This window comes from Streptomyces griseobrunneus (assembly GCF_046713465.1).
Taxonomy (GTDB): domain Bacteria; phylum Actinomycetota; class Actinomycetes; order Streptomycetales; family Streptomycetaceae; genus Streptomyces; species Streptomyces microflavus.
The window spans coordinates 1,185,014-1,300,356 of the sequence record NZ_CP177080.1; the positions used below are offsets into that span (position 1 = coordinate 1,185,014).

The 115,343-nt window shown below is 70.1% G+C and carries 66 protein-coding genes and 3 pseudogenes (2 of these 69 running past the window's edge); 29 read left to right on the plus strand and 40 right to left on the minus strand.

Features of this window, described 5'->3' with window-relative positions; genetic code table 11:
• From ACK8N7_RS05480 to ACK8N7_RS05500, 5 genes are all read left to right on the plus strand, one after another.
• Positions 1–706, plus strand: partial view of a hypothetical protein gene (locus ACK8N7_RS05480; protein WP_500441208.1) — the 3' portion only. 146 nt of this gene lie to the left of the window's left edge; 706 of the gene's 852 nt are visible here — the last part of the coding sequence; its start codon lies beyond the left edge, outside the window; its stop codon occupies positions 704–706.
• 1,221 nt (positions 707–1,927) lie between these two features.
• A complete protein-coding gene (locus tag ACK8N7_RS05485; RefSeq protein ID WP_500441210.1) occupies positions 1,928–2,092 on the plus strand; it encodes a hypothetical protein in 165 nt (54 codons plus the stop codon).
• A gap of 1,486 nt (positions 2,093–3,578) precedes the next feature.
• Complete coding sequence (locus ACK8N7_RS05490) at positions 3,579–4,274, plus strand: YczE/YyaS/YitT family protein (RefSeq protein ID WP_500441212.1); 696 nt, start codon at positions 3,579–3,581, stop codon at positions 4,272–4,274.
• Positions 4,275–4,290: 16 nt separating this feature from the next.
• Positions 4,291–5,349: a ketoacyl-ACP synthase III family protein gene (locus tag ACK8N7_RS05495; RefSeq protein WP_500441214.1), complete on the plus strand. Its 1,059-nt coding sequence runs from the start codon at positions 4,291–4,293 to the stop codon at positions 5,347–5,349.
• On the plus strand, positions 5,346–6,152 hold the full coding sequence (locus tag ACK8N7_RS05500) for a thioesterase II family protein (RefSeq protein WP_500441216.1): 807 nt from the start codon (positions 5,346–5,348) through the stop codon (positions 6,150–6,152). The genes ACK8N7_RS05495 and ACK8N7_RS05500 overlap by 4 nt, the downstream gene beginning before the upstream one ends.
• 46 nt (positions 6,153–6,198) lie before the next feature.
• On the opposite strand, the gene ACK8N7_RS05505 is transcribed toward ACK8N7_RS05500, so the two are convergent.
• The 13 genes from ACK8N7_RS05505 to ACK8N7_RS05565 form a co-directional block, all read right to left on the minus strand.
• On the minus strand, positions 6,199–7,011 hold the full coding sequence (locus ACK8N7_RS05505; protein WP_356211119.1) for an SAM-dependent methyltransferase: 813 nt from the start codon (positions 7,009–7,011) through the stop codon (positions 6,199–6,201).
• Between the two features lie 55 nt (positions 7,012–7,066).
• Positions 7,067–8,182, minus strand: a complete 1,116-nt coding sequence (locus ACK8N7_RS05510) for a MupA/Atu3671 family FMN-dependent luciferase-like monooxygenase (protein WP_500441218.1) — start codon at positions 8,180–8,182, stop codon at positions 7,067–7,069.
• A gap of 8 nt (positions 8,183–8,190) precedes the next feature.
• Positions 8,191–22,149 carry an SDR family NAD(P)-dependent oxidoreductase gene (locus tag ACK8N7_RS05515; RefSeq protein WP_500441220.1) on the minus strand — a complete coding sequence of 4,653 codons (13,959 nt, stop codon included), beginning with the start codon at positions 22,147–22,149 and terminating at the stop codon, positions 8,191–8,193.
• Positions 22,146–32,426, minus strand: a complete 10,281-nt coding sequence (locus ACK8N7_RS05520) for an SDR family NAD(P)-dependent oxidoreductase (protein WP_500441222.1) — start codon at positions 32,424–32,426, stop codon at positions 22,146–22,148. Before ACK8N7_RS05520 ends, ACK8N7_RS05515 begins: the two co-directional genes overlap by 4 nt.
• 2 nt (positions 32,427–32,428) lie before the next feature.
• Positions 32,429–44,800 (minus strand): SDR family NAD(P)-dependent oxidoreductase, encoded by a 12,372-nt coding sequence (locus tag ACK8N7_RS05525; RefSeq protein WP_500441224.1) that lies wholly within the window; start codon positions 44,798–44,800, stop codon positions 32,429–32,431.
• Positions 44,801–44,952: 152 nt separating this feature from the next.
• A complete protein-coding gene (fabD, locus tag ACK8N7_RS05530) occupies positions 44,953–45,816 on the minus strand; it encodes an ACP S-malonyltransferase (RefSeq protein ID WP_500441226.1) in 864 nt (287 codons plus the stop codon).
• Complete coding sequence (locus ACK8N7_RS05535) at positions 45,813–47,240, minus strand: PfaD family polyunsaturated fatty acid/polyketide biosynthesis protein (RefSeq protein WP_500441228.1); 1,428 nt, start codon at positions 47,238–47,240, stop codon at positions 45,813–45,815. The genes fabD and ACK8N7_RS05535 overlap by 4 nt, the downstream gene beginning before the upstream one ends.
• A gap of 39 nt (positions 47,241–47,279) precedes the next feature.
• On the minus strand, positions 47,280–47,792 hold the full coding sequence (locus ACK8N7_RS05540; RefSeq protein WP_500441230.1) for a hypothetical protein: 513 nt from the start codon (positions 47,790–47,792) through the stop codon (positions 47,280–47,282).
• 40 nt (positions 47,793–47,832) lie between these two features.
• Positions 47,833–48,333, minus strand: coding sequence for a hypothetical protein (locus ACK8N7_RS05545; RefSeq protein ID WP_500441231.1), 501 nt, complete (start codon positions 48,331–48,333; stop codon positions 47,833–47,835).
• A gap of 152 nt (positions 48,334–48,485) precedes the next feature.
• Positions 48,486–51,302, minus strand: a complete 2,817-nt coding sequence (locus ACK8N7_RS05550; RefSeq protein WP_500441232.1) for an ATP-binding protein — start codon at positions 51,300–51,302, stop codon at positions 48,486–48,488.
• Positions 51,303–51,550: 248 nt separating this feature from the next.
• Positions 51,551–52,741 (minus strand): cytochrome P450, encoded by a 1,191-nt coding sequence (locus tag ACK8N7_RS05555; RefSeq protein WP_500441233.1) that lies wholly within the window; start codon positions 52,739–52,741, stop codon positions 51,551–51,553.
• 131 nt (positions 52,742–52,872) lie between these two features.
• Positions 52,873–53,643: an efflux permease Rv1217c-related protein gene (locus tag ACK8N7_RS05560; protein WP_500441235.1), complete on the minus strand. Its 771-nt coding sequence runs from the start codon at positions 53,641–53,643 to the stop codon at positions 52,873–52,875.
• Positions 53,644–53,690: 47 nt separating this feature from the next.
• Complete coding sequence (locus ACK8N7_RS05565; RefSeq protein WP_500441237.1) at positions 53,691–54,620, minus strand: ABC transporter ATP-binding protein; 930 nt, start codon at positions 54,618–54,620, stop codon at positions 53,691–53,693.
• 95 nt (positions 54,621–54,715) lie between these two features.
• On the opposite strand from ACK8N7_RS05565, the gene ACK8N7_RS05570 reads away from it, so the two are divergent.
• Entirely contained in the window at positions 54,716–55,198 is a 483-nt protein-coding gene (locus ACK8N7_RS05570) for a GbsR/MarR family transcriptional regulator (protein WP_403217749.1), read from the plus strand.
• A 94-nt stretch (positions 55,199–55,292) separates the two neighbouring features.
• Here the strand turns inward: ACK8N7_RS05570 and ACK8N7_RS05575 are convergent, their stop codons facing one another.
• Both ACK8N7_RS05575 and ACK8N7_RS05580 read right to left on the minus strand, forming a co-directional pair.
• Positions 55,293–56,903, minus strand: coding sequence for an IS4 family transposase (locus tag ACK8N7_RS05575; protein WP_500441239.1), 1,611 nt, complete (start codon positions 56,901–56,903; stop codon positions 55,293–55,295).
• A gap of 222 nt (positions 56,904–57,125) precedes the next feature.
• Positions 57,126–57,836, minus strand: a complete 711-nt coding sequence (locus ACK8N7_RS05580; RefSeq protein WP_403211035.1) for a TetR/AcrR family transcriptional regulator — start codon at positions 57,834–57,836, stop codon at positions 57,126–57,128.
• 398 nt (positions 57,837–58,234) lie between these two features.
• On the opposite strand from ACK8N7_RS05580, the gene ACK8N7_RS05585 reads away from it, so the two are divergent.
• The 5 genes from ACK8N7_RS05585 (at position 58,235) to ACK8N7_RS05605 (ending at position 66,180) form a co-directional block, all read left to right on the plus strand.
• Positions 58,235–61,567 (plus strand): ALF repeat-containing protein, encoded by a 3,333-nt coding sequence (locus ACK8N7_RS05585; RefSeq protein WP_403211037.1) that lies wholly within the window; start codon positions 58,235–58,237, stop codon positions 61,565–61,567.
• Between the two features lie 94 nt (positions 61,568–61,661).
• Positions 61,662–62,039 carry a hypothetical protein gene (locus tag ACK8N7_RS05590; protein WP_500441242.1) on the plus strand — a complete coding sequence of 126 codons (378 nt, stop codon included), beginning with the start codon at positions 61,662–61,664 and terminating at the stop codon, positions 62,037–62,039.
• A gap of 174 nt (positions 62,040–62,213) precedes the next feature.
• Positions 62,214–62,711, plus strand: a complete 498-nt coding sequence (locus ACK8N7_RS05595) for a hypothetical protein (protein ID WP_500441244.1) — start codon at positions 62,214–62,216, stop codon at positions 62,709–62,711.
• Between the two features lie 146 nt (positions 62,712–62,857).
• On the plus strand, positions 62,858–64,651 hold the full coding sequence (locus ACK8N7_RS05600; RefSeq protein ID WP_403211043.1) for a trypsin-like serine protease: 1,794 nt from the start codon (positions 62,858–62,860) through the stop codon (positions 64,649–64,651).
• A 155-nt stretch (positions 64,652–64,806) separates the two neighbouring features.
• Entirely contained in the window at positions 64,807–66,180 is a 1,374-nt protein-coding gene (locus ACK8N7_RS05605) for a phospholipase D-like domain-containing protein (protein WP_500441245.1), read from the plus strand.
• Positions 66,181–66,468: 288 nt separating this feature from the next.
• Here ACK8N7_RS05605 and ACK8N7_RS05610 read toward each other — a convergent pair whose 3' ends face one another.
• From ACK8N7_RS05610 to ACK8N7_RS05625, 4 genes are all read right to left on the minus strand, one after another.
• A complete protein-coding gene (locus ACK8N7_RS05610; RefSeq protein ID WP_403211047.1) occupies positions 66,469–66,690 on the minus strand; it encodes a LexA family protein in 222 nt (73 codons plus the stop codon).
• Complete coding sequence (locus tag ACK8N7_RS05615) at positions 66,687–66,824, minus strand: DUF8825 domain-containing protein (RefSeq protein WP_500441247.1); 138 nt, start codon at positions 66,822–66,824, stop codon at positions 66,687–66,689. Before ACK8N7_RS05615 ends, ACK8N7_RS05610 begins: the two co-directional genes overlap by 4 nt.
• 938 nt (positions 66,825–67,762) lie before the next feature.
• Positions 67,763–70,030: an alpha-xylosidase gene (gene yicI, locus ACK8N7_RS05620; RefSeq protein ID WP_500441249.1), complete on the minus strand. Its 2,268-nt coding sequence runs from the start codon at positions 70,028–70,030 to the stop codon at positions 67,763–67,765.
• A complete protein-coding gene (locus ACK8N7_RS05625; protein ID WP_500441251.1) occupies positions 70,027–72,969 on the minus strand; it encodes a beta-glucosidase family protein in 2,943 nt (980 codons plus the stop codon). The genes yicI and ACK8N7_RS05625 overlap by 4 nt, the downstream gene beginning before the upstream one ends.
• A gap of 412 nt (positions 72,970–73,381) precedes the next feature.
• On the opposite strand from ACK8N7_RS05625, the gene ACK8N7_RS05630 reads away from it, so the two are divergent.
• From ACK8N7_RS05630 to ACK8N7_RS05660, 7 genes are read left to right on the plus strand one after another with little or no spacing between them, the layout of a single operon-like run.
• On the plus strand, positions 73,382–75,055 hold the full coding sequence (locus ACK8N7_RS05630; RefSeq protein ID WP_403211053.1) for an extracellular solute-binding protein: 1,674 nt from the start codon (positions 73,382–73,384) through the stop codon (positions 75,053–75,055).
• A 1-nt stretch (position 75,056) separates the two neighbouring features.
• Entirely contained in the window at positions 75,057–76,082 is a 1,026-nt protein-coding gene (locus tag ACK8N7_RS05635) for an ABC transporter permease (protein WP_403211055.1), read from the plus strand.
• A gap of 17 nt (positions 76,083–76,099) precedes the next feature.
• The gene (locus ACK8N7_RS05640; protein WP_403211611.1) at positions 76,100–77,023 is read left to right on the plus strand and encodes a carbohydrate ABC transporter permease; all 924 of its coding nucleotides are present in this window, start codon (positions 76,100–76,102) and stop codon (positions 77,021–77,023) included.
• Positions 77,024–77,077: 54 nt separating this feature from the next.
• Positions 77,078–79,315, plus strand: coding sequence for a 1,4-beta-glucanase (locus ACK8N7_RS05645; RefSeq protein WP_500441254.1), 2,238 nt, complete (start codon positions 77,078–77,080; stop codon positions 79,313–79,315).
• A 28-nt stretch (positions 79,316–79,343) separates the two neighbouring features.
• On the plus strand, positions 79,344–81,320 hold the full coding sequence (locus tag ACK8N7_RS05650; protein WP_500441256.1) for a beta-galactosidase: 1,977 nt from the start codon (positions 79,344–79,346) through the stop codon (positions 81,318–81,320).
• The gene (locus ACK8N7_RS05655) at positions 81,317–83,536 is read left to right on the plus strand and encodes a glycosyl hydrolase family 95 catalytic domain-containing protein (RefSeq protein WP_500441258.1); all 2,220 of its coding nucleotides are present in this window, start codon (positions 81,317–81,319) and stop codon (positions 83,534–83,536) included. The genes ACK8N7_RS05650 and ACK8N7_RS05655 overlap by 4 nt, the downstream gene beginning before the upstream one ends.
• A gap of 33 nt (positions 83,537–83,569) precedes the next feature.
• A complete protein-coding gene (locus ACK8N7_RS05660) occupies positions 83,570–84,277 on the plus strand; it encodes a GH12 family glycosyl hydrolase domain-containing protein (RefSeq protein ID WP_398813345.1) in 708 nt (235 codons plus the stop codon).
• A gap of 95 nt (positions 84,278–84,372) precedes the next feature.
• Here ACK8N7_RS05660 and ACK8N7_RS05665 read toward each other — a convergent pair whose 3' ends face one another.
• Both ACK8N7_RS05665 and ACK8N7_RS05670 read right to left on the minus strand, forming a co-directional pair.
• A complete protein-coding gene (locus ACK8N7_RS05665) occupies positions 84,373–85,380 on the minus strand; it encodes a LacI family DNA-binding transcriptional regulator (protein WP_398813343.1) in 1,008 nt (335 codons plus the stop codon).
• Positions 85,381–85,577: 197 nt separating this feature from the next.
• The gene (locus ACK8N7_RS05670) at positions 85,578–85,799 is read right to left on the minus strand and encodes a pectinesterase (RefSeq protein ID WP_403211064.1); all 222 of its coding nucleotides are present in this window, start codon (positions 85,797–85,799) and stop codon (positions 85,578–85,580) included.
• A 68-nt stretch (positions 85,800–85,867) separates the two neighbouring features.
• On the opposite strand from ACK8N7_RS05670, the pseudogene ACK8N7_RS05675 reads away from it, so the two are divergent.
• Positions 85,868–86,153, plus strand: a pseudogene (locus ACK8N7_RS05675) (VOC family protein); the annotation flags it as partial.
• A 537-nt stretch (positions 86,154–86,690) separates the two neighbouring features.
• Here ACK8N7_RS05675 and ACK8N7_RS05680 read toward each other — a convergent pair.
• Positions 86,691–88,376 (minus strand): cellulase family glycosylhydrolase, encoded by a 1,686-nt coding sequence (locus ACK8N7_RS05680; protein WP_403211066.1) that lies wholly within the window; start codon positions 88,374–88,376, stop codon positions 86,691–86,693.
• 245 nt (positions 88,377–88,621) lie between these two features.
• Between ACK8N7_RS05680 and ACK8N7_RS05685 the strand changes: the two are divergent.
• Both ACK8N7_RS05685 and ACK8N7_RS05690 read left to right on the plus strand, forming a co-directional pair.
• Positions 88,622–89,006, plus strand: a pseudogene (locus ACK8N7_RS05685) (hypothetical protein); the annotation flags it as partial.
• 347 nt (positions 89,007–89,353) lie between these two features.
• Complete coding sequence (locus ACK8N7_RS05690; RefSeq protein ID WP_403211068.1) at positions 89,354–89,920, plus strand: hypothetical protein; 567 nt, start codon at positions 89,354–89,356, stop codon at positions 89,918–89,920.
• 404 nt (positions 89,921–90,324) lie between these two features.
• Here ACK8N7_RS05690 and ACK8N7_RS05695 read toward each other — a convergent pair whose 3' ends face one another.
• Positions 90,325–90,534: a hypothetical protein gene (locus ACK8N7_RS05695; protein WP_500441262.1), complete on the minus strand. Its 210-nt coding sequence runs from the start codon at positions 90,532–90,534 to the stop codon at positions 90,325–90,327.
• 418 nt (positions 90,535–90,952) lie between these two features.
• Here ACK8N7_RS05695 and ACK8N7_RS05700 point away from each other — a divergent pair, with 418 nt between their 5' ends.
• The gene (locus tag ACK8N7_RS05700) at positions 90,953–91,294 is read left to right on the plus strand and encodes a sortase domain-containing protein (protein ID WP_500441264.1); all 342 of its coding nucleotides are present in this window, start codon (positions 90,953–90,955) and stop codon (positions 91,292–91,294) included.
• A 131-nt stretch (positions 91,295–91,425) separates the two neighbouring features.
• Here ACK8N7_RS05700 and ACK8N7_RS05705 read toward each other — a convergent pair whose 3' ends face one another.
• The 7 genes from ACK8N7_RS05705 to ACK8N7_RS05735 form a co-directional block, all read right to left on the minus strand.
• Positions 91,426–91,842: a VOC family protein gene (locus ACK8N7_RS05705; RefSeq protein WP_403211074.1), complete on the minus strand. Its 417-nt coding sequence runs from the start codon at positions 91,840–91,842 to the stop codon at positions 91,426–91,428.
• 287 nt (positions 91,843–92,129) lie between these two features.
• Positions 92,130–92,726 (minus strand): hypothetical protein, encoded by a 597-nt coding sequence (locus tag ACK8N7_RS05710; RefSeq protein ID WP_403211076.1) that lies wholly within the window; start codon positions 92,724–92,726, stop codon positions 92,130–92,132.
• Positions 92,727–92,900: 174 nt separating this feature from the next.
• A complete protein-coding gene (locus ACK8N7_RS05715) occupies positions 92,901–94,067 on the minus strand; it encodes an ROK family glucokinase (RefSeq protein ID WP_015612388.1) in 1,167 nt (388 codons plus the stop codon).
• A gap of 133 nt (positions 94,068–94,200) precedes the next feature.
• Positions 94,201–95,067 (minus strand): ATP-binding cassette domain-containing protein, encoded by an 867-nt coding sequence (locus ACK8N7_RS05720; RefSeq protein WP_403211078.1) that lies wholly within the window; start codon positions 95,065–95,067, stop codon positions 94,201–94,203.
• On the minus strand, positions 95,064–96,110 hold the full coding sequence (locus ACK8N7_RS05725; RefSeq protein WP_403211080.1) for an ABC transporter permease: 1,047 nt from the start codon (positions 96,108–96,110) through the stop codon (positions 95,064–95,066). Before ACK8N7_RS05725 ends, ACK8N7_RS05720 begins: the two co-directional genes overlap by 4 nt.
• Positions 96,107–97,111, minus strand: coding sequence for a sugar ABC transporter substrate-binding protein (locus tag ACK8N7_RS05730; RefSeq protein WP_457810826.1), 1,005 nt, complete (start codon positions 97,109–97,111; stop codon positions 96,107–96,109). Before ACK8N7_RS05730 ends, ACK8N7_RS05725 begins: the two co-directional genes overlap by 4 nt.
• Before the next feature lie 327 nt (positions 97,112–97,438).
• A complete protein-coding gene (locus ACK8N7_RS05735) occupies positions 97,439–98,194 on the minus strand; it encodes a GntR family transcriptional regulator (RefSeq protein WP_403211082.1) in 756 nt (251 codons plus the stop codon).
• Between the two features lie 98 nt (positions 98,195–98,292).
• Between ACK8N7_RS05735 and ACK8N7_RS05740 the strand changes: the two genes are divergently transcribed.
• Positions 98,293–99,306, plus strand: a complete 1,014-nt coding sequence (locus ACK8N7_RS05740) for a Gfo/Idh/MocA family protein (protein WP_500441268.1) — start codon at positions 98,293–98,295, stop codon at positions 99,304–99,306.
• Between the two features lie 27 nt (positions 99,307–99,333).
• Here ACK8N7_RS05740 and ACK8N7_RS05745 read toward each other — a convergent pair whose 3' ends face one another.
• The 4 genes from ACK8N7_RS05745 to ACK8N7_RS05760 form a co-directional block, all read right to left on the minus strand.
• Entirely contained in the window at positions 99,334–100,548 is a 1,215-nt protein-coding gene (locus ACK8N7_RS05745) for a cytochrome P450 family protein (RefSeq protein ID WP_500441270.1), read from the minus strand.
• Between the two features lie 40 nt (positions 100,549–100,588).
• Entirely contained in the window at positions 100,589–101,761 is a 1,173-nt protein-coding gene (locus ACK8N7_RS05750; protein WP_500441272.1) for a cytochrome P450 family protein, read from the minus strand.
• Between the two features lie 128 nt (positions 101,762–101,889).
• The gene (locus tag ACK8N7_RS05755) at positions 101,890–102,621 is read right to left on the minus strand and encodes a response regulator (RefSeq protein ID WP_500441274.1); all 732 of its coding nucleotides are present in this window, start codon (positions 102,619–102,621) and stop codon (positions 101,890–101,892) included.
• Between the two features lie 46 nt (positions 102,622–102,667).
• On the minus strand, positions 102,668–103,888 hold the full coding sequence (locus ACK8N7_RS05760; protein WP_500441276.1) for a sensor histidine kinase: 1,221 nt from the start codon (positions 103,886–103,888) through the stop codon (positions 102,668–102,670).
• 145 nt (positions 103,889–104,033) lie between these two features.
• Here ACK8N7_RS05760 and ACK8N7_RS05765 point away from each other — a divergent pair, with 145 nt between their 5' ends.
• The gene (locus ACK8N7_RS05765) at positions 104,034–104,237 is read left to right on the plus strand and encodes a hypothetical protein (protein WP_398813288.1); all 204 of its coding nucleotides are present in this window, start codon (positions 104,034–104,036) and stop codon (positions 104,235–104,237) included.
• 12 nt (positions 104,238–104,249) lie between these two features.
• Here the strand turns inward: ACK8N7_RS05765 and ACK8N7_RS05770 are convergent, their stop codons facing one another.
• A complete protein-coding gene (locus ACK8N7_RS05770; protein WP_403211094.1) occupies positions 104,250–105,197 on the minus strand; it encodes a DMT family transporter in 948 nt (315 codons plus the stop codon).
• Positions 105,198–105,464: 267 nt separating this feature from the next.
• Between ACK8N7_RS05770 and ACK8N7_RS05775 the strand changes: the two genes are divergently transcribed.
• Positions 105,465–106,106 (plus strand): TetR/AcrR family transcriptional regulator, encoded by a 642-nt coding sequence (locus ACK8N7_RS05775; protein ID WP_398813283.1) that lies wholly within the window; start codon positions 105,465–105,467, stop codon positions 106,104–106,106.
• Between the two features lie 143 nt (positions 106,107–106,249).
• Here ACK8N7_RS05775 and ACK8N7_RS05780 read toward each other — a convergent pair whose 3' ends face one another.
• Both ACK8N7_RS05780 and ACK8N7_RS05785 read right to left on the minus strand, forming a co-directional pair.
• Complete coding sequence (locus ACK8N7_RS05780) at positions 106,250–106,807, minus strand: flavoprotein (RefSeq protein WP_403211096.1); 558 nt, start codon at positions 106,805–106,807, stop codon at positions 106,250–106,252.
• Positions 106,804–107,154: pseudogene (locus ACK8N7_RS05785) on the minus strand (hypothetical protein); the annotation flags it as partial. The pseudogene ACK8N7_RS05785 and the gene ACK8N7_RS05780, both read right to left, overlap by 4 nt.
• 205 nt (positions 107,155–107,359) lie before the next feature.
• Here ACK8N7_RS05785 and ACK8N7_RS05790 point away from each other — a divergent pair.
• From ACK8N7_RS05790 to ACK8N7_RS05800, 3 genes are all read left to right on the plus strand, one after another.
• Positions 107,360–108,739: an FAD-binding oxidoreductase gene (locus ACK8N7_RS05790; protein ID WP_403211098.1), complete on the plus strand. Its 1,380-nt coding sequence runs from the start codon at positions 107,360–107,362 to the stop codon at positions 108,737–108,739.
• Between the two features lie 547 nt (positions 108,740–109,286).
• The gene (locus ACK8N7_RS05795; protein ID WP_500441279.1) at positions 109,287–110,045 is read left to right on the plus strand and encodes an SDR family NAD(P)-dependent oxidoreductase; all 759 of its coding nucleotides are present in this window, start codon (positions 109,287–109,289) and stop codon (positions 110,043–110,045) included.
• Between the two features lie 119 nt (positions 110,046–110,164).
• Complete coding sequence (locus ACK8N7_RS05800; protein WP_500441281.1) at positions 110,165–110,995, plus strand: aldo/keto reductase; 831 nt, start codon at positions 110,165–110,167, stop codon at positions 110,993–110,995.
• 67 nt (positions 110,996–111,062) lie between these two features.
• Here ACK8N7_RS05800 and alc read toward each other — a convergent pair whose 3' ends face one another.
• Positions 111,063–112,184, minus strand: a complete 1,122-nt coding sequence (gene alc, locus ACK8N7_RS05805; RefSeq protein WP_500441283.1) for an allantoicase — start codon at positions 112,182–112,184, stop codon at positions 111,063–111,065.
• Positions 112,185–112,210: 26 nt separating this feature from the next.
• Entirely contained in the window at positions 112,211–113,554 is a 1,344-nt protein-coding gene (allB, locus tag ACK8N7_RS05810; RefSeq protein ID WP_500441285.1) for an allantoinase AllB, read from the minus strand.
• Positions 113,555–113,918: 364 nt separating this feature from the next.
• Between allB and ACK8N7_RS05815 the strand changes: the two genes are divergently transcribed.
• Positions 113,919–114,719, plus strand: coding sequence for an IclR family transcriptional regulator (locus ACK8N7_RS05815; protein WP_500441287.1), 801 nt, complete (start codon positions 113,919–113,921; stop codon positions 114,717–114,719).
• Between the two features lie 31 nt (positions 114,720–114,750).
• On the opposite strand, the gene ACK8N7_RS05820 is transcribed toward ACK8N7_RS05815, so the two are convergent.
• On the minus strand, positions 114,751–115,343 hold the 3' portion of the coding sequence (locus ACK8N7_RS05820; RefSeq protein ID WP_319347915.1) for an ABC transporter ATP-binding protein. Its footprint extends 88 nt past the window's final position; only the last 593 of its 681 coding nucleotides appear in the window; its start codon lies off the right edge, out of view — the gene reads right to left on this strand; the stop codon is at positions 114,751–114,753.

Consider the following 115,343-nt stretch of genomic DNA (forward strand, 5'->3'; position numbering starts at 1 on the left):
AGCGGTGCAGACCCAGAGCTTCCTCGACCGGGATCAGCAACGGCACATTGCGCTCGGCAGCGCGTGCCTGGAGTTCCTGAGTGTCTCCGACGCCCTGGTGGGTGTCGTGAAGCGACTCCCCAGTCTCGATAGCAATGAACGCCAAGCACTCGTGGCCAAGTACGCCGTCCCGGTAGAAACGTGCTACGCCTCACTGGAGCTACTTGCACCTCCTGCTCTCCTTGCAGCGGCAGAATGCCTTCTCTCGCAATGCCGCCTCTTGGAACGCTGCGCTCTCGATCGCGCGGTATTGCGCGCGACGGTCAGCGCGCTGGAGGCAGGTTGGTGCCCCGGCGACCCGGAAGACTGCACCAACGAACGTCATGGCGCGGCGTACGTAGCCTGGGAATTCATCGTCGATTGGGCACGCAAGGGCGAGGAGGAACGAAGGAACGATCGGGGTCTTCTGGACTACTGCCTCCGCAACAGCGCCACCCTCACCGAAATGCAGGTAACTCAGACTCTCCGTCTAGTCGACCGATGCCCAGCCATGTGGGACCAACTGATCGGTGGATGGGTTCGGGACCCTCTCATCGAGTGGATCGAATCCCACCGGAAGGACTTCGTCGCTGCGGCCCGCGCAGCCAGCCCCACAGTATCGCCGGGCACTCAGCCCAGGGACCTTGAACGATCGAGTTCTCCGCCTCGCCGCAACTGCGCAGCGTGATGGCATGGGGCAGCTATTCAGCGCGCGCCCCCGCTCGCGGGAACCCCCGCCGACACCAGCCGGCAAGGGTGTTTCTCTCACACGCGTCTCACCAACTGCATAGACGCGCCTGGGCCACAGCGAGCTGACCTGGCCCTATACGCCTCGCCTGGACGCCCCTGGACCCCGTAAGACGCGATCTACCACCTGAAACTGGTAGTACCGAGACTAGGGCCGAGTACCAGACAGGGGGCGCCTTCAGGGCCATCTACCCGGTAATTCATCGTCTGCGTCTCTGTGTCACTCACGCGCCTCACACTCCCACAGCTCACAAAATCTCACGCGCCCCACCCTCCGCCACGACCAGGCCACTCCAGGTCTGAGTGGCTCGCGCAGGTCTTCGACGTTCGGCTTGACGTACCACTTCTTGTGCGCGGACCCGGCACGCCCCTGACTGTCACCGGCGCCGCTCGGCCCCTCCTCTGGGGGGCAACGATCACGTAGCGCACATTGCGCATCCGCTCTACAGAGCGATCATCTGCTGCGGGAACTCTGTACGAGCTGGTGATCTGGTGCGGTGAATCCAATGACGGACCGCCTGCTCCGTTCCGATGCACGTGACCTGGCCTGCATCGTCACCCGATCCCAGGCCAGCAGGCACTGCGCGGTCCTCGCGCTGCGATCGACTCATTCGCGACCTCTTCAACAGCGTCGCTCTGCGTGGCGGCGAAGTCCGCCCGTTAGGGGCAGGGCAAGTTCGCGGTAGAGCTGCGTCGGCTGTCGAGGCCGCCCAACAGAGGCAGGGGATGCCGGACACAGTGTCCCGTTCGCTCGCTTCTCGTCCCGGGACGAGGGTGTCCCGGCAGGTCAGAGGGCTGCTTGTCCCGACCTTGCTGAAGCAGCCGGGACCACGTTGCAAGGAGGGGGCAATCTGCACAAACTCGGCCTACCGGCAGCGCGGATCCTCCTGAGGTGAACGCGCCGGTGTTCCCGGCCACGGCGGCGCGCAGCCAGTCAGGCCGATCCGTTCCCTTTCTCGCGGGGCAGGCGTCCCGCCGATCAGCAAGGAGAAGTTCGTGTCGTTTCGTAAGCTTCTGACCGGAGGGCTGCTGGCCTCGGCCACTTTGGCAGCTACCGTGTTCACCCTGGCGGTCCCCTGCGCAGGCGCAGGGGCCGGATCAGTCATCCCGGTCCGTAGCGATCAGCGCGGTCGAGGCCGCCCAGGTCTGCGGCCTGCGGAAGGTGGGCGAGCGCGGGGTCTACCACAACTGCCTCGGCGAGAAGCGCCGGATCCTGGTAACGAAGATCTTCACCGCCAACGAGACATTCTGCGTGCTGCCGCACTCGGACTGGGACGTCGGCTCATGGAAGAACATCTACGCCGCCTACGACGAAGCCCCCTGCTGACCGGGGGACCTCCGAACACGGACCACCGGTGAACAACGTGTCGGCCGGGGCGGGAGCATGACGGTGCGGAGGGTCGGAACCGGGCCCTCCGCCCACCCCACACGCGCACGACACGCACGCTTTGGATGGGATGTGGCCACCACCACCCTGTCGGGCCGGCGCCAGCTTGACCGGCGCCGTTCCACCCCGCCCGACTGACAGCAGTGAGCGTGCGGAACACCGGTTGACGGTGCCTGAACGTATCGGACAACGGTCCTGAGCCGAAGAACACCCGTAGCCCGGATGGACGGGAAAACGGGTCCCCACGCCCGGGTCCGGGTAGAACCGGAGACGGAGCCCGGGGCGGCCTCAGGCGAAGTCCTGCCGGGCCACCCCCCGGCGGGAAGCCGCCTCGGGACCAACCAGTCGCAAGCGCCCGCACACGGTGACAAAACGGTCCGGGCCTCGGTTCGGGTGACGTGTTGCCGGGGCAAGGAAGCCCGGCGGTCGCGGAGCTGCTGGAAGCCCACCGGGCCTGTGCAGCAGTGCGGCCTCGACGTCAGCTGGGCGGCATGCCCGCCGGGAGCAGCGGGTCAGAGTTATCAGTGCTGGGCTGGTCGACCACCGCGTGGCTGGCCAACGCCTGCTGCAGCTGTCGGACGCGCTCATGCAGTTCGCCTTCGCCTCCGGGTGAAGGCCTCTCTCCGTCGACAGCGGGCGTCTACTTCCTCGCGACGCCGGGCCTGATGCCCTGCAGTCGGTCGCTTCATTGGGCCGGGAAGCGGCACCCGGGACATGCAGGTCGCCGTTTGTCGGCGTCACAGCCCCCGGTCGGCTCAGCCAGTGAGCGATACGGGCTCTCCCTCCCACATCGGCGGGCTTACGGTGCGCAGCGGGCAGCCCTACCGGTCCGCTTCGACAGCCGGATCGCGCCGGCCCGCATCGGCACGCGTAGCTGTGACGGCGGCTGCGCCCAAGTTGCGCGTTAAGGCGGAGGCACCGTGAGCCGATATCCGACATATGTCGCACGTATGGATACGCAGTACCGTTCTCACGACCGGGGCCGTGCTGGGCGCCGGAGCTCTCCTCGGCGCTGCCGCCCCGACGGAGGCTGCCAGCAGAGTCCTGACCGAACAGCGTCTCAGCGACCGTCTGGTCGAGCTGACCATGGACTCCCCCGCTCTGAGCGGCCGTAGCACGGTGGCCCTGCTGACACCCACTTATCTCCGTACTCGGTAGAGCACTCCCCAGGTGTGCACACAGAGAACGAGATTTTCTGGTTGCTCTGTCACACATGCACCGGACACATCCCCTGGCGGGACGGGCCGCCACGGTGCGCTCCTCGCGCACCGTGGCGCTCGCAGTATCGATCTCCGGCCGAAGACTGGGGTGTGTGCTGGTGGTCCTACCAGGGCGGACCGGCGGGGAACCGACAAGGCTCGATCTCCGGCACGCCTCGTTCCTCGACTGCCTCGCAGATCATCCGCATCCACCTCGGGAGACAAGCATGAGTGATGCGCCGCGCGCTCGTGGCGGTACTGGTTCGCGCCTGTCCAGCAAACTCAAGAAGCACCGCTCCCAACACCTTGTCTATCTGACCGGTTGCTCGCTCTTCTCCTTGGGCGCAACTTTCTTCATACAGTCAGATTTAGGTGCGGACCCGTTGGACGTATTCGCTCTGGGCCTGCTGGAGCACGTCCCACTGTCCATCGGCATAGCCCAGGCACTTGTCGCGCTGGCCTGTCTCTTCGTGTGGGCCGTCTGGAACCGCAGGCGGCCGCCGCTGTCGCCCGTCTTCACGTTCTTTCTCTGCGGCAGCATGATCGACGTACTGCGGGCCAGCGGAACGGCTGGCCACGTGCCCGTATCCGAGTTCGCGCTCATGATGTTGGGCGTTCTGCTCTGTACCTATGGTTCAGCACTGATCATCATGAGCGGCGTCGGCATACGCGCCATGGATCTCCTCGCCATCAGCATGTACCACAGGTGGCGTTGGCCCTTCTGGGCCGCCAAGGGGAGCCTGGAGATTCTTCTGCTCGGCTCCGGCTATCTCATGGGCGGCCCGACCGGGATCGGCACTGTGTGTTTCCTGATTTTCGTCGACGCGCTCATCCAGCCCTGTATGCGGCTCAATGCCCGCTTGTTCTCCCTTCAGAACCACGGTCTCGCCCAGCCGGGCGTGGTTCCCTCTGCCTCTGCCTAAGGGAAAGGACTCTCCCGTGCTCTTCAGAGATCTCCACATCGCCGGTATGGGTGCCTACCTGCCGGAGCGGGTCACCACCGAGCAGGCCGTCGCTGAAGGCCGCTACGACGCTGATGAAGCGGCCCGTCTGGGCTGGGTGTCGGTGGCCGTCGCGGGCGACATGCCGGCCCCGGACATGGCGGTCCAAGCCGCACAGGACGCCCTGTCCGTATCCGGGCACACGGCTGAGGACATCGCCGTCCTGATACACGCCTCGTGCAACCACCAGGGGCCTGACATGTGGTCTCCTCAGCACTACATCCTCCGCCACACCGTCGGAGGCACTGTTCCCGCACTCGAGATCCGTCAGGGCTGCAACGGATTTCTGGCAGCCATGGAGCTCGCGGGGTACTACATCGGTGCTTCCGGTGACCGTCCCGCGGCTCTGATCACCTCTGCCGACAACTGGGGCGATCCGCTGGTGGATCGATGGCGCGCCACGCCGGGCGGCCTCTTCGGAGACGCCGCCACCGCTGTCGTCCTGTCCCGGCACCACGGCTTCGCCCGTCTGGTCAACGTGCGGGCGACCTCGCTTCCGGAGCTGGAGGAGCTGAACCGAGGCGGTGAGCCTCTCTTCCCGCCGGGCTGTACCACCGGTCTGCGGGTGGACCTGCGCGAGCGTGCGGCCACGTACAAGGGTGGCCAGGACATGCTGAGCGCCGGCAGGCTCATGGGCGAGACACAACGGGCTCTCATTCTGGCGACGTTGGAGGAGGCGGGGCTACGGCCGGACGACATCACCCGCGTCGCCCACCAGTTCGTCGGCGACCGCGGCGTACTCCAACGGCTCCTGGAACCGTTCGGGGAGCACGCCGCAGACCGCGGGGTGTGGGACTTCGGCCGCTCGATGGGGCACACCGGCGCCAACGACCAGACGAGCGGGCTATTCCATCTCCTCGCCACCGGCCAGCTCCGAGCCGGCGACCATGTGATGCTGCTCGGTGCCGGCGCGGGCATAGCCTTCTCCTGCGCGATCGTCGAGATCGTCGCCCCTCCGGCCTGGGCGCGCGGGCTCTCTCCACACCCGGTTCCGTGAAGAGGGAGCCGAAGCCGGGGGCAGCGGCGCCCGAACGCTGGGTACTGCGACCCCTGGGACCCGCACCCGGCATACACGGGGACCGGCGCGAGCCGCTGGTGCGTCTCGTCTGCGTCCCGTACGCGGGGGGCAGCGCGGCGGTCTACCACCAGTGGGCCCACTCCTTGCCGTCCGCGATCGAGCCGTGGGCATTGCGCCTGCCCGGACACGACTCGCGTATGGACGAACCTCTCTGCACAGATCTGATATCCGTCGCCCGTGAGGCCGCTGCCGCGCTCGCTGGGCTGCTACCGGGGCCGTACGCGCTCTTCGGGCACAGTCTCGGCGCCTTGCTGGCGTTCGAGATCGCGCACTCACTGCGCGACGTGTGGGGGATCGACCCCGTTCTGCTCGCCGTATCGGCGCGGGACGCGCCTCAGCTTTCCCGCCAGGGCGGGACGATGCACCGGCTGCCCGATGAGGAGTACCTGGAAACACTGGACCGGCGGTTCGGAGCGATCCCGCCGGTGATCCGGGAGGACCCGCAGATGCGAGCCTTGTATCTGCCCATTCTCCGAGCTGATACCACCATGCTGGAGACCTACCGGCACCAGGAGGGACGCCTCCTGGACTGTCCGATCCTCGCCTTCGGCGGGGCGGACGATCCTGAGACGTCCGCCGACGCCCTGTCAGCCTGGAGCAAGCAGACCACGGGAGGGTGTTCGACGACGCTGTTCCCTGGCGGCCACTTCTTCCTCCAGCCCGAGCGCGACCGGCTCCTGCGCCTACTTTCAGACGAGTTGCTCGTCTCGCTCGTCCCCTGAGCAGGGGGGGGCGGCCATCGTGGCAGCGTGCCGCCCCCACCGCGCTTCAGCGGCGCTCGGCCGTGATCAGGACATACCCGAGACCCGGGGTATAGAACGTGTTCACCTCCGGGTCGAGCATCGCCTCGACCACGGCCTCGCCCGCGATCCGCACCCACTCCTCACGGTGCTCCAACATTTTGGCCCGCAGCGCGACACGGACGCTGTCGGGCACGAGAATGTGGGGGGTCACGTCTTCGATCTCCACCACCCTGAAGCCCTCCCCCTCCAGCATCGGCGCGTAGGCGGCGAGTTCGACGGCGGTGACCAGCGGATGGATGGTGGACCAGTCCTTGCCCGGCTCGTGGAACATGTCCGCCACAGCCAGCCGTGCCCCGGGGCGCAGCACCCGCGCCGCTTCCCGTAGCGCACGCGGCTTGTCAGGCATGTGGATCAGCGACTCGAAGAGCCAAGCCCCATCGAACGAGCAGTCTTCGTACGGAAGGTGCTGCGCGTCGGCGCGCTCGAACCGCACACGGTGACCGACGTCGAGTTCGCGTGCCCTCGCAGTGGCGTGCTCGACCTGGCGCGGGCTGACAGTGATACCGACGATGTCCACCTCGCACGCGTCAGCCAGCGTGAACGCGGGCTGGCCGATGCCGCAGCCGATGTCCAGTACGCGCTGACCGCTTTCCGGCGCGAGGCGGTTGATCATGAGACCGGTGAGGCGTGCGGTGGCCTCCTGGAACGATGAGGTGTCGCGCTCGTCCTCCCAGTAACCGAGGTGCAGGTTGCTGTCGTTGACGCGGGCGTGGAACTCGCTGAACTCGTCGTAGAGTTCCGCGACGCCGTCGTTGTTGGATTCAGGGGTCGTTGACATGAGCTCTCCAGTCTTAGGGGGCACGGCGGCCGTGCCCGGACTCGGACTATCGCTTTCAGTCGCGGTCGTAGTACCAACTCATGTCGGTGCCACCGGCGGAGGCCAGGCGTGAGACTGCGGCCGGCCGCTCGGAGGTCACCTCCGGCGAGCAGCGGCGGCGCAGGTCGTCGAGGGCCGGCAGCGCCGCGAGAACCGTCGGGAAGGGCAAGCCGAAGTCCACGAGACAGGCGACCTCGTCGACTCCCGCGGCACGGAGCCGGTCGATGGTGGCGGCGCACTTGTCCGGTGCGCCGAGCAGCGACCGCCGTCGGTAGTAGTCCTCGGCCATCAGCTCGGCCAGCTTGTCCTGCTCCGCGGCGTCGGTGCCCCGTGATGTCCCGCCGGCCTTTTCGTCGTTGCGCTGCTGACTCATGAAGGACGCGAGGTATTGCTTCACGGGCTCTCGCACGAGTTCCCACACCTGGTCCTCGTCGTCGCCGACATAGGTGTGCATGCCGATGGTGACGACTCCCGCGAGCGGATCGTGGCCCGCTTCCTCGCGAGCAACGCGGTAGGCGGCGATGTTCTCCTCAAGCTTCTCCCAACTGGTCAGCAGAGACAGGACGTTCAGGCCCCGGGTGCCGGCTTCGAGCCATGTCCGGGGATTCGAGGTGTGGACGAGCCAGAGCGGCAGTTCCGGCTGACGGGGACGAGGGAACGTACGCACCTCCAGTTCGCGCCCCTCAGGCCCCGGGAAGCGAGCCGACTCCCCCCTCCAGAGCCTTCTGAGGGTTTCGATCTGGCCGAGGGTGTCCTCCCGGCGGCTCTCGTACCGTTCGGGGTAGAAGACGAAATCACCCTGATGCCAACCGGTCGCCACGCACACACCGGCCCGCCCGCCGGACAGTTGATCGACCAGTGACCACTCCTCCACCACCCGTACAGGGTGGTGGTGCGGCAGCACCACGCTCCCCGCCCTGATGCCGATGTGCTCCGTCGCCACCGCGAGCGCGGCGGACAGTACCGCCGGGTTGGGGAAGCTGCCTCCGAATTCCTGGAAGTGCCGCTCAGGGGTCCAGATCGCTGTGAAGCCTCTCTGGTCGATGAAGCGGGCGACGTCGAGGATGAAGCGGTAGCGCTCGCCGAAGTCGTAGCGGTCGTTCGCCGAGAAGAAGTAGACGCTCAGGTCCATGGGTGTCCTCACTTGGTGCCGCGCCGGTGCGCGGGGTAGAGCGAGGCCGGGAACATACCCACCGGGAGTCCCCGCGCTTCCAGCAGCGGGGAGACCGTGCGCGCGATCCGGGCCAGGTTGGCGTTGTGGGCGATGGTGTGGTGGTCGGCCCTCATCTCATGAACGGTGATCCTGTCGCCGACGAATGCGGCGAACCCGTTGGAGGTGTCGCCGCTCGTCCGTGGCACGGCGGGCAGCCCGTTGTCGTTTCCGGGAGCCAGAAAGCCCTGAGTGGCGTGGAAGAGGGTCGTCGCCACCGGTGTGATCAAAGGCTCGGGCCGGTAGTCCTGGAGAAGATCTCCGTTGCGGAGCATCACCTCGTGCCGCACCAGGATCTGCTTTTTGATCACTTCCTGGTCGGGGCGCGCGGAGGAGTGCCGGTGGATGTGGCGGGCCACCCGTCCGAGCTGTTCGTCCAGGTCGAGGCCGCCGAGGTCGGACAGACCGATCTGCTCGGACACTCCCCATCGCTGGCACATGGCGTTCCCGAGCATGACCAGGGAGAAGGCTTCCGCCTCCACGGCGGTGACCGTTCCCCAGTCCACGCTGTCCCATGCCTCGGTGCCCGGCATGATCGGGTCGATGGCGATCAGGTGCGACACCTCTTCCCCGGCGCTCAGCAACTGGTGAGCCATCTCGTAGGCGAGAACTCCGCCGAAGGAGCAGCCGCCCAGAAGGTAGGGCTCGCCCGGGAACTGCTCCCGCAGCTCGGACACGTAGTGGGCCGCCATGTCCTTGACCGACGCGTACGCACGAGGCCCGGTGTCGAGAGAGCCGACACCAAGCTGCTCCAGACCGATGACGGGTTTGTGAGCGCCGAGGTGACGGGAGAGGTAGATCGCGTAGCTCACCTCGCCGTACAGGTTGTGCGCCCAGATGGAGCGAACCCCATTGCCATAGCGGTTGATGGGCACGATCGGCGACGGCTGACCCGACACCACCGGGGCCGGGCCGCCCGCGCGGGCCCGGGCGATCTCGCGAGCCGCCGCCGCGCCCGCGAGGCTCCATGGCTCACGGTCAAGCTCGTGGACGACGGGAGGCGGGGCGATCCACCGGTCGAAGTCACCGAGCCTGCCGTCGACGCCCCGCACGGCACGGACCACGCAGGCCGTTCCGACTCCGGTCACCGGCCGCGCCCGGTACGTCGCGGCGGCGGCGACCAACGCCCTGCGCCAGCGAGTGGCGTTCAGCAACCAGCGGCGCAGTTTGGGTGCGGGCATGGGTGCGCTCGGTTCCAGCAGCCGCACGGCGGCGTCGACCTGTGCCTCCGCGTCCTCCGGCAGTGGTGAGACGACCGTGGTGGGCCGGCTATCCATCCCCCAGGTCGCCGCGAGCGTTCCGGTGACCTCGGCGACCGAGGCCGCCGACGTCTCCGTCCCGGGCGCGAGCCCGGGTTCCGGCGTCCCGAGAAGCAGCAGCTCGGTGACTTCGACGCCGCCGTCCAGCAGCAGTCTGGCCGTCTCGGCGGCGATCAGCCCGGCGATTCCCTGGCCGACGAGGCGACAGGGGCCCTCGCCATGGCGGGCCAGCACGGCGTCGGCGCACACACGGGCCAGCTCCTCGATCCCTCCCGACGGCTCGGCGTCCCGGCCGAAGCCGGGCGCCTCCAGGCCGAACACGGGGCCTTCTCCCGCGAGGTCGCCGGACAGGTGCAGCAGCCAGCTCAGCTCGCCGGTGTCGCCGAACAGGCAGTAGGCCGGGACGCCCGTTTCCGCTTCGGCGAAGGAGACCCAGTTGGCCGGTTCCGCACTCGGCGCCCCGGGAGCTTCCGCCGCCAGAGGGGTGTCCGTCACCGGCACCTCGTCGGGCAGGACGTAGCTCTTGCCCAGGTGGCTCACCAGCCGGTCGACGCTGGGATGCTCCAGAATCGCCGCCATGGGGATGTGATCGCCGTAGCGCGTCTGAATGCTCTGCATGATGCGCATGGCCCCGATCGAGTCGACGCCGTAGGAACTGAACTCGCGTTCCGGGTCGACCTCGGAGGCAGGGATGCCTATGCCGTCGGCGACCGCCTCACGGACGTGCAGCCGCAGGCGCGCTGACCGGTCCGGTTCCGCCTTCGTCTGTTGAGGGGCGGGTGCGCCGACTCGGGCCGGCGGGGGTGCGCTGGGGCGTGTTCCGGTCGCCCCGTTCCGGGAGGCGATATCCGTGGCAACCGCCGGCGCGGAGGTCTCCGGAGTGGGCGGTGCGACGGGGAGTGCCGGCCGTACGGGGGCAGCCTCGGGCAGCCAGTGGCTCGTGGGCGCGAAGGGGTAGGACGGCAGGGTCACCCGCTTGCGGGCACCGGCGGGGTGGAGGTCACTGAAGTCGATCCCGGTGCCGTTCACCCACAACACCGCGAGCCGCCGTGGATCGCCACCGTGGGCGCGGGACCATGCCGCCTCGACGTCCTGCGCGTCCCACTCGGCGGGCGCCGCCCCTCCGGCTCGGCCTCCGGTGAACAGCCGCTCGTCCGCGCCTCCGTCGAGATGGCACCGCAGGACTTCTTTCAGCTCGTCCAGGGTTCGGGCCACGACGGCGAGTCGGGCCGCATGCGGCCGCCGACCCACTTGCAGCGTGTACGCGATGTCCGCGGCGGACTCACGGGCCGGTCCGCTCATGTGGAGGCGGTCGAGATGGTCGAAGAGGCGCTGGGCACTGACGTCGAGCCGCTCCTGGTCGCGCGCGCTCAGGACGAACAGGTGTCGGCGGGCCTGGTCCTCGGTCGCCGCCGGCAGCGACGAGGGGGGCTCCTCGACCACGAGGTGGGCGTTCATTCCGCCGAAGCCGAAGGAACTGACGCCGGCCCGGCGGGGCAGCGGCTGCCCGGTGGCCGGATCGAGTGGCTGATGCCAGGGCCGGACGGAGGTCACGAGGTGGAACGGTGAGCCGGTCAGTTCTATACGGGGGTTGAGCCGCTCCACGTGGAGGGTGGGCGGAAGCATTCCGTGCCGGAAGGAGAGCAGGACTTTGATCAGCCCCGCGATGCCCGCCGCTGTCTCCAGGTGCCCCACGTTGGTCTTCACCGTGCCCAGACCGCAGTACTGTCCGGCTGCCGCGCCGCCCGTCCCCGGCCGCTCGAACGCCGTTCGCAGCCCGGCCACTTCGATCGGATCGCCCAAGGACGTCCCGGTGCCGTGCGCCTCCACGTAGCTGATCTGCTCCGGTGAGATTCCGGCCCTCTCCTGTGCCCGGGTGATCACCTCGGCCTGCGCGGCCGGGTTCGGTGCGGTCAGGGACGCGGCACGACCGCCGTGGTTGGTGGCACTTCCGGTGATCAGCCCGTGGATGTGGTCACCGTCGGCCCGGGCGCGGTCCAGCGGCTTGAGCAGGAGGGCCCCCACCCCCTCCCCTCGTGCGTAGCCGTCCGCCCGGTGGTCGAACGTCTTGCAGCGGCCGTCGGCCGCCAGCATCCCCGAACTGGTGAAGGCGTCGAAGCCTGTGGGTGACAGGATGACGTTGACGCCGCCGGCTATGGCCAGGTCGCACTCGCCCGACTGGATGGCGCGGACCGCGCGGTGCACGGCCACGAGCGAGCTGGAGCAGGCAGTATCGACCGGCTCGCTGGGGCCGCGCAGGTCCAGCAGGAACGAGACGCGGTTGGCCAGCACGCTGTGGTCGTTCCCGGTGATGAGCTGACCGTCGATGTCGACGCCACGCTCACGTGCCAGTTCACCGTACTCGGAGGAGGCCACTCCGACGTAAAGCCCGCACGCGGTGCCTGCGAGGTCCGCCGGATCGTATCCGGCCTCCTCGATCGCGGCCCACACCGTCTGCAGGAACAGGCGGTGCTGTGGATCCATGACGCGAGCTTCGCGTGGTGTGATCTGGAAGAACTCCGCGTCGAAGCGGTCGACGCCGTCCAGGAAACCGCCCATTCGGTCGGGCCCTCCCCGCTCCGTCCCGAAGCGGTCGGACGGCGCCTTCCGGATGAGGTCGTGACCGGCGGCGAGATGGTTCCAGAACTCTTCCAGGTCCGGTGAGCCGGGGAAGGCTCCCGCCATCCCGACGACGGCTACCGGCTCGGCCCCGGAAGGGGCAGTGGGCATACGGACAGGCCGGAGCGGTTCCTGCGGCTCGGACGCGGCCCGCACCGAGGGTGACGGCGTGGAGCCGCGCCCCGGGGGGATGGCCGGGGACGCGGTGTCGACCGCCGCGCCCCGGACGGGCAGCTCCGTGCGCGCGGCGGCCAGGTGAGCGACCACGGCGGAGACGTCACGGCAGCCGTAGAGGACGGCGGGGCTGAGGTCGAGGGCGAACTCCGTGCCCAGGCGGTCGGCGAGCTGCACCATGGTGACCGAGTCGAAGCCGAAATCGCTGAGATGGTCCTCCAGGTCGATATCGGCACGCGATACCCCCAACAACGCGCAGATCGACGCGATCACGCTCTCCTGGACTTCCATGGTCTCGGTGGACCGCCGATCGTTCTCGATCGGGGCGGGATCCGCCGCCGTGGTCGGGTTCTGCTCGGTCACGTGAGGCTCCTCGTGGTGGCTCGGCGGCCCGTCAGCGGTGGGGGTCTGCGCGGGCAGGTCCAGCCAGTACCGGTTCTCCGCGAAGGGATAGGAAGGAAGCGAGACGACACGGCCCCGGCCGGTCGTCGGTGAACTCCAGTCGACCGGCCGGCCCTCGATCCAGGCGCGGGCCGCCTCGGTGGGCTCGGTGGGCGGCGCGTCCGCCGGCGAGCCGGGCATGCGCGTGTCGTCATGGATCGCAGTGCGCGGGCTCGTCAGCAGGCGGCCGTCCGGGCGCTTCCCGACGTAGGCGTCGAGTACATCGATGACGTCGGCGAGCGTGCGCACCGGAGCGGCGAGCCGCGCGGGAAGTGGTTCGCGGCCCACTCGCAGGGTGTGGGCGACGTCCGTGACGGACAGGTGGGCTCCCGGCCCCGCCAGGTAGTCGCGCAGGCGGCGCGCGTGTTCCGCGAGCTGATCCGTGCGCCGGGCCGAGAGAAGCAGAACCGTGGGCTCCCGCTCGTCGGACCGTACTCCCGGGTGCGGGGCGGCGGGGGCCTCCTCCAGGATGACGTGCGCGTTCGCGCCGCCGGCTCCGAAGGAACTGACGGCCGCCCGCCGCAGCGCCCCGCTGGGTGGGCTCGGCCACGGCGTCGGCGCCCGGGGAACGTGGAATCCGTCGGCGGTGAGGGGGCCGTCGGCGCCGAGCGTGGGCACCAGGACCTCGTGGCGCAGTTGCAACAGGACCTTGGTCAGCTGGGCCATTCCGGACGCCGCTTCGAGGTGTCCGATGTTGGGCTTGACGGAGCCGATCATCAGCGGTGTTCCGGTGCTGCCCGCCCGGTAGGCGCGGCGTAGTGCGGCCAGTTCCACCGGGTCGCCCGCCGGCGAGCCGGTGGCCTGCGCTTCGACGTACTGCACGGAACCGGGTTCGGCGTCCGCCGCCCGCAGGGCATCCTCGATCAGCTCGACCTGCGCTTCGGCGCTGGGGACTGCGTAACCGGCTGTGGTTCCGTCGGAGTTGACGGATGACCCGAGGACGCACGCGTAGATCCTGTCTCCGTCCCTTAGCGCGTCGGTCAGGCGCTTGAGGACCACCGCCCCGACCCCCTCACCGGTCACCATGCCGTCGGCCTCGGTGTCGAAGGCTCGGCTGCGGCCCTCGCGGGACAGCATCTTGGCCGTCGAGAGGTGCAGGTGATGACTCGGATGCAGGATGAGGTTGACCCCGCCGACCAGAGCGGCGCTGCACTCGCCCCGGCGTACGCTCCCGGCCGCCAGGTGCAGCGCGGTCAGTGAGGAGGAGCACGCGGTGTCCACGGCCATGCTGGGTCCGGCGAACCCGAAGGTGTGCGAGACCCTGTTGGCGATGGACCAGGTGGAGGAGGCGGCCTGGACGCGGTGGCCGCGCCCCCACTGCTCGGTCGCCAGCAGCTGGTACTGGCCGTGGTGCATCATCCCGACGAACACGCCGACCCGGGGGCGGCCGGCGGGGTCGGCCGCCCGTAGACGCGACGGTGGCCACGCCGCGTCCTCCATGGCCTCCCAGGCGGTCTCCAGGAACAGCCGCTCCGCCGGATCCATGCGTTCGGCTTCTCTGGGCGAGATCCGGAACAGCAGGGAATCGAAGCGGTCGATGTCGTCGAGGAACGCTCCCCAGCGGTGGTAGCTGCGCCCCGGGACGGTGCCGGTCGGGTCGTCGTGGTCGGCCAGTCGCCACCGTGCCGGAGGGACTTCTTCGATGGCACTGCGTGCGGCGAGCAACTCCTCCCAGAGGCCGTCGGGAGTCGTTGCGCCGGGATAGCGTCCGGCCAGACCGACGATGGCGACGGGCTCGGCCCGGCCGTGATCCGGCTCGACGACGACGCGGGAGGCACGGGGTGAGGGGTCGTCCCTGTCGCTGCCGGTCTCCACGGCCTCCGAGAAGGCCGGGGAGGCCGCGACCGACGTTACTGCCGACGGGACCTCTTCGGCAGCATCGGCGGGGAGGAGGACTGCGGCCAGCTGTGGCCCGCAGCGGTCGACCAGCCCGTGTGCGATGGCCTCCACGGATTCGCCGGCCGTCAGGATCTCCTGTGGCACTGAGCCGATGCGCCGCTCGAGGAGCTCCACGGCCTCCATCGTCGTGAGGGAATCCGTTCCGTAGGCCACGAGCGGGGTCCTCGGGTCCAGTTCGTGAGTTCCGAGTTTCAGCAGTCCCACATACAGGTCCAGGAGATACGCGACGGTGCGGTCGAACAGCGCTCCGCCCCGACTTGCTTGTCGCGGTGCGCTCTCCACGGCCTCCGGTGCCTGGGGGTCTTGCGCTGTCAGGTTCCGGTGGTCCGGGGCCGACGGGGGCCGGGACACCGCTCTCCAGTCCCCTCGCTCGGCGATGATCAACTGCTGGCCGGCCTGATCCGCCGTCCATCCCTCGATGCCGAAGCGCCGCACACCTCTCATGCCCGCGTCGATCAGCAGGGCCGACCAGGTTCCCGGAGAGAGCAGCGGGGAGTGGGGCAGTCTCAGCGCCTCGTCCTGGGAGAGCCACCAGCCGTCGGTGAGGCCGAACACCGGGGTGATGCTGTCGAGGACCCGTGTCGCCTCGTTGACGACGAGCAGCGCACCCGGCTTCATCAGGGCGCTCACATGGCGCAGGGTGGCACGGACGTCGGCCGTCGCGTGCAGGACGTTGGTGGCGAGCACGAGATCGTAGCGGTCCGCGCCGAATTCCTGGCGGGCCGGGTCCACGGAGATGTCGAGGGTCCGGAACGCGGTATAGGTACGGCCTCCGCCGAACCGCTCTTTCGCCGCACCGACCAGCGACGGCGAGATGTCGGTGATGTCGTACTGGATGCTGTCCGCGACCCGGTCCAGCATCTCAAGCAGGGGACGGGTCGTGCCGCCCGTGCCCGCGCCGATCTCCAGCACGCGCAAGCGGTCCGGGGCCCGCGCCGGCGAGAGGCCGCTCGTCGGCCGGGAGGCCGCTTCCGCCAGGCGCGCGCGGACGGCTTCGTCGATCGCCACCGTGCACAGGTCGTTGAAGTGCCGCGTGCGTGGATCATCGTGGTAAAGAGCCGCGAGACGTCGGTCGGAACCACCGGGGAAGAGGACCTCCAGCCCGCGGCGGGCGCCGGTGAGCACCTGCGGCAGGGCCGCCGCGCATTCCTCCATGAGGTCCAGGGTCGGTCCGAGATGCGCGAAGCGCGCCAGCAGGACGGTCCGCTGGTCGGTGATGGCGAGCTCCCCCGCCGGTCGGCCGAGGTCCTCGACGCGTGGGGCACCGCCCTGGAGGAGGCCTCCGTCGATGAGGCCCGCGAGCAGCGCGCCGAAGAGCCGGGACTGCCCCGGTACGACACCGAGCCGGGACCTCAGCGCTGCCTCGGAGTCGGCCGCGGCCGGTCGCCCGGGAAGGCCCATGGCTGTCAGGGCTTTCAGCACCAGCCGCCGGCCGTAGTCGTCCACGGCGTCGAGATAGTCCGCGGCAAACGGCTCTCCACGGTCGCGGACGGCTGAGCGGACCGCCTTCGCGACTCCGTCGAGCAGGGAGGGGCGGGTCGGCGGTTCAGCTGTGTGGGAGCGGTCCCGGGTCATCGGGGTGACGTCGGCCAGCGCCCCCGACACCTTCAGCGGAGCCACCTGTGGAACGCGAGCGGCCAGCGCCTGCCGGAATACGCGTACGCCCTCGTCGTCCGAGAGCGGCTGGACGCCCCAGTCGGCGAGTCTCCTGCGGTGCTCATCGGTCGCGACGGCCCCGTGGTCGCCCCAGAACCCCCAGTCGAAGACGGTGACCGGCCAGTGCAGGCCGGTGGCCAGGTACAGCCCGTAGGCGTCCTGGAAGGTGGACCCGGCGGCATAGTTGGACTGTCCCGGGTTACCGGTGTACGCGATGGCGGAGGAGAAGAGGGCGAGGAAGTCGAGCGGCTCGGCTCCCAGGGCGTCGCAGAGGGCCACGGTCCCCTTCGTCTTGGGGTCCAGCGCGGCTCTGAAGGACGTGTCGTCGGCGCGAGCGATGGTGCGGTCCGCCAGGACGAAGGCGGTGTGGATCACGCCGTCGACTCCGCCGAACCGCTCCCGCATGCGGGCTACGGCGGCGCGCATCGCCACGGGGTCCGTCACGTCCGCGGTCATGTAGTCGACCTCTGCCCCCGCTCGGCGCAGGTCCTCCAGCAGACCGGTGGGCAGCTCCGCTTCGGGGCGCCTGCCCACGACGAGGAGCCGGGCGTCGTGGTTCTGCGCCAGATAGGTGCCGACGGCATTCCCCAGGCCGCCCGTTCCGCCCACGATCAGGTAGCGACCGCCTGTCCGCAGCGGCAGGCCGGCCGGGTCAGGTTCGGGGAGTGTGGCGGGTTCCAGCCGCTTGACCATGCGGGCACCTTCGCGCAGAGCCACTTCCCTGTGCGGCGTACCGGGGGGCTCAGCGGCGACCCGTGCCAGCAGGGTGTCCCATGCACCCGAGGCGGCGCATCGGGCCAGTTCCGTCCCCGAGAGGTCAACGCAGACCACCCGGAGAAACGACAGCTCCCGGGAGAGCGTCCGGGTCATGCCGTGCAGCGACGCCGCGAACGGGTGGGCGGCCGGTACCCGCTCGTCCACCTGCTGGGTGTCGTTGGTGAGAACGGTCAGCCGCATGGTGGGAGGACGGAGCCCGGCAAGCGCCTGCGCCAGATGGAACAGCGCCAGGCAGCCTCGTCGCTGGGAGAGTTCGAGGTGGTCGAGGTCGGTGGGCGAGTAGCGTCGCTCCTCCACGCCTCCCAGGAAGTAGATCTCGCCGGCCTCCGGCCGCCCGCGGAGCACCTGCGCGAACGCTTCGGCGGTATCTAGTCCGTCGATGTCAACCAGGCGGGAGCCGGCGCCCGTCCGGTGGACGATGGCCTCGCCGAGACCGTGGTCCCGGCTCGTCGAGAACACGAGGGCGGGTCCGGACGGACGCTCCTCGTGCGGCTCCTGTGTTTCCAGCCGCCACACGGGGCGGAAAGCCGGAACGGGGGCCGGTCGTTGGGGGCGTACGGCGGTGAGACCGGCGAACCTCACGAGCGGGCGGCAGCTCTCGTCGTACAGGACGACGTCGCAACGGACCGTCCCGCTGTCCGGGTCGGCGGACGTCAGTCGCGCGTGGGCGAATCGTGCCCGGCCTGAGGGGGACAGCAGTTCCACCCGCTCGGCGGATACCGGCAGTGTCGCGGGTTCGTCCCCCGTCGGCACGGCACCGTGCAGCGTGTGCAGGGCCGCGTCGGTCGCTCCCGGTTCGAGCCACCATCCGGTCCCACCGCCGGGGGGTTCGGCCAGTTCGGACAGCGCTTCACCTTCGCCGCACCACATATGGCGCACGAGCCGGTAGGACGGGCCGAAGGACAGGCCATGAGCCTTCGCCCGGTCGTAGAAGGAAGCGCCGCTCTCCGAACGCGCACACCGCGCGCGGAGTGCGCCGAGGTCGAGGCGCTCGGTGGAAGTGCCTTCCGCCAGTACTGCGGTGAACGTCGAGTGCACCACCTCTCCGTCCGGTCCGTCCATGACGATCCGGGCGGCGATGTCGTCCCCCTCCTCGCGGAGCCGGACGACGGGAGCACCGAGACCGAGATCCAGGGGAACGCGCCAGCGCACGTCGGTGAGAGCGCCGACGCGGCGTCCGGTCAGCCTGTTCGCCGCTGCCCGCACCAGTTCGAGGTGGACGACTCCGGCGAGGATCGGCCGTCCGTCGATGACGTGGTCGGCGACGACGGGGTCGGAGGTCTGCAGGCCCACCTGGAATCCGGTTGCCTGCTCGGTCTCCCCGACCGGTGTGAGCGGCGGATCCTCGTGCTGCCCCGCACGGTCCGCCCGAACGGCGTCGGGCGGGAGGACGTCCGGCCAGTGGGCGGGGCCGGCGAAGGGATAGGCGGGGAGCGGCACGATGCGCGGCTCGGGGGAGGTGTCTGCGTCCGGCGCCGTCTCGAACTCGCCTCCCCGCACCCAGAGCTCCGCGAGCTCCCGCTGCCCGCTCGCGGTGGGCAGCTCTACGGTCCCCTCGGCCGGTGTGCCGACGCGGGCTTCGCCCACGTGTCCGGTCAGCTCGCCTGTCCGCTCGCGGGCGTAACTGCCCAGGCGCCGGGAGAGTTCGCCCACCGAGCCGACCACGAGGGCCATGCGGTGTTCGAGGTGCTCACGTCCCACACGCAGGGTGTGGGCTATGTCCCGGAGGGATCCAGGACGCCCGGGAAGCGACAGCGCTTTCGCGAGACGTTCCGCCACTGCCACCAGGCGGTCGGGCGTACGGGCGGAGAGCAGGACCAGCTCCTCGCCGTCAGGGCTGTGACCCTCGTCGGACCGGTGTGCCGGCTCGTACTCCTCGATGATCGCGTGCGCGTTGGCTCCGCCGGCCCCGAAGGAGCTGAGTGCGGCTCGGCGGGGCGAACCTCCGGGCCCGGGCTGCCACGGTTCCAGGGAGCGCTGGAGCCGGAACGGAGTCACCTCGAAATCGATCTTCGCGTTGGGCGGATCGCTGTGCAGGGTGGGTACCAGGGTCCGGTGTCGCATCTGCAGCAGCACCTTGGTGAGCCCCGCGATTCCCGCGGCCGCCTCCGCGTGGCCGATGTTGCTCTTCACCGAGCCGATGGAGCAGAAGCGCCGGTCCTGCGTGTGCTCCGCGAACGCACGGGACAGACCCTCGATCTCAATGGGGTCCCCGAGTTCGGTCCCCGTGCCGTGCGCTTCGACGTAGCCGATCGTACGCGGGTCGATACCGGCCCGGCGGAGCGCCGACCGCACGACCGCCGCGTGCGCCTTCGGGGAGGGCACGGTGTAGCCGTTGGTCTTTCCGCCGTGGCCGATGGACGTGGCACGGATGACGGCGTGCACGTGGTCGCCGTCGGCGAGCGCGGCTCTCAGCGGTTTGAGCACAACGGCCCCGACGCCCTCTCCTGGAACGAATCCGTTGCCGCCTTCGCCGAACGGCCTGCAGACACCGTCCGGCGACATCATCCGCTGCTCGGAGAGCATGGCGAACTTCGTGGGGTGCAGATTCAGGTACGCGCCGCCGGCGATGGCCATCCGGGACTCGCCGTGGCGCAGGCTCTCGCAGGCGAGGTGGAGAGCCGTCAAGGACCCCGAGCACGCCGTGTCGACGGACATGCTGGGACCGTGGGTGTCCAGGAAGTAGGAGAGCCGATTGGCGAGCGAGAACTCCATGGAGTACGCGGAGACGGGGTTGCCCCTCCCCCACTGCTCCGCGCCCACCAGGCCGTAGGCCATTCCCGTGGTGCCGACGAAGACGCCGACAGCATGCCCTTCCTCGGTGCGGGTGTGGCGGTGCAGCCGAGCGCGCGAATAGCCGGCATCCTCCAGGGCGGACCAGGCGACCTCCAGGAACAGGCGTTCAGCCGGGTCCATCCGCTCGGCCTCGCGGGGCGCGATGGAGAAAAAGAGCGAATCGAACCGTGTGACGTCGGAGAGGAAGCCTCCCCAGCGGCCGTAGCTGGAGCCGGGCCGCCGGTCGCCCTCGTCGAACCAACGCTCCTTGTCCCAGCGGTCCGCCGGGATCTCGCCCGTGCAGTCCCGGCCGGTGCTCAGTGCGTCCCACAACTCCTCGAGGTCGGCCGCCCCGGGGTACCGGCCCGCGATGCCCACAACCGCGACGGCGTCGTCGAGGTCCGTGTGGGTCTCCGCTTCGACGGCCGGCACCGAGGTGGTGTCCGGGACCCGCACCGTGCTCGTCGGCTCCGAGGTCCTCCCCAACGCGGCCCGCAGGGGCTCTTCGAAGGACGTCGCGAGCTGTCGGGCCAGCTCCTCCACGGTGCGGTGCTCGAACAACAGCGTCACCGGCATGGGGCGACCCAGGAAGTCCTCCAGCGCCACGGAAAGACGTTTGACCATCACCGAGTCGATGCCGAGCGCGGAGAACTCCTGATCTGGCCGGAGCTGTCCCGGACGCATACGCGTCATCCCGGTTATCAGCTCCAGCAGGTACGTCTGAGCTGCCGGGACCAGACCACGATCCTCGACAGCCGGTGCCGGTTCGGGTGCGGCCTCCGCCTCCCGGGTGCCGGTGTCGAGACGACTCGCGACGAACCGGTCGATGCGGGCGGTGTCTCCGTACAGCACGACCGACTCCGGCGCCCCGGCCTCCAGTGCCGCCGCCATCGCGGCGAGCCCGATGTGCGGCGGCATGGCCGTCATACCCTGCAGGAGCCCTACCGCACGCTCGTCGTTCTCGCTCAGGCGCATTCCGCCACCGCTCCACAGCGGCCAGCCGATGGAGACCGTGGTGCCCGTCCGCCGCCCGGCGGAGACCTGCGCCCCACGACGCGTGGCGAACGCGCCGAGCGCCCGCCCCGCCGCGGCGTAGTCTCCCTGGCCCGGGTGACCGACGTAGGCGGCCATTGAGGAGAAGACCACGAAGAGCCGCAGGGACTCGTCGCGGGTGGCCTCGTCCAGGTTCCTGGCCCCGAGGATCTTCGGAGCCAGGACGCGCTGATGGGCCCCCGGGGGCTTGTTGGCGATGAAGGCGTCCTCGTTGACGCCGGCCAGGTGCAGGACTCCGGTGAGCGGTCCGAACTCGGAGCGGGCCACCGCCACGGCGCCCCGGACGTCCTCCAGCTTTGTGACGTCACCGCGGACGTACCTGACCCTGCCGCCGGCCCGCTCGATCCGGGTGAACGCGTCGCGTGCGAGAGTATCGGGCTCCGAGCGGCCCAGGAGGACGAATCGGGCGCGAGACCGCTCCGCGAGCAGTCCGGCGAGGGCCAGCCCGATACCGCCCGCGCCACCGGACACCAGGTAGACGCCCTGATCAGGGAATTCGGGCTCCTTGCGCCACGGCAGTTCGACGGGCGGCATGACACGCACCCAGCGCCCGTCGGAATCGTGGCGCACCTGCGCCAAGGGCTGGTCGGAGCGCTCCAGTTCCGACAGCGCGAGGAGTACGGCATCGGCCGACGGGACCGCCGCGAGCGAGACCATGTGCAACCGCCGGTCCTCCAGGGCCGCGATGCCGCACAGGCCGCCGAGCGCGTCGGCGGACAGGTCACGGTCCCGACCAACAGCGACGCACGCCACCGCGAGCTGTTTGCCCACCCGTTCCCGGATGAGGGTCCGCAGTACCGGATACACGACGTCCAGGCAGCGGTCGGGCCCAGCGCCCGTGACGATCACGACGCGCTCGGGAGTGGTTCCCCGCGCGGCCGACTCGCGCCAGAGGCGGTTCCAGCCCGCGTCGTCGAGCACGCCCACGCGGTAGAGGGACCCGCTCTCGCGGTGAAAGCCTTCCTCCCTCGTCGCGTGGACCATGACCGCTCCGGGCGGCGGGGACACCGCCGGAGGCTCGCCATCGGTGTGGTCGACGACCACCACCGTGGAGCCCCCCGGGAGCGAGCGGAGCGGCGCGAGCGGCTCTCCCAGCTCCCATCCCGGGCTGAAGCACCTGAGGTCGCCGCGCTCACGATCGGCTCCGGGGCCGATGAGGGCCGTGGCCTCAGCCACGGACAGTTCGCCGCTCCGGACCTGTTCGAGGATGCGCCGCCTGGACTCCCGCTGCTTCACAACACACCTTCCATGGACTGTTCGGCCTGCTCGACGGAGATGCGGCCCTCGCTGAGCGCCCGGAGTACCTCGGGCAGGGGCACCTCGTCCGCCTCCGGCGCGATGTCGGTGCGCGGCTCGGCGACCACCCGCGGATTCGGCGCGTCCACCCAGTGCCGCTGCGCCGCGAACGGATACGTCGGAAGCGGAACGCGGCGACCCGGCAGCGGCCGCAACGGCGTTCCGTCGGCCACCCACCGTCGCGCGTCCGCGTGCGGTCCGGATTCCGCAGCCGCCCTCTCGACGTGCCCGGAATCCTCGGGTGGGCCGGTGATGATGCCCGCGTCGGCCACGCCGCCGAGGTGTGCCCGCAGCAGAGCAAGGAGTTCCTCCGTGGTGGAGGCGACGAGAGCCAGACGCCGGCCCATGGAGTCCCGCCCCACGGTCAGCGTGTAGGCGATGTCCTCCAGCGGGAGCGGAGCCGGCTCGTCCGCCTGCCGGTCCCGCAGGAAGTCGTGCAGGTTCCGCACATACGCCGAGAGGCGCTCACCGGTGCGCGCCGACAGAGGAACGACGTGCTGCCGCCCGGTTTCCGCGACGGTGGGCCGGCTCTGCTGCGGATGATCCTCCAGGAGCACGTGGGCGTTGGTCCCGCCCAGTCCGAAGGCGCTCACGCCGGCGCGGCGCGGTGCGTCCGATGCCTCCCACGGCGTCAGCCGGTCCACGACGCTGAAGGGGCTCCCCTCCAGGTCGAGCAGGGGATTGGCCTCGGTGAAGTGGAGCGTCGGCGGCAACATTCCGTTCCGCATCGCGAGGACAGTCTTGACCACTCCGGTGAGACCGGCTGCGGCCTCGGTGTGCCCCACGTTCGACTTGACCGTACCCAGCGCGCACCACGGGCGCACCACGCCGGTCTCCGCGGCACCGGTCACCTCGGCGAACGCCTTGCGCAGGCCGCGTACTTCGATCGGATCGCCGACCTCGGTGCCGGTGCCATGAGCCTCGATGTAGCTGATCGAGCGCGGGTCGACCCCCGCCCCTCGGTAGACGGATGCGATCAGGTCGGCCTGTGCCGTGGGGCTGGGCATCATCAAGGAGTCCTTACGGTCTCCGCCTCCGTGGGAGACACCGCTACCCCGCACCAGCGCGTGGACCGTGTCACCGTCCGCGAGTGCCTTGGACAGGGGTTTGATCACGACCGCGACGGCTCCCTCACCCCGGACCATGCCGTTGGCCCGGCGGTCGAAGGCCGCGCACCGGCCGTCCGGCGAGAGGATCCCCAGCTGGCCGAGCGCGACGAACAGGTCCGGGGTGAGGAAGAGGTGCACGCCTCCGACGATCGCCGCGTCGCACTCTCCGGTCTGTACGGCGCGCACTCCGCGGTGCAGCGCGGTCAGGGAACTGGAGCAGGCAGTGTCCACGGCCTCGCTCGGTCCGCGGAGGTCGAGCTGATACGACACACGGTTGGCTATGAGGCAGTGGCCGCCGCCGCTCACGACGTGGCCCTCGCGGTGCCTGCCGGCGCGCTGCAACTGCCAGTCGTAGTCGCGCGAAGTGGCCCCCACGAAGACCCCTGTGCGGCTCCCGCGGACCTCCGACGGTCGGTGGCCGGAGTCCTCCACGGCCTTCCAAGCCGTCTCCAGCATGATCCGCTGCTGCGGGTCCATCAGCTCGGCCTCCAGCGGCGTCATGCCGAAGAACTCCGCGTCGAACCGGTCGACGCCGTCGATGAAGGAGCCCCAGCGGCTGTTCACCTTGCCCTCCTCGCGGTGCGGGTCGCCGAAGAACTCCCGCCAGTCGAAGCGCTCCGCCGGAATCTCCGACACGAGATGGACCCCGTCCCGGAGGTTCCGCCACCAGGTCGTCAGATCAGGCGACTTGGCGAAGCGTCCCGCCATTCCCACGATGGCGATCGGATCGGTCGACGGGGAAGGCGGCGAGGTGGCCGCGGTCGGTACCGGCCGTTCCGACTGTGCGGTCTGCCGGACCGACGAGTCGGCGCCGGCCGGGCGGGCGTTCTCCTCGGGCTCGGCCCGCGGGTTCGGGCCGGGAGCGTGAAGGGACAGGTACTCCGCGAGGGAGTCGATCGACGTGTGCTCGTACAGCAGGACCTTGGGAAGCTTGCCGAACTCGGGTTCCAGCATGCGCACCAGTTGGATGGCGCTGAGGGAGTCCATGCCGTAGTCGTCGAAGGGTGCGGCGGAATCGACGTCCTCCTCGGCCCTGCCGAAGAAGCGGGCGAAGATCCCCCGCAGCCGAACGCGGACCGCGGTGGCGTCGGTTGTGGCCGAGGAGTCCTCGGTGACCGGCGGGGCATCGGCCGAAGGCATCGTCTTCGGTGTGCCGACCGGCCGGACGACACCGGAGGACCGCTTCCCGACAGCGTGCGCCGATGCCGCGGCCGGAGTCGTGGCGAGATCTCCGTGCGGAAGGTCCGTTCGGACCTCGCCGATCAGGACGGCGTTGTCGAACGCTGACTCGTCGAGGTCGGGCGAGCCCAGAGCCCAGGTGCGTCCGAAGCCCTGTTCCGCCATGGCCCGGCGCCAACCGGCGACGTCCAGGAACGGGGAGTGCGGAAGCCTGACCTCCGGATCGACGCTGGACCAGTAGCCGGGCAAGGCTCCGATCATCGCCGTCATGCAGTCCCGGTTGCGGACCAGTTCCTCCAGCACGACGATCCCGCCCGGGGCGAGCAGACGCCGGATACGGGCCAGGCTCCCGGCCATGTCTCTGGTCGCGTGCACCGAGTTGGCCGCGATCACGATGTCCATGCTTCCCGGCTCGAATCCCTGTGCTTCGGGGTCGCTGTCCAGATCGAGTACACGGCACTCGAAGGTGACCGGCGTACCGGCGAACCGACCGCGGGCCGCGGGCAGAAACCCCGGAGAGACGTCGGTGAAGGTGTAGCGCACTGCGGCTTCCATGTCGCCCAGCTCGTCGAGGAGGCGCCGTGTGGTGCCACCGGTGCCGCCACCGATCTCCAGCAGCCGGACCGGCTGCCCGGCCCGGCGCTCGCGCAGCGCGCGTGCCTGACCTGACACGATCCGGGCGACGATCTCGTTGTGGTGGTCGGCGACCGCGTTGCCGTCGTAGATCCTCAGCAGCAGATCCGGGTTGTCCTCCGCGAAGAAGACGTCCAGCGGGTCCGTCTCGCCGGTGAGCATCTCGGGGAGTCGGGGGACACAGACGGTCACCAGGTCGACCCAGGGCTTCAGTTCGGGATGGTCGACCGCGAGGGAGACGGCCTCGGCGTGCAGCCTTTCCGTCTCCTCAGGTGTCCCGTACCGGTGTCCCGGGCGGGACGGAGCTCGACCGATCATGGCCGCCAGAGCGTCGGCCAGCCTTCCGTACCGCTCTTCGTCAGCGAGCCGTTCCCGCAGGCGTGCCGCCGTGGGCGCACTGCCCTGAGGGCCCTCACTCAGGAGATGACGGCTCCACGACCGCAGGAGATCATCGAGACGGTCCATGCCCCGGGACGCACGGTCTCCGGAGAAACCGCTGCGGAGGACGAAGTCCCGGGCCGCGCTCACCACGGGGGCGGCGCCGTCGTCTCCGGACAGCCCGGGCTCATCGGCGTCGGCGCGCGAGCTCGGGGCTGGATCCTCTTCGAACCAGTACCGCTCACCCGTGAAGGGATAAGTGGGCAGGGAGAGACGAGGCAGGTCGTCCGCACCCGGCATCGGAGGCAGTGCCGACAGCCCGTCCGTCCACTGTCGCGCCGCCTCCGCCAACTCGGGGTCACGAGAGCGCACGAGGTCGTCGCCGTAGAGACGCCGCGTCGGGGTATCCGTACCGAGATACGTGTCCAGTCGGTGCAGCAGGTCCGGCAGCGAGTCCGCGAGCACCGCGATGCGGCATTCCATCTCCTCGCGTCCGCGGCGCAGGGTGACGGCGACCCGGTCCGCCCGTATGCCGGAGTGATCAGCGAGGAAGTCCCGGTGCCTGCGGACGAGTTCGCGCAGAGCCCGCTCGTCCCGTGCCGAGAACGGAAACAGCAGGGGCCCGCGGCTCGGGCCGGGCACGCTGCGGGCGGGCGGCTCCTCGATCACCGCGTGTGCGTAGGCGCCGCCGAAGCCGAAGGAACTCACCCCCGCCCTGCGCGGCGCACCAGCTGCCGGTTCCCACGGCATGGCTTCGGTGTTGATGAACAGCGGACTGTCGTCGAGGTCGCAGTACGGGTTGGGGGTCTCGAAGGACGGCATGGCGGGGATGACGCCGTGCCGCATGGACAGCACGGTCTTCACCACCCCGACGAGACCGGCGGCTCCTTCTGTATGGCCCAGATGCGCCTTGGCCGATCCGAGCGCGCAGAAACCCTTCCTGCCGGTGTGCCGGCGCAGGGCCGCTGCGGCGGCCTCGACCTCCACGGGGTCTCCGAGACTGGTTCCGGTGCCGTGGGCCTCCAAGTAGGTGAGGGTCTCCGGGTCGATTCCCGCCTCCTTCCAGGCGCTGAGAAGCAGAGCCGCCTGCCGGGCGGGGTGAGGAGCGGTAACGGAGGCGGCGCTGCCGCCGTGGTTGACGGCTACGGCCCTGATCACCGCGTGCACGGGGTCGCCGTCCGCAATCGCCCGGTCGAGCGGTTTGAGTATCACCGCGGTCACCGCCTCCCCCGGCACGTATCCGTCGGCGCGCGCGTCGAACGTGTGGCAGCGTCCCGAGGGGGACAGCGCTCCCAGTGCCGAACTACGGAGGTAGTGCTGCGGGCTGAGAATCAGATTGGTGCCGGCGGCGTAGGCCATCTCGCACTCACCACGACGCAACGCGTTCACCGCGAGGTGCAACGCGTACAGGGAGGAGGAGCAGGCGGTGTCGACGACCATGCTGGGGCCGGTGAGATCAAAGGTGTACGAGGCGCGGTTGGCGGCCATGGACACCGAGGTCCCGGTGACGTCATGGGCCCCTGGCAACCGGTCGCGGGCGGCCATCTCCTGGTCGTAGTCACTGAAGCACCGGCCGACGAACATGCCGGTGGCGGACCCCCTCAGTACACCCGCGACCCCCGCGTCCTCCGCCGCCTCGTACAAGACCTCCAGCAGAAGACGGGACTGCGGGTCCATGCCTTCGGCCTCGGCACGTGGCACGCCGAAGAAATGGGCGTCGAAGCGCGCGACGTCGTCGAGGAAGGCTCCGTGGCCGCAGTCAGTGCCGGAGGGACGGGTGCCCGTCGGGTCGTGGTAGAGCCGGTGGTCCCAGCGGTCGGCGGGGACCTCGGTCACCAGGTCGTGTCCCCGCACGAGATGCGTCCAGAGCTCCGACGTGCCGACGGAGCCGGGAAAACGTCCGGCCATCCCGATGATCGCTATCGGCTGATCGCCCGGCCCCGGGATGGGACGTGTGACCGAAGGAGAGAGGGCATCGGCCTGACGCTCCGTCGACTCCTGCGCACCAGTCCCTGCGGCGAGGAGATCCGCCACGGCTCCGGAGTGCTCGTCGACCAAATACCGGGCGAGACTGCGGACGTCCGTGTGCCGGAACAGCACGGTCGGCTGGATGTCGGCGGAGAGCTGATCGGAGAGCCGCTGCACCAGATCGACGATCTGAACGGACGACAAGCCGAGTTCCATGAACCCGGTGTCGGCGAGATGGCCACCGGCAGGCGCAGCGCCGGCCTCCCGGAGCAGCTCCGCCACCAGATCGCCGACGTACGACATCGCCGCCGCGGCCGGTTCCTCGCCCTGGGCTGTTCCGGTGGGCTCCGGCGGGCCCTCGGACGGTGTGATGACGCCCAGGTGCCTCTCCAGCCGGTTCCGCTCGCCGCAGAGTACGACGACCTGGGTCTCCTCGGACGCGAGGGCGCTTTTCAGGGCTGCTAGCCCTTCCTCCGTCTCCAGAGGGCGTGAGCCGGTGCGGGCCAGTACGCGGTCCCGAACTGCGGGGTCGATGTGCATCCCGCCATCGCGCCACAGCGGCCAGTTGACGGCGAGGGTGCGCCCCGAGCGGCTGCCCGTGTGCCGGAGCCGGTCACGCCATGTCGCGAAGGAGTCCAGATACCGGTTGGCCGCGGCGTAGTCCGTGGCGCCGGCGTTGCCGAGGACCGCGGCGACGGAGGAGTAGAGAAGGAAGTAGTCGAGCCGCTGATCGCTGGTCGCGGCGTCCAGATGGACCGTGCCCCGTACCTTGGGGTCGAGCACCTTCGCGAAGGAAGTGGTCGCCTTGTTGACGAGCAGGGCGTCGTCCACGACCCCCGCCGCGTGGATGACGCCGGTCAGTGCGCCGAGGCGTTCGGTGACCGTGCGGACGGCCTCGCCGGTGGCGTCCCGGTCGGTGAGGTCGGCGCTCACGTAGAGCGCGCGGGCTCCGAGCGCCTTCAGCTCCGCCACCGCGGCGTCGGTGTCCGCTCCGGCGGCCGACCGACCGATCAGGGCGATGGACACCTCCGCCGTCCGTGCCAGAAGCCGTGCGGTGTGCAGGCCGAGAGCCCCCGCGCCCCCGCTGATCAGATAGGTGCCACCGGGCCTGGCGAGGGGCGGGTGTCCCGTATCCCGGTCATCCGGGAGGGCTGAGGACATCGGGATGAAGCCGAGGACCCTACGGCCCTCTGTGGTGTGGCGCGATTCGCCGCCGGTCCAAGCCGGGCCGGCGGCGCTGCCGGTGCTCTTGGCAAGCGCGTCGGCTGCTTCCGCGAGCACGGTGGCGGCGCTCGCCCGGCCGGTGTCGAAGCCCACCGTCTTCAGCGCGAGCTTGGGCTGCTCCAGGCGGACGCTGCGGGCGAACCCGCCGACCGCCGCGTTCGCGGGGCTCTCCCCCTCGTAGCCGTAGACCATGGCCAGCGGGCCTGTGCGGCCGAGTGCCCAGGCGCGGCAGAGACGTAGTACGGACAGGAGTCCGCCGACATCCTCCGTCCGGGAAGCCGCCGGTGCTCCCAATGCCCATAGGTGCAGGGCCGCCGCGGGTTCGGTGCCCTCCGCACGCAGTTCGGATGCGAGGGCTCGATAGTGCTCCTCGTCGCCCGGCTGGATCTCGTAGGTGTCCCGAGCGACGCGCGCGTAGGCCATGCCGGGCCGTACCTGCACCACCCGGCCGCACAGCGACCGCAGTCCGGCGACGCGTGTGTCGTCCGTGTCGAAGGCCAGGACCACGGCGTCGGCGAAGGGGCCGGGGGTGTCGATGGGAAGCGCGGCGGGCAGCCACCGGGGGGCGTAGAGCATCGCGTCGGACGGAAGTGCCGAGGGCGTGGCGGGGAGGGCGGGGGCCTGGGGAACCTGCGGGGCCACGCTTCCGATCCAGTACCTTCTGCGAGCGAACGGGTAGGTGGGCAGCGGGACTCGAACGGCTCCGTCGATGACCGGCCAGCCCGTCGTGGCGCCGGAGGTCCATCGCTCCGCCAGTGTGGCTTCGTCCAGTGCGCCGGAAGGGACGGGAGGGGTGCTCCCCCCGGGCCGCACACGACCGGTGCGGGCCGCCGCCCGAAGGCGGCGGCCCTGAGCGAAGTCCTCCAGTGCCTCGGCCAGTTCGGCGCGGTCCGACACGACGACGGCGAACCGGTGTTCCATCGGCCTACGGCCAATCCGCAGGGTGTGGGCCACCTCGTCCAGCCCGAGGTCGGGTCGCGAGCGCAGGTGCATCGCGAGCCTCCCCGCCTGCTGCCGGACCTGTTCTTCGGTCTGCGCCGACAGGGGCACGGCGCGCGGCAACCGAATGCTCGGTGCACCGGCCGCAGGTGACTGCTCAAATTCTTCGATGACGACGTGAACGTTGGCTCCACCCGCGCCGAAGGCGCTCAGCGCGGCGCGCCGCGGCACAGTGGCGCCGGTCGCGGGATCGACGGGGGCAGACCAGGGCTCGTGTCGCTCCGGAAGGTAGAACGGGGTCTTCTCGAACTGGATGTCCGGATTCGGCTCACCGATGTCGGGGCTCGCGAGGAGCATCCGGTGCCTCAGGGCCAGCAGGAGCTTGGTCAATCCGGCCATTCCCGCGGCGGCCTCAAGGTGGCCGATGCCGCCCTTCACCGAACCGATGGCACACGAGCCGGGTTCGACGCCGTGCTGCTGCCCGTAGACGGAGGTGAGTGCTTCGACCTCGATCCGGTCGCCCAGCGTGGTGCTGCTGGCGTGTGCCTCCACATAGCCGATGGTGCCGGCCGGTACGCCGGCATCGGCCAGTGCCGCCGAGACGACCCGGGCCTGGGCATCGGGGCTGGGCACCGCGTATCCCCCGGTACGGCCGCTGTGCCTGAGGGCGGAGCCGCGGATCAGACCGTGGATGTGGTCTCCGGAGGCGAGCGCGTCGGCGAGCGGGCGGATGACGACGGCTCCCACGCCCTCCCCGGGCACGTAACCGTCGGCACCCTTGCCGAACGGCCTGCACCGGCCGGTGGGGGAAAGCAGTCCGAGGTCGCCGAGGCGGAGGTACTTGTACGGATGGAGGGAGAGGTTGACCCCTCCCACGACGGCCGCCCGGCATTCGCCCCGCCGGATGCTGGCGACCGCGAGGTGCAGCGCCGTGAGCGCGGCCGAGCAGGCGGTGTCCACGGTCAGGCTGGGGCCCTTGAAGTCGAAGGTGTAGGAGACCCGGTTGGTGAGCGCGGACGACCAGGAGCCGACGACCTCGGAGCCACCCTGCCGCAGCCGGTCGAGTCCGTTCAGCTGGTAGTCGTTCCACATAGCGCCGGCGAACACCCCGACCGCGGAGTCGGTCTGCGCCCCCAGACTCTCCGGAGTGTGCCCGGCGTCCTCCAGCGCCTCCCAGGCCGTCTGGAGGAACAGACGTTCGTGCGGGTCCATCGCCGCGGCCGCTGTGTCGGCGAGGTGGAAGAACGGGGCGTCGAAGTCGGCTGCGCCGTCGCAGAAGGCGCCCCACTTGCCGTAGCCGCGCCCCGGGGTCTTCCCCTGCTCGTCGAAGTAGGGGGTGTGGTCCCAGCGGTCGGCCGGAATCCCGGTGACGTGATCGGCGCCCTCACGCAGTACGCCCCACAGGGCCTCGGCGGTTGCGGCGCCCGGGTACCGGCCCGCCAGGCCCACAATGGCGAGTGGCCCGCCGTCCGGGTGCGCCGACACGTCAGCCGCCCACGGGACGGACGGGGCGGGCGTCGCCCGGTCCGGGACCGCGCTGGTGGCCGGCGCGGATGCCCGCACCTTGCCCACGACCGTTTCGTGCCCGCTCCCCCGCAGGTGGTCCACGAGCGCGCTGACGGTCGGGTACTCGAACAGCAGGGTCGGGTAGAGCTGCGTGCCCAGGCCGTCCTCCAGGGAGCCGGCGATGTCCAGCAGGTCCAGCGAGGTCAGGCCGAGGTCGTAGAAGCCCCGTTCGGGGTCGACGTCGTCGGCGTCACGACCGAGCTTCGCCGCCACGAGCGTGGCAATGGTCTCCCGCAGGCCCGTCGCGCGGCTCTCGGGGGACGAGTGACCGGTGGATTCCGGGGCCCGCGCCGGCTCGGCGCCGGGGCGACTCCCCACGACCGGTCCGCGCCGGCCGGTGATCAGGTCTGCGGAACGGACGCGCTTGGCTCGGAAGCCACCCAGCCGTGCGACGATCCGGCCGTCGGGCGAGCAGATCTCCAGGTCGGCCTCGAACAGGTCCGCGTCGAGCCGTCCGCCGACCGGGCCGGGAACGTGGACGAGGTTCTCGGGGCCGATTCCGCCCGTGGCGTGGAAGGAGTCCACGTACAGAGGGATGAAGGCGTGGTCGGCGGCTGAGCGCTGAGTCTCCTGGAAGAGCAGCAGGGGAACCAGGGTGGCGAAGTCGAGCACGGCCGGGTGGGCGTGGAACTGGCTCAGGTAGGGACCCGCCTCGGCGGCGAGCCGCATCTCCGCCAGCGCGTGGTCCCTGCCCACGTGCACGAGACCGGATGCCTTCATGAAGCCCCGGTGCACGATGTCGAGTTGGCGTGCGAAGCCGTAGAGCTCGTCGACTCCGACCACGCGGGTGGCCCGGGACGTGAGACGTCCGGGGTCGATGCTCCGTTCCAGCAGGTCCGAGTCGGCCGGATGGAGCTCCGCACGGCAGTTGGTTTCCCATTCCTCACCCGGGCCAAGGGGACGGCTTCGGACGGTGACGGGCAGGGCCGCGCCGTCGTCGGTCCGACCGATCCGTACCTCGATCCGGCGTCCGGCCTCGGTTCCGAGGACCGGGGCGAGGAAGGTGATCCGCCGCAGCTCCACACGGGCCGGATCCACACCCGACTGACGCACCACGCGCAGCACCAGGTCGAGGAGGAACACGCCGGGCAGCACGGGCACGTCGTGCACGAGGTGATCGCGTACCGCGTCGTCCGCGGCGGTGACGGTCGTGGCCGCCCGACGGTCGGCGAGGGAGCGCAGGATGTCCTCGGAACGGTCCGAGCTTCGTTTGTCCGCCATGGCTAGATCAGTTCCTCCAGCTGAAGCAAAGGACGGGGTCGGTGTGCGGGCTGGGGGCTGGTGCCCATAGGCCGTTCGACCCAATGGCGCCTCCGGTGGAACACCGGGGCGGGCAGGGGCGCACGCGTCACCGTGTGAGCGCTGCTTTCGCCCTGTGTCAGTTCACGCACCACGGCGTGGCAGTTGGTGCCGCCGAAGCCGAAGGCGCTGATGCCTGCGCGCCTGATCCCGTGACGGGGGTGCCACTCCCCCAGTTCCGTCTGCAGACGGAAGGGGGACGCATCGAAGGCGAACCGGGGGTTCGGCCGTTCGCAGTGCAGGGTGGGTGGCAGGGTCCGGTTCACGAGGGAGAGCACGACCTTGTGCAGACTCGCCATTCCGGCGGCCATCAGCAGATGGCCCACGTTCGACTTCACACTGCCGACGCCGCAGAACCCCCGCTCCGTCGTGAACTCGCCGAATACGCCGGTGAGCGCTTTCAGCTCGATCGGGTCACCGATCATGGTGCCGGTGCCGTGTGCCTCCACGTACGACACACTCGCGGCGTCCGCCCCCGCCTTGGCGAGCGCGTCACGGACCACTGCCTGCTGCGCCTCGGGGTTCGGCGTCGTCAGTCCCATGGTGCGGCCGTCGTTGTTCATGGCCGTGGCTTCGATGACAGCCAGAATCCGGTCACCGTCCGAGAGCGCCCGGTCCAGGGGCTTGACCAGCACGGCCCCCGCTCCCTCCCCCGGCACGAAGCCGTTGGCCCCGGCATCGAAGACCCGGCAGGCGCCGTCCGGGGACAGTGCGCGTGACGCGCTGAGCGACAGGTAGGCGGTCTCGTCGAGGATCAGGTCGGCACCGCCCACGAGAGCCATCTCGCACTCGCCCAGTTGCAGTGCCTGCCGGGCCAGATGAAGGCTGGTGAGTGAGGAGGAGCAAGCGGTGTCGACGACCATGTTGGGGCCCCGCAGGTCTCGGAAGTGGGCGAGGTGGGCGCCGATGAAGTTCTGGTTGAGTCCGGTGGCCGTGGCTCTGTGCGGCACCGTGATCCGTGAGCCATAAGAACTCGTGCCCGACCCGACGAACACTCCGACGCGCCTGCCGGCCAGTTCGTCGCTCCGGTAGCCCGCGTCCGCGAACGTCTCCTCGGCCACCTCCAGGAACAGTCGCGTCAACGGATCGACATGGGCCGCGTCCTTCTCCGGTATCCCGAAGTAGCCGGCGTCGAAGTCCTCGATACCGTCCAGGAAACCGCCCCACTTGCTGACGCTTCGGCCGTCGCGATGCTCCGGTGAGTACAGCGTGGCGACGTCCCAGCGCGAACGGGGAACCTCGCGTACACCGGAGCGACCCTGGCGCAACAGGTCCCAGAAGTCCGCCGTCGTGGCAGCGCCCGGGAAGCGGCCGGCCATGCCGACGACCGCGAGCGGCATGGCCGTCGGCGCGGTGCCCGCCGGGGCACCGACCGGCAGTACGGCCGGGAATGCGGCCGGGGGTACGGCCGACGCGGAGGCGGGCGTGTCCGACGTGGTGCGGGCCCAGCGGGCGATGCCTTCGGAGTACCGCTCGCACAGGTGGTCGGCCAGCCGCGACACGCTGGGGTGTTCAAGGACGACCGAGGGCTCCAACGGCGCTCCGGCCAGTGGCTCCAGAGCACTGACGATGCCGGCGATCAGGATGGAGTCGACGCCGAGATCCGCGAACGCGGCGTCCGGCCGGATCCTGCCGCGGTCGAGCAGCAGCGTTTCCGCGAGCACGTCGGTGATGTGACTCGCACAGCTGCTCCTCAGCTCTCCGGGATGCGCCGAGACGTCGTCGGAGGCCCGCAGGCCCTCCCCCGTGAGGGTGGCGGACGGAGCGGGTCGCCCGCCGTCGGTAGCTGACAGCAAATCAGTCGCCCCCGCTCGGGCCGCTACGGCGACGAGGCTGGTGTGTCCGGTCGTGGAGAGCGCCGAGTCGAGCAGGGCGAGGCCCTGGTCCCGGGTCAGCGCGGAGAGTCCGAGTTCCCGGTAGCGGGGGCTGGTGACCTCGCCCATTCCTGCTCCCGCCCAGCTGCCCCAGTCGATGGCGAGCCAGCGGGTACGCGTCCCCCGCGCGATTTCACGGCGCGCCGCGTAGGCCGCGTAGGCGTCGAGTGCGGCATTGGCGCTGGCGTAGTCGCTCAGGCCGACGGCCAAGGAGGGGATGACGGCGGAGAGCGACGAATACAGCACGACGAAGTCCGGTTCGTCCTCGGCCAGCGCACGGTCGATCTCTACCAGAGCGGCCCCCTTCGGTTCCCAGCACGCCAGGATCTCGTGCAGCGGCTTCCGCAAGAAGGCGGGTGTGGGCGCCACCGAGCCGGCGCAGTGGAGCACGCCTGCCGGCCGGCCGAACCGACCGCGTACGTCTGCCAGGAAGCTGTCCACCGCTGCGGGGTCGGTGAGCGGGCCACTGTGGAGCAGGACCTCGGCGCCCGCGCTCTCCAGGCGCTGGATCGCCGCGACCCGGTCCGCCCACCAGGCGTCCGGTGGAGCACCGGTCCAGCGGTGCCGGGGAGGCAGTTCCCTGCGTCCGGCGAGGACCAGCCTGCGCGCACCGCGTTCAACGAGGAGCTCGGCCACGGCCAGACCGAGGCCCCCGGTGCCTCCCGTAATGACGTAGGGCCTCTGGGCGGTGATGACGAACGTGCCCAGCCTGTCGGTCCCGCCGGACGGGGGAACCTCGATCGGCGTGAGCCGAGGCACCTCGCGAACACCGTTGTGGAAGCGGATCTCAGGTTCCTCACCGGCGGTCACGACCTCGCGGAGCGCCAGGCCGAGGAGGCTATCCAGGCCGTCGACGCTGTCGTCGGCTTCGACCGTGACCGTGCGGACGGCACCGTACTCGGCTCCGATCGCCCTGGCCAGAGCGGCGAACCTGGCTCCTCCCACCCCTGCGTCCGGGAGCTGGTGGCGCGTCTCTGCCCCGACCGGCCGCCGCACATGAACCAGGCGCGGTTCACCGACGCGATCGTCCGCCAGGAGTCTCTGTAGCAGCCCGACGCGGCCGTTCTCACAGTTCGGCAGAGCCGCACCTGACACGTCGGCCAGGTCGATCACGCTGTGCAGTGGACCGTGGCACGACAGGATGTCGTCCGCGATCCGAAGACCCGCCTCGTACTCCCCGAACTCCATCTCGTACTGGTGAGGTACCAGGGGCGGTAGCGCGGAAGGTTCGCGGACGACCACCCATCGCACATGATCGAAGCCGGCGAGGTCCTCGGTGAAGGAGACTCCAGCCTCATGGCCGACCAGAAGCAGACAGAGAGGGCGCCCGTCGAGCGGCGCAGTGGTGGCGGGTGCCGGCATCCACTGCCGGGCCATCAGGCGGGGCAGGTACGCCGCCCGGTCTGCTGACGAAGCCGTCGCGGGCGTCATGTCGTCCTCCCCGTCCAGCGGCGGTCCGTACGTGGTCGAGTGGTCGAAGGGGTAGACCGGGAAGGCGACCCGGCGCCGGGCCGGACCGGCCGCGGCACCGACGGGCTCGCCGGCCACCCAGGCCAGCGCGTCCCGATGCACCGCGCCGGTTCCCGGAGCACTCCGCTTCCCGTCACCACCGGTGTACAGGCCGTGCGCCGTGTCCCCCGAGAGATAGGCGTCCAGTTGTCCCACCAGCTGATGCCGGTCGGAAGCCACGGCGGCGAGTCGGACCGGCAACGCGCCGCGGGCCGTCCGGGAGGTGTGGGCGAGATCGGCCAGGGAGTGACCGGTACGTGCGACGGAGGACCGCAGTCGTCGCACGTACTCACCGAGACGGTCGGTATCGGTAGCGGAGAGCACGATCAGGTGCTCGCCACCGTCCTGGTCGTGGGGGCCGGCGTCGTCCTCGGGGTGCGGGCGCGAAGGCGGCTCCTCGACGACCACGTGCGCGTTGGCCCCACCGAACCCGAAGGCGCTCACTCCGGCCCGGAGCGGCAGCTGGGCCCCTGTGTCGTCCACCGGACGCCATGCGTGGGCTTCCGTGAGCACCCGGAACGGTCCGCCCGCGAGATCCAGATGGTGGTTGGGCCGCTCCCCCACCGCGTTCGGAGGGAGAGTGCGGTGGCGCAATGCCAGGAGAACCTTGAGAAGGCCTGCCATGCCGGCGGCGGACTCCAGGTGGCCCACGTTCCCCTTCACCGCTCCCAGGTGGCACCAGGGAGCGTCGGGGACACCGTCGGGCCCGGCAAACACCTTGGTCAGCCCGGCGACCTCGATCGGGTCGCCGAGCTTCGTGCCTGTGCCGTGGGTCTCGATATAGGACACGGATCGGGGGGTGACGCCCGACCGGTTCAGGGCCGTGGCGATCACGTCGGCCTGGGCCTCCGGATTGGGGGCGGTCAGCGAATGCGCCCTGCCACCGTGGTTGACGGCACTGCCTCTGATAACCGCGCGGATGTCGTCCCCGTCCCGGAGAGCGGTGTCCAGCGGTTTGAGGACCACGACGCCCACACCCTCGCCGCGGACGAACCCGTCGGCCCTTTCGTCGAAGGTCCAGCAGCGGCCGCTGGCCGAGAGCATGCCCGCCGCTTCGAGCGACGCGAACCACTGAGGGGAGAACAGCACGTTGACTCCGCCGGCCACCGCGAGGTCGCACTCCCCGGCTCGGAGCGCGCTCAGCGCCCGGTGAAGCGCGGTCAGCGAGCTGGAGCACGCCGTGTCAAGCACCTCACTGGGGCCATGGAGGTCCAGCACATGGGAGAGGCGGTTGGCGATGATGCTCTGGACGTGCCCGGTGACGCTGTGGGCCGCCACGGGCTCGGCGTGCCGGGACAGCAGCTCCGTGTAATCCGAGAGGGTCGCTCCCACGAACACACCGGTTCTGCTGCCCGCCAGGGCGCGAGGGGCGTAGCCCGCGTCCTCCAGGGCATGCCACGCCTCCTCCAGGAACAAGCGCTGCTGGGGGTCCATCAACCGCGCTTCGCGTGGGGAGATGCCGAAGAACCGTGCGTCGAAGGCCAGGACATCGTCAAGAAACCCGCCCATGGGACGCAGGTCGCCGAACCGCCCCGGAGAGGCCTTGGAGACCAAGTCACGACCGGCCATGAGCTGGGCCCAGTAGCTGTCGAGGTCCGCGGCGCCCGGGAACCGGCCGGACATCCCGATCACCGCGACTGCCGAGGACCGCGCCCCGTCGGCTTCCGACCTGCCGTGCCGGAGCAGGGACCGTGTGCTGCCGTTGGTCGCGCGGCTTCCTGCGGGAGCTCCGCTCAGGGGCACGGACTCCGCCACCCGGTCCCGGTGACGGCTGAGCAGTTCCGTCACCAGAGCGTCGATCGTGGGCGCCTGATAGAAGACCACGGGCGTGAGAGTCAGCTGGAACTGCTCGTTGAGCCGGTTCGCGAAGTCGGTGAACAGCATGGAGTTGAAGCCGTAGTCACCGAACTCGGATGCCGTGTCCACCTGCGCGTACGGGATCCCCGCCAGGTCGGCCGCTTCGTGGCGGAGCCGGTCGCACAGCCGGGCGCGCACGTCCGCGCCGGGGTCCGTCGCTTCCAGGACGGGGCCGGTGCTCCGGCCGACGGCGGCAGCGGTCGGCTCCAGGGCCTTGAGCGCGGAACCGATGCGCTGTTGGTCGCCCCAGCCGATCAGCACCGTGGGGCGGCCCAAGCGTAGGACGTCCTCGAGGGCTCGCAGGGCCGCCGGTGTGGCGATCGCGGTCAGACCGACCGTCGTGGCGGTCAGCCGACGGACTGCGGGCGGCATCTCCATGCCGCCCTCCTCCCACAGTGGCCACGCGGCCGAGATCGAACGGCCGTGCCGTTCTCCTCTTTCCACACGCTCCGCGCGGTGTTCGGCGAACGCGTCGAGGAACCGGTTGCCCGCGCAGTAGGCGGCCTGCCCCGCGTTGCCGAAGGTGCCGACGAACGAGGACATGGCCAGGAAGAAGTCCAGCTCGTCGTCAGCGGTCGCCGCGTCGAGCACGGTCGTGCCCGTGACCTTGGGAGCGAGTACGGCCGCTGTCTCCGCGTCCGTCCTACCGCGCGCGGGCCCGTCGAGCAGGACGCCCGCCGCATGGATCACCCCGCGGAGGGGCCCGTGGTGCTCACGGGCGGAGTCGAGCGCCTTCACCAGCGCGGAAGCGTCGGTGACGTCGGCTCGCAGGTACAGGAGGTCTCCGCCGCATGCACGTACCCGCTCACGCAGCCGCTCCGTGCCGGTCGTCGGAGCCGAGCGCCCCACCAGGGTCACCGATGCTCCATGCCGTTCGGCGAGATGGGCGGTCAGCAGGGCGGCGATGCCGCCGCTCCCTCCGGTGATGAGGTAGTGGCCGCCCCGCACGAAGACGGAGCGGCCCCCGAGCTGATCGGGCACCGGCTCCCACCGCCGCACCTGCCGGTGCGCACCGTGGAAACGCACCTCGGTCGATCCGTGCGCGACCTCGGCGAGCACACGGGCCGGCTCCGGCTCCTCCGTACCTTCGACGATCTCGACCCGCACCGCTCTGAAGCCCGGTACCTCCTGGGCCAGTGCCCTTCCGAAGCCGGGGACGACAGCGCCGAGCGGGTCCTGCTCACTGGCACGGGACACCTGGACGCAGGTCACCCGGCGTCCGTCGTCGGCCAGCCGGCCCAAGGTGCGCAGAGCCTCGGTCTCGCGTGCCGCTCCTCGTTCGTTCGAAGGACCTGGTACGTCGACACCCCGCCGGTCCACGACGACCAGGTGCCGGCCGTCGTCCTGGATCGCGGGGACATCCGCAACATCGGCCACCATCCGGTCGGCCGCCTCGCTCCACGCCGGGTCGCCGCCGATGACCACCACCGCGAACCCCTCCGGGGTGGAGGGCGGGACAGCGGGTTCCGTTACCCACTCCGGGACGTAGTACATCGCTGCCCCGTTGATACCCGGAGAGGCCGGGTCCGAGCTCGCCGCCGTCGGCGGCGTTCGCAACCAGTGGCGTGTTCGCCGGAACGGGTAACCGGGCAGCGGGACCCGACGCCGCCCGCTTTCGGGCAGGGCGTCCTTCCAGTCGACGGCTGCCCCCTCGCACCACAGCCGGCCGAGCCGGGCGAGGTCACCGCGTCCTCCCATGGTCCGCAGCACCTCCGCCATGCTGCTGGTGCCGTCGAAGACGTCCGCGAGGCCCCCGTCCCCGCCGACGCGGCCATGGCTCACGCCGACGTCCCGCGCGGCATCGGCGAGCGGGCGGCCCGGCTCCGCGAGACGGTCGAGAGTGGTCAGCAGCGTCTGCCGGTCGCCGGTCGTCATCGCGAGGCGCATGCTCAACTCCGCACGGCCCAGACGCAGGGTGTGGGCGACATCCGCGAGCGGCACGTGCTCGCCGGGGCCTCGTAGCCAGGAGGCCAGGCGACCGGTCATCAGGCGAAGCTGCTCGTCGTCGTGTGCGGAAAGCACCACGAGGTGGTTGTCGGCCTCGGGCGCGACGCCGGTACGGTCGGGTGACGGCGCCTCCTCCACGACCATGTGGACGTTCACTCCGCCGGCGCCGAAGGAGCTGATCGCCGCGCGGCGCGGTCCGGCGTGCGGTCCGGCCTTCCACTCGGCCGCGGCCTGCTGCACCAGGAACGGCGTGTCGGCGAAGTCGATGTCGGGATTGAGCTCGGCAGCGTGGAGGGACGGCACGAGTGTGCGGTGCTTCAGTTGCAGCATCACCTTGGTGAGTCCGGCTACGGCTGCCGTGGCCTCCGTGTGGCCGATGTTTCCCTTGATGCTTCCGATCGGAATGGCCATGCTCGGCAGGCTCGCCCCGAACGCCTTGGTGAGACCGCGGATCTCGATGGGGTCGCCGAGCGGCGTGCCCGTTCCGTGCGCCTCGACATATCCGACGGTCGCGGGATCGATGTCCGCCCGCCGGAGGGTGTCGCCGATGAGAGACGCCTGGGCTTCCGGGCTGGGAACGGTGAACCCGTTCGTCCGGCCGCCGCTGTTGGTTCCCACCGACCTGATGACGCCGTAGATGTGATCGCCGTCGGCCAGCGCCGCTCGCAGTGGGCGCAGGACCACCGCGCCGATGCCCTCGCTGGTGACCATACCGTCGGCGCCCGCTCCGAAGGGCCGGCAACGGCCGGAGCGGGAGACCATGCCCAGCTGCGCGTACTGGATGCGGCGTGCCGGGTGCAGGATCAGGTTGACCCCACCAGCGATCGCGGCGGTCGCACTGCCGGAGCGCAGCGCGTCGCAGGCGAGCGTCAGCGCGACGCCGGAGCCGGAACAAGCCGTGTCGACCGCGATGCTCGGTCCCGTGAGATCGAGGAAGTAGGACACCCGGTTGGCGATCTGGTACAGATCGGTGTTCGGGTACCGGCTGAGACCGGCGAGCGCTGCGTTGGCGCTGAGCACGGCGTAGTCGGGCCCCATGGAGGCTACGTAGACCCCGACGTCAGGGCCGAGGCTCGCCGCGGTATGCCCGGCGTCCTCGAGGGCGTGGTAGGCGACTTGGAGGAAGATCCGCTGCTGCGGGTCCATCGTCTCCGCCTCGCTGGGCGCGATGTTGAAGAACAGGGAGTCGAACTCGTCGACACCGTCGATGAGCCCGCCCGCGGATGAGTAGGTCCTGTCGGGCCCGCCGTTCGGGTCGGTCACGTCAGTCCGGTCCCAGCGCTCGGACACGTCTCCCACCGAGTCGGCGCCCTCCACGAGGTTGCGCCAGAGCTGAGTGATGTCCTCCGCGCCGGGGTAGCGTCCCGCGATCCCGACCACGGCGACGCTGTCGTCATCAGGACGAGTCTCCGCCGGCCTTTGCGGTGTGGGCCTGTCGAGGGGTATGTCGGCCCGCACGGATGACAGGGCGGGGACAGTGTCGGAGGGTGCGGGCTTGACGGCGGCGGCGAGGGAACCCAGGGTCCGGTGCTCGAAGAAGAGGGTCCTCGGCAGTCGGCCGTACCTCTCCTCCAGAGCCACGGTGGCGTCGACGATCTGCAACGACTCCAGCCGCAGTGAGTCGAGGGTGGTGTCATGGCGCAGTTCGGAGCTCGGCACCGCAAGCAGTCCGGCGAGCACGTCGCGTACGGCGTCGAGCGCCGTGCGGCCGTCACCCGCCCTCGTCTGCCCAGCGGAAACGGAGACTTTGTTGACAGCTCGGTGCAGTTCCTGGACGTCCGTGAGGTCGGTGGCGAGCGCAGTCAGGGCCGCGACGCGCTCCGGAGCGCCGAGCTGCAGTGGGGACTCCGCCCGCATCGGATCCGCCGAACCGGGGGCGGTGGCGTCGTGGGCGTCGCCGCTTTCCACACCACCGTCGGGGCGGAAGACCAGCCGCGCGAGCTCTTCCAGGGGCGTCCGGTGGATGACCGCTCCGTCTCCGGACTCCGGGTGGCGTGTGCCCGGTCCCATCGCGCTGTCGAAGAAAAGACGGGCGGGACGGTTCCTGGCTGTCGGCCGCTGCACGGCCTCCATCGTCACGGGAGCGCCTTCACCGGATTCCGCGGTCGCGACGGCGGCGAGGAAGGCGTGCTCGACACCTCGCCCGAGTACGCGGCAGCTCATCAGGAAGGAGTCGAGGACCACGGCCTCCGTGTCCACTCGGGTGACAGCCGCGCCGACGAGCCCGTAGTCCCCGAACCGGTCGCTGACCTCGGCCACCCAGCAGCGGGCCCCCTCTTTCAGCAGCGCCCGCAGTTCGGGTTCGGACCGGCGGACTGTGCTGAGGTTGAACTGGTTCGTGCGCTGGGTGAGCTGAGCGACCCGCGCGAGTTCGTCCTCACGTACCTCGTGCGTGTCGATCCGCAGATCCAGCCCGGCGACGAACTCCGCCAGTGTCCCCGACGAGTGGCGCAGCGCCTCACGTCTGCGTCCCAGCCGGTACATGGCAGTGCGCTGCCGGTCCTCGGCGGTGACGTCGTCGCGGTCGAAGGCCCAGACCCGGTCCAGGAAGTTCGGGAGGTCCGCCTCGTTCTGCGGCAGTGTCAGGGCGAGCACCTCCGGATGCGCGGCCCGGACTGCGGCTGTCTCCACCGGATTGTCGTCGAGGAAGACCATACTGCCGAGGCCCAGCCCGAGTTCCTGGGCGAGGGCCACGAGATTCTTGGGCTTGGGATCCCAGTTCACCCGACGTGCAGCGACATGCTCCGGTTTCAGCGGCATATCGGCCCGCTGCCGGAACACCGCGTCGACATCCTCCTCCTCGTTCTTGCTCGCCAGGCAGAGCAGCACGCCCCGGTCATGCAGCTCCACCGCCCACTCCTGGAGCCGTCGGCGCCCCGGGCCCATACCGACGCCCAGGGGGCCGTCCTCACCGCACACTCCGCTCCAGAGCGTGCTGTCGCAGTCCAGTACCAGCACCTTGAAGGGGGGAGCGAGCAGGGAGTGGATCTTGCGCATCACGGCCGTGCCCAACGCCGCACAGGCAGTCGGCGTGTAGGGGATGTGCGCATGCTCCTCACGTGCGGCGTCATGGTGCTCCGCGACGGGGTACACGCCGCTCCAGTCCGCACTCCCCAGGACGTGGAGCCCTGCCGTCCCTTCGAGGGCAGCACGCAAGTGGCTTTCGGCCGCCTCGAGTTCCGGACCGCTTCGCGCCTGGGCGGCGGGAGAGGCCGGGCACAGCGCGACCACTAACGGCGCCGAACCCCGCCCGGCCGCCTCGACGGCGGCCGTCACGAACTCGTCCAGGGTGCGGCGCCTGTCCGGGCCGGACGGCCAGTCCTCCAGACGCACCAGGGCGAGGTTGCAGCCGCGCCGGTTGGAGGCGAAGGTACTCGTCGGGTCGAGGAGCTCCTGGAATACCTGGTTGTAGGGAGTGAGACGAACATCGAGGTCCAGCCCCAACCGGTCGCTCCAGTGAGCAAGTACCGGACGCAGTGGATCGGTGGTGAAAGTTCCGGCCACTGCCAGCACACCTGACGGCGTCATCGCACCGTTTGCCCCGGCGGGACCCTCCGTCGGCCGGCGACCCGTTGCGGCGAAGTCCTCCACTACCTCCACGGAACCCGGTTCACTCTGCGCGGCATGGCGCACGATCGCCGCCGCCACCGGCTCGACGGGCAGGGCATCGTGCGCGCTGGCGACGCTGTCCGCAAAAGTGGTGGCCAGCCGGGGTGGTCTGACGATGGACACACCCGTGCCCGGGTACTCCGCCGCGCTCGCCCGCACCAGGCCCTCCACCGCGTGCTTCGCGGCGATGTAGTGCGACAGGCCACGGTGCGGCACCGTAACGTAGGCGGAGGAGATGGCCACCACCCGTCCGCCGCGGGCCGCGAGGCCGTCGGCGAAAGCAGCGAGCGGAGCCTGGGCCAGTTGCACCCCACGGCGAACATGGTCGACAGCCCTGGGCACAGCGGCCGTGTGGAGGTCCCATGCCTGCGCCGCGGGCCCCGCGTTCAGAAAGAGCAGGTCCACCGGGCCGTACTCGGCCTCGATGGTCTTCCGTGTCTCGGCACACCAACGCTCATCGGCCACATCGCCCCGATGAAGGCGGACCCTGCTGCCGTCCCGCCCCAGGGCTGTGACCAGAGCCTCGGCCTCGGCCCTGCTGCGGTGGAAGGCCGCGTGCACCGTGCAGCCGGCGATAGCCAGCGCCTGGACCAGGGCGGCCCCGAGACCGCGGCTACCGCCGGTGACGAAGGCCGAACGTCCCGAGAGCTGACGGCCGGTCACCACGTCCGCCAGCAGCGACCTCAGTTCGTCGGCGGACGGGGGGACAGCCTCACGGCGCGCGACGGTTCGTAGCCTCACGTGCGCCTCGAGCCTGCCGACGAGGACTTCTCCCGCCAGCCGGACCGTACGGAAGCGTTCGTCGATGTCCGTGATCTCCGCCCGGCCCGTGAAGCCCTTGCGACCGGCGGCGTCGCCGCAGGTCATCTCGTAGCCGCTGATCATCGCGGCGCGTCCGGGCGCCTCCATCCCGGCGAGATGACTGGACCAGCCCAGTACGGCAAGGTGCTCCACTCCGACACCGTGATCCGGGAGGCGCAGCTCCGCCCCCAACGAGCGGAGTGCCTGCCAGTCGGGCCGGTAGGCGCCGCCGTGGACCGCGCCCACCGCGAGCTCTTCGAACGGAGTCACCGCGGACTCGGTCGCTGCCTTGGGGCGTGCGGCTTTCGAGGGGGCGGCCCGAAGCTCTCCACGGACGAAGTCGGCCTCGCCCTCGATGAGGGTCCTGCGTCCGTCGACCACCCGGATGCTCAGGCTGACAGCACCGTCCTCGCCCTCCGGGGCCGCCGTCTCGACCTCCCAGACGTAGCTCTGCCCCGGAAGCACCGGTCCCACGAAACGGGCTTGCAGGGCGGCCAGCGTTCTCCCGGTCAACGGCGGGGCCTCCGCGAGCACCTTCAGCAGGCAGAGCAGTCCGTGTGCAACGGGTTCACCGAAAGGAGTGCACCGCGCGTACGACGCGTCCACGTGCAGCGGGCTGGCGTCCCCAGTGGCCTTGGCGAAGGTGAGAACCTCGTCGTGGGTGACATGCAGACTGCCAGTGGCGGACTTGGGGTCCATTTTCGCCGTTGTTCCTCTCCGCAGTGCCGCGAGGTGGGGTGCCCGGCCCGGCGGGCCCGGCTTGATCGGTGGGACACCCAGGGCCTTTCGTCAGGACCTTGCGGGGGTCGCGAGGTCCGGCACCCTGAGCCGGCCCGATCCGAACGAGGGCCCTACGCCCCGACCGCCGCTTTGCGCAGGGACGCCTGGATGCGCTTGGTCAGGCCGGTCAGCGTGCTTCCGGGGCCGATCTCCCGGAGATCCGGTTCGGGCAGAGCCAGCAGATGAACGACCGTCTCGGTCCAGCGGACGGACGAGGTCAGCTGCCGACACAGGGTGCCGGCGATGTCCTCGCCATAGGCGCGGCCCGTGGTGTTCGCGATGACAGGAATCTTCGGCCGGGCCAGCACATAGCCGCTGAGGAACCGCTCGAACTCCCGGGCGGCGGGCTCCATGCAGCGGGAGTGGAACGCACCGCTCACCTTGAGTGGCACCACGGCCTGGGCGTGTTCGCGCATGGGAGTCGACACCGCCTCGACCGCTGCTACCGGGCCGGAGATGACGATCTGGTCCGGTGCGTTGAGGTTGGCTACGTCGACCGGAAGCCCGGAAGTGTCGAGCAGGGAGCGGACCCTTTCCTCGTCGAGTCCGATCACAGCGGACATCGCACCGGGCTCCGTATCGGCCATCAGCGCCGCGCGCTTGGCGACGATCTCCAGCCCGGTCCGAAAATCGAAGACTCCCGCCGCGAAGAGCGCGGCGTACTCGCCGAGGCTGTGGCCGGCCATGACCTCGGGTATCCGCCCACTGGTCCGCACGGAATCGACGTAGGCGAGGGCGTCCACCACATAGACGGCACACTGGGTGTAGCGGGTGTCGGCAAGGCGGTCCGCCGGGCCGTCGAGGCAGAGTTCGGCCACCGAGTAGCCGAGCAGGGAGTCCGCCTGACGAACCAGGTTGGGATAGGTCCGGAGCAGTTCCCGGCCCATCCCCACGCGCTGGGAGCCTTGGCCGGCGAAGAGGTGGACGAGCGTCACGGCCGCGCCTCCCTGCTCCGGCGCGATGACGCCGCCATGGCACCGAACCGGTCGGTCAGGATGTCGGCGGCTCCCCGCATGATCATCTCTCCTATGTCGTCGACGTGGCGGTTGCGCCAGCTCTCGCGTTCCGTTCCCCGCACGAACGAGTTGAAGGCACCGAGAGCCGGTCCGCAGTTGATCTGGTAGTCGACCTGGTGTTCCTCCGAACCACTCATGGCGAGGCGGATGGACTGCACGAAGTAGGCTTTGAACACCAGCAGCATCTTGTGTTTGGGATCGCTCTCGGCCAGTGCGAGGGCTTGCGGGTTCGCTCGCCGGTAGTAGGCCCGCGTCTCCTCCCAGACGTCCTCGAAGCTCCGCCTGAAGTAGCGTCGCTGCAGCTGGTCCGCAGTGCGCCGGTCCAGTTCCTCCAGTGAGTCGTGGCGGCGGTAGAGCTCGTACAGCTTGTTCGCGCGGGCCGGGTAGAACAGGCCGCGCCGCAGGACCTGGGCGCGCGCCCCGGTCTCCAGCATGTCGCCGGCGGGCACGATCGCCATGTCGTGTGCCTCTGCCTCCTGCAACATGTCCTTGACGCGCTCGCTGGTGCCGCATTCCACAGTGCACTGGTTGATGCTTCCGGTCAGGACGAAGTCCGCGCCCAGCACGAACGCGGCAGCGGCCGCCTCCGGAACACCGATGCCCCCTGCCGCTCCCACCCGGATCCTGGCGGCGGCGGGAATGTCGCGGGCGACCCGGTCCCTCTGGCGGATGATCTCCGGGAGAAGGATCACGAGCTGCCGCTGGTCGGTGTGACCGCCCGAGTCCGCCTCCGCCACAAGATCGTCCGCCAACGGCACACGGTCGGCGAGAGCGGCTTCCTCCGGCGTGATCCGTCCTGCGTCCACCAGGGCGTCCACGTGGACGCGCGGCGCGGGCCGAAGGAAGCACTCCGCGACTTCGGGTCGGGACACCTTGGCCATGACCCGGTTGGGAATGACCACGGCGCCGTCGCGGCCCGCACGGAGACCGCTCAGCCGGTAGCGCACCAGGCTCGGTGTCGGGCGGATAAAGGACGCCGCCTCCACCCGGCGTACTCGATGGTGGAGAAGCAGGTCGACCTGTTCCTCCTCCTTCGCCGGATTCTCCAGGCTCGCGAGGAGATTGAGCCCGTATGGACCGTCCCCGAGCTCTCGACGGAAGCGGTCGATCGCCGCGACGATCCGGTCGGGGCTCAGCCCTCCTGCGCCGAAGTACGACAGAAGCCCCGCCCGGCCCATCCGGACGACCATGTCCTCCGATGCGACGGCCTTGTACATGGAGCCGGCCACATAGGCGTAACGCACGTTGTGGTCGGCGGTGAAGTCCGCGCTGCCCAGCGCCTCCGGAGCGATGCACGGCAGCCCGGCAATGCGCTCATCGACATGTCCGACCGCCACGGTCACCCTTGTCTCCTCGCCTTCGACGGACGGATGTGGGGCAGGTCAACCGGCTGTTGCGCCCGTGCGCTTCTCGTAGCGCTCCAGGATGGCGGGCATCTCGGCGCTGACGAAGCCGAGGAAACGCTCCATGTTCGCGAGGCGGCGCAGCCGCTCTTCGGAGGCGCCGTCGGCTTGGAGCGCCGCCAGTCCGGCCGCAGCGATGCGGTGGAAGTCGGGGAACTCGGAGAAGATGCCGCGCACCTTCGGTGCCCAGCTGTTCTCCCGCAGCTGCAGTGTGTAGTTCTCGCTGAGGGCGCCACTGCGCTCGAAGACACTCACGGGGTCGTTCTCAGGCGTGAGCTGGTCCACGATGCGGTCGATCGCCGCACGGGGCACGCCGAGGTCCTTCGCGATGTCGTCGGCGGCCTGGGCGGCCGGCTCACAGATCATCATGTAGCCGACGACGCGACCCCGTTCATGAGGCATGCCGTCGTTCTCGAAGTAGTACTGAGCGACCTTCTCCACGAAGGTTCGCTCCCCCTCCGTCAGAGTGATGGGGAAGATCTCGGTGGCCATGGCTTCTTCTCCTCAGTGCGCGGATCGACGGAAAGGGGGATCAAGCGGAAACGTTCTGGCTGTACTCGTCCCAGCGCTTCGACATGTCGGCGAGATCGCCGACGATGTACCCGAAGAGCTCCTCGATCTCGGCGATACGCCGCCGACGCTCGTCGCTCGCGTCCGCCAACGCTTCCAGTCCGTACTGAAAGATGCGGCGGTACTCCGGCCAGCTCGCGAACGTGTCGGACACGGCTTTCGGGTACCCGTCATCGACAAGCCGGTAGCGGGTCTCCATACCCGGCGTTTCGATTCGCTGGTACAGGCCGGCCAGCACGAGCTGTTCGATCAGCTGCTCGATCTGGTCGACGGTCGCGTCGACCGCTGCGGAGATCTGGGGCAGCGTCTGCTCGATGGGGTCGCTGATGATCATCCAAGCCATCACGCGCCCCTTCTCCCACGTCACGCCATGTGCTTCGTGGTAGTGCCGCGCCACCCCGTCCACAAATGACCGCTCAGCCTCGGTCAGGGTGTCGTACCGCTTATCGGCGGAGATGCTCACTGATCCCACCTTTCCGTTGAGGGAAGAGGTATCCGGAGTGATCCGACGAGCGGCCACCCCGGTGAACTGGCAGCAAGCTTGGCCGAGAAGGGTGGGGGTCCGCCCCAGGAGAACCCCCAGCAGGAACCCCAGTCCCCTCGCGGGGGAGGCGCTCAGGCCCTCCGCGGGGAATCCTCGATGCAGGTAGCGCCGCTCAGTGCGTCAGACAACTCGGAGCGTTTGGCGATGCCGAGCTTGGCGTAGGTCTGGCTCAGGTGCCATTCGACGGTCTTCACGGTGACGAACAGCGCCTGCGCGATCTCCCGGTTGCTGAGACCGGTCGCCGCCTTCTGCGCCACACGCTCCTCGGCCGGGGTCAGCGGCATCGAAGCAGAGCTCCCCGATCGTGTCGGACGCGCCCCGGCGAGGCGGAGCTCCGAACGGGCCTCCGCCTCCAGCTCGGCCGCTCCGATCTTCTGGGCCAACTCCCGGCCGGCGTCGAGCCTCCGGCGTGCTGCGCTCCGTTGTCCCGCTCGCCGCAGCACCGATCCCAGCGCCACCAGAGTGCGGGCCCGCTCCACCGCGTCCGGCAGCCCGTCGAGCAGCCGGTGCGCTTCTTCCACCAGAACGAGCCCTTCGGCGCCGCCCTTGAGTTCCCCGTAGGTGCGCAGAGCCACGGCCAGTGGACGTGCCGCGCCGAAGGCACGAGCCCGCTCCAGTTCACCGAGGGCGAGTTCGGCTGCTGCGGCAGGCTCGCCGGACCGGATCAACGCACGGACGGAGTCCGAGAGATATTCACAGATCGCGGACGGATACCACCACCCCTGCCGGGCTGCGAGCTCCCGGCAGTCGACGATCTCCGCCAATCCTGCGCCGAAGCGGGCAAGCCGGATCGACAGCCGCCCCCGGGCCACGCTGAGTGGCACAAACATGGCGGCCTCGGGCAGTTGTCCCGTCAGTCCGGTTCGGTCCAGGAAGGCCGCCGCCTCCTCCGGCCGCCCCGTATCGATGAGGCAGTGAACGAGCACGGCCGCCGCCAACGGCACGCACGCGGGGCGCAGCGACGTCGCGCTCTGGTGCCTGAGTACGACGCGCGCCGTCTGTTCCGCTTCTTCGAGTCGACCGGTGTCGTACAGAACACGCGCCTGCAGGCTCTGGGCGGTGTCTACGGTCAGCAGCTGGCCGCATGCGGCGGCTCGGCGCATGTGCTCGTCTAGAGCCCGCTCCGCAGCACTCAGGTCGTCACACTGCGCCAGAGTCCAGGCTGCGATGGAGGCCGAAGTCAGCTCGGTGTCGTGATCCGTTGCAAGGTCGCCGTCCGCCAATGCCGCAGCGGCCAGCCGACGGACACGCCGTACGTGCAACCCTCGGGACAGGGCCTCGGCAGCGGCGTGCGCGCGCAGGGCTCTGGTGCCCGGCACAACCGCAGGCGTGACCCGCCGCCGCAACTCCCCCGGTATCAGCCTGGAAAGCACCGAGGCGAGAGCTCGCACCTGCCCAGAAGCACTGTTTTGGTCCTGGGAAAGGACGGCCAGTGCCTCCTCGTAGCGGGCGGAGGCGGCCAGCGCCACCCCCAGGTCGGCCCGGACCGCACTCCCGGACTCCAACTCCTCGACCTTGCACTGAGCTTCCACCAATCGGTCCACCGCCGACGGCCTGTGCGCTCGCAACTCGGCGGAGCCGAGTTGCGCCAGAATCGCCGGCTGCGGCTGCTCGGACAGCGGTTCGGCAAGAGCGTGCCGGAGATAACGGATCGCCGCACGCGGATCACCTCCGAGCATCGCACCGCGGGAGGCCGAACGCAGCACGGTCACGGCCCAGGGATCGCCCGCGGGGTCGGTGCGAACCAGGTGTTCGGCCACCTCGCTCACCTGTGCTCCCGCGGTCTGGAGCGACCGTGCGGACCTCCGATGGGCGCTGCCGCGGTCCCGTGGCGACATGTGGCTGTACACCACCTGTCTCATCGCTGCGCGCCGAAACCGGTACGGCATTCCGGGCCGGAGCACGTCCGCCTCCCGGAGACATCCCGCCGCGTCGAACATCTCGGCCTCGTCGAGACCTGAGACCTGGGCGCAGTGCTGGGGCTCCGCGTGACCGTTCAGCACCGCTATGGCACTGGCCAGCACCTCCGCTGTGGGTGGCAGCTCCCTGAGGCGGCTGCGCATGTGCCAAGAAATGCGCGCGGGTGTGAGAAGGAGAATTTCTGGTATCGAAGACTCGTCGGGTGTCAGCCCTAGGCCGATCATTTGGTCCAGCAACTCGGCCAGATGGAGTGGGTTGCCTTCTGTGAGGTCGAAACAGGCGTGCAGCACACCGTCGTGAACGTCGCTGCCGAGACGCTCGGTGATTCTACGCCGTACTGCCTCCTTGCTCAGCGGTGCTAGGCGGGTGAGGACGGCAACAGGAGAGCCGCAGACCGCCATGAGCAGATCCTGCACGGGTTCGTGCGCCCCGCGGGTTACGGCAAGCACGACGAGGATTTTGTGATTCTCCAGGCGATTCACCAGATAGTTGATGAATCTTGCCGACTCCGTGTCAATCCATTGAGCGTCGTCGACAAGTAAGAGCAGTGGACTCGTCAGAGACGCGTCTCTACATATCCCGTACATGCCCTGCAGGAGCGAGTACAGGGCATCTCCGCCTTCTTCGCGCTCTCCTTGCGTCGTCGCACTGTCCGAGTTGACCTGCGACGGGAGGGACAGGGGTGGAGTTTCCGCGTCCACCTCTTCGAGCGCCTCTCCTGCACGGTCGACGCGCTGATGCTCGAAGAGCTGACGCACCACAGCCCAGGAAAACCCCTGCTCAAGCACGCTACCCCGGGCGTTCAGCACCCGAAAGGCCTGCCCATCTGCCTCGGCACGCGCATGCTGCAACAGGCTGGACTTTCCGGTGCCTTGCTCTCCCTCGACCATGACCAGGCCGCCGACGCCACGTCTCGCCCGCTCCAGAGATTGCCGCAGCAGCTCGATCTCACGGTCTCGCTCCAGCAACTTACATTCCTGCCACATTCGCCGTACCCCCTGAATGGAGACCAATTTCGGCCTCATCGCCTGCAGACGAACGAACAGGAGGAAACATAGGGGCAGGAGGCATCGGCCGGGTAGGCCCCTCCGCAGAAATTAACGCAGGCTTGTCGTCACGCAAGCGAATCGCGACGAATCCTCCACCTCGATTCTCGGACCCGGGACAGACTCCGTCGATAGGTATTCAGTCACGGGGGGCATTTCTTGAGTGGGTGTCAGACACGACTCAGGGCAACCGGAAGCTTGTCGAAGCCGACCATCTGGGGAGGGATGGCCCAAGCGAGATCACCGTCGCGATCCACGCCGATGTCCTTGAAGCGGTCGAAAAGCACTCCTAGGACGAGACGTGTCTCCAGGCGCCCCAAGGCGTTTCCGATGCAGTGGTGGGTGCCGAATCCGAAGCCGAAGTGGCGCCCTTCGCTGTTGCGGTGGATGTCGAACGCCTCCGGGTCGGGGAACTGCCGCTCGTCCCGGTTGGCCGAACAGAAGCTGGCGGCGACGTGCTGGTTGGCGGGAATGGTCACTCCTGCCACCTCCACCTCGCGGGTCGACGCCCTGAGCCCGGTCGTGATCGGTGGCCGGTGGCGAAGCACCTCTTCGACGGCCGGTCCGATCAGGCTGCGGTCGGCCCGTACCTCGGCCTGTGCCTTCGGGTTCAGGTCCAGCAGGTCCACTGCATTGGCGACGGTCATCGTCGTGCTGATATGCCCGCCGGCAAACATCACGTTGGCGAAGTTCACCGTCTCGTCCTCGGTGAGCCGATCGCCGTCGAGCTCTGCGTTGGCGAGCCGCGTCAGCATGTCGTCGCCTGGCTTGTTCTTGCGCTCGCGCACCTTCTCACGGAGGTAACCGATGGCTTCCTGCTGGAGTTCACCCAGAGCTTCCAGATACCCCTCCTGCGCCATCTCCTCCGGCGTGACGCTCATGACCTTCCGGGCCCAGTCGTAGAACCGGTGGCGGTCCTCGGCAGGCAGCCCGAGGATCTCCAGGATGACGGCGATAGGGACCGTGTACGCGAGGTCCGCCACGAGGTCGATCCGGTCCCGGTCGCCGAAGCCGTCCAGGATCTCGTTGGTGATCCGTACGATCTGCGGCTCATAGGCAGCGATGGAACCCGGCGTGAAGGTGGTGCCCAGGATCCTCCGGACTCGGGTGTGACGGGGCGGGTCCATCTGCGGAAGGCTCTCCAGGCCCGATTCGGGGAACCCCATCCGGTGCATTTCCGAGGAGAAGGTTCCCGGATTCGTCAGGACATTTCGCGCGTCCGAGTAGCGGTACACCACCCACCAGCCCGTGGCCGGGTCCTGATGTACCGGGTGGTCGTCCCGCATGGTGCGGTACCAGTCGTAGATCGCCGGGTCGTTCACGTTGGGCTGCGGAGCTATCTCGCTGTCGATGGCCGACACACCATCACCTTTCTCGCCTGAGGAGTCGGGCACGTCATGGGCAGCTTGACTGCTGCCTGTCCGGAGACACACCCGGGTCCGCCCCAGACTCGACCCCAGCAACATGTCCGGACGGCCTGTGTCTCGATGGGTCAGCTGTTCACGTCGCGGTTGTTGAAGCGGAGGAGTCCGGCTCCGACGAAGACGAGCGAGGCAACGGCCATAACTGCCGCGTCGCCCCACTGGAAGCCGTTCCTCAGCGGTTCGCCGCCGATGTAGTAGTGGAACGGGGAGAGGTGGACGAGCCAGTCGGCACCGAGCTGGACGGCGAAGGTGTTGGCCGTGTAGGCAAGGACCCCCACGACAGCGGCGACCACGAGAACGACTGCGCGCCGGCCCACAGCCGCGCCGATACCGAGGGCCAACGCCCCGAAGGTGATCGCGAGGAGTGCCAGGTTCAGACACTGGGCCAGGAAGTCGACCGGTGTGACACTGGTCAGTTCGGCACTGTCGCGGACAGCGAGGACAGCGAGCCAGACCAGGGCCGAAATGCCGAAGGCGCCTGCCACGAGTGCACCGAAGCGCTGGAGGGCGAGCTGGGTCCGGGTGATCGGATGGGCGAGCAGCAGGTCGAGCTGTCCGGACTCCTCATCGCCGGCCACGGCTCGGGCTCCCATCGTGATGCCGTAGATCATCGCAAGCAGGGGGACGATGATCCCGAACACCGTCGCCTGCAGATAGCCGGCCGCAGTCCCGTCGACGTTGAGGCTCTGGCGGAGAGCCTCGGGAATGGTCTCGGTGTTCTCGCGCTGAGTCGGGTAGGTGCTGGCGTACACCATGCCGACCAGGGCCGTGCCGACAGCCCAGCCGATCAGCGCCCGGCGGCTGTCCGACAGTGTTTTGGTGAGGATCGCGGTGCTCATGGGGTGGTTCCTTCCATACCGAAGTGCAACGTCGTTCTGGTGCCTGGTCAGGCGATGGGCGCAGACTCGGTACGCGGTGCCGCTTCGGCACCCTCGTAGTACGAGTGGAAGAGCTCGTCGAGAGCGGGCTCCGACGCGCGCAGACTGGTGACCGTGTAGCGGGCGAGGGCCTTGACGAGGGCATCGGGGCTGCCCGAAACCTGGCCCGTGACCTTCGTGCCCGACTCGTCCAGCCGCAGGCGTTCGCCGCCCGGCAGGCCGTCGAACGCGTTCGCCGGCACGCTCGCCCCGAAGGTCACCTGAATGTCACAGACGACGCCGGTACGGAGGTTCGCCACGGCGTCGAGGGCCACGAGGTGCCCGTCACGAATGATGCCGACCCGGTCCGCGACGGCCTCCACTTCGCTCATGATGTGGCTCGACATGAAAACCGTCTGGCCACCCGCGGCCGCCTCCCCGACCATGTCGAGGAAGGTCTGCTGAACCAGGGGGTCGAGACCGGAACTGGGCTCGTCGAGGACGAGGAGTTCCGGCGTGTGCATGAACGCCTGCACGAGGCCGACCTTCTGCCTGTTCCCCTTCGAAAGCTTCTTGATCTTCGCGCTCTGATCCAGACCGAGCCGGTCGGCCAGGTCATCGATCCGCGCCTGGGGAACTCCGCCGCGCAGCTGCGCCAGGAAGCGGAGGTAACTACGAACGTTCTGGCGACCGTCGCAGACGAAGTCGCCCGCCAGGTATCCGACGCGCCGCCTCAGCTCGACCCCCTCGCTCCTCGGGTCAAGCCCCAGAACGGAGGCGCTGCCCCCGGTAGGGCGGATGAGATCGAGGAGCAAGCGGATCGTGGTGGACTTGCCCGCCCCGTTGGGACCGAGGAAGCCGAACACCTCACCCTGAACCACATCGAGGCTGAGGCCCGTCAGGCCGCGGCGGCTGCCGTACGTCTTGGTGAGCTCCCGGAGCTCGATCACATTCTCCATGCTCAGAACATAGCCTAGTTTCAGAGATCTATAAACACTCTGAGTGTTAAGGTTTATATGTATGATGGAGATCTGCCGCATCGAGGAGGCCGGACGTGGGCGACACGGGGGACACTGACGCACAGCTGCGCGAGCAAGCGGAGAGACTGGCCCTGACCCTGTCCCAGGCCGGCATGCAGAAGACCACGGCCCGGGTGATGACGGCCCTGCTCTTCAGCCGGCTGGAAACCATGACCGCGGGCGATCTGTGCGACGCCCTGCAGATCAGCTCCGGTGCAGTGTCGGGCGCCGTCAACCAGCTCATCCCTACCGGCATGATCGAACGTGCACCGGCTCCCGGCAGCCGCCGTGACCACTACCGCTTTCGCGAACACGCCTGGGCCACCCTTATGGGAAACCAGAACACGCTTCTCGCCAGCATGTGGGACGCCGCCGCCGGGGGCATCAAGATCGCGGGCAAGGAGACGGTTGTCGGCCGCCGCCTCGACGAGATGCAGGACTTCTACGGCTTCATGCAGCGCGAGATGGCCGCGCTGATCGACAGATGGCGGGACCAGTACGACTCACAGCGGGAGTGACGGTCCGACGCTTGCCTCGAGGCTCTGGCGCAGTGTTCCGTGACAGGAGAAGGCGGAGCAACCCACTGATGGGCCTTGACCCACTGCCGGGTAGTTAAGGTATTTCCGCTGGTGGTGAGGGTGTTGGTGACCACTGCGTGGCGGTGTAGAGGCCGGGGCCAAGCTTGTGGATGAGGCCGTTCGCGGCCCAGCGGTTGAGTTGTCTGTACATGGTCTCGAGGGTGACGTCGCCGAAGCGGGCCGCGATGTCGCGGGGCCGCCATGAACGGCCGGGCTCTTCGTGGAGCAGGCCGAGGATGCGGTGTCTGCGTCGCTGGGAGTGGGTGGCGAGCCGGTCGTCGCGGGAGGCGGCGGGCAGCGCGGGCTGTTCATTCGCGGGCTCGAGGATGGTGACGTCGAGGCGGGTGACGGTGCGGCTGCGGTCGGGACGGCCGTCGTCTTGGCGTTCGGCGTACCGGGAGACCGGCGAGCGGGCTTTGCGCGTGCTGACGCGAGGCCGGCGGGGTGGGAGGAGGCCGGCCAGGACGCGCTGGCCGATGACGCCGATGGTGCTGGCGTCCGGGGCCGTGGTGATGCCGGCGGCCTGGACGACGGGGTCGCGGGCGGCCTGCAGGGCGATGGTGAAGCCGCAGCGGTCCGGGTCGGTGCCCGGCCGGGATTCGGCGGCCTCCGGCATCACCGTGCGAAGCGCCTGGTAGAGGGTGAGCTGGGCCCACGTCTCCTGCTCGACGCCGACCGGATCGCCCGACCGCAGCGGGCGGCCCTGTCCCAGGGTGTGCCGCAGCGCGTAGTAGGCGGACTCGTGCTCCCACCGCTCGTGGCAGAGCGCGGCCAGCACGGTGGCGGGGTATCGGCTCGCGCAGGTCAGCGTGGTGGCAAGTCCGTGGACCCCGGCGAAGGAAGTGCCGTCGTCCAAGGTCACGGTGACCTGTGCCTCCATGATGCGGACCGGGACGGAACCGATGACGGACAGGTAGGAGCCGTCGCCGAGACGGGCCAGGACCGGGGTGCGGCGGTTGGCGCGGATCCGCCCGGGGAACTGAGCGCCGGTGCCGGTCAGAGAAGCGAGGAAGGCGTTGGCGTCGAAGCCCTTGTCCCATAACAGCAGCATGTCGGGGCGGAGATGGTGCAGCAGCCGGCAGGCGTAGGCAGTCTCACCGGTGTCGGTGGGACCGAACACCGCGCCGGTCAGGGCGCGGGTGCCAGTCTCCACCAACGTCATCAGCTCCAGCATCGGGCAGCCGCCCCGGCCGCCCGGCCCGAACCACTCCACGTCGCGCTCGGTATCGGCCAGCCTGATCGAGCTGCAGCCGTCGAACGAGACCGTTCGGAAGCGTCCGAACCGCACCCCGGTCGTGGCCGGTTGCGCAAGAGGCCCGGTCAGGACCTCGAACAGGCGGCGGACTGGCGCCGGGCCGACCCGGCGCCGCAGGTCACGCAGGGCCTTCGCGGTCGGCCCGGCGACTTCCAGACCGACACCCGCCAGCGCCGCGGTGAGCTTGTTCCAGACCAGCCGGTAGCCAACCTCCGGGAACAGGCACATCGCCAGCAGAACGTAGACCCCGACCCGCGAGGGCAGGTCACGCAGCCGGCGCTGCACACAGCCGGTCTCCTCCAGGACCGCGTCGACGAGCTCGAACGCCACGACCTTCGTCAGCTCGCCCAGATGGCCGGGCGCGAAGGGGCCCGCGGCGACAGCGAACACGCGGGAGAGCGTCGTCAGACCGGGCGGCGCGACACAATGACGTACGGCCAACGGGGCACCTCGGCGATCAGCAGTCTTGGCGGACCATCTGATCAACGCGACCCCGTTGCCCGCGTCACGACCCGGCGCCGAAACCCCTTGCCACCAGCGGAAATACCTAACTACCCGGCCTTGGGTCAAGGCCCTACCCTTCGTCTTCCCGCCCGCCCGGTCCGGAGCGGTTCAGTTGGGCAGTCGGGTGGCCAAGCCGTCAAGGACCATGGCGAGGCCGTCGCCGAACTTGGCGTCACGGATCGCGATGTGACCCAGGGCGCCCGTCTCCGTACGGTCGTCTGGGTGCTGTCCGGTCTCGTCATCGGTGGCGGGTACGAGTCGGGCGAGAAACCGGGCTTCGGACTGTCCGGAGCGGGCGACGGTAATCAGCCAGGCGCACTCGGTGGTGCTCATGCCAATGGTGTAGGAGACCACGACGTCGACCGCGGTGTGCGGTTCGGCGAAGCCTGCGTTGGCCAGCGTGGTGATCAGGCGTTCGGACAGGGCCGTCAGGTTGGGTCCCAGGTAGGCCAGGCCAGCTTGGCCTAGTTCAGCGCACAGCCAAGGGTGGCGCAGGGCCGTGGCCCGGAACGAGTTCGCGCACCCGGCCACCGCCTTGCGCCAGTCTTCCTCATCGGCCTGCGGGACGGTGACTTCCCCGAGGACATCGTCCACCGCCAGTTCCATCAGCTCGTCTTTGGTGGCGACGTGCCGGTACATGGAGGTGGCGCCGGCGTTCAGCCGGGCGCCGAGCTTGCGCATGCTCAGTGCCTCGATGCCGTCTTCATCGAGCATCACGATCGCCTCGCGGACGATCGCGGCCCGGCTGAGCGCGGGTGGGCGGAGCACTTTGGGGGGGCGTGCCCACACGGACGGGATGGGGTCTTCCTTCGATGCCACGATGTGGCTCCTCCTGCGTGTACACGATGTTCGCGTGAAGGGTACAGGGCGGCGTCGACCCCTCCCGCATGGCGTCCGTGCCGTGTGGGCAGAAGCGCGGCACCTCGATGCGCAGCCCCCCGACTGGCTTGATCCGATATTGCGCACACCGTTTACACCTGAGTACAGTGTGTGCACCTCGTGAGTGGCCGGACCGGGCCAAAAGGGTGGGGGAGCCATCCCGACCGGCCGGCTCGCCGCGTCGTGTTCGAAGTCCACGTGCAGGTCAACGGTTTAGCATCCCAACTGCCAATGCCCACAGGCATGGTGGTGTGCTGCGCTGCTGTGAGGTCTGCGTTGCTGCCTATAGCGGGGGATACATGCTCGAGTTGCAACCGGCGTTCTGGAGTAGACGCCGCATGCTTACCGTCGTGGCCGGAGTCGCGGCCATACCGGCGCTGCCTTCCGCCCTCACCCTGGCCGCCACACCTGCCCGGGCCGACGAGGGCACGGACGCCGGGAGTACCGGTCTGCCCGCCACCGACCGCGGGAAGGCGGTGTGGGCGTACAAGACCGGCGGCCGCTCCGTCCGGGAGAGTGCGGCCGGGGTACTCGCCGGTTCCCCGGCGGTCATCACCGCGTTCCTCACCACACAGCTGCCCGCGGCCAAGGCCGACGACAACCGCTTCGCGGTCCTCTCCGGCCTCTCCTATGCGGGCAAGTCGGTCCAGCAGGCAGCCGGCGCGGCGCTGTCGGCCGGAGACAGCGCCGTCGCCTCGTTCCTGGCGGGAGGGTACTCGCAGGCGCTGGAAACGGACCTTCGGGCCGCCGTGCTGACCGTCATGAACAACAGCGGTCGCGGCGTCAAGCGCGAGGCGACCAAGGCACTGAACCTCGGCACGGCGAAGGCCTTCAACACCTTCCTGGCGACGACGCAGTACACGGCGCAGCAGGAGGACGACCGGTTCGACGTCTTCGCCATCCTCTCCACCGCCTCCCCGGAGGTGAAGAAGTACGCGGAAAGGGCACTGGAGGACGGGACGCCCGAGGCGATCGGCCGGTTCCTCAACTCGGGCCAGCACATCGCGCGGGCTCGTGACGAGGAGACGGCGACCATCGACCAGTTGGTCGCCATCGTCGAGAGGGAGGGCCGGCAGGCGCAACTGCAGACGGAGCAGGCTGTCGCCGCCTCCGACAGTGCGAAGAAGGCGGCTGCGGAGGCCAGGGCCGCGGCGCTGAAGGCCGCGGACGAAGCACGAGCCGCCCAGCAGGACGTTCACAAGGCCGCCGCGGCCGCGAACAACGCCGCCAACGCCGCCCGCGGCGCAGCCAATGCCGCGTATACCGCGATCGGCGCCGCCCGCATGGCGCAGGCCGCCTCCGGCCGGGCGGCATCGGCGGCGCAGGGGGCCGCGGCGGCGGCGGCCGCAGCCGGAAACGCGGCCTCGCGCGCTTACAACGCCGCGATCGCCGCTTCGAAGGACGCGAGCAAGGCGGGCGCCGCGCGCCAGGCCGCGCAGGGAGCGCGTGCGGCCGCCGAGCGCGCGAACACCGCGGCTGCCGCCGCGGAGCAGGCAGTCACCGCCTCGCAGCAGGCATCCGCGGCCGGTTCGGCTGCCGCGGGCGCTGCTCAGAACGCCGCTCGGGCCGCCAACGCCGCCGCTGACGCCGCCGGCTCCGCGGGCGTCGCCCAGTCCCAGGCGGCCAAGGCGCGACAGGCTGCCGCCGAGGCCGATGCCGCCGCCGCGAGGGCCACCAGGGCCGCGAGCACCGCCCAGTCCCTCGCCAACCGCGCGGCGACGGCCGCACGCATCGCCCGCGACGCCGCTCGTAGCGCCGCCGCGCACGCGATCAAGGCCGCGGAAGCGGCCGAGGAAGCGGCGGACAACGCGGGCATGGCGATCGAATACGCCAAGCGCTCCACGGCCTACGCGGAAGCCGCGATCCAGGCGGCGACCACCGCTGCCGACGCGATCAAGGAAGCCCAGGCGGTCGAGGAGGCGGCGCGCGCCGCGGAGAGCGCCCGCATCGACGAGGACACCGAACTCGGCATCCAGGAAGCCCGGTTGCGGGCTCAGGCAGAGACCCAGGACGCCGTCCGAGCCGACCGGGAACGCACGCAGGCGGACCAGACGGCGGCGGAGACCAAGGACCTGATCGCCGCCGCCGAGGCGGCGTTGAAGGCCGGCGCCCCCGGGGCGGCCGAGGCCGGCCGCAAGGCCGCCGTCAGGCTGCTGGACTCGGGCGGTACGTGGACGCGGGAAGCCGCGGAGTTCGCTCTCGCGGGCACCGACGCCGACGTGGCCAACTGGATCGACACCGACCGTCCGCTCGCCCAGCGACTGGACGACCGCGAAAACGTCGTCTCCGTCGCCCGGGTGACCACCTCAGCGGTCGCCGGGGCCGCCCACCAGGCTCTGGCCAGCGGTGATCCGGACGCCGCCCGGAAGTTCCTCGATCAGGGGGTGATCGAGGCGGCCGCCGTGGACAACCGGGTCCTGGTGTTCAGAATGCTCGGCGAGAACCCGGGGCCGGCCGTCAAGGCGAAGGCCGAGGCCGCACTCCGTGACGGCAGCGGCAATGCCTTGCAGCACTTCCTCAACATCGAACTGACGGAGGCGGTCAAGCAGGACGACCACGTCGAGGTCTTCCGCCTCCTCGAGAGCGGCGGGCCCTATACGCAAGCGGCCGCGAAGATCGTGCTGGAGGGCTCCGCCCGCATGCGGCGCTACTTCGTGCTGCGCGACCAGTACGACATCGCGCGCCTCGACCATGACCGGGCCACCCACATCGCCGCCATCCGCGCCTCCATAGCCCATGGCGCGCGGATCGCCGCCAAGGCGCTGCAGGACGCCGCTCTCGCCTCCGAGGCGGCGGCCCAAGCCCGCCAAGCCGCGCAGGAAGCCGTTCAATGGGCGCAGAAGGCCCAGGGGTACGCCCAGGACGCCGCGAACTCCGCGCAGCAGGCGAAGGAGAGCGCGGACGCGGCCGACAGGTCCGCGGCCTCCGCCGCGCAGTCGGCGCAGAAGGCGAAGAGTGCGGCGTCCGACGCACGCGGCGCCGCCCGCACGGCCAACTACTCCATGCACCGGGCCGTGGCGTCCGCACACCAGGCCGTGACCTTCGCCGCGAACGCGCAGTCCTCCGCCACCCAGGCCCACGCATCGGCGCAGCAGGCGGGGCAGGACGCGCAGGCCGCAGCAGCGGCGGCGAGTGCCGCACGCCGGATCGCGACCGCCAAGCGGGAGGCGGAGGTCGTGGCCGAGGCGAAGAAGGCCACCGAGGAGGCCAAGAAGCACGAGCAGGCGGGAACCAGCCCGGTCTCCGCTGCCGACGACGACGGCGACGCCAAGTTCTGGGATCTGTGGCCGGAGGACGTCAAGGACGTCAAGGACTGGGCCCTGGTCACCGGCCGCTGGAGCACGGTCGCCGGAGGCGCCGCCGTCCTCCTGGCTGTCGGCGGCCTGTTCTTCCCGCCCGCGCTCGCGGTCGCCGCCGCCGTCGGCCTCGTCTCGCTCGGACTCCAAGGGGTCAGCGCACTGCTCAACGGCATCAGCTACGGCTGGGACGACGCCCGATTCCATCAGGCACTCGGCGCGTTCGTGCTCGGAGGCATCCTGACCGGCAAGGGGAAGGTGCTCGGCAAGCTGGGCGGGCAGATCTCCGGGAAGGTCGGGGAGGGGCTCGTCCACGCAGCAGGTGCCGTCGGCAATACGGTGACCACCATAATCGGCTCTCTCACCTGGGGGTAGGGCGGCACCTCCGGGCCGGGCAGGACGCCGCCGTGTCCGCCCCGGCCCATCGCCCGTACACGCGCCGGACGCGCCGGACACGACAACGGATTCCATGCTGACTTCGCACCTGTCCGCCGGTCAGTGGTGGATCGCCGCGATCGTGTCCGGCCTCGCACTCGGCCTGGCCGCTCAGTCCATGGCCACGCCCCTGAGGGACAGGCTGATCGCCTGGTCGCTTCCCCTCGTCGGCGCCCTGGCCATCGTCGGCCGCGCCGGCGCCCAGGGCGAGGTGGACCGGACCCCACTGGTGCTGTACACCGCCACGATGATCGTCCTGGTCATCCTGCGGATCGTCTTCGCCAGGTACATCACCCATCAGCTCGACCTGAAGCGTGCGGGAAAGCCCATGGAGGAGCTGTCCCGAGGACAGACCTTCGTATTCCTCATCGCCTCCCTGGCCGCGCTGATCGGCGTCGCGTTTCTCATCTGATCCCGCGGGCGGACCCGCACCTCGCCCGCGCACGGAGCAGTCGCCTCCGAGTGCGGGCGACCAGCCCTGAAGACGTCGGGCTCCGCCCGGCCCGTACCACCACGTCTGCCTCTGCCAGGCACGGACGCAGGAGAACGGCTTTGTGAAAGCCGTTCAGAACAATAAGGAAGAACAATGAGGACTTCACGATGGTTCATCGCCACGAGCGCGGCGGCCGCGATCTGCGCTGCCGCGGCGGTGACCGGAGCCTACGCCCAGAGCCCCTCCGCAGTACGCACGACCGCCGAGGCACCCGGGTATGCGATCGAGACCTTCGAATACCCGGACAGCGCGAAGATCGAGGCTGAACTCGGCATCATCCTCAAGCGGGGCAACGGCCGCATCAGGCTCGCCGACTGCGCCTCCTCCGAAAGTCAGATCCAGGTCTTCTCCCGGACCAACGGAACGATCTGCTTCCGCACCGACGTGGGCCCGGGCCAGTTGACCGTCGAGATTCCCGCCGTCTACGGCCTTCGGGGCGACGCCACCCACCAGACGAACGTCACGCTCACCGCGGAGGGCGCTCCCGAGCAGAACATCGAAGTGGCCAAGAACCAGTGGAAGCCCGTCGGTGAGGCAGCCGACCCGGAGCGACGTGACCACGTCCTCGTCGACATCCGCACCACGAAGTAACACCGCCGACCGGCCGAAGCCCTGAACGGGCAGCGCACGGACCAACGGGCCGCCACCAGACGGATCCCGCTCTGCCACGCCCCGTATCCGGTCCGGCCGGCACCTGCCGGCCGGACCGGGGAAGCCCCGAACCAAGAAGAGGAAGCATGCCATTCGCCCGCCCACGTCCCAAGTGGCTGGCTGCCTGCACGACGGTAGGCATCACCGCAACCCTGCTGTCCGCCGGCACCGCCGGCGCCGTGGTGGGGTCCCCTGCCCCCACCGGCCAGTACGTCTCCGTCGTGAAGCTGAACATCGGCGACGAGGCGAACAGCCGCGCTTGTAGCGGCACCCTGGTCGACGCCTCCTGGGTCCTGACCGCCGCGAGCTGTTTCGCCGCGACCCCCGGCGGCGCTGTCCCGGCCGGCCGGCCCGCGCTGACGACCACCGCGACCCTCAGCGACGGTAAGGCCGTCGCGGTCACCGACGTCGTCCCGCACAGCGGCCGGGACCTCGCCCTGGCCCGCCTCGCCGCTCCCGCCGCAGTGGCCTCGGCCACCCGCGCCGCGGCTGCCCCGGCGGCCGGAGCCGACCTGACCGCCGCCGGGTTCGGACGCACCAAGACCGAGTGGGTGCCCGCCAAGCTCCACACCGGCGCCTTCACCGTCAACACGAGCGACGCCACCACCCTGGCCATCACCGGCAAGGGAACGGACGTCATCTGCAAGGGCGACACCGGCGGTCCCCTCCTGAACGACGCCGGTCACATCGTCGGCGTCAACAGCCGCTCCTGGCAGGGTGGCTGCCTCGGCACCGACCAGGCCGAGACGCGTACCGGTGCCATAGCCGCGCGCGCCGACGGTCTCGACAACTGGATCGCCGACGCCAAGGCACGTTCCGTCATCCTCGCGTCCGGGGCGACCCTGCAGTCCGGCGAGCAGCTGCTCTCCGAAAGCGGCCGCCTCGTCATGCAGGCCGACGGGAACCTGGTCGTCTACCACGTCACCGGTGGCGAAGGCAGGGGTGGCGCACTGTGGGCCTCCGGCACCGGCGGTAACGCGGGTGCGTTCGCCAAGATGCAGCCCGACGGCAACCTCGTCGTCTACAAGAAGGGCAGCACCGGCGACTCCCCGACGGGCGCGCTGTGGCAGTCCAGCACCTTCGGAAACCCCGGCGCCCGCCTGGAGGTCCAGAGCGACGCCAACGTCGTCGTCTACACCAAGGACGGCGGACGCGGCATCGGCGGCCACCTGTGGCACACCGACACCTACCCTCGCGGCGACAGGCTCGCCTCCGGCGCGAAGCTCATGCCCGGTTCCTGGCTGTCCAACGGCAAGAACGTCCTCCTGATGGACATCATGGGCAACGCCGTCGTCCGCGAGCTGGCCACCCACCGCGAAGTGTGGGGCAAGTACAGCTGGGACTGGTACTCCTACCTGTTCATGCAGCCCGACGGCAACCTCGTCCTGTACAAGAAGAACACCACCGCCGGAGCCCTGTGGGCCACCGAAACCTACGGCGGCAACGGCTCATACGCCACCCTGGACAGCAACAACAGCCTCACCGTGCGCTGGCAGAGCGGCGGCCCGCGCTGGAACAGCAACAGCCTGCGCGGCGCCCAGTCCAACCGGTGCCTGGACTTCAACGGAACCGACACCATGATCTACGACTGCTGGGGCGGCCCCAACCAGCAGTGGGAGCACACCCCCGCGAAGGAAATGCGGCTCGACGGGAACCGCTGCCTGACCGCCGAGTCCGGCGCCCCGCAGGCGTCCAGGCTCAAGGCCCTGCCTTGTGACGGCCGCGGTGAGCAGCAGTGGAACTACGACGGGACCACCCTCAGCAGCGTCATCAAGCCGGAGCAGTGCGTCAACGTCTTCAGCCAAGCCGTTGCCAACGGCTCCCCCGTCGGCCTGTGGGCCTGCGGCACCGGTGCCAACGCCAAGTGGAACCGCCCCTGATCGCCCGCTGCCCCTGGTAGGCCGCCCCCGCGGCCGACGGGCATGAAGCACCACCGTGCGCGGGGCCTGGCTGACCAGGCCCCGCGCACGCATGACGTCACGGGCGTCCCCCCACCCGAGATCACTCGTACCAGCCGCGCAGAGGAACCCGCCTGATGCATCCCGCCCGGAGAACGCTCATCACCCTTGCCGCCGCCATCGGTCTGGCGGGCGTCGGTGTCACGGCTTTCGCACACGGTGGACCCGGCCTGCTCGCAGGTCCGGAGTCCATGCCGTACGCCGTCGAGGATTTCGCCGGGTATGTGCCCGCCCCGCGGCCGGTGGTGCTGGAGGCGACCTTCAACGATCCCGGCAAGACCGCCCCGCGACCCGTCGGCCTCAGCCCCAGTGCCTGGGGCAACCAGAACGCCGTCCGCGACCAGCTGATCGATCTGATCCGGCGCGCGCAGAGCGGCTCACTCGTCCGAGGTTCCGTCTACCTGTTCACCGACGACGAGGTACGCAAGGCCCTCCTCGCCCGCAAGGCCGACCTGCGGATCCAGCTCGTCCTCGACGCGGACACGGTCACCGCGGCCGGCGGCGAGTACGCGAACCTCGCAGCCGCACTGGGGAAGGCCGAGTACGGGCAGAGCGTTGACGCCGACACCGCGGGCTCGTTCGTCGTCGCCTGCCCGCAGGGCCGCGGTTGTATCGGCAACAGAGTCCTGCCTCCCGCCAGTGGCACGGGCGAGGGCGAGTCCGCCATCAACCACAACAAGTTCTTCCTCTTCGAGAAGGTCGGCACCACAGCGAACGTCGTGTTCCAGTCTTCGGCCAACCTCACCACCAACCAGCGCGTCGGTATGTACAACAACGCCGTCACGATCCCCGACGCCGACCTCTACCAAGAGTACGACCGCTACTGGAAGCAGCTCCTTGCCCACGGCACCCACGGAGCGGGACTCTCCGACAACTACACCACCAAGAACATCGGTCCGTACGCGACCTACTTCTTCCCCCGCGTCGAATCCGACGGCGACCCCGCGCCCGGCTCACCGGTCGACCCGCGCGGGGAGGCTTCCACGGACACCGTGGTCTCACTGCTGGACAACGTGGACTGCGCGTCCGCCCCCTCACCTCAGATCCGGATCGGCATGTACGCCTTCACCCGCACCCAGGTCGCCGAGAAACTCAGTACCCTGCGCGCCGCCGGCTGCAACATCCGCGTCGCCTACAACGGAGACCGGGGCAACGTCGGGACAACGGTCAAGAACATCCTCGCCACCGCCGGACTGGACGAACTGCGCACTTGCACGGGGACCGAGGCCGGCGGACTCGGAATCCACTCCAAATACCTCCTGATCAAAGGTACTTACCTGGGTGTGCCCGGACGCGGAATCGTCTTCACCGGCAGCCACAACTACACCTACCCCAACCTCCGATCCCAGGACGAAACCCTTCTGAAGATCGAGAATGCCGCCGTCTACGAAGCCTTCCGCGAAAACTTCGACACGACCCTCCTCGCCGGCTCCCATTGCCCACCGGCTTAGCCGAACCAGCACACCCCCAGCACGTTCAGCATCGGCCCGGCTCCACGTGGTCGTGTGCACTATTCTCCGGCGGCAGGGTCGGTCTTCTTCGCACGATGCTCTCCGACGGCACGCTCGACTTCAGCAACACCCGTATCCACGCAGCTTGCACGATCGATTGGGGCCCTTTGCCGACGATCCCCGTGAACCAGTTCTAGCAGGCTGGCGAGAACGGCGGCGTCTGGTCCGGCCGGGACCGCGGCCACCACCAGGAGCACGACCAGGGCAGCCCCGTCCCGCCGATGGTGGTCAGCTCCCCAGGCGGCACGAACGCCAGCCATGGCCGGTCCGGCTGATCAGGCCCCGCGCTTCGAGCCGCCCGAGCCGGTAGGCGACGGAGCTCGTGCTGGAGAGACCGACGCGCGGACCGATCTGCCGGATAGTCGGCCCTTCCCCGTGCTCGGTGATCCAGGACGGGATCATACGCAGGATCGCTTCCTGCCGACTGGACAGGGCTCTGTCGCGTCTCACGCCGCGTCCCGTGTCCGGTCGTCCCCGGTCCGCTGGCTCAGCGCCATCCGGGCCGCAGGCATACGGCCCACCGGAGTGGTCCAGAACGGGTTCCAGTGGATCCGGGCGGACAGCGTGAGCAGGCGGCGGCGCAACTCGGTGGTATGGCGGGGGCGGGGGGGTGAGGGCGCGGTAGGTGTCGTGCCACTGCTGCTGGGCGTGGATCAGGTCGTCGGGGAAGGGGAGGCGGTCCATGTTGAACCGCGCGGGTTCGGTAGAGATCTCAGATTGTGGTTATGACCTGGGGTTTCGTGGTGGACAGCTAAACTCCAACTCGCAGCATGAACCCTTGTGTCCACACTCCGGGGGTCACCTCAGTCTCGGTGATGCCGAACCTCCAGGGTCCTGGACGGTCTGGGTGTTGACTGGCTGCCCGTCGAGGTGATCGAGCGGCAGATGCGGAACGAGGTCGATGCGGCTCGCGCAGACGTGGAGCCCGCAACCAGGTGACGGCCTGATTTGGAGGGGAGGACGGCGTGTGCCGCCCTCCTTTCGTGTCCGGGCCCGGGGCACCGTTCGCCGTCCAGCCACCAGCGAAGGCCGTCGTCAACGGCGAGGCCGAGGGCCTGGCCCCGGTCGACGGGCAACCGACCTCCTCGATTCATGGGCGAGTGGCCGGGCTGTGCCAGGTAGTACCCAGCGAAGGTCCAAGCACCAGCCAGGGGGCGTCTTCGGCCCCATCTACCTGGTACTTCATCGCCTGCGTCTCTGTCTCACTCACGCGTCTCACGCTCCCACATCTCACCATTACTCACGCACCCCGCCCTCCGCCACGACGAGACCACTCCAAGTCTGAGCGGCCCCCCGCAGGTACTCAACGTCCGGCTTCATGTACCAACGCTTGAAAGCCGGCCACACCGATCCCCCTCCGTGTTGAGGCAGAGCAGAGGACCGCGCCACCACACGGTGGAACGCGCACATGCGAGCAGACGCGGGCGTTCCCGGCAACGCGGCGTTCCTGACCCACGCAACGAGCAGCCCGCTGGGCTCCCCTGGCGGGGGGCCAACGGGCTGCCGTAATGGCGGGCGGAGCTCAGGCGACGACGACCGTCCCGGACCCCTCCCCCTCCGCGCCCGATCCGTCGACGGTCACCTGGAAGACCCGGTCGGTCCCCTCCGCCGTGACGCGGGCGCCGGCCCCGTCCCGCACCACATGGAACTCCGCCGCCGGGGCGCCGGTCAGGTCCGGCACGGTGACCGTGCGCTCGTCCGTACCGGTGCCGAAGACCCGCAGGGTGAGGCCGTCCAGCCAGTCCCCGTCCGGGCGCTGGTCGTCGGCGCCCCACGGCAGTACGGCTCCGTCCCTGACCAGCAGCGGCAGGCTGTCGAAGCCGTGCGTTTCGTGCCGCCAGGCGGGGCCGGTGACGCGTTCGCCGGTCAGCAGTGAGGTCCAGGTGCCCTCGGGGACGTAGTACTCGACCTCGCCGTCCTCGGTGAAGACCGGCGCGACCAGCAGGTCCGGGCCGAGCATGTACTGCCGGTCCAGGGTGCGGGAGGCGGGGTCGCCGGGGAACTCCGCCAGCATGGGCCGCATCATCGGGATGCCCGTACGGTGCGCCTCGGCGGCCACTCCGTAGAGGTAGGGCATGAGCCGGTGCTTGAGCAGGGTGAACTTCCGTGCCACGTCGACGGCTTCCTCGCCGAACTCCCACGGCACCCGGTAGGAGACGTTGCCGTGGAGCCGGCTGTGCGAGGACAGCAGGCCGAAGGCCAGCCAGCGCTTGAAGACCGCCGGGTCGGGGGTGCCCTCGAAGCCGCCGATGTCGTGGCTCCAGAAGCCGAAGCCGGACAGGCTCAGCGACAGCCCGCCGCGCAGGGACTCGGCCATGGCGGTGAAGGAGGCGAAGCAGTCACCGCCCCAGTGCACCGGGAACTGCTGTCCGCCCGCCGTCGCCGACCGGGCGAAGAGCACTGCCTCCCCCGCTCCGCGCTCCTTCTCCAGAAGTTCGAAGACGGTGCGGTTGTAGATCTGCGCGTAGTAGTTGTGCATCCGCTCCGGGTCGGAGCCGTCGTGCCAGACGACGTCCGTGGGGATGCGCTCGCCGAAGTCCGTCTTGAAGCAGTCGACGCCCTGGTCGAGCAGGAGACGCAGCTTGTCGTTGTACCAGGCGCGGGCGGCCGGGTTGGTGAAGTCGACGAGCGCCATCCCCGGCTGCCACAGGTCCCACTGCCAGACGTCACCGTTGGCGCGCCGCACCAGGTAGCCGTGTTCGGCGCCCTCCGCGAACAGGGCCGACTTCTGGGCGATGTAGGGGTTGATCCACATGCTGATGCGCAGGCCCCGCTCCTTGAGGCGGGCCAGCATGGCCTCGGGGTCGGGGAAGACCTCTGGGTCCCACAGGAAGTCCGACCACTGGTACTCGCGCATCCAGAAACAGTCGAAGTGGAAGACGCTGAGCGGGATGCCGCGCTCGGCCATGCCGTCGACGAAGGAGGTGACGGTCTCCTCGTCGTAGGACGTGCAGAAGGACGTGGTCAGCCACAGGCCGAAGGACCAGGCCGGCGGCAGCGCGGGTCTGCCGGTCAGGGCCGTGTAACGGGACAGGACGTCCTTCGGCGTCGGGCCGGCGACGACGTAGTACTCCAGCGACTGGTCCTCGACGCTGAACTGCACCTGCCCGACCGACTCCGAACCGACCTCGAAGGAGACCTTGCCGGGGTGGTTGACGAAGACGCCGTAGCCGCGTGAGGACAGATAGAACGGGATGTTCTTGTAGGCCAGTTCGCTGCTGGTGCCCCCGTCGGCCTGCCAGATGTCGACGGTCTGCCCGTTCTTGACGAACGGGGTGAAGCGCTCACCGAGTCCGTAGACGTACTCACCGACGTCCAGGCCCAGTTGGGCGATCATGTGGTGTGTGCCGTCGGGCGCGGTCGCGAACGCCGTGCCCTTCGGGTCCACCCCGGTGAGGCGCCGGCCGTCGGCATCGAGGAAGGTGATGCCCCAGGGGCCTTCCCCATCCATCCGCAACGTCAGTGGCCCGCTGGTGAGTTCCGTTGCCGTACCGTCCCGTCGGGTGCGGACCGCGGGTGCCGTGGTGTCGTCCGGCAGGATCGTGAAGTCCGGGCCCCGCCGGGCCTTGCCCGCGTGATGGGTGGTGCGGACGCCGATGACACCCACGGCCGGGGAGAAGCACTCGACGGTGATCAGCGGGGTGTTGAGCGTGTCGCCGCGCGCCGCGACACGTTTCACCGCGGCGTACGCGGTGAACCGGTCGGCGTCGAGGCGCAGATCACGGATCTCGGTCGCGTACGAGGCTCGGACGCCCTCGCGCATGAGCCAGAAGCCGTCGGTGAACTTCATGCGGTCTCCTTCTTGGCGGGAGCGACGTCCACGCGGGCGAGGCGCATGGCGCCCCTGAGGCCGATACCCATCTCGTGCACCCCCCGGAGGTCCAGCGCGGCCTCGAAGGTGCGGTACGCGTACGGTCCGCCGGTGTCCGGGAACTGGAACGCCAGGCTGTGACCGCCCACGCTCACGGTGATGCTCCCCTCCCCCGAGGCCAGGAACGTCAGTCCGGACACACCCTCCCCGAAGTCGCACGCCCTGTAGACGAGGCTCCCCTCCCTGTCGGCGGACGCGGGCGCCACGACGTCACCCTCCGTCTTCGTACGGTCGAGGATCTCCGTGTCCTTCTGCCGGTCGTAGTCGACGGCCTCCAGACCGTGCGTCGCCATCGGGCGGGGGCCTTGCGCCTTTCCGTCGAGGACCGCTGTCGCGATGAGCCGGATGTCGGCGCTCGACGCTCCCGCGAGGATCTCGTAGGCGCCCGGCTCGACGGTCCACCGGCCGTGCGCCACGCTCCAGTGTCCCAACTCCTCTACGAGCAGCTCGAATTCGATGTGCTCCGTCGCACCGGGTGCGAGGTGCACCCGACGGTGGGCGACCAGCCCCCGCCGCGGCAGGTCCTGGGAATCGCCGGGGCCCGCAAGCCGGCGCCCCAGGCCCTCGGGGACGGGTTCGGCCGTCTTTGCGGGTCCGGCCGCGCGGACGTAGAGCTGCACCACCTCGTCGGCGGCGAGCCCGCCGTCGTTGGTGACGGTCAGTGACACGCGCAGTCGCTCGCCGTCCACCTCCGTGCGCAGGGACGAGTACGTGAAGTCGGCGTAACCGAGGCCGTGGCCGAACGGGAAGAGGGGCGTGCCGTCGAAGTAGAGGTACGTCTGCCGGGAGCCGATGACGTCGTAGTCGAGCAGGCCGGGCAGATCGTCGTCGCTCGCGTACCAGGTCTGCGGGAGCCGGCCCGCCGGGGACACGTCGCCGGCGAGGACGCGGGCGAGCGCGGTACCCGCGGCCTGCCCCCCGTGCGCCGTCCAGAGCAGGGCCGGCAGTCCGTCCGCCGCGTCGCCGACCGCGTAGGGGTAGGCGGAGGCCAGGACGAGAACCGTACGGGGGTTGGCGGCGTGCGCGGCGCGCCACAGCCGGTCCTGCTGGGCGGGGAGGGCGAGGGTCGTACGGTCCTCGGTCTCACGGCCGTTGATGTGGGGGTCGTTGCCCGCCACGACGATGACGGTGTCGGCGGCCGCGGCGACGCGGGCCACCGCGTCGGCGCCGTGCTCGACGGTCTCCCGTTCGAAGACCGTGGCGTCGTCCCGGGAGATCTTCCCGCCCGCGTCGGCAACCTTCGCGCCGTCGGCGGCGACAGACACGTACCCACCGGTCCCGATGTGCAGAAGGCGGTGCCCGCCGTCGTGTCCCTCCACCGTTTCCAGGCGGAACGTCTCCTGGACGACCCAGCCGCCCGGCTCGTCCGCGGACGCCCTGATGTACCCGTCGTCGGCGACGGAAAGGTACAGCCCTTCGTCGGTACGCAGGGTCAGGACGCCGTCGCCCCAGTCGACGAGGGCCAGCTCGGTTGCCTCGTCACCGCAGGTCAGCGGGGGCAGGTCGGTGCGGCCGGCGAGGAGGGCCGGGTCGAGGGCGCCTTCCGCGCCGCGCGCCTCACCTTCCGTCGCCCCGTCGGCGGCGGGCACGTGGAGCCAGCCGTCGGAGCTCTTCAGCCTGACCCGGTCCACGCCCTCCGCGAAGAGGACGTTCTCGGCACCGTACCGTGCGCGGATTCCGTCGAGCGGCGTCGAACGGTGCATGAGCGTGCCGCTGTACCAGTCGAGCTTGCAGGCGTCCGCGAGCAGTCCGACGACCGCGACTGTCCGGCCCTGCTTCGGCTCCAGGGGCAGCAGGCCGTCGTTCTTGAGCAGGACCACTGCCTGCTCGGCGGCTTGCAGGGCGAGAGCCCGGTGCTCCTCGGTGTCCAGGTCGTCGACCTGCGCGTACGGGTCGAGCTCCGGGTCGAACTCCCCGAGCGCGAAGCGCATGGCGAGCAGACGGCGGACCGCCGTGTCGATGTCGCTCTCGTCGATGAGCCCCTTCGCGAGCGCGTCGCGGATGCGTCCCGTCATGACGGTGGAGTCCGTGCCGTGGTCGGTGAAGCTGTCGACACCCGCCTTCAGCGAGGCCGCGGTGGCCTCCTCGTGGGTGTCGAAGTAGTGCTCGGAGTCGACCAGGTTCGAAGGGGCGCCCGCGTCCGAGCAGACGACCAGCGGCTGGTCGGTCCAGCGGCGCAGGTACTGCCCCAGGAGCGGGGAGACGTGGTTCGGGCGGCCGTTGACCAGGTTGTAGGCGGGCATGACGCCGGCCACCGCCCCCGCCCGCACCGCGTCACGGAAGGCCCGCAGGTCGTACTCGTGCAGGACGCGCGGGCGGACCGAGGCGGACGCGGTGTCGCGGTCGGTCTCGTTGTTGTGCGCGAGCCAGTGCTTGAGCACGGGGGCGGTGCGCCAGTATCGGGGGTCGTCCCCGCGCAGTCCCCGGGTGTACGCGACGGCGATGGCGGAGGTGAGGGCCGGGTCCTCGGAGTACCCCTCCTCGCCGCGGCCCCACAGCGGGTGGCGGAGCAGATTCACGGTCGGTGCCCAGACATTGAGCCCGACGCGGTCGTCCTGGGCACGCTTGGCCCGCACTTCGTTGCCGACGGCCTCGCCGATCCGGCGGACCAGGTCGTCGTTCCAGGTGGCGCCGAGGCCGACGGCCTGCGGGAAGACGGTGGCGGGCCCCATCCAGGCGACCCCATGGAGGGCCTCCTGTCCGGTACGGAACGGGCCGAGCCCCAGACGCTCCACCGCCGGGGCGAACTGGTGCAGCATCGCGATCCGCTCGTCGAGCGTGAGCCGTCCGAGCAGATCGTCGGTGCGCCGGGAGAAGGACAGCTGCGGGTCGCGGAAGGGAAACGGATGGTCCGTCACGTGCGGGTCCCCTTGGAGAGGTGGGAGGTATTCCGGTCTGCGGGCGCCGAGTCGTCCTTCGGCGGGAGGAGAAGATCTTTCGAAGCGCTTCGATGCTCTTCGGCCGACCCTGCGGGTGTCAAGGGCACGACCGCCACAAAGAGGCTCTTCAGGGCACATCGTTGTGCCATCACACCGGGAAACGGATCGGAGACAGGTCGAAGGAATATCGAAACGAACTCTTGTGCGGCCGACACCCTTCACTTAACCTCGCTGCAACATCGAAGCGCTTCGACGAGGCAGCCCGTTGACCGCTTCAGCTCAGCCGGTTCAGTTCCGGCCGGCTCGGCCGGTAACGCCCCTACCTCAGCCACAGGACCGAGCGGCAGTCGCCGCCGCGGGCCGTCCTGTTGCACCACGAAGGGTTGACGCAATGACGCCGAACTCCCCCTCCGCTCCCAGCCGGAGACGATTCCTCGCCTCCTCCGTGGTTGTCGCGGCAGCCGTGGGCGGCGGCATGCCGCTCCTCGCCGCCTGCGGCGGCGGTTCCGGTGGCTCGAAGAACGAGGGCACCACCACGGGTCAGAAGCTGAAGGACATCCTTCCGGCCTATGTGCCCTCGAAGGCCGTCACCCCTGACATCCCCAGCAAGAACGGCTCCGCCGACGGCTTCACCACGGCGCTCCCCGCCGACAAGCTGGCGGTGTCGGTGCCCACGAAGCTGGGCAAGGGCAGCGAGATCAGCATCATGGCGCCGCTCTGGGGCACCTCGCCCGGCGAGGGCAACGCCTACTGGACAGCCATGGACACGGCGGCCGGCGTCAAGGTCAAGTGGCAGAACCAGGACGGCAATGTCTACGGGCAGAAGCTCGGCGCGGTCCTCGCCTCCAGCGCCGTCCCGGACGCCGTCGTCATCCCGGGCTGGGAGCTCGGCGGCAAGATCCCGAGCGCCATCGCCAACAAGTTCGCCGACCTGGGCCCCTACCTGTCGGGCGACAAGGTCAAGGCGTACCCCAACCTGGCGGCCATTCCCACCAGCGCCTGGCAGCGCGGCATCTTCGCCGGCCAGCTGCGCGGAATCCCCATGCCCGCCGAGGCCACGCCCAACATCACCCCCTTCTATCGCGCCGACATATTCGAGGAGAAGGGTTACGAGGTCCCGACCACCACGAAGGAGTTCCACGACCTCTGCAAGGAGATCAACGCGCCCAGGAGCAAGGTGTGGGCGTGCAGCGACATGACGTGGTCGGCGTTCGTCTTCTTCGGAGTGCTGCCGGAGAAGCCCTACTACTGGCAGCTGGTCGACGGCAAGCTGGTGAACCGCTACGAGACCCAGGAGTACCTGGAGGCGCTGGAGTGGTCACGCTCGCTGTACTCGGCCGGCTTCGTGCACCCGGACGCCAAGGCGGAGACGGGCGACATGCGCACCACCTTCTCCTCGGGCAACGTCATGATGTACAACGCGGACATCTCGGACTGGTACGCCGCGACCGCCGTGCAGCGGCTGGACAAGCCGGACTTCCGGATGGGGGCGATGGACTTCTTCGCCCACGACGGCGGTGACCCCCTCATCTACGAGGCCTCCCCCTCCAACATCTGGTGCTTCGTCAGCAAGAAGGCCGGCAAGAAGGTCGTCCAGGACCTCCTCGCCCTGGCGAACTTCACCGCCGCGCCGTACGGGAGCAAGGAACAGCGCCTGCGGGCGTACGGTCTGGAGGGCACCCACCACAGCCTCAAGGACGGCGTCCTCGTCAAGAACGAGCAGGGCAACAACGAGGTCTTCGCCACCTACGAGTACATCGCCACCTCCAAGCCGTACCGCGCCTACCCGGACCACCCGGACGTCGCCAAGGGTGTCATCGAGTGGCAGCAGCGCCAGGGCGCGCACCTGAAGAAGCCGCTGTTCCACGGGATGCAGATCCAGGAACCCACCCGGTACACCGAGCTCAACGCGCAGTTCGAGGCCATGGAGAAGGACATCGTGCGCGGCCGCAAGAAGGTCAGCGACATGCAGCAGCAGGTCTCGGACTGGAAGACCAAGGGCGGCGACAAGCTGCGCGACTGGTACAAGAAGCTGCTCGACGAGACCGGTGAGTCGGCCTCCTGACATGTCACTGAGCACGGATGACCGGCGCGCGCAGGGATCCCCCGCGTCGCAGCCGGCCGACAAGGACGGGGCGGCCCCCAAAGACGTGCGGGTGACCGCGAAGATCCCCCTGCGGCACCGGTTGCGGCGCGACCGGACGCTGCTGCTGATGACCCTGCCGGCGATGCTGCTGCTGCTGGTCTTCGCCTACATCCCCCTGGCGGGCAACGTCGTCGCCTTCCAGGACTACGACCCGTACATCGCGGACAACGCCTTCCAGGCGATCCTGCAGAGCCCCTGGGCCGGCTTCGAGTGGTTCCGGCAGATGGTGAACGACCGGCTGTTCTGGTCGGCGCTGGGCAACACGCTGACGATCTTCCTGTTGCAGCTCACGCTGTTCTTCCCGGTGCCGATCCTGCTCGCGCTGTTCATCAACAGCTTCGTGCGGCCCCGGGTCCGGGCTGTGGCGCAGGCGATCCTCTACCTGCCGCACTTCTTCTCCTGGGTCCTGGTCATCACGGTCTTCCAGCAGATGTTCGGCGGCGCCGGACTCATCGCGCAGACGCTGCGGGAGAGGGGCCACGAGGGCTTCGACCTCATGACGAACCCCGGTCTGTTCAAGTTCCTGATCACCTTCGAGATGATCTGGAAGGACGCCGGATGGGGCGTCATCGTCTTCCTCGCCGCGCTGGCCTCGGTCAGCCCGGAACTCTACGAGGCGAGCGCGATGGACGGTGCGAACCGCTGGCGCCGGATGTGGCACGTCACACTGCCCGCCCTGCGCCCGGTCGTGGCACTTCTGCTGGTCCTCCAGGTGGGCAACGCGCTCACCGTGGGCTTCGAGCAGATCCTGCTCCAACGCACAGCCGTCGGCCCGGGCGCCTCCGAGGTCCTCGACACCTACGTGTGGAACGTGGGTATCCAGTACGGCGGCTTCAGCTATGCGGCGGCAGTCGGGATCGTCAAGGGAATCTTCGGTCTGCTGCTGGTCCTCGGGGCCAACAAGGTCGCCCATCTCATGGGTGAGCAGGGGGTGTACAAGAAGTGAGCGGCCTGCTCCACCGAATGACCGGCGTGGCCGGGATCAAGCCCGGTACGCGTGGCCGGCTGCGGCCGGTGTGGGAGGAGGAGCCGACGAAGGCGGGGCTCGCCTCCAAGGGCGTGGTCCTCGCCCTGGCCTGTCTGGCCGTGCTCTTCCCGCTCTGGGTCGTGATCGTCACCAGCCTGTCCTCGGTGCGGACCATCACCGACGCGGGCGGGCTGGTGGTGATCCCTCGCGGCATCACGTTCGTCGCCTACCAGGAGCTCCTCGGCGGCGGCCAGGTCACCCGGGCCGCGGTGGTCAGCATCTGCGTGACCGTGGTCGGGACCCTCTTCAGCATGGCCGTGTCGGTCATGTGCGCCTACGGCCTCTCCCGGCCGGGGTCGGTGCTCCACCGTCCTCTGCTGCTGTTCATGCTCGCCACGATGTTCTTCGGGGCGGGCCTGATCCCCACCTACCTGGTGGTACAGGGACTCGGCCTCACCGACTCCTACCTGGCCCTGATCCTCCCGAGCGCGCTGAACGTCTTCAACATCCTGGTCCTGCGTGCCTTCTTCATGAGTACGGCCCAGGAACTCGTCGAGAGCGCCCGCATCGACGGGGCGGGTGACTTCCGCATCCTGTGGCAGATCATCATGCCCCTGTCCCGCGCGGTCATCGCGGTGATCACGCTCTTCTACGCGGTCGGCTACTGGAGCGCCTGGTTCAACGCGTCCATCTACATCAGCGACCCGGAGATGATGCCGCTCCAGAACGTGATGAACCAACTGGTCCTGAAACAGGAGCGGCCCACCGGTCTGACGCAGGTCATCAACACCGGCCACCTCTCACTGCTCGCCATCCAGATGGCGGTCATGGTGCTGGCGCTGATCCCGGTCGCGGTCCTCTCACCGTTCGTGCAGAAGCACTTCAAGGAAGGCATGCTCACCGGCGCCGTCAAGGGCTGATCACCGCCTCCCGCACCGCACTCACCCGTCATTCCCCACCGGAGGGTCTTCGTCATGCGCGCTTCGTCCGTCCCGCAGCCAGAACCCGCCCCACGTCCCCGGCGCCGGACCGTCCTGGCCGGTGCGGCGGCGGTCGCGGCCTCGGCCTCCGTGCTGCCGGCCGCGGGCCCGGCCTCGGCCGCCCGGCAGCCCCCGAAGACCCAGCCGCACCGCTGGCGCACCGCGGTGATCGGCGGGACGGGCTTCGTGACGGGCGTCCTGTTCCATCCGGCCGTACGGGGTCTCGCCTACGCCCGCACGGACATCGGCGGCGCCTACCGCTGGGACGACCGCAGGTCCCGGTGGACGGCACTCACCGACCACATCGGCTGGGACGACTGGAACCTGATGGGCGTCGAGGCGATGGCTGTCGACCCGGCGCACCCCGAGCGGCTGTACCTGGCCCTCGGGACGTACACACAGGCGTACGCCTCCCCTGGTGCGGTGCTCAGGTCCGGGGACCGCGGGGCGACATGGTCACGCGCCGATCTCACCGTGCGCCTCGGGGCCAACGAGGACGGCCGGGGCTGCGGCGAGCGGCTCCTCGTCGATCCGCGTGACAGTGACACGCTCTGGCTCGGGACGCGCCACGACGGGCTGCTGCGCTCCACGGACCGGGGTGCCACCTGGGCCGCCGACACCTCCTTCCCGGCCACGCCGTCGGCGAACGGCCAGGGCGTCACCCTGCTGGTGGCGGCCGGCCGGACGGTGTACGCGGGCTGGGGAGACGGCGGCACGGTGCTCTACCGCACAGACGCCTCCGGCGGCTGGGAGGCCGTACCCGGGCAGCCGTCCGCCGGAGCTGCGACGAAGGTGCCGGTCCGCGCGGCGTACGACGCGGGCAGCCGTGCGCTGTACGTGAGTTACGCGGACGGACCGGGCCCGAACAACCAGGCCGACGGCTCGGTGCACCGCCTCGACACGGTGACCGGAGCCTGGACCGACGTGACTCCGGTGGCCCCGGGCGACGGCGACGCGTTCGGGTACGGCGGAGTGGCCGTGGACGCGTCCCGCCCCGGCACCGTCGTGGTCTCCACGAACAACCGCTGGGGCCCCGTGGACACCCTGTTCCGTTCCACGGACGGCGGGGCGAGCTGGACCTCCCTCAAGGACACGGCGGTGCTGGACGTCTCGGAGACGCCGTATCTGACGTGGGGTGGTGAACCCAAGTTCGGCTGGTGGATCCAGGCCCTGGCCGTCGACCCGTACGACTCGCGGCACATCGTCTACGGCACCGGCGCCACGATCTTCGGGACACGCGACCTGGTGCACTGGGCTCCCGAGATCCGGGGACTGGAGGAGTCGTCGGTACGGCAGCTGATCGCACCACCGTCGGGAGCCCGGCTGCTCAGCGGCCTGGGTGACATCGGGGTCATGCGTCATGACCGGCTGACCGTGTCCCCTTCGCGCGGCATGGCGTCGAACCCGGTCTTCGGCACGGCGACGGGCCTGGCCCTGGCCACGCTGAAGCCGTCGTACGTCGTGCGGACGGGCTGGCCGTCGGGATCCGACTCGGCCGGTGCGTACTCCCGCGACGGCGGTGCGAGCTGGCAGCCGTTCACGTCCCAGCCGGCGATCGCGCCTTCGGCTCCCGGCCCGGTGGCGGTCTCCGCCGACGGGGCGACGCTGTTGTGGTCGTTCATCCACTGGGACGGCACCAGGTACGCCGCACACCGCTCCACGGACAGCGGGGCCACCTGGGCGGAGGTGCCCACGTTCCCCAAGGGCGGCACAGCGGTCGCCGACCCGCTCGATCCGAGGCGCTTCTACGTGTACGACACGGATACGGGGGCGGTCTTCCTCTCCACGGACAAGGGTGCGACCTTCACCGAGGGCGCGACCGGACTCCCTTCGGGGGACGTCCAGTTCCGTATGGCCGCGGCTCCCGGGCGCTCGGGAGATCTGTGGCTCTCCGCCAAGGACAACGGCCTCCTGCGCTCGAAGGACGGCGGCCGCACGTTCACGCCGGTGGCCGGCTGCCAGGCCTCGTACGCCCTCGGCTTCGGCAGGGCCGCCCCGGGGAAGGGACCGGCGGGCTACCCGGCGGTCTTCCAGACCGGGCGGGTCACGGAGACGTACGACGGCGTGGCTGTGCTCCGCTCGGACGACGCGGGTGCGACCTGGGTCCGTATCAACGACGACGCCCACCGGTGGGGGTGGACCGGCGAGGTCATCACCGGCGACCCCCGCGTCCACGGCCGTGTCTACCTGGGCACCAACGGCCGTGGCATCCAGTACGCAGACCCCCGGTAAAGACTCCCCGTAGAGGAACGAGACGTCCATGCCGTCCCTGCACGACGCCACCCGTGGCCGCATCCTCTTCGGAGGCGACTACAACCCCGAGCAGTGGCCCGAGGAGGTGTGGGCCGACGACGTCCGGCTGATGAAGGAGGCCGGGGTCAACTCCGTGACCGTCGGTGTCTTCTCCTGGGCGAAGATCGAACCCCGACCCGGTGCACGGGAGTTCGGCTGGCTGGACCGGCTGCTGGACCTCTTGCAAGCAGGTGGCATCGGCGTCGTCCTCGCCACCCCGACATCCTCACCGCCACCGTGGATGGGGGCCCTGCACCCGGAGACACTGCCACGCAGCGAGGACGGCACTGTCGTCAACTACGGTTCCCGGCAGCACTTCTGCCCGAGCTCACCGGTGTACCGGCGCTATGCGGCGGCCCTCACGGAGGACCTCGCAGCACGGTACGCCGGCCATCCCGCGCTGACCGTGTGGCACATCAACAACGAGTACTGCACGCACTGCTGGTGCGACGAGACCGGTGCACACTTCCGACGCTGGCTGGCCTCCCGGTACACCACCCCGGAGGCGCTGAACGAGGCCTGGGGCACGGCGTTCTGGAGCCAGCGCTACGACACCTGGGCAGAGATCCTGCCGCCGCGCAAGGCGCAGTACATGCGGAATCCGGCCCAGGAGCTGGACTTCAGACGCTTCACCTCCGACGCCCTGATGGAGTGTTACACCGCCGAGCGGGACATCGTCGCCCGGCACACCCCGCACATCCCGGTGACGACCAACTTCATGCCGCTGTGGTCGGGCCAGGACGCCTGGGCCTGGGCCGAGCAGGAGGACATCGTCTCCGTCGACGTCTACCCGGACCCGACGGACCCGCGCGCCGGACAGTACAACGCGATGCTCGCCGACATGACCCGCTCGCAGGCCCGCGGGCCGTGGATGGTGATGGAACAGGCGGCCGGGTCGGTGAACTGGCGTGACGTCAACCATCCCAAACCGGCCGGCCTCAACCGGCTCTGGTCGCTCCAGTCGGTGGCAAGGGGCGCGGACGCACTCTGCTACTTCCAGTGGCGGCAGTCCCGGCAGGGGGCGGAGAAGTTCCACTCCGGGATGCTGAGCCACGCAGGTGAGAGCGGACGCACGTTCGGGGAGGTCAAGCGCATCGGCGCCGAACTCGCGCTGATCGGTGCCGAGGTGAGCGGCACCGGGGTCTCGGCCGAGGTCGCCGTGCTGCACGACTGGGACGCCTGGTGGTCGAGCACCCAAGGGGGCAGGCCGTCCTCCCTCGTGTCGTACACGGAGCTGGTACAGGCCTGGCACCGGGGGTTGTGGGACAGCGGTATCGGCATGGAGTTCGCCCGCCCCGAGTCGGATCTGCGCGCGTACCGGATGGTGCTCGTGCCTCAGCTCCAGCTCCTCGGTGACGCGGCGATCGAGAACCTCGTCGCGTATGTGCGAGGTGGCGGCACCCTCGTGTGCGGGTTCTTCACCGGAGTCGTGGACGTCGACGACCGGATCAGGCCGGGTGGCATGGACGGCAGACTGCGTGAGCTGTTCGGTATCCGTACGGTGCACGAGTGGTGGCCGCTGGACGCGGGCGCGACGGTCGCGTGCGACGGTTTCCGGGGCACGCTGTGGTCGGAGGAGCTGGAACCCGACGGCAGCGCGGAGACGGTGGCCGCCTACCGAGAGGGTGAGCTGGACGGCCTTCCCGCGGTGCTCCGCAAGGGCGGCGCGTGGTACGTCTCGACGCTGCCCGAGCCCGAGTCCCTGCGGGACCTGCTCGGCCGGGCGGCGGCCGAGGCCGGCGTACGCCCCGTGCTGGAGGGGCTGCCCTCCGGGGTCGAGGCGGTGCGGCGCGGCGACCTGCTCTTCCTGCTGAACCACGGACGGGCACCGGCCGGGGTGAAACTGCCGGGCCGGCACCTCGACCTGCTCACGGGGGTCGAGACCGACGGCGGTGTGGAGCTGGACCGCTACGGCGTCGCCGTCCTCAGAGACGTCCCGGCATGATCGACGGCACGTGGGAGCCTCGTCCGGCCACCCGCTGGGAGGACGCGTTCCTCAGCGGAAACGGCCGTCACGGGGCGATGGTGTACGGAGACCCGGCCGACGACCAGGTGATCGTCAACCACCACTGCCTGGTGCGGCCCAACGGCAGCGAGGACCTGCGCCCGCCGGAGCTCGCCGACCTGCTCCACCGCCTCCAGGACGCGCTCCTGTCCGGGGACACGACCGCCGCGGAGGACTTCGGCGCCGGCCGCCCGCTGGTGTGGGTGCAGCCCTTCCACCCCGCGTTCCGGACGTGCGTGCGCCGCGGACAGGGGCTGCACGAGGCGGTCGCCGGATACAGGCGTGAGGTCGACTTCACGACGGGCGAGGTGACCGCGTCGTACGAGGCCTGGAACAGCAGCGTCTTCGTGTCACGGGCCGACGACGTGATCGTGCAGCACATCACGGACCTCGGACCGACCGCGGACATCGTCCTGGACCACTCGCTGCCCGGCGCCCCCGCGCGGCTGGCGGTCGGCCGCTCCACGGTCCTGACCCCGGACGGTGCGCACCTGGCTCTGAGGGTGGGCTATCCGGGCAGCGGGCTCGGGTACACGGGTTTCACCGTGGCGCGGGTGGACGGCGGCCGTGTCTCCGTGGCCGGCGAGGGCATCCGGGTCGAGGAGGCGCGGAGCCTCACCCTGACCACCCGGGTCGTCAGGGGGGCCGACCGCCCCGACCTCGGGGAGCTGTGGGCCGCTCTGCCTCGCGAGGACTACGCCACGCTGCTGGAGCGCCACCGGCCGCCGCACCGGACCGCGTACGGGCGTGCCTCCTTCACGCTGCGGGACGCGGCTCCGGAGCGGGAGCTGTCCGGCAGCGAGCTGCTGCGCATGCCCAAGTCCCCCGCGCTCCTGGAGCGGCTCTTCGCTGCGGGCCGCTACCACCTGCTGTCCTCCTCGGGGGTGCTGCCGCCCCGGCTGACCGGTCTGTGGACCGGCGACTGGGACACGGCCTGGTCCGGGGCCTTCACCACGAACGCCAACCTCAACCTCCAGGTAGCCTCCGCCGCGGCAGCCGCACTCCCGGAGGTCACCGAGGCCCACGCGTCCCTCGTGCACGGGCAGTTGTCCGACTGGCAGGACAATGCCCGGGCGCTCTTCGGGGCGCGGGGCATCGTCGCGCCGTCCCACACGGACGGCGCGTCGGGCCACACACGGCACTTCCAGCGTGCCTATCCGCTGCATCTGTGGACGGCGGGAGCCGACTGGCTGCTGCAGCCGCTGCTGGAACACGCCGAGGTCACGACGGGCACCCCGGACGCCGCTCTGACCGGCGCGCTCGTCGAAGCGGCGCTGTTCTACGAGGACTTCCTCAGCCGTGAGGACCCGGACGGGAACCTTGCGGTCGTGCCCTCGTACTCCCCCGAGAACCGGCCGGCCAACGCGAGCTGGGGGACGGTGAACGCGACGATGGACATCGCCGCGGCCCACCATGCCCTGACGACGGCCGCCGGACACGCTCCCGGGCACCCGTCCGCCGGACTGTGGCGGTCACTCGCGGCCCGGCTCCCGGCGTACCTCGTGAACGAGGACGGGGCGCTCGCCGAGTGGGCGTGGCCGGGCCTGCGGGAGACGTACGACCACCGCCACCTGAGCCACCTCTACCCGGTGTGGCCGCTGGACGCGATCAACCCGTACGACACCCCGGAGCTGGCCACGGCCGCACATCGCGCCCTGGAGCTGCGCGGCTCGGAGAACGACTCCGCCCACGGGCATCTGCACCACGCCCTGATCGCCGCCCGGCTGAGGGACCCCTCCAGGGTGTCGGCGGCGCTGGAGGCAGTGCTGGGCGGCGACTTCTTCCACGACTCGTTGATGAGCGCGCACTATCCGTCCCGGAACGTCTACAACGCGGACGCGGCCCACAGCCTGCCCGCCGCCGTGATCGAGTCGCTCGTCCAGTCGGCGCCCGGCCGCCTGGTGCTGCTGCCGGCAGTCCCGGCGGCGTACCCGGCCGGTGAACTCCGTGGCGTACGAACGCGGTTCGGCGCACACCTCGACCTGCGGTGGTCAAAGGACGGTGCCACCGCCGTGCTGCGCCCCACCCGCGACGCCCGGATCGATCTGCGTACGGGTGACGGGCTCGCCCTCACCGAGACCTCCGCCGGAAACCCCCCGGCTCCGCTGGAGCTGACGGCCGGCGTGGACCGCGTCCTCACCCTGGGGCCGCGGTAGCACTCCTCCATCCCCACAGGGAAGGAACACCCCATGGCACATTCCACCCTGACCAGGCTCCTGCTGGCCCCGACGGCAGCCCTGGCCGCGCTGACCGGCTTCGCGGCGACTCCCGCCCACGCCGCGATCTGGACCTCGTCGGAGCAGTGGGGCAACTACACCACGTCCGACAACTACATCCTCTACAACAACATTTGGGGCTCCGGAGCGGGCACCCAGTCCATCTGGGCCAACTCGTCGAGCAACTGGGGCGTGACGGCGAACCACCCGAACACCGGCGGCATCAAGTCGTACCCGAACGCCAAGAAGATCGTCAACAAGCCGATCACGTCGCTCTCGTCCCTGACCAGCGGCTACAACGTGACGGTCCCGTCGTCCGGTGCGTACAACACGTCGTACGACATCTGGGACACGGACTACGACTACGAGGTGATGCTGTGGGTGAACCACAACGGTGCCGTCGGCCCGCTCGGCACCTCCCAGGGAACGGTCACCCTCGGCGGGCACACCTGGGCCGTCTACAAGGGTGACAACGGCGCCAACGAGGTCTTCTCGTTCCTGCGGACCTCTGACTCGTCCGCCGGCACCGTCAACATCCTGCCGATCCTGAAGTGGATCAAGGACACCAAGGGCTGGTGGGGCAACGAGACCATCGGTGACGTCCAGTTCGGCTACGAGATCACGTCCTCCGCCGGCGGGCTGAACTTCACGACCAACGGGTTCAACGTCTCGTCGAGCTGATCCGGACGGACGCCGGGCCGGGGGACGCCCCGGCCCGGCGTCCGTGCGCCGTGTCAGCGGGCCTCCCCGAGCATCGCGGGGCCGCCCGTCGACACTCAGGCCGGAGCCGGTCCCGTGCTCGCACGCACCGTAAGAACGGGCTCCAGCAGTTCCACCTCGTCGGTACCCCGGCCGGCGAGCTGCGCAACCACCTGCTCCACTGCGCGGCGCCCCATCTCCTGTGCCGGGATGGCCACGGAGGTGAGCCGAACCGAGGCCTGCGTGGCCACCTGCTCGGGGCAGACGGCTACGACGGACACGTCCTCCGGCACCGCTCGACCCTGCTGTTGGAGCAGGTTGAGCAGAGGCTCGACCGCGGCCTCGTTCTGTACGATGAATCCGGTCGTTCCGGGCCGTTCGTCGAAGATGCGGCCCAGTGTGCCGGCCATCGCGGCGTACCCGCCCTCGCAGGGACGGTGCAGGATCCGCATCCCTGCCTCCTGCGCCTTCGCCCGTACGCCGTCCACGGTCCGTTCGGCGAAGCCGGTGTGCCGCTCGTAGACGGCGGCCGCCTCGCCGATCACCGCCACCTCGCGGTGTCCGAGTCCGGCGAGATGGTCCACGCAGAGCGCACCGGTCGCCTCGAAGTCGAGGTCGACACAGGTCAGCCCGCTGGTGTCGGCCGGCAGGCCGATCAGGACGGCGGTCCGGCCCGAATCGCGGAGCAGCGGCAGCCGCTCGTCGTGCAGTTCGACGTCCATCAGGATCATCGCGTCCGCCAGAGAACTCCCCGCGATCCGCCGGACGGTCGCCGGCCCCTCCTCGCCGGTGAGCAGGAGGACGTCGTAGCCGTGCGTACGGGCACTGGTGGCGACGGCGATGGCGATCTCCATCATCACGGGCACGTACATGTCCGTACGCAGGGGCACCATCAGCGCGATGATGTTGGACCTGCTGCTGGCGAGGGCACGGGCACCGGCGTTGGGGTGGTAGCCCAGCTGCTGGATACTGTGCTCGACCCGTTCCCGGGTGGAGGCGGAGATCGACCGCTTGCCGCTGAGGACGTAGCTCACCGTGCTCGCGGACACTCCGGCGTGCTGGGCGACCTCGGCAAGCGTGACCATTCGGCTTCTCCCCTACAGATGGCGACCGCAAGCGAGAGCGGATGAAGCGCTTCGACAGCGCCTTGCCCTGCTCCCCCTCACGCTCTGACATGCACAGACACCGTGGAGCCTAGACTCGCTCACAACCAGTGTCCATAGGAGAGTCGAAGCGCTTCGACCGGCCGTCATCGCATCGGCTCACTGCCGCACACCGTGATTCAGGACGGCGAAGGTGTCCAGCCTGCCAGCCGGTCGGCGGCCTCCTGACCCGTGGCCTGGGCGTTGCTGAGCTGCGGCCGGTTGCTGCTCGCCGGGCCGGACCCGGGTCCCGTGTCCCTGTACTCGGCGAAGCGGTCGTCCTTCCAGGAGGAGGCGCTCATGTCCGTCCAGGGTGCGGACTCGACCGCCGAGCTGAGTGTCGTGTCGCGGAAGGTGGCCACCGGGTCGAGCGCGGCGTCACCGCCCGCGTGCCACGCCGGTGAGGATCAGCAGACCCTCAAGCCCACAGGTGCGCCCCACTCGGCGGATCCACTTACCCACTGTTCTCGTCGACGACCAGGAAGAAGCCGTGCACTTCTACACCGACGTGCTGGGCTTCGTGAAGAAGCACGACGTCCCGCTGGGGAGGCGCTGGTCGCGGACGGCGTTCCGGCAAACTCCTTCGCGGTCGACGACGTGGGGCCGAGTTCGAGCGGCTGCGCGGCCTCGGTGTGCAGTTCACGCAGGAACCGGCGGCGATGGGCCCGGTCACCACAGCGGTGCTTCATGACACCTGCGGCAACCTGATCCAGATCGGCCAGTACGGGTGGACGCGGCACCGGCCGGGCGCTCGCGGTCAGGTTCTGAGCCAGATCCCACTCGGCGGGGTGTCCGGCTCTGAACCGGGCCTCCTCGAAGCGGGGAGGCGGGGCGATACGGCCGGAAGCCCCCGCCGGGCCTGCGGATGCGGGGCGGCCGACGGGAGAAGAGGATCGGCGCACGGCAGCGGCCCGGCCTCACCAGGCCCCTCTCGCCGGGGCGGTTCGGCTCCGCGGCCCTGACGGTCGACCAGGCGCAGTACGTCGAGCGGGCCGTTCTCCTGGCTTTGCACAGCAGCGGGATCATGCGGGCCCGGGCCTGCACTCGGCCCGGCGGGGACTCCCGGCCGACCCGAGCTCCCGGGCCACCTCGGTTGCCCCTCCGACCCGACGGCTGGTCTCTGAGGGGCGCCCACGACGTGTTCCCGGGCTGTAGGGGGCCGCGTCGTCGTCCAGAGCCGTGGGCGCCCGGGAACGGAGGAAGCCCGCGGCCGGCAGGGGGCGGGCTTCCCTGCCAACCAGCGGAACGGCCTCTCAGGCCGTCGTGCAGGTGTTGCCGCTGAGTGTGAAGGCTGTCGGCGCCGTGTTTGTGGTGCTCTTGGTTCCGGTGAAGCCGAGCATGATGGAGCCGTTCACTGTGATCACCGCCGTGTATCCGGCGGGGGCGACACTGACCGTCGAGCCGCTCTGCGTGGCGGTCCCGCCCCACACGTTGGAGAGCGTCTGGCCGTTGACGAAGGCGAAGGCGAGGTTCCAGCCGTTGATGGCGGTGGTCCCGGTGTTACGGATGGTGATCTCACCTTGGAACCCGCCGGGCCATTCGCTGACCACCCGGTAGCCGACGGAGCAGCTCACGCCCGGCGTGGGCCCGCCCTTGTCCGTGGTGACGTTCACCGTGGCGGAACGGGCCGAGCGATTGCCGACCGCGTCACGGGCGTACACCGCGAATGTGTACGCGGTGTCCGCAGTAAGGCCCGTCACGGTGGCACTCGTGGTGGCGGACGAGACGGCTGCGGTCTCGAGACTGCCGCTCACCCGGACGACGTCGTAACCGGCGACGGCAACGTTGTCCGACGCTGCGGGCCAGGTGAGGACGGCTGAGGCCGCCGTCACCATGGAGGCGGTCGGAGCGCCGGGGGCCGTCGGGGCCTCCGTGTCGTCCGGGTTCGCGCCACCGTCGAAGACGGTGGCTTCCCGGGAGGTCTGGGCGATGCCGTTGGTTCCGTGGAAAATGCGCTCGCCCCAGGAGCTCAGGCGGCTCGGATCGAAGTCGATGGCCAGGTCGAGGATCGGGTCGGTGTTGCCGCTCCAGGACCACGCCAGGTAACCGAGGTCGAGCGCCTCGGCGGTGGCCATCATGGTGTCCTCGTCAGGGTCCCCCCACTGGTCGGCGGGTCCACCGAACTCACCTACGACAAGGGGCAGCCCGGCGTCGACGAAGGCTTGCAGGTAGTCGGTGATCGCCCGAGGCGTGCTGTAGACGCTGTACATGTGGATCGAGAAGATCAGGTTGCCCGTGGTGTCGGCGTCGTACACGGCCTGGGCGTTGGCGCGCATGACCCCCTGCCAGTCCTGGCCCCAATTCGGCGCGTCCACCATGATCGTGTGGGCGAACCCCGCGCCGCGCAGCTTCTGGACGGCTGCGGCCGTCGGCGCTGTCCAGCCGGCGGGGTCGGTGTTGCCCCAAGGCTCGTTGCCGATATTGATGATGACGTAGTCCTCTTCGCCTGCGAGCACGTCCTTGAGACTGATCCAGTAGTCGGCGGCGTGGTCGAGGGTGCCCGCCGCGGCGTCCTCGCCGTAACCGGTGGTGTCGTGCACCTCCAGGACGCAGATCAGCCGGTTGGTCTTGCAGTCGTCGACGATGCCCGCGACTTCACCGGGGCCGTTCCTTGTCCAGCGGTGTCCGTCGGAGAGGACGACGCGAACGGTATTGGCTCCGAAGGCCTTGATGTCGGCCAGCGACTGCGTCTCGCCGGGGTACCAGGTGTGCGCGTGGTTGACACCGCGCATGACGAAGTCGTTGCCGTTGGCCTCCAGCAGGCGGCCGTTGCTGACGTGCAGGCCCGTGGCCGCGGCTTCCGCCCCGGCGGGCCGGGCCTGTGCGGCGACGGGGCCGAGCGCGCTGAGCAGGACGACGCCGAGAAGGGCGGCCAGACTTCTCAGCAGAATGCTCAAGGGGCTCTGCCTGTGACGTGCCGTACTCGTTGCTGATCTCACTGCGACTCCAGGAAGTAGGTGCCGGGTGACGCAAAGTTCGGCGTGGATGGGAGCGCTCCCATGACGCCAGTTTGCCAGGAGCACGTCAAGGCATTGCGCATACTTCGGTGCACAGGCCGGCGTCCCGTCGGAACCCTCTTGCTCATCAGCCCCACCGCGACGGCCCTGCCGTTCAGCGCGACGGCGCGGGACTTGATGGCCTGCGTGCACTCGTCGAACATTGGGGCGCTCTTCGGCGGTGCTCTGTGGTGCCCGGTGTCCACGGCGAGGCCGCCGCGAAGAACGAAGCCGTCGGCGTCGGCTGCCAGGGCGGCATCCCGATCCACAAGGACGGCCAAGTTCACCAAGATCAATTCTCCCGACGACTGCGGGCGCATCGGCAACCAGGCCGGCAGCGACACCTCGCCCGTTCTGCTGGGCGACTACAAGACCGACCCCGAGGCCAAGCTGGAACGCCCCACGCGCGTCTCCCTCATCGACACCGAGAAGAAGAAGCTGCGCCTGGTGGAGCTGGGCACCAGCTACTCCTTTCGCTCGCCGGCCCGTGGCCCGCACGGCGAGGCATGGGTCCTCGGAACTGACGGCGCCATCCACGTCATCGGCCTGAACACCGGGACGCTCAGGTCCCGCCGACTCCGCCGCCGACCGGAAGACGACCGGGAGGCCGGCCTGCCGGGCACCCTCCCCTCCAGGGCATCACATTTTCGTGGGTGACTGGACCGCAGACGAAAACGGGGGCCTCGACATCGGCAACGTTTCTCTTCGCCTGGACGTCCCCCTCCCCGACTGCAGCGGGAGCGGTCTCGTACAAGTACGAGCAATTGGGGTTGAACCAGCCGTTGGTGAAGAGGGCTTCGCTGGCACCCCGCACCACTGCCCCCGGAGTACACCTTCAGAGGTGCGAGCTCACGGTCATCGGCGGCGGCGAGTGGGTGGGTGAGTTGCTCAGCATTGCCCGGCCTGGCAGGGTCAGGCGGATGTCCGACGAATCATTGATCACTCTCAGACGTGTCGGGGCAGCCCTGCACCGGGCCGGCATGATATCGCAGGAGACCGCCCGTCAAGTCCTCGAACAATTCGATAGCCACGTGGATCAGGAACTGACCGGCTATGAAACGGCCTGTGCGCTCATAGATTTCGGCGTGGCGGTCTCGGTGCATGCCGACGACATCGACTCCATCCATGACGGCTACCCGACCCTGCTGGCGAACGCCGTGACACTGGCCGGCGGGAAGGTCACCGTGACCGGTGTTCGGGTCATCGAAGGTGAAGGCGGGCTCGAAGCAGGACGCTCCGACCGCCTGGAGTTCACAAGAGACGGCCAGCTCGTGTCCATCCCTGCCGAGCACTTCGCAGAGGACTACTACGACCATCAAGCCGCCTGCCACGCCATCGCCGAAACCACCCGCAGCGAGGACCCCCGCTCCTGGCACTACACAGACTTTGCCCGTGTGCCGGGCAACGGCTACGACAGCATCATGCTTCTCGCCACTCCCACCCAGACAGCACACCTTGAGGAACGCCTCAGGCTCACCTTCCACTGACCGCCGCTCCGGACGGCGCCCTCCCCCGAGCGGCCAGGCGGGCAGTGACTGCACCACGGGACACGAGAGCCATTGCGGCCATTCACGCCCGGACAAGGTTGCGTCCAAGGACTTGGATCTTGCCGTGAAGGCCCCCACCGCATCGGGCCGAAGACCCGTGGCCGCAAGGTGAGCTGCGCTGCGAAGCCCCGGTACCGGCATCCGGACAAGCAGGAGGATCACGCCGCGTCCGGCACATCTCCGCAGTCACCGCACCTTCTCGGGGCGCTGGTCCAGCTGGGTGCGACAGTCACGCGACCGGTCTGGCAGCCTTGGACGGTGTCCTACATGGCTGTTCGCTGGTCCTGCTGGCAGAAGAAGTGACTGCTGGTGGGGTGCGACCGATGATCTTTTCCGCCCCCGTGTTACGGGCGGTCTGTGCTGGTCGGCATCGGTGAAACTGGGAGGGTTTCAGCACGCCAGGTCGCTACGGCACCGGCTGACACGATCATTCCCATGCCGACGAGCAGCGGCGCGGAGAGACTTTCGGTGAGGGCGAGGGCGCCGATGAGTGCGCCCATCACCGGGTCGAGGGAGAACAACGTCGCGACCACTTTGGCGCCGGCCATCTCCACGGCCTGGAAATCCAGGGTTGTTCCGCACCAACTCACGGGGGATGAGAGCGGGTGCGGGGATCGCGGTTGCCCGACCGGAGACCACCTCACTCACGATGTCCTGCGGTACCCGGGCCCATAACGTTCGCCCGGGCGATCCTGATGGCGCCCAACTCCTCCGTTTCTTACCCTCTGAATCACTTACCGGTACTGCTTCACTGCGTACTACTGGTGATGCGTACTGCTCAGTGACCTGTGAAAGCGCCACTCCTTCCGGCAGCCAGCCCCATCGCCCGTCCTGCAACTGCCCTGGCTTGGAGCCCCACTGCCGAACCTCCCGGTACGCGCGCCGCAATCTGACGCCTTTGACCGAGGTACCACTGGTACTGCGGAGTGCACTTGCCGTACTGCAGCACTGCTCGCGGCGGCCCTTGATTCATTGCGGGCCACCCGGTGCGGGGCCAGTCCCGGCGCGACGGTGGTCGTCGGCCACGTCGACTCCGCCACCGGACCCGGAGCCTTCCACGGACTCGCCGCGCTCGACCCGGGAGACGACGTCACACTGGTGCAGGACGACCGGTCAACCATCACCTTCGCCGTCCGGGCCCTGCGCCAGTTCGGGAAGGGCGCCTTCCCCGACAGCCAGGTCTACGCGACCAGTGGACCGCCCGCCCTTCACCTGATCACCTGCTCGGGCACCTACGACCGCAGCCGAGGCGAGTACCGGGACAACCTCGTCGTCTACGCCACCCTCAACAGCGCGGGCGTGCCGCAGGAGTGAGCGCGAGCCCCGAAACCGGGGCCGGCAGCGGGCGGATCGGCTCCCTCCGATCGCCCTGATCAGCGCCTCACCCGGAACAGCCTCACAGGTTCGAAACCCTGGCTGACCGGCCCGTCAGCTTGGGCCCGACGTCAGCTGCTGGGCGCGAAGAGCTCCAGAGCGATGCCGTCCGGGTCTCGGAACTCCAGAATGTATCCCGCTCCGATGTCCTTGATCCCCTCGTGGGCCACGCCGAGCTCGTCGAGGTGGTACACCGCCGCCTCCAGATCCGCCCGGCTGTCCACGGCGAAACTGACATGATCCAGCCCCACCCGGTCCTCGTCGAAGCGATCCGAGGCGACCGGACGGAGACCCAGGAGGGAGTCACCGAGTTGGTAGATCACCCCGCCGAAGAGGAAGGAGAGCTGCTCCCGGGTCGCTTGGTCAGCGTCGGGAGGAAGGTCGAAGGCCACCGGCAGCCCGAGCACCGCGTCGTAGAAGGCGCGAGAGCGCTCGATATCGGTGACCGTAAGACGCACATGGGCGAAAGCGCGAGGCTGGATCGTCATGACCTCATGCTGCACCCTCCAACCGTGTTCCCAGCGGCTCAGCTCGCCGAGCGATCCGGCGAACCCTCGGTTGCGGGGCCCGGGCCGGGCTGCGCAGCCCCGTACGCCGGCGTCGCTCCCGGCTCCGGCGTCGTACCCGTGCCCGGCTGCGGGGACGGGGCCGCCGGGACGGGCGGGCCGGGGTGCGGGGCGGGTTCGCCGGGGTGGGGGGCCTGCGCGGGCTGTGGGGTCGTCTCGCTCACTTCGCTCACTCGCTCCAGGTTAGTGAGCGCCCCTCCGGGTCCCGGTCAGGGGGTCGCCGCCGATACGACATAGACGACAGGACTGGCCGGGTCGGACATATTGACCGTGATGGTCTGGGTGGGGCGCGGCTTCTTGTTGGTGTGCGTGGTGCTCGCCCAGTTCTCGTTCGGGCCGAAGTACCAGCCGGTGATGTCGACGTCCCGGGGGCTGATGTTGACCGTCCCGGGCTCCAGGGCCGCGCGGCCGGTGCCGACGCCGGTCAGGAAGCGGTCGAGACCGGCGGAGGTCGTCCGGAACTTCGCGTACATCCGGCTGGCTTTCCAGTTGTTCGTCTCGTAGTACTGGACCCCGATCCCGTTGCCGGGGATCGGGATCTCGAAGATCCGGCGCTGCATCTTGGAGGGCCAGCCCTCGCGGAGCCCTAGCGCCGCGGCCTCCGCTTCCTTGTCCTTGCCCGAGCGGCGGCTCTGGCCTGCGGAGATCAGCAGGTAGCCGGCGGGGATGCCGATCAGCAGCACGATGATCGTGGCGGTGATGAACCGCCGCTTGAACACCCGTCGGCGGTCCTCGGGCGGCTTGCTCCCGCCGTCGGCCGGCGACTGGGACTGGGGCGGCACCACGGGGTGGTCGGCTGCGATCATGGTCAGGTGGTCCCTCGTGCTGCGGAGCGGAGTACGGAGGCGTGGACGCCGGTCGGGTACGGAGTCGGTGGCGGCTTCGGGCGTACGGAGTCGGGGGCGGCTCCGGACGTTCGGGGTCGGGTGCGGCTTCGGCTACGGGTACGGAGGCTGAGACGCCGGGCGTGCGGCTGCGGTTCAGTCGACCGTGCGGGTCGAACGGGTGTTGCGGATGGTGCTCGCCGCCTGGTCGTAGATCTGCGCGTACCGCTCGTACCGCTCGACGCGGCGCCGGTTGGCCCGGCGGAACCGGCGGGCGACCAGCCGGGCGAGGTCCGCGGCGCCGACCATACCGGCCTCGGGGCCGAGCTGGGCCTTGGCGATCCGGGCCTCGGGGCGGTAGCCGCGGCCGGTGAGGTGGCGCTTGAAGGCGTCCCGGGCGGGGCCGATCAGGAGGTCGTCGGCGGCGCTGACACCGCCTCCGATGACGAAGCAGGAGGGGTCGAGCGCGGCGGCCAGGTTGGCGATGCCGACGCCGAGCCACTGGCCGATGTCCTGGAGGAGCTCGATGCACATCGCATCGCCCTCACGGGCCAGTTCGGTGATGAGCGGGCCGGTGATGTCGGGGATGTTGCCCTTGACCCGGTCCAGCAGATAGTGCGCGACCGGCGAGTCTGCGGCGGCCAGCTCCCTGGCCTCGCGGACCAGGGCGTTGCCGGAGCTGTACTGCTCCCAGCAGCCCCGGTTGCCGCAGGGGCAGCGGTGGCCCGACGGCACGACCTGCATGTGGCCGAACTCACCGGCCACGCCGTACTTGCCGCGCTTGACCTGGCCGTCCTCCAGGATCGCGCCGCCGATCCCCGTACCGAGCGTGATCATGACGAGGTGGTCCTCGCCACGGCCCGCGCCGAAGCGCCACTCCGCCCAGGCCGCCGTGTTGGCGTCGTTGTCGACCATGACGGGGACGACGAGGCGGGAGGCGATGGCGTCGCGCAGGGGCTCGTCGCGCCAGGCGAGGTGCGGTGCGAACAGGACCTTCGAGCGGTCGGCGTCCACCCAGCCCGCCGCGCCGATGCCCACCGCGTGGACGTCGTGCCGGTCGGAGAGGTCCAGGACCAGCTCGACGATGGTGTCCTCGACGACCTTGGGGCTCTTGGACTTGTCGGGCGTCTCGGTGCGCAGCTGTTCCAGGATGTTGCCGTCGGCGTCCACGACGCCCGCCATCACCTTCGTACCGCCGATGTCGATCCCGACCGTGGGGACGCGGGGGGCGGTGAGGTGCGAGCGGCGCTCCTTGGTGCCGACGGTCTTGAGGACGGTGGCGCGGGCGGAGCCGCGGTGTGCGAAGTCGCGGTACGTGCTCATCGTCCCTGCGGGGTCTGGGGGGCCGGGCCGCTGTCGCGGCCGGCGGCGGACGGCGCCCGCCGCGCTCGATTCTGCCACTGCCCGGCCCCGGGGGCCGTCGGTCGGGGTCGGCCGCGCCGGGGCGGGTCGCCGGTCAGGGGGTGCTGCCGGTCGCGCCCTTGCCGCCCGGGAGGGTGGGGGCCGGGGTGCGTTCCAGCTCGTGGCTGAGCTCCTCCAGCTCACTGCCGCCCGCCATCTGCCGGGTCAGTTCGTCCAGCGTGACGTCGTCCTTGGTATGGCTGCCGGACATCGCGCCGCGCTTGAGGAGGACGAAGCGGTCGCCGACGAGGTGGGCGTGGTGCGGGTTGTGCGTGATGAGGACCACGCCGAGACCGGCGTCGCGGGCGGCCGCCACGTACTTGAGGACCACGCCGGACTGCTTGACGCCGAGGGCCGCGGTCGGCTCGTCCAGGACGAGGACCTTCGCGCCGAAGTAGACGGCACGGGCGATCGCCACGCACTGGCGTTCACCACCGGACAGCGTGCCGATCGGCTGGTCCACGTCACGCAGGTCGATGCCCATGCGGAGCAGTTCCGTACGGGTCGTCTGGCGCATCTTCCGGACGTCGAGGCGCTTGAAGGGGCCGACGCCGACGGTCGGCTCGGAGCCGAGGAAGAAGTTCCGCCAGACCGGCATCAGCGGGACGACCGCGAGGTCCTGGTAGACAGTGGCGATGCCCCGGTCCAGGGCGTCGCGCGGGTTGGCGAGCGTGGTCTCCTCGCCGTCGATCAGGAACCGGCCGGAGTCGTGCCGGTGCAGCCCCGCGATGATCTTGATGAGGGTGGACTTGCCGGCGCCGTTGTCACCGAGGACGCAGGTGATCTCTCCCGCGTGGACCTCCAGCGAGACGTGTTCCAGCGCCTTGATGTTGCCGTAGAACTTCGAGACGTCGTCCAGCTCGACCAGGGGGCCGGCGGCCTGCTCGGGGGCGGCCGGGGTCTTCTCAGGGGTGGCCGTCATGACGTCGCCTCCGCGCGCTTGCGCACCCACGCGTTGAGCAGGGTGGCCAGGAGCAGCATCGCTCCCAGGAAGAATTTGAACCAGTCCGGATTCCACTCCGCGTACACGATGCCCTTGCTGGTCATGCCGAAGATGAAGGCACCGACCGCCGAGCCGATCGCGGAGCCGTAGCCACCGGTGATCAGACAGCCGCCGATGACGGCCGCGATGATGTACGTCAGCTCGTTGCCGACGCCCTCGCCGGACTGGACGACGTCGTAGCTGAACAGCAGGTGCTGGCCGGAGATCCAGGCGGCGAAGGCGACGCCCAGGTAGAGCCCGATCTTGGTACGGATGACGGGGACGCCGACCGCGCGGGCGGCATCCGCCTCGCCGCCGACGGCGAAGATCCAGTTGCCGAAGCGGGTGCGGAGCAGGATCCAGGTGGCGATGCCGACGAGCGCCGCCCACCACAGGATCGTCACCTTGAACTCGACGCCGCCGAGGGTGAGCGTCGAGGCGAAGAGGACCCGGGCGGAGTCGAAGCCCTCCATGTCGCCGATGGCCTTGGTGGAGACCGTGCCGCTGATCAGCTTGGTGAAGCCGAGGTTGAGGCCGGTGAGCATCAGGAACGTGCCGAGCGTGATGATGAAGCTCGGCAGTTTGGTGCGGGTCAGCATGAACCCGTTGAACGCGCCGATGGCGAGTGTGACCAGCAGCGACACGAAGACGCCGACCCAGACGTTGGCCGTCATCTGGTAGCTGAACATCGAGGAGATCAGCGCGGAGCTGGTCACCATGACCCCGGCGGAGAGGTCGAACTCGCCGCCGATCATCAGCAGCGCGACCGGGGCGGCCATGATGCCGAGGACCGAGGCCGCGTACAGCACGGTGCCGAAGCTGGAGGCCTGGAGGAAGCTGTCGGCCACGATCGCGAAGAAGAGGAAGACCGCTGCCGCGCCGACGACCGAGCCGAGCTCGGGGCGGCCGAGCAGTTTGCGCAGCGGCGAGGTGCGGACGAGGCGCTCGTCCAGCTGGTCGGCGGCGGCGGTGGAGCCGCTCATCGGGTGCCACGCTTGGTGTAGTCGGCCAAGGCGTCGGCGTCGCCCTTGGTGATGATCTGCGGGCCGGTCAGGACGGGGAGGCCGCCGCCGAGGACGTTGCGGTTGTAGCGGTAGAGCCAGAGCAGGTCGACGGCCTCGTATCCCTGCAGGTAGGGCTGCTGGTCGACGGCGAAGCCGAGCTTGTCGGTCTGGAGGCCGGTGGCGACCTTGGCGTTGAGGTCGAAGGTGTCGATCTCGGCCTTGCTGCCCGCCGTCTGCTTGGCCTGGACGGCGGCGTCGGCGAAGGGGGCGCCGAGGGTGACGACCGCGTCGATGCTCTTGTCGGACTGGAGCTTGGCCTCGATGGACGCCGTGACGTCGGGCATGTTGGTGCCGTCGACGTACAGGTTCTGCAGGGTGCCGTCGAAGGTCTTCTTCGCCCCGGCGCAGCGCTGCTCGTGGCCCACGTTGCCCTGCTCGTGCAGGACGCAGAGCGCCTTCCTGCGGTCCCGGCTGTTCAGCTCGTCGCCGACGGCCTCACCGGCGATCGACTCGTCCTGGCCGATGTGGGTCAGGGCGCCGAACTCCTTGGACTCGGCGGATCCCGAGTTCACCGTGATGACCGGGATGCCCGCCTTGACGGCCTTGGCGACGACGGCCTTCATGGCGTCCGGCTTGGCCAGCGAGACGATCAGCCCGTCGACCTTCTTGTCGATCGCGGTCTGGACGAGCTGGGCCTGCTGGTTGGCCTCGTCGTTGTGCGAGTAGAGGAAGTTGATGTTGTCCTTGACGGCCGCCTGCTCGGCACCCTTCTGGACGATGTCCCAGAAGGTGTCACCGTCGCCCGAGTGGGTGACCATGGCGAAGGTCCAGCGGGGCGTGTTCACCGCGGCCCGTCCCTCGGCGGCCTCGGCCGCGCGCTCTTCCGCCCGCTTGCCGCCGGTGCTGCTGCATCCTGCGGCGGCCAGCACCACTGCCAGGACGGCGCCCAGCGCGCGTACCCCTGTCCGAACCCTTGCCACGACGCCGTGCCCTTCTGCTGCTGCTCGCTGTGCGCTTGACGGGGCCGGGGAGTGTACGGGGCCCCGGGCCGACTGCCCAGTATCCCCGAGCCCTGCCCGCTCCCGCCCGGGGGGCGGTCCTCCCAGTGTGCGCGGGGTGCCACCCCCAGCCCGTCCGGGGGCTCACCCCAAGCCCGTCCGGCGTTTGAGGACGGAACCGTCGACGTGGGGATCGTCCGCCCTCGGGAAGCCCGTGCCCCAGGATCCTCTGCCTGCGGGCGCACCAGCGCAAGGGTTCCGTCCTCAAACGCCGGACGGGCTTGATGGGGCACCCCGCACGGGCTGGGTTCAGCGGACCAGGAGTTGGAAGTCGAACTTGTAGCGCGACGCCCGGTAGACGTGGGAGCCGAACTCGACCGCACGGCCCGTGTCGTCGTACGTCGTCCGCTCCATGGTGAGCAGCGGCGCCCCAGGCTCCTCGTCCAGGGCCCGGGCCTCCCCCACCGTGGCGGCGCGGGCGCCGACGGACTGGCGGGCACTGTGCAGCGTGATGCCCGAGGCCCGCATCATCCGGTAGAGCCCGGTGGACTCCAGCTCCTGCGCCGTGAGGGCGAGCAGGTCCGGGGGAAGGTGGTTGCGCAGGAGGGCCATCGGCTCGTCGTGCGCGTAGCGCAGCCGCTCGACGAGGTGGACCTCGGTGCCCTCGGCGACACCGAGGGCGGCGGCGATCTCGGCGGTGGCCGGCTCCATGGTGGTGCGCAGGACCTTGGTGGCGGGGCGCTGGCCGGCCGCCTCCAGGTCCTCGTAGAGCGAGCTCAGCTCCAGCGGGCGGCGGACCTGGCTGTGCACGACCTGGGTGCCGACGCCCCGGCGGCGGACCATCAGCCCCTTGTCGACGAGCGACTGGATGGCCTGGCGGACGGTGGGCCGGGAGAGGCCGAGACGCGCGGCGAGCTCGATCTCGTTGCCGAGCAGGGTGCCGGGGGCCAGCCGGCCCTGTTCGACGGCGGCCTCCAGTTGCTGCGCCAGCTGGAAGTAGAGCGGCACCGGGCTGGTGCGGTCCACGCTCAGCGGCAGCGGCTGATCGGCTCCTTGTGCGGTCACGGGGCGAGCCTAGTTCGATTGTCCGGACAAAGCCATGGTCACGTCGTTTGTCAGGACAAACGCTTGACATGATGACCGGGCAAGGCCACCTTGGGGCCATGCGCATCGGACTCATCGGAACGGGACGTATCGGCACTTTCCATGCGGAGGTGCTGAGCCGTCATCCCGCCGTGGACTCCCTGCTGGTGGCGGACGCGGATCCGGAGCGCGCCGCCGTGGCGGCCACCCGGACCGGAGCCTCGGCCGTCCCGGTGGACGCGATGTTCACCGGCGAGGGCCACGGCCTCCCCGACGCGCTGGTGATCTGTTCGGCGACCGCGGCCCACGCCCAGCTCATCGCCCGCGCCGCGCGGGCCGGGCTGCCCGCGTTCTGCGAGAAGCCGATCGCCCTGGACCTGCCCGGCACCCTCGGCGCCCTCGCGGAGGCCGAGGCGGCGGGCACCATCCTCCAGCTGGGCTTCATGCGCCGCTTCGACGCCGGGTACGCCGAGGCGAGGGCGGCGGTGCGGGAGGGCAGGCTCGGGCGGCTGCACACCGTACGGGCGGTCACCGCCGACCCCGCTCCTCCGCCCGCCGACTACCTCCCGCTCTCCGGCGGGCTGTACCGGGACTGCCTGGTGCACGACTTCGACATCCTGCGGTGGGTGACCGGCCGCGAGGTGAGCGAGGTGTACGCCACCGGGTCGGACGCCGGTCCCGCGATGTTCCGGGAGGCGGGCGATGTGGACACCGCCGCCGCCCTGCTCACCCTGGACGACGGCACCCTCGCCACCGCCACGGCGACCCGCTGCAACGGCGCCGGGTACGACGTCCGTATGGAGCTGGCCGGGGAGCTGGACCAGATCGCCGTCGGCCTGGACGACCGTACGCCGCTGACGTCGGCCGAGCCGGAGGGCCCGGGCGCCCCGCCGAAGCCCTGGCGGGGGTTCCTGGAGCGGTTCGCCCCGGCGTACGAGGCGGAGCTGGACGCCTTCCTCCGGGTCGCCCGGGGCGAGCTGGCCAACCCGTGCGACGGGCGGGAGGCCCTGCACGCGCTGAGGATCGCCGAGGCCTGCGAGATCTCGCGCCGCGAACGCCGCCCGGTGGCGATGGAGGAGATCCCGGGCGGCTGAGGCCGGTGCTGGGCGGCCGAGGGCCCCTTACCAGCCCACCGGCAGGCTCAGCGGTCCCCGCATCAGGATGCCGGTGCGCCAGTCGAGCGTCGCCGGGTCGGCGGTGAGCCGCAGCTCCGGGCAGCGCTCCAGCAGGGACCGGATGGCGACCCGGGCCTCGATCCGGGCCAGCGGGGCGCCCAGGCAGTAGTGGATGCCGTGCCCGAAGGCGATATGGCCCCGGGCGTCCCGGGTGATGTCGAAGCGGGATGCGTCAGGGTAGCGGGCGGGGTCCCGGTTGGCGTCCGACATCGCGACGAGGACCAGCTCGCCGCCGCCGGGGATCACCGTGCCGCCGATGTCGACCGGTTCGGTCGTGAAGCGGTACGTGGGTGTCTCGACGGGCCCCTCGAAGCGCAGGATCTCCTCCACCGCGTTGCCCATCAGCCCGAAGTCCGCCCGGAGGGCCGCGAGTTGGTCCGGGTGGGTCAGGAGGTTGTGCACGCCGTTGGTGATGAGGTTGACGGTGGTCTCATGACCGGCGACGAGCAGCAGCCAGGCCATGCCCATCAGTTCGTCGGCGGAGAGCCGGTCGCCGTCCTCGTCGGCGGTGTGGATGAGCGCGCTCATCAGGTCCTCGCCCGGCCGCGCCCGCTTGTCCTGGAGCAGCCCGGTCAGGTAGGCGGCCATCGCCCGGGTGGAGGAGTCGCGTTTCGAGGCGTCGACCGAGGAGACCGCCTGGTTCGACCACTCGCGGAAGGCCGTCCGGTCCAGGAACGGCACACCGAGCAGTTCACAGATGACGTTCATCGGCAGCGGGTAGGAGAGCGATTCGACGAGATCGGCCCGCCGGTCCGGGGCCGCGAGCATCCGGTCCAGCAGCTCGTCGGTCATCTCCTGGACGCGCGGGGTCAGTTGTTCCATCCGGCGCGGGGTGAACTCCCGGGCGACGAGTTTGCGCAGCCGGGTGTGGTCGGGGGTGTCGCTGCTGAGCATCGAGGTGCCCGCGGAGACCTTGGTGACGCCGAGGGCGGGCGAGGCCTTGGCCCACTGCTTGGAGAGCCGCTGGTCGGCGAGGAGCGTCCGCCCGGCCTCGTACCCGACCACGAGCCAGGCGTGGGTGCCCTCGGGGATGCGGACCCGGTGGACCGGGCCCCTGGCCCGTAACGCGGCGTAGACGGGGTAGGGGTCGCGGGTGAACTCCTCGCCGAGTGCGGCGAGGTCGATCGGCTCGTCGGTCTGCGGGGTCGTTTCGGTGCTCAAGGCGTTTCCCTTCTCGGAGAGTTGTGCGGGGACAGCGGCCTCACCAGCGCACCGGCAGCCGCCGCACCCCGCGCATCAGCAGGCCGGGCAGCCAGTCCGGGTCGCCGCCCGCCGGGTCGCGGGCGAGGTCCGGGCAGCGCTCCAGCAGGGCCCCGATCGCGACGCGTGCCTCCATGCGGGCCAGCGGGGCGCCCAGGCAGTAGTGCGCCCCGTGGCCGAAGGCCAGGTGCCCCTGGGGTGCGCGGCGGATGTCGAAGGTGTCCGGGTCCTCGAACCGCTCGGGGTCACGGTCGCCCGAGGCGAGGGCGACGAGCACCACCTCGCCGCGCGGGATCACGGTGGAGCCGACCGTGACGTCCTCCTGGGTGAACCGGAAGGTGGCGGTCTCCACCGGCCCGTCGTACCGCAGCATCTCCTCCACCGCCCCGTCGAGCAGCCCGGGATCGGCCCGCAGCAGGGCGAGCTGGTGCGGGTGGTCGAGGAGGGCCCGCACCCCGTTGGAGATGAGGTTGACGGTGGTCTCGTGCCCGGCGACGAGCAACAGGAAGGCCATGCCGACCAGTTCGTCGGCGGAGAGACCGTCGCCGCCCTCGTCGCGGCTCCTGATCAGCGCGCTCAGCAGGTCGTCGCCGGGCGAGCTGCGCTTGTCCTCGATCAGTTGGACGAGGTAGGCGCCCATCGCGCCGACCACGTCGTCCTCCCGCTGGGCCGGGGTGGGGGTGACGACGCCGTTGGACAGCGTGCGGAAGGTGTCCCGGTCGATGTCGGGGACGCCGAGCAGCTCGCAGATGACGGTCATCGGGAGCGGGAAGGCGAGCGCGTCGACCAGGTCGGCGGAGCCGGCCGGGACCATCGCGTCGAGGAGCTCCGTGGTGATCTCGGTGACGCGGGGCCGCAGCGCCTCGATCCGGCGGGCGGTGAACTCACGGACGACGAGCCTGCGCAGCCGGGTGTGGTGCGGGGCGTCCAGCTCCAGCATGTTGGCGCTGATCGCGTTCGATCCGGCGGACCAGCGTTCGGTGGTCCGCCAGTCCTTGCCGAACCGCTGGTCGGCGAGGACCGAGCGGGCCTCCTCGTAGCCGACGACCAGGTGGAGGCGCTCGATGTGCTGGGTGCGCACCGTGTGCACCGGGCCCTCGGCGCGCAGCTTCGCGTAGTACGGGTAGGGGGTCGCCGTGAAATCCGGCAGATCCCGCAGATCGAGCACAGCCAACGTGGTCAGCCCCCTCTTCCGGTCCGGACCGCTCAGCGTAGGGCCGGCCCGATGCGCTCGGCGTAGGCCGGCCCGGCCACGCGGCGCAAGCCGGTCCGATCCGGTCGGCGTAAGCCGGTCCCGTCCACTCAGCGTAGGCCGTCGCTCTCCTCCTCGTCCGTGTCGAGCAGCCCGGCATCGTGGACCAACAGGGCGATCTGGACCCGGTTGTTCAGGCCGAGTCTGGCGAGAATCCGCGAGACCTGGGCCTTGACGGTGGCGACGCTGAGGTACAGCTCGCCCGCGATCTCCGCGTTGGAGTGTCCGCGTCCCACGGCCACCGCCACCTCCCTCTCCCGCTCCGCCAGCTCCGCGAACCGCCCGCGGGCCCGCTCGGCCCGGCTGGTGCGGTCGCCCGGCGTGCCGCCGGCGGCCCGGGCCATGAGCTGCCGGGTGACGGCGGGCGAGAGCACCGGGTCCCCGGCGGCGACCCTGCGGACGGAGTCCACGATCCGGGCGGGCGGGGTGTCTTTCAGGACGAATCCCGCGGCTCCGGCGCGGATGGCCCGCAGGACCTGTTCGTCGGCGTGGAAGGTGGTGAGGACGACGACTTCGGGCGCGCCGGGGCGGCGGCGCAGCTCCTCGGTCGCGGTGAGCCCGTCCATGCCGGGCATCCGGATGTCCATCAGGACGACGTCGGGGCGCAGCCGTTCGACCAGGGCGGCGACCTCGCTGCCGTCCGCGCCCTCCCCCACGATGTCGATGTCGTCGGCCCCGCCGAGCATCAGGGTGAGTCCGGCGCGTACGAGCGGGTCGTCGTCGACGATGAGCAGCCGGACGGGCGGCGAGGCGGGAGGCGTCAGGGAGGCCGGGGTGTTCATGACAGTCACCGTAACCAGTCGGTCCCGGCCGGCAGGCTCCCCCGCCTCACGCGGCGGGCCAGGGCAGCCGGGCGCGGACCACGAAGCCGCCGTCCGGCGTGGGGCCGTGCTCCAGCCGGCCCCCGGCGAGCGTGGCGCGTTCGGTGAGGCCGATGAGGCCCTGGCCGGAGCCGGGCACCCGCTCGAAGGGCTCGGTGGGGGCCGGGTTGGCCACCTCGATGGTGAGCCCGTCCCCGAGCCCGCCGGTCACCGTGACGGTGACCTCCGCACCGGGTGCGTGTTTGCGGGCGTTGGTCAGGCACTCCTGGGCGATGCGGTACACCGTGCGGCCGGTGGCGGCGGGGGCGTCCGCCGGGGCGGCGACGCGCTGGTCGACGGTGACCTTCATGCCCGCCCGGCGGGACTCGTCGATCAGCCCGTCCAGGGTGGCGAGGGTGGGCTGGGGCCGCTCGCCCTCGCCCGCGTCCCCGGGGCCGCGCAGCACGCCGATGATCTCCCGTAGATCCTGGAGGGCCTCGTGGGCGCTGTCCCGGATGACCCCGGCCGCCCGGGCGATCTCGGCGGTGGGGGCGTCGGGCCGGAATTCTAGGGCCCCGGCGTGGACGCTGAGCAGGGTGAGCCGGTGGGCGAGGACGTCGTGCATCTCGCGGGCGATGGCCTCGCGGGCCAGCCGCTGGGCCTGTTCGGCGCGGAGTTCCGCCTCGGCCTCGGCGCGGCGGGCCCGTTCGCGGAGCGTGAGGACGAGCTGGCGCCGGGAACGTACGACCATCCCCCAGCTGAGCACCAGCAGGATCAGCAGGACCCCGAAGATGACCGAGGTGACGAAGCCTGTCTCCGGGTCGGGACGCAGCCAGGGCTGGAGGGGCGCCACGATCAGCGCGCCCGCGCCGACGACCGCCGCCGGCTTGAAGGGGCGGTGGACGGCCAGGCTGAACAGGGCGACCATCAGCGCACCGGCGGCCACGGGCTCGACGATGCAGATGACGACCAGGGCGACGGCCAGCCCGACGGGCCAGCGCCGCCGGATCCAGAGCGCGCAGCAGGCCGCCGCGCCAATCACCGAGTCCACGACCACGACGATGTCCGCGGTGGACTCGTCGGCCTCGATCGCGGCGAGGACGAGCAGGGCGATGCCCGCCGCGATGAGGAACGCCGTGATGTCGACGACCCAGTCGCGTACGGTCCGCCGCGCCCGGGCCCGGTCGCCGGGCAGCTCGGCGCCGGCCATCGCCGAGGGGAGCAGCCAGCGGTACTCGGTGCGCGTCATATCGACAAAGCTACGCAGCCGGGCGGCCGGGACGGGCCCGGTGCGGCGAGGGAGCGACCAAAGTCGCGGGACCCGCTACTTTCGGCGCGGCGGTCGGGCCCTGTGGCCGACGCGGCCCACCGGGCCCGGACGGGAGGCTCGGCGCATGAAGAAAATCGTCGAGACGATCGGGTTCCTCGTCTTCATCCAGGGGGTCGGCGGGCTGCTGTACGAGTGGACCGGCTGGTTCCGGCTGTGGACGCTGGTGCGGCACATCGACTTCCTCAGCGACCACGCGCTCTTCGTCCACATCGTGCTGGTGGTGACGGGCGCCGCCGTCATGGTCGCGGCGGATGCGATCAAGACCTGACCCACGGCCTGATCATGTGTCCGCCCCGCCCGACGGGTCCCGGCGTTCCGCGCTGCGGCGCCCCCACGCGGTGCCCGCCAGGACGAGGACGGCCCCGGCCACCCCCAGGGCGCCGAGCCGTTCGCCGCCGATGCTGATGCCGACGGCGGCGGCCCACAGCGGTTCCGTACCGAGCAGCAGACTGACCCGGGACGGCGAGGTGCGGCGTACCGACCACATCTGCACGAAGAACGCGAACAGCGTGCAGAACACGGAGAGGAAGATCAGCCCCGCCCACTCCCGGGGACCGAAGTCCGCCGCCACGCTCCACGGCGAGGCGCCCGTCCCCGGCAGGGCGGCGAGGACGGCGAAGACGGCGACCGCGCTGCCGAGCTGGACCGTGGTCAGGGAGAGCGAGTCGGCCGACCGGACCGCCTTCATACGGGCCATGGCCAGGACGTGGACCGTACGGGCGAGGGCGGCGAGCAGCATCAGCAGGTCACCGGCCGAGGGGCTGGTGAACCCGCCGCCCTGGGTCAGGAGGATCACTCCGGCGACGGAGAGCCCGGCGGCGGCGACGAAGGAGGCCGGGGGCCGGACCCGGGTCACGGCGGCTTCGGCGAGCGGCGTGAAGACCATGGTGAGGCTGATGATCAGTCCGGCGTTGGTGGCCGAGGTGTGGACGACCCCGTACGTCTCCAGCAGGAAGATCCCGCTCAGCACCAGGCCCAGCAGCCCGGCCCCCCGCCACTGCGCGCCGGTCAGCGCCCGCAGCTTGCGCCACCCGGTCGCCACCAGGACGGGCAGCACGATCGCGAAGCGCAGGACGAGGACGGCGATGACGGTGTGGGTGGTGGTGATGCCCTTGGCGGCGAGGTAACTGGCGCCCCAGACGACCGCGACCGCCAGGACCGGGAGGTCGGTGAGCCAGGCTGTGCGGGGCGGCGCGAGGGCGGGTGCGGGCGCGACGGCAGCGGACACCTGGTGCTCCTGGTTCTCCACAGGGGACAGATGGTGGAGACCTCACCGGCTCACACGCGGAAACGATCACGTTACTCGCCGGGCGTGGCGGAAAGGAACACCTGTCTCACGGACCGGATCCCGCCCGGATCATCCGCCGGTATCGCCCGTGGTCAGGGCCGGACGCGCCGGTGAACGGGGAGGCGGACCGGGCGGCGGATGGTCCGGCGGCACCTCCGGCCGTCCCTAGAATGACGCCTCGATAACTCTGAGGTACGGAGTGGTCACATGGCGGCAGTACGGCTGGACGGGCGGATCGAGCGGGGCAACCAGACGCGGCAGCTGATCCTGGGGCGTGCGGTGCAGATCGCCTCGGTGGAAGGGCTGGAAGGCCTCTCCCTGGGGCGGCTGGCTGCCGAGCTGAAGCTCAGCAAGAGCGGTGTGTTCGCCCTCTTCGGTTCGAAGGAGGAGCTGCAGCTCGCCACGGTGCGCGCCGCGGTCGCGGTCTACGTCGACCATGTGCTGCGCCCGGCCCGCTCGGTCCCGCCGGGGATCGGCCGGGTCTGGCGGATGTGCGAGGCGTGGATCGCGTACTCCCGGGAGCGGGTCTTCCGCGGCGGCTGCTTCTTCTACGCGGCCACCGCCGAGTTCGACGCGCGCGGCGGCAAGGTGCACGACGCGCTGGCCGCCGCGCAGACCGGCTGGGTCACCTTCGTCGAGGAGACCATCGAGGAGGCGCGGGCCGCGGGCGAACTGGCCGGGGACACCGACGTACGTCAACTGGCCTTCGAGGTGATCGCCTTCCTGGAGCTGGCCAACGCGGAGTCGGTGCTGCAGAACAACAGCCTCGGGTACGGCAAGGCGGCGCGCGCGATCCTGGGACGGCTGCGGGCGGCGGCGACGGAGGGCGCGCAGCTGCCGGTGCTGTGAGCTTCCCAAGCCCGGAGCGCGGGTTCGGTTCTCGTCACCAGCTCTTCGATGAAGGCCCTGGTCAGTGACCGGGGCCTTGCTTGTCGTCCGGACCTGGTCAGGACCCGTGCATCGCCTTTGCGCCACAGTTCCGGTACAGGTGATCACGCTTCTGGGGACCGCGTGGGTGCCAGCAGGTCCAGCGCTTCCTCCCAGTGGAAACGGTCCGCCCCGCCGCCGGCCTTGGGCCGGTGGGGCTCGCAGGAACCGATCAGGATGCCCATGTCCCGCAGCCTCCGCAGGCTTTCGGCGTACGCGGGATGGGCCGCCTGGGCCGCGTTCACGTACGGCAGGACCGCGGTGGGAACGCCGAGGCCGTACGACTCGCACAGGATGCCCAGCGCCAGCGTGTCCGAGATCCCGGCCGCCCACTTGTTGATCGTGTTGAACGTCGCCGGTACGACAGCGATGGCGTCCGGGGGCGGGAGAGGGCGCGGGTCGGCGGGGGCCCGCCAGGCCGAGCGGATCGGGTAACCGGTCTGCGCTTCGATGGACGGCGCGTCGATGAAGCCCAGACCCTGAGGGGTGGCAACGACACCCACCTCCCAGCCGGCCTCCTGAGCTGCCGAGATCAGTCGGCCGACATCACCTGCGATGCCCGCCGCGCACACGACGACGTACAGAAACGGCCTGCCGGCCTCGTGCCCGGACCGATCGCTCACGCGGGGACTCCCAGTTGGCGGCTGAAGTGATGCAGTTCAGGCAGCGTACGACGACGGTCGCGGGCAGCCATGTCCGCGACCAACTCTCGGATGGCCGAACGCCGGACGTCCTGCGCGGCCCAGCTCTCGGCGATGCGCAGCGCCTGGTATCCGTCTGCGAGTCGACCCTGCCGGCTGTAGGAACGCTTCCTGGGCCTCGGTGAGGAAGTCGTGGGTGGCCGAACGGTCGCCGCCGCCGCTCGGCCACCGGCGGTGACCCCGCGCAGCAGGAGCAGGCCGAGGGCCGCCGGGTAGCGCGGGGAGCGTTGGTCGTAGGCGCCTGTGAGCTGGTCGGCGGCCGGGCGCAACCGCCTGCCATCAGCAACCCACGACCGGTGACACTGACGGCGTGGACGTTCCCGAGGCTGTCGAGTTGAGCATCCGGCTCATCGGCGTAGCGTGAAAGACACTTGGACCGGACGCAGCCGGGCCGCGGAGCGGCCGGGGGAGCAAGGGGCGACCGGCGTCGCAGGGCCGAGCATCTCCGGAACTCATGGCAATGACGCGCAAGGAGTGAGGTTGGTGAACACCTCATCGATCAATCAGTTGCGGGAACGTGCACGGGGGCCGGTAGTCACTCCTGACAGCGATGGCTACGACGAGGCGCGCAAGGTCTACAACGGCATGATCGACCGCCGCCCGGCCGCCGTCGTGCGGTGTGCCAATGCGGGCGACGTCATGGCTGCGGTCGGCTTCGCACGTGACAATGAGCTGGACCTCGCGGTGCGTGGTGGTGGGCACAGTGTGCCCGGCTTCGGGACCTGCGACGACGGCGTGGTAGCCGATCTGTCCGGCATGCGAGGCGTCCGCGTCGATCCCGAGCGACGGACCGCGCGGGTGGACGGCGGAGCGACCTGGGGCGACTTCGACGCTGCGACGCACGCGTTCGGTCTGGCGACCACGGGCGGGATCGTCTCCACCACCGGCGTCGCGGGACTCACCCTCGGTGGCGGCATCGGATACCTCGCCCGCAGCCTGGGCCTGAGCTGCGACAACCTGATCTCGGCCGATGTGGTGACTGCGGACGGCAGGCTGCTCGTCGCGAGCAAGCACGAACACGACGACCTGTTCTGGGCCATCCGCGGCGGCGGCGGCAACTTCGGCGCGGTGACATCGTTCGAGTTCCAGCTCAGTCCGGTCAAGGACATCTATGGCGGGCCCATCCTGTACGAGTTGGAAGATGCCGGCACGGTTCTGCGTTCGTTCCGCGAACTCATCGCCGACGCCCCGGAGGAACTCGGCGGCTTCCCCGCCTTCCAGATCGCCCCGCCACTGCCGTTCATCCCGGAGAACCGGCACGGCGACACCTTCATCCTCATCGTCGCGTGCTGGGCCGGACCCATGGATGAGGGAGAGCGCGCCGTCCAGCGGTTCCGTGATATCGCACCGGTGGTTGCCGAGCACGTCGGCCCCATGCCGTATTCCGCACTCAACAGCGCGTTCGACGCGCTGGTGCCGCCTGGCCTGCAGCACTACTGGAAGGCCAACTTCGTGACAGAGCTCAGTGATGCGGCGATCACAGCACACCTCGATCACGGGCCTCGGCTACCCGCCGTGAATTCGACAGTGCACATCTACCCGATCAACGGTGCCTGCCACCGCGTGGCACCGGAGGACACGGCCTTCGCCTATCGGAATGCCACGTTCGCCACCGTCATCGCCGGAATGTGGCCGGACCCTGCCGACAACGAGGCCAACACCGCCTGGGTGCGCAACTACTACCAGGCCACCGCTCCGCACTCGGAGGAAGGCGGGTACATCAACTTCATGGCCGAGGACGACCAGGGCCGTATCAAGGCCAACTACCGGGGTAACTACGAACGCCTCGTAGAGGTCAAAAGGGCTTACGACCCCAGCAACCTGTTCCACGTGAACCAGAACATCAAGCCGTAGGGACGACCGGCGACAGCAGGGAGAACGAACGTACTTGCGTTGGCTGGGCACACTCCGAGGCGTCGTCCAGGATTCCGGGAGAGGCAGGCGCGAGCACCCTCGCTGACCACTTCAGCGTGCTCGGCCCATGACCTCGGCGACTCACCTCGTGGCGTGGCACACCCGCGCCGCCCTGTGGCGCCACCTCGTGGGAACCGCGACGCCGACGCCTGCACTCCGCTGCGTTTCCCTGGCCGGTGCGTTTCCCTGGCCGGTGCTTCGGCCCCGAAGCACCGGCCAGTGTGGTGGTGCCCTTGCGGCGGCGGTTGACGCTGCGGCGGGCGAGCAGCGGCATCGCCCGCCGACCGCGCACTTCCCGGCGCAAGATCTGCCTGCGCGCCAGATGATTCCGGTGCTCCGAGCCGTGGATGCTCCTCCGGGATGACGGCGGTTGGGGCGGGCCGTGGCCACACCCCGTCCGATTCCCGCCGGTGTCCGGGCCTCCGGGTCGCTTTGCTGGTTCCTGTCGCCGGATCGGCGGCGCTCCCCGAAGGCAAGGAACCCCGCCATGTCCAGCACCACCACCGTCACCGCCCCCGCGCCCCGGGCCGCCCTGGTCACCGGGGGCAGCCGCGGCATCGGCGCGGCCACCGCCCTGCGGCTCGCCGAGGCGGGCGCGGACGTCGCCATCACCTACGTACAGGACGAGGAGGCCGCCCGCGCGGTCGTCGCGAAGATCGAGGGGACGGGCCGGCGCGGGGTCGCCCTGCGGTGCGACGCGGCGGACGCGGACGGAGCCGCCGGGGCGGTGCACGGCGCGGCGGACGCGCTCGGCCGGCTCGACGTCCTCGTCAACAACGCGGGCATCGGCGTCCTCGGGCCGATAGCGGCGCTGTCGGACGCCGAGGTCGAACGGGTCCTGGCGGTGAACGTGCGGGCGGTCTTCCTCGCCTGCCGGGCAGCGGCGGGCCGGCTGGCCGACGGCGGCCGCATCATCTCGGTCGGTACCGCCCTGAGCCGGTACGCGGGCGGGCCCGGATCGACGCTCTACACGATGAGCAAGTCCGCCCTCGCCGGGCTGACCGGGCCGCTCGCCCGGGAGCTGGGGCCGCGCGGCATCACGGTGAACCTGATCCAGCCGGGCCCCGTCGACACCGACCTCAACCCGGCCGGCGGACCGTTCGCCGAGGGCCAGCGGGCGGCCACCGCACTGGGCCGCTTCGGCACGGCGGAGGAGGTGGCCTCCCTGGTGGCGTACCTGGCGAGCGCGGACGCCGCGTTCATCACCGGCACGGAGGTCGTCGTGGACGGCGGTCACTCGGCCTGAGCCGAGCCGCCTCCCCCGGGACCGCCCGCCGTCGAGCTGCCCCGTCCCGGCCGCCCGCCTACGCTGGCCGGGACGGGGCAGGACGTGACGAGGGGGCTACCGGAAGGACAGCACGGACCATGGGCGACACACCGGTTCACACGCTCAACGACTCCACCACCCTTCCGGCGGTGGGCCTCGGCACCTACCCGCTGGACGACGCGGAGGCCGAGGAGGCCGTCGCGGGCGCCCTGGGGCTCGGCTACCGGCTCGTCGACACGGCCCTCAACTACGGCAACGAGACCGGCACCGGCCGGGGCATCGCCCGCAGCGGCGTCCCGCGCGAGGAGATCCGCCTCACCACGAAGGTGCCCGGCCGGCATCAGGGGTACGAGCAGACGCTGGCCTCCTTCGAGGAGTCGCGGGCCCGGCTGGGCGTCGAGTACGTCGACCTGTACCTGATCCACTGGCCGCTCCCCCACGTCGACAAGTACGTCGAGACCTGGAAGGCGATGATCCGGCTCCGCGAGGACGGTCTCGTCCGCTCCATCGGCGTCTCCAACTTCACCGCCGCCCATCTGGAGCGGCTGGAGCGGGAGACGGGTGTGCTGCCGTCGGTGAACCAGATCGAGATGCACCCGCTGCTCCCCCAGGAGGAGTTGCGGGCGGTGCACGCGACGAAGGGCATCGTCACGGAGAGCTGGAGCCCGCTGGCCCGGGGCCGCGAGGTGCTGGAGGACCCGTCGACGGTGGCGATCGCCGAGGATCACGGGGTGACCCCGGGGCAGGTGGTGCTCCGGTGGCACACGCAGGTCGGTGCGGTGCCGGTCCCGAAGTCGGCGGACCCGAGGCGGCAGCGGGAGAACCTGGACCTGTTCGGCTTCGAGCTGACGGCGCAGGAGCTGACCACGATCGCTTCCGGGCGGCAGCGGCGCTTCGGCGGGGACCCGGACACGCACGAGGAGTTCTGAGGGGCCGCGCACACGTCGGTGTGCCACCGCGATCCCCCTGCGATCGCGGTGGCACACCGGCCCGATGTCAGCCGCCGAGCTCCCGGTGACGGGCCGCCAGCGCGTCCGCGCCGCCCTCGGTGAGGGACCCGTACAGCCGGAGCCGGGAGATCCCGCCGTCCGGGAAGATGTCGATCCGTACGTGGGTGGCGCGCACCTGCCCGTCCAGGACGAAGCGGTGATCGGTATCGGGCTGGAGCCGGGTCCGGGGCAGGAGCTCCGACCAGTCGCCGTCCTCGCCGTCCCGTACCGAAAGGCTCGCCCAGCCCGCCGAGTTGCCCTTGAGGTAGGCCGTGTCGATCTCGACGGCCCGGATCTCGGACTGCGCGGCGAGCCGGTAGCGGATCCAGTCGTTGCCCTTGTCGCGCCGGCGGCGGGTCTCCCAGCCGTCGTCCATCTTGCGCGAGCGGCCGGGCTGGATGGTGTTGGTGGCCGGGGAGTAGAAGCGGTCGGAGGCGTCCTCGACCTGGCCGCCGTTCTCCAGGGCCGCGAGGTCGAACGTACCGAGCGCGGCGAGCCAGGCGGGGTCGGGGGCGACCTCTCCGTACACGCGCAGCCGGGCGATCCCGCCGTCGGGGTGCTGGTTGATCCGCAGGTGGGTGAAGCGCTGCTCGGCGTCGACGGCGAACCCGTTGGCCGCGTGGCCGCCGACCGCCGTACGGGGGACGAGCACCGTCCACTTCACGTCGGGGGCGAGGAGGTCGTCGGGGGACGGGGAGCCGGGCAGCGAGACCGCCTCGACGGAGACGGCCTGCGGGTAGTTGCCCCGGAAGTGGGCGGTGTCCAGGACGATGCCCCGGATGACGCCGGGGGCGCCGAGGCGGACGAGGGCCCAGTCGTGGTCGCCGGGGGTGGGGTGCGGTTCGGCGGCGCCGGCCCCACGTCGGCGGCGGGTCTCCCAGCCGTCCATGATCTTGCCCTTGTGGCCGAAGTGCTCCGGGTCGAAGACGGCGGGTCCGGGCTTCAGCAGGTTCTCGCGCTCGGCGAAGAACTCGTCGTTGGCGGCGATGACCCCGGCGCCGAGGCGGCGGTCGGCCAGGTCGACGAGGTGGGTGAAGGGGAAGTCGGCGGTGCGGTGGTCGGCGTACGGGTCGCCGCCGGCGTAGGGGCTCGCGTCGCCGGTGAAGCGCGGTATCGCGGTGTCCGTCATGGTCGGGAGTTCCTTTCGGGGCACGGTCAGTGGTCGCGTTCGAGGAGGCGGCCGGCGGGCTCGGCGAGGACGCCGTCGGCCGCGATGCGGACACCGCGCAGCCAGCTGGAGCGCACCACGCCGTGCAGTGTCTTTCCGGCGTAGGCGGTGACCTGGTTGCGGTGGAAGAGCTCGGCGGGGTCGACGGTGAAGGTCGCCTCGGGGTCGAGGACCGCGAAGTCGGCGTCGCGTCCGGCCTCGATGGCGCCCTTGCGGGTCAGCCCGGCGAGCGCGGCGGGGGCGGCGGACATCCAGCGGGCGACGTCGTCGAGGGAGTGGCCGCGCCTGCGGGCCTCGGTCCAGATGGCGGGCAGGCCGAGCTGGAGGGAGGAGATGCCGCCCCAGGCCGAGGCGAAGTCCGGGGTCTTGAGGTCGGTGGTGCAGGGCGAGTGGTCGGAGACGATGCAGTCGATCGTGCCGTCGGCGAGTCCGGCCCACAGGGCGTCCTGGTTGGCGGCCTCGCGGATCGGCGGGCAGCACTTGAACTCGGTCGCCCCGTCCGGGACTTCCTCGGCGGTGAGGGTGAGGAAGTGCGGACAGGACTCGACGGTGACTCGGACGCCTTCACGCTTCGCGGCGGCGATCAGCGGCAGCGCGTCGCTGGAGGAGAGGTGCAGGACGTGGACCCGGGCGCCCAGCCGCTTGGCGTGGGCGATGAGCCCTTCGATCGCGGTGTTCTCGGCGTCGCGCGGGCGGGAGGCGAGGAAGTCGGCGTAGGCGGGGCCGGGGCGCTGCGGGGCGTCGGCCAGGTGGTGCGGGTCCTCGGCGTGGACGATGAGCAGCCCGCCGAATCCGGCGATCTCCGCCATGGAGCGGGCCAGCTGCTCCTGGTCCAGCTCGGGGAACTCCTCCACGCCGGAGGGCGAGAGGAAGCACTTGAAGCCGAAGACCCCGGCCTCGTACAGCGGGCGCAGGTCCTTCACGTTGGAGGGGATCGCACCGCCCCAGAAGCCCGTGTCGACGTGTGCCTTGGGGGCGGCGACCTGCTGTTTGATCCGCAGGTGCTCGACGGTGGTGGTCGGCGGGAGGGAGTTGAGCGGCATGTCCAGGAGCGTGGTGATGCCGCCGGCCGCCGCCGCGCGGGTGGCGGTCCAGAAGCCTTCCCACTCGGTGCGGCCGGGGTCGTTCACATGGACGTGGGTGTCGACCAGGCCAGGGAGCAGGACGTCGTCGCCGAGGTCCTCCAGGCGGGCGCCCGCGGGCACCTCGGTGTCGTACGGCAGTACCGCGTCGATGGTGCCGCCCGCGACGGCGACCGCCGCGCGGCGGGTGCCCTCGGGGGTGGCGACGCGCGTCGAGCGCAGTACCAGGTTCACGTCCGGACCGGACACCCGTGCCTCCTTCACTCCAGAATTCGACGAACTCAGGAATTCAACGAACTGTTGAAACTTTTGAAGGAGTCTTCACTTGGGAATCGCCCTCGTCAAGACCCCACTTTCCGGGACGGCGAGCCGGCGGGCCAGCGCGGCGGTCCGACTGGAGGTTTCCACAAAGTAAAAGTCATATTTCGGAGTGCGGAACGTAGCATGGGCCAGGAGAGGCAGCACCGCACCACCGCGCCGACCGCCGCCACGCCGTCGGCACCCGGACAAAACAGCCCCTGACCGGCACGGACGCCGTCCTGTCGGCTGTGGGCCGATCGGGAAGCGCCCGGTAGGCTGCTGCCTTGCCTTCCGCTTCGAAAGGACCGTTGACGTGCCGCCGTCCCACGCCAGCACAGCCGACTCCAAGCCCTCCGGTTCCAGCGGTGGGGTGCAGTCCCTCGAGCGCGCCTTCGACCTGCTGGAGCGGATGGCCGACGCCGGGGGCGAGGTCGGGCTGAGCGAGCTGTCCGCGAGCAGCGGTCTGCCCCTGCCGACCATCCACCGGCTGATGCGCACCCTCGTCGTCTGCGGTTACGTACGCCAGCAGCCCAACCGCCGCTATGCGCTGGGCCCCCGCCTGATCCGCCTGGGCGAGTCCGCGTCCCGGCTGCTCGGCACCTGGGCCCGCCCCTACCTCCAGCGGCTGGTGGAGGAGACCGGGGAGACGGCGAACATGGCGCTGCTGGACGGCGACGAGATCGTGTACGTCGCCCAGGTGCCCTCCAAGCACTCCATGCGGATGTTCACCGAGGTCGGCCGCCGGGTCCTGCCGCACTCCACCGGGGTGGGCAAGGCGCTCCTCGCCGACACCCCGGCCGACGAGGTCCGCGCGCTGCTCGCCCGGACCGGCATGCCGGCCGCGACCGAGAAGACGATCACCACACCGGAGGGGTTCCTCGACGCCCTGGAGCTGGTGCGCCGGGCCGGGTACGCGGTGGACGACAACGAGCAGGAGATCGGGGTCCGCTGCCTGGCGGTCTCCGTACCGAAGTCCCCCACCTCGGCCGCGATCTCCATCTCGGGCCCGGCGGGCCGGGTGACGGAGAGCGCGACCGAGCGGATCGTGCCGATCCTCCAGCAGGTCGCCAAGGAGCTGTCGGACGCGCTGGCGAGCAACGGGACGAGCGGCTGAGCCCAGAACGGTGCAGGTCCGACCCCAGGGCTCAGACCGCCGCCGGTACGGTCAGCCGGCCGTCGTCCATCGTCACCGTGCGGTCCATCCGGTCCAGGTGCGCCAGGTCGTGCGTGACCAGCACCGTGGCGGTGGCGCGCTCCCGGGTCAGGGTGACCAGCAGGTCCAGCACGGCCGCGCCCCGCTCGTGGTCGAGCGCGCTGGTCGGCTCGTCGACCAGCAGCACCTCCGGCTCGTTCATCAGGGCGCGGGCGATGTTGATCCGCTGGCGCTGACCGCCCGACAGCTGGTGCGGCCGCCGGTCCGCCCGGTCGGCGAGGCCCACCGCGTCCAGCAGCTCCACCGCCCGGCGGCGGGCTTCCCGGGCCCGCCCGCCCGACAGATGGGCCATCACCTGGAGCTGCTCGGCGGCCGTGAGCGAGGGCAGCAGGTTCGGCTGCTGGAAGACGATCCCGATGTGCTCCCTGCGCAGGGCCGCCCGCCCCGCCGGAGTGAGTGGACCCGTCCTCGTACCGGCCACGACGACCTCACCGGAGTCCGGGGTGACCAGGGTCGCGGCGGCGGCGAGCAGGCTGGACTTGCCCGAACCGGACGGCCCGACGACGGCGGTGAGCGTGCCCGCCG

Bases quoted from the DNA above. Each gene is read 5' to 3' on its own strand.
- ACK8N7_RS05490 (WP_500441212.1), top strand. From the start codon at position 3,579: ATGAGTGATGCGCCGCGCGCTCGTGGCGGTACTGGTTCGCGCCTGTCC.
- ACK8N7_RS05505 (WP_356211119.1), bottom strand. From the start codon at position 7,011: ATGTCAACGACCCCTGAATCCAACAACGACGGCGTCGCGGAACTCTAC.
- ACK8N7_RS05510 (WP_500441218.1), bottom strand. From the start codon at position 8,182: ATGGACCTGAGCGTCTACTTCTTCTCGGCGAACGACCGCTACGACTTC.
- ACK8N7_RS05520 (WP_500441222.1), bottom strand. From the start codon at position 32,426: ATGGCGGACAAACGAAGCTCGGACCGTTCCGAGGACATCCTGCGCTCC.
- ACK8N7_RS05525 (WP_500441224.1), bottom strand. From the start codon at position 44,800: ATGGACCCCAAGTCCGCCACTGGCAGTCTGCATGTCACCCACGACGAG.
- ACK8N7_RS05540 (WP_500441230.1), bottom strand. From the start codon at position 47,792: ATGGCCACCGAGATCTTCCCCATCACTCTGACGGAGGGGGAGCGAACC.
- ACK8N7_RS05560 (WP_500441235.1), bottom strand. From the start codon at position 53,643: ATGAGCACCGCGATCCTCACCAAAACACTGTCGGACAGCCGCCGGGCG.
- ACK8N7_RS05565 (WP_500441237.1), bottom strand. From the start codon at position 54,620: ATGGAGAATGTGATCGAGCTCCGGGAGCTCACCAAGACGTACGGCAGC.
- ACK8N7_RS05585 (WP_403211037.1), top strand. From the start codon at position 58,235: ATGCTTACCGTCGTGGCCGGAGTCGCGGCCATACCGGCGCTGCCTTCC.
- ACK8N7_RS05590 (WP_500441242.1), top strand. From the start codon at position 61,662: ATGCTGACTTCGCACCTGTCCGCCGGTCAGTGGTGGATCGCCGCGATC.
- ACK8N7_RS05595 (WP_500441244.1), top strand. From the start codon at position 62,214: ATGAGGACTTCACGATGGTTCATCGCCACGAGCGCGGCGGCCGCGATC.
- ACK8N7_RS05600 (WP_403211043.1), top strand. From the start codon at position 62,858: ATGCCATTCGCCCGCCCACGTCCCAAGTGGCTGGCTGCCTGCACGACG.
- ACK8N7_RS05605 (WP_500441245.1), top strand. From the start codon at position 64,807: ATGCATCCCGCCCGGAGAACGCTCATCACCCTTGCCGCCGCCATCGGT.
- yicI (WP_500441249.1), bottom strand. From the start codon at position 70,030: ATGAAGTTCACCGACGGCTTCTGGCTCATGCGCGAGGGCGTCCGAGCC.
- ACK8N7_RS05630 (WP_403211053.1), top strand. From the start codon at position 73,382: ATGACGCCGAACTCCCCCTCCGCTCCCAGCCGGAGACGATTCCTCGCC.
- ACK8N7_RS05635 (WP_403211055.1), top strand. From the start codon at position 75,057: ATGTCACTGAGCACGGATGACCGGCGCGCGCAGGGATCCCCCGCGTCG.
- ACK8N7_RS05640 (WP_403211611.1), top strand. From the start codon at position 76,100: ATGACCGGCGTGGCCGGGATCAAGCCCGGTACGCGTGGCCGGCTGCGG.
- ACK8N7_RS05645 (WP_500441254.1), top strand. From the start codon at position 77,078: ATGCGCGCTTCGTCCGTCCCGCAGCCAGAACCCGCCCCACGTCCCCGG.
- ACK8N7_RS05650 (WP_500441256.1), top strand. From the start codon at position 79,344: ATGCCGTCCCTGCACGACGCCACCCGTGGCCGCATCCTCTTCGGAGGC.
- ACK8N7_RS05655 (WP_500441258.1), top strand. From the start codon at position 81,317: ATGATCGACGGCACGTGGGAGCCTCGTCCGGCCACCCGCTGGGAGGAC.
- ACK8N7_RS05660 (WP_398813345.1), top strand. From the start codon at position 83,570: ATGGCACATTCCACCCTGACCAGGCTCCTGCTGGCCCCGACGGCAGCC.
- ACK8N7_RS05665 (WP_398813343.1), bottom strand. From the start codon at position 85,380: ATGGTCACGCTTGCCGAGGTCGCCCAGCACGCCGGAGTGTCCGCGAGC.
- ACK8N7_RS05690 (WP_403211068.1), top strand. From the start codon at position 89,354: ATGTCCGACGAATCATTGATCACTCTCAGACGTGTCGGGGCAGCCCTG.
- ACK8N7_RS05705 (WP_403211074.1), bottom strand. From the start codon at position 91,842: ATGACGATCCAGCCTCGCGCTTTCGCCCATGTGCGTCTTACGGTCACC.
- ACK8N7_RS05710 (WP_403211076.1), bottom strand. From the start codon at position 92,726: ATGATCGCAGCCGACCACCCCGTGGTGCCGCCCCAGTCCCAGTCGCCG.
- ACK8N7_RS05715 (WP_015612388.1), bottom strand. From the start codon at position 94,067: ATGAGCACGTACCGCGACTTCGCACACCGCGGCTCCGCCCGCGCCACC.
- ACK8N7_RS05720 (WP_403211078.1), bottom strand. From the start codon at position 95,067: ATGACGGCCACCCCTGAGAAGACCCCGGCCGCCCCCGAGCAGGCCGCC.
- ACK8N7_RS05725 (WP_403211080.1), bottom strand. From the start codon at position 96,110: ATGAGCGGCTCCACCGCCGCCGCCGACCAGCTGGACGAGCGCCTCGTC.
- ACK8N7_RS05740 (WP_500441268.1), top strand. From the start codon at position 98,293: ATGCGCATCGGACTCATCGGAACGGGACGTATCGGCACTTTCCATGCG.
- ACK8N7_RS05755 (WP_500441274.1), bottom strand. From the start codon at position 102,621: ATGAACACCCCGGCCTCCCTGACGCCTCCCGCCTCGCCGCCCGTCCGG.
- ACK8N7_RS05760 (WP_500441276.1), bottom strand. From the start codon at position 103,888: ATGACGCGCACCGAGTACCGCTGGCTGCTCCCCTCGGCGATGGCCGGC.
- ACK8N7_RS05765 (WP_398813288.1), top strand. From the start codon at position 104,034: ATGAAGAAAATCGTCGAGACGATCGGGTTCCTCGTCTTCATCCAGGGG.
- ACK8N7_RS05775 (WP_398813283.1), top strand. From the start codon at position 105,465: ATGGCGGCAGTACGGCTGGACGGGCGGATCGAGCGGGGCAACCAGACG.
- ACK8N7_RS05795 (WP_500441279.1), top strand. From the start codon at position 109,287: ATGTCCAGCACCACCACCGTCACCGCCCCCGCGCCCCGGGCCGCCCTG.
- ACK8N7_RS05800 (WP_500441281.1), top strand. From the start codon at position 110,165: ATGGGCGACACACCGGTTCACACGCTCAACGACTCCACCACCCTTCCG.
- alc (WP_500441283.1), bottom strand. From the start codon at position 112,184: ATGACGGACACCGCGATACCGCGCTTCACCGGCGACGCGAGCCCCTAC.